The 115,343-nt window shown below is 33.8% G+C and carries 107 protein-coding genes, 2 tRNA genes and 1 pseudogene; 65 read left to right on the top strand and 45 right to left on the bottom strand.

Annotated elements, in window-relative coordinates:
- Positions 1-234: 234 nt before the first annotated feature.
- Together AC0J6S_RS08560 and AC0J6S_RS08555 are read left to right on the top strand one after the other, a co-directional pair.
- Positions 235-795 carry a DUF6642 family protein gene (locus AC0J6S_RS08560; RefSeq protein ID WP_474956303.1) on the top strand — a complete coding sequence of 187 codons (561 nt, stop codon included), beginning with the start codon at positions 235-237 and terminating at the stop codon, positions 793-795.
- A 95-nt stretch (positions 796-890) separates the two neighbouring features.
- Positions 891-1,481: an MCP four helix bundle domain-containing protein gene (locus tag AC0J6S_RS08555; protein WP_474956302.1), complete on the top strand. Its 591-nt coding sequence runs from the start codon at positions 891-893 to the stop codon at positions 1,479-1,481.
- Positions 1,482-1,715: 234 nt separating this feature from the next.
- Here the strand turns inward: AC0J6S_RS08555 and AC0J6S_RS08550 are convergent, their stop codons facing one another.
- Positions 1,716-1,841, bottom strand: a complete 126-nt coding sequence (locus AC0J6S_RS08550; RefSeq protein ID WP_262707888.1) for a hypothetical protein — start codon at positions 1,839-1,841, stop codon at positions 1,716-1,718.
- Between the two features lie 345 nt (positions 1,842-2,186).
- Here AC0J6S_RS08550 and AC0J6S_RS08545 point away from each other — a divergent pair, with 345 nt between their 5' ends.
- On the top strand, positions 2,187-2,420 hold the full coding sequence (locus AC0J6S_RS08545; protein WP_474956301.1) for a hypothetical protein: 234 nt from the start codon (positions 2,187-2,189) through the stop codon (positions 2,418-2,420).
- A gap of 90 nt (positions 2,421-2,510) precedes the next feature.
- On the opposite strand, the gene AC0J6S_RS08540 is transcribed toward AC0J6S_RS08545, so the two are convergent.
- On the bottom strand, positions 2,511-2,963 hold the full coding sequence (locus AC0J6S_RS08540) for a DUF4442 domain-containing protein (protein WP_196853349.1): 453 nt from the start codon (positions 2,961-2,963) through the stop codon (positions 2,511-2,513).
- Between the two features lie 196 nt (positions 2,964-3,159).
- On the opposite strand from AC0J6S_RS08540, the gene AC0J6S_RS08535 reads away from it, so the two are divergent.
- From AC0J6S_RS08535 to AC0J6S_RS08515, 5 genes are all read left to right on the top strand, one after another.
- Positions 3,160-3,615 carry a DUF4870 domain-containing protein gene (locus AC0J6S_RS08535; protein ID WP_474956300.1) on the top strand — a complete coding sequence of 152 codons (456 nt, stop codon included), beginning with the start codon at positions 3,160-3,162 and terminating at the stop codon, positions 3,613-3,615.
- 319 nt (positions 3,616-3,934) lie between these two features.
- Positions 3,935-4,267, top strand: a complete 333-nt coding sequence (locus AC0J6S_RS08530) for a PadR family transcriptional regulator (protein WP_091205948.1) — start codon at positions 3,935-3,937, stop codon at positions 4,265-4,267.
- Between the two features lie 2 nt (positions 4,268-4,269).
- Positions 4,270-5,994 (top strand): PspC domain-containing protein, encoded by a 1,725-nt coding sequence (locus AC0J6S_RS08525; protein WP_474956299.1) that lies wholly within the window; start codon positions 4,270-4,272, stop codon positions 5,992-5,994.
- 2 nt (positions 5,995-5,996) lie between these two features.
- Positions 5,997-6,737, top strand: coding sequence for a head GIN domain-containing protein (locus AC0J6S_RS08520; RefSeq protein WP_474956298.1), 741 nt, complete (start codon positions 5,997-5,999; stop codon positions 6,735-6,737).
- Positions 6,738-6,823: 86 nt separating this feature from the next.
- Positions 6,824-7,657, top strand: a complete 834-nt coding sequence (locus tag AC0J6S_RS08515) for a GIN domain-containing protein (RefSeq protein WP_474956297.1) — start codon at positions 6,824-6,826, stop codon at positions 7,655-7,657.
- A gap of 125 nt (positions 7,658-7,782) precedes the next feature.
- On the opposite strand, the gene trxB is transcribed toward AC0J6S_RS08515, so the two are convergent.
- Together trxB and AC0J6S_RS08505 are read right to left on the bottom strand one after the other, a co-directional pair.
- Entirely contained in the window at positions 7,783-8,730 is a 948-nt protein-coding gene (trxB, locus tag AC0J6S_RS08510) for a thioredoxin-disulfide reductase (RefSeq protein WP_474956296.1), read from the bottom strand.
- 130 nt (positions 8,731-8,860) lie between these two features.
- Positions 8,861-8,935 (bottom strand) — tRNA-Pro (locus AC0J6S_RS08505).
- Between the two features lie 395 nt (positions 8,936-9,330).
- On the opposite strand from AC0J6S_RS08505, the gene AC0J6S_RS08500 reads away from it, so the two are divergent.
- The 7 genes from AC0J6S_RS08500 (at position 9,331) to AC0J6S_RS08470 (ending at position 14,874) form a co-directional block, all read left to right on the top strand.
- The gene (locus tag AC0J6S_RS08500) at positions 9,331-10,095 is read left to right on the top strand and encodes a ParA family protein (RefSeq protein ID WP_474956295.1); all 765 of its coding nucleotides are present in this window, start codon (positions 9,331-9,333) and stop codon (positions 10,093-10,095) included.
- 7 nt (positions 10,096-10,102) lie between these two features.
- Positions 10,103-11,002 (top strand): ParB/RepB/Spo0J family partition protein, encoded by a 900-nt coding sequence (locus AC0J6S_RS08495; RefSeq protein WP_474956294.1) that lies wholly within the window; start codon positions 10,103-10,105, stop codon positions 11,000-11,002.
- A complete protein-coding gene (locus AC0J6S_RS08490; protein WP_474956293.1) occupies positions 11,002-11,562 on the top strand; it encodes a DUF5683 domain-containing protein in 561 nt (186 codons plus the stop codon). The genes AC0J6S_RS08495 and AC0J6S_RS08490 overlap by 1 nt, the downstream gene beginning before the upstream one ends.
- A gap of 50 nt (positions 11,563-11,612) precedes the next feature.
- Positions 11,613-11,813, top strand: a complete 201-nt coding sequence (locus AC0J6S_RS08485; protein ID WP_474956292.1) for a hypothetical protein — start codon at positions 11,613-11,615, stop codon at positions 11,811-11,813.
- Positions 11,814-11,817: 4 nt separating this feature from the next.
- Positions 11,818-12,546: a 4-hydroxy-tetrahydrodipicolinate reductase gene (gene dapB / locus AC0J6S_RS08480; protein ID WP_474956291.1), complete on the top strand. Its 729-nt coding sequence runs from the start codon at positions 11,818-11,820 to the stop codon at positions 12,544-12,546.
- 69 nt (positions 12,547-12,615) lie between these two features.
- Complete coding sequence (gene lepB / locus AC0J6S_RS08475; protein ID WP_474956290.1) at positions 12,616-14,169, top strand: signal peptidase I; 1,554 nt, start codon at positions 12,616-12,618, stop codon at positions 14,167-14,169.
- A 78-nt stretch (positions 14,170-14,247) separates the two neighbouring features.
- Complete coding sequence (locus AC0J6S_RS08470) at positions 14,248-14,874, top strand: WbqC family protein (protein WP_474956289.1); 627 nt, start codon at positions 14,248-14,250, stop codon at positions 14,872-14,874.
- 17 nt (positions 14,875-14,891) lie between these two features.
- On the opposite strand, the gene AC0J6S_RS08465 is transcribed toward AC0J6S_RS08470, so the two are convergent.
- The 6 genes from AC0J6S_RS08465 to AC0J6S_RS08440 form a co-directional block, all read right to left on the bottom strand.
- A complete protein-coding gene (locus AC0J6S_RS08465; RefSeq protein ID WP_474956288.1) occupies positions 14,892-15,938 on the bottom strand; it encodes an endonuclease/exonuclease/phosphatase family protein in 1,047 nt (348 codons plus the stop codon).
- 47 nt (positions 15,939-15,985) lie between these two features.
- Positions 15,986-16,855 carry a rhomboid family intramembrane serine protease gene (locus AC0J6S_RS08460; protein ID WP_474956287.1) on the bottom strand — a complete coding sequence of 290 codons (870 nt, stop codon included), beginning with the start codon at positions 16,853-16,855 and terminating at the stop codon, positions 15,986-15,988.
- 60 nt (positions 16,856-16,915) lie between these two features.
- Positions 16,916-17,662 carry a rhomboid family intramembrane serine protease gene (locus AC0J6S_RS08455; protein WP_474956286.1) on the bottom strand — a complete coding sequence of 249 codons (747 nt, stop codon included), beginning with the start codon at positions 17,660-17,662 and terminating at the stop codon, positions 16,916-16,918.
- Entirely contained in the window at positions 17,659-19,500 is a 1,842-nt protein-coding gene (gene mutL / locus AC0J6S_RS08450; protein WP_474956285.1) for a DNA mismatch repair endonuclease MutL, read from the bottom strand. The genes AC0J6S_RS08455 and mutL overlap by 4 nt, the downstream gene beginning before the upstream one ends.
- A gap of 187 nt (positions 19,501-19,687) precedes the next feature.
- The gene (gene ribH, locus AC0J6S_RS08445; protein WP_474956284.1) at positions 19,688-20,263 is read right to left on the bottom strand and encodes a 6,7-dimethyl-8-ribityllumazine synthase; all 576 of its coding nucleotides are present in this window, start codon (positions 20,261-20,263) and stop codon (positions 19,688-19,690) included.
- A 105-nt stretch (positions 20,264-20,368) separates the two neighbouring features.
- A complete protein-coding gene (locus tag AC0J6S_RS08440; RefSeq protein ID WP_474956283.1) occupies positions 20,369-21,145 on the bottom strand; it encodes a tetratricopeptide repeat protein in 777 nt (258 codons plus the stop codon).
- Positions 21,146-21,377: 232 nt separating this feature from the next.
- Here AC0J6S_RS08440 and recF point away from each other — a divergent pair, with 232 nt between their 5' ends.
- The 8 genes from recF to AC0J6S_RS08400 all read left to right on the top strand — a co-directional run bounded on the left by recF (position 21,378) and on the right by AC0J6S_RS08400 (position 28,562).
- Positions 21,378-22,457 (top strand): DNA replication/repair protein RecF, encoded by a 1,080-nt coding sequence (gene recF, locus AC0J6S_RS08435; protein WP_474956282.1) that lies wholly within the window; start codon positions 21,378-21,380, stop codon positions 22,455-22,457.
- Positions 22,458-22,535: 78 nt separating this feature from the next.
- Positions 22,536-23,234, top strand: coding sequence for a thioredoxin domain-containing protein (locus AC0J6S_RS08430; RefSeq protein WP_474956281.1), 699 nt, complete (start codon positions 22,536-22,538; stop codon positions 23,232-23,234).
- Positions 23,235-23,240: 6 nt separating this feature from the next.
- Positions 23,241-23,912, top strand: coding sequence for a DUF2461 domain-containing protein (locus AC0J6S_RS08425; RefSeq protein WP_474956280.1), 672 nt, complete (start codon positions 23,241-23,243; stop codon positions 23,910-23,912).
- Between the two features lie 5 nt (positions 23,913-23,917).
- Positions 23,918-24,985, top strand: a complete 1,068-nt coding sequence (locus AC0J6S_RS08420) for a glycosyltransferase (RefSeq protein WP_474956279.1) — start codon at positions 23,918-23,920, stop codon at positions 24,983-24,985.
- A 109-nt stretch (positions 24,986-25,094) separates the two neighbouring features.
- Positions 25,095-26,108 carry a UDP-N-acetylmuramate dehydrogenase gene (gene murB / locus AC0J6S_RS08415; RefSeq protein ID WP_474956278.1) on the top strand — a complete coding sequence of 338 codons (1,014 nt, stop codon included), beginning with the start codon at positions 25,095-25,097 and terminating at the stop codon, positions 26,106-26,108.
- 91 nt (positions 26,109-26,199) lie between these two features.
- Positions 26,200-26,814, top strand: coding sequence for an FMN-binding negative transcriptional regulator (locus tag AC0J6S_RS08410; RefSeq protein ID WP_474956277.1), 615 nt, complete (start codon positions 26,200-26,202; stop codon positions 26,812-26,814).
- Between the two features lie 99 nt (positions 26,815-26,913).
- On the top strand, positions 26,914-28,020 hold the full coding sequence (locus AC0J6S_RS08405; RefSeq protein ID WP_474956276.1) for a glycosyltransferase: 1,107 nt from the start codon (positions 26,914-26,916) through the stop codon (positions 28,018-28,020).
- On the top strand, positions 28,011-28,562 hold the full coding sequence (locus tag AC0J6S_RS08400; protein WP_474956275.1) for an RNA polymerase sigma factor: 552 nt from the start codon (positions 28,011-28,013) through the stop codon (positions 28,560-28,562). The genes AC0J6S_RS08405 and AC0J6S_RS08400 overlap by 10 nt, the downstream gene beginning before the upstream one ends.
- A gap of 109 nt (positions 28,563-28,671) precedes the next feature.
- Here the strand turns inward: AC0J6S_RS08400 and AC0J6S_RS08395 are convergent, their stop codons facing one another.
- Entirely contained in the window at positions 28,672-29,424 is a 753-nt protein-coding gene (locus AC0J6S_RS08395) for a glycerophosphodiester phosphodiesterase (protein ID WP_474956274.1), read from the bottom strand.
- 264 nt (positions 29,425-29,688) lie between these two features.
- On the opposite strand from AC0J6S_RS08395, the gene AC0J6S_RS08390 reads away from it, so the two are divergent.
- From AC0J6S_RS08390 to AC0J6S_RS08365, 6 genes and pseudogenes are all read left to right on the top strand, one after another.
- A complete protein-coding gene (locus tag AC0J6S_RS08390) occupies positions 29,689-32,865 on the top strand; it encodes a TonB-dependent receptor (protein ID WP_474956273.1) in 3,177 nt (1,058 codons plus the stop codon).
- Positions 32,866-33,120: 255 nt separating this feature from the next.
- On the top strand, positions 33,121-33,951 hold the full coding sequence (locus tag AC0J6S_RS08385; protein ID WP_474956272.1) for an energy transducer TonB: 831 nt from the start codon (positions 33,121-33,123) through the stop codon (positions 33,949-33,951).
- A gap of 282 nt (positions 33,952-34,233) precedes the next feature.
- Positions 34,234-35,104 (top strand): annotated as a pseudogene (gene lipA / locus AC0J6S_RS08380) (lipoyl synthase).
- Between the two features lie 67 nt (positions 35,105-35,171).
- Entirely contained in the window at positions 35,172-36,179 is a 1,008-nt protein-coding gene (gene gap / locus AC0J6S_RS08375; RefSeq protein ID WP_474956271.1) for a type I glyceraldehyde-3-phosphate dehydrogenase, read from the top strand.
- 13 nt (positions 36,180-36,192) lie between these two features.
- Positions 36,193-37,932, top strand: coding sequence for an ATP-binding protein (locus tag AC0J6S_RS08370; RefSeq protein ID WP_474956270.1), 1,740 nt, complete (start codon positions 36,193-36,195; stop codon positions 37,930-37,932).
- Positions 37,933-38,045: 113 nt separating this feature from the next.
- Complete coding sequence (locus AC0J6S_RS08365) at positions 38,046-38,357, top strand: response regulator (protein WP_474956269.1); 312 nt, start codon at positions 38,046-38,048, stop codon at positions 38,355-38,357.
- 2 nt (positions 38,358-38,359) lie between these two features.
- On the opposite strand, the gene AC0J6S_RS08360 is transcribed toward AC0J6S_RS08365, so the two are convergent.
- Positions 38,360-39,172 carry a purine-nucleoside phosphorylase gene (locus tag AC0J6S_RS08360; protein ID WP_474956268.1) on the bottom strand — a complete coding sequence of 271 codons (813 nt, stop codon included), beginning with the start codon at positions 39,170-39,172 and terminating at the stop codon, positions 38,360-38,362.
- The gene (lpxK, locus tag AC0J6S_RS08355) at positions 39,144-40,169 is read right to left on the bottom strand and encodes a tetraacyldisaccharide 4'-kinase (protein WP_474956267.1); all 1,026 of its coding nucleotides are present in this window, start codon (positions 40,167-40,169) and stop codon (positions 39,144-39,146) included. The genes AC0J6S_RS08360 and lpxK overlap by 29 nt, the downstream gene beginning before the upstream one ends.
- Positions 40,170-40,358: 189 nt before the next feature.
- Here lpxK and AC0J6S_RS08350 point away from each other — a divergent pair, with 189 nt between their 5' ends.
- From AC0J6S_RS08350 to rluF, 4 genes are all read left to right on the top strand, one after another.
- Complete coding sequence (locus AC0J6S_RS08350; RefSeq protein ID WP_474956345.1) at positions 40,359-41,417, top strand: Nif3-like dinuclear metal center hexameric protein; 1,059 nt, start codon at positions 40,359-40,361, stop codon at positions 41,415-41,417.
- A 3-nt stretch (positions 41,418-41,420) separates the two neighbouring features.
- Positions 41,421-42,200 carry a zinc ribbon domain-containing protein gene (locus AC0J6S_RS08345; protein ID WP_474956266.1) on the top strand — a complete coding sequence of 260 codons (780 nt, stop codon included), beginning with the start codon at positions 41,421-41,423 and terminating at the stop codon, positions 42,198-42,200.
- Between the two features lie 39 nt (positions 42,201-42,239).
- Positions 42,240-43,097, top strand: coding sequence for an alpha/beta fold hydrolase (locus AC0J6S_RS08340; protein ID WP_474956265.1), 858 nt, complete (start codon positions 42,240-42,242; stop codon positions 43,095-43,097).
- Between the two features lie 122 nt (positions 43,098-43,219).
- Positions 43,220-44,032, top strand: coding sequence for a 23S rRNA pseudouridine(2604) synthase RluF (gene rluF / locus AC0J6S_RS08335; RefSeq protein ID WP_417991307.1), 813 nt, complete (start codon positions 43,220-43,222; stop codon positions 44,030-44,032).
- A 41-nt stretch (positions 44,033-44,073) separates the two neighbouring features.
- Here rluF and AC0J6S_RS08330 read toward each other — a convergent pair whose 3' ends face one another.
- The 8 genes from AC0J6S_RS08330 to argS all read right to left on the bottom strand — a co-directional run bounded on the left by AC0J6S_RS08330 (position 44,074) and on the right by argS (position 51,757).
- Positions 44,074-45,459 (bottom strand): DUF4153 domain-containing protein, encoded by a 1,386-nt coding sequence (locus tag AC0J6S_RS08330; RefSeq protein ID WP_474956264.1) that lies wholly within the window; start codon positions 45,457-45,459, stop codon positions 44,074-44,076.
- Between the two features lie 54 nt (positions 45,460-45,513).
- Positions 45,514-45,807 (bottom strand): winged helix-turn-helix domain-containing protein, encoded by a 294-nt coding sequence (locus tag AC0J6S_RS08325; RefSeq protein WP_474956263.1) that lies wholly within the window; start codon positions 45,805-45,807, stop codon positions 45,514-45,516.
- 2 nt (positions 45,808-45,809) lie between these two features.
- Positions 45,810-46,424 (bottom strand): hypothetical protein, encoded by a 615-nt coding sequence (locus AC0J6S_RS08320; RefSeq protein ID WP_474956262.1) that lies wholly within the window; start codon positions 46,422-46,424, stop codon positions 45,810-45,812.
- Positions 46,425-46,559: 135 nt separating this feature from the next.
- Positions 46,560-46,691, bottom strand: coding sequence for a hypothetical protein (locus tag AC0J6S_RS08315; protein ID WP_474956261.1), 132 nt, complete (start codon positions 46,689-46,691; stop codon positions 46,560-46,562).
- Positions 46,692-47,005: 314 nt separating this feature from the next.
- Positions 47,006-47,887 (bottom strand): bifunctional 5,10-methylenetetrahydrofolate dehydrogenase/5,10-methenyltetrahydrofolate cyclohydrolase, encoded by an 882-nt coding sequence (locus AC0J6S_RS08310; RefSeq protein WP_474956260.1) that lies wholly within the window; start codon positions 47,885-47,887, stop codon positions 47,006-47,008.
- A 77-nt stretch (positions 47,888-47,964) separates the two neighbouring features.
- On the bottom strand, positions 47,965-49,314 hold the full coding sequence (gene ffh, locus AC0J6S_RS08305) for a signal recognition particle protein (RefSeq protein WP_091171727.1): 1,350 nt from the start codon (positions 49,312-49,314) through the stop codon (positions 47,965-47,967).
- Between the two features lie 126 nt (positions 49,315-49,440).
- Positions 49,441-49,911: a hypothetical protein gene (locus AC0J6S_RS08300; protein WP_474956259.1), complete on the bottom strand. Its 471-nt coding sequence runs from the start codon at positions 49,909-49,911 to the stop codon at positions 49,441-49,443.
- A gap of 67 nt (positions 49,912-49,978) precedes the next feature.
- Positions 49,979-51,757 (bottom strand): arginine--tRNA ligase, encoded by a 1,779-nt coding sequence (gene argS / locus AC0J6S_RS08295; RefSeq protein WP_474956344.1) that lies wholly within the window; start codon positions 51,755-51,757, stop codon positions 49,979-49,981.
- Positions 51,758-52,049: 292 nt separating this feature from the next.
- Between argS and AC0J6S_RS08290 the strand changes: the two genes are divergently transcribed.
- Together AC0J6S_RS08290 and AC0J6S_RS08285 are read left to right on the top strand one after the other, a co-directional pair.
- On the top strand, positions 52,050-53,954 hold the full coding sequence (locus tag AC0J6S_RS08290; protein WP_474956258.1) for a TonB-dependent receptor domain-containing protein: 1,905 nt from the start codon (positions 52,050-52,052) through the stop codon (positions 53,952-53,954).
- 8 nt (positions 53,955-53,962) lie between these two features.
- Positions 53,963-54,460, top strand: a complete 498-nt coding sequence (locus tag AC0J6S_RS08285; RefSeq protein ID WP_474956343.1) for an outer membrane beta-barrel protein — start codon at positions 53,963-53,965, stop codon at positions 54,458-54,460.
- Positions 54,461-54,585: 125 nt separating this feature from the next.
- Here the strand turns inward: AC0J6S_RS08285 and AC0J6S_RS08280 are convergent, their stop codons facing one another.
- Positions 54,586-55,593: a 3-oxoacyl-ACP synthase III family protein gene (locus AC0J6S_RS08280; RefSeq protein ID WP_474956257.1), complete on the bottom strand. Its 1,008-nt coding sequence runs from the start codon at positions 55,591-55,593 to the stop codon at positions 54,586-54,588.
- Positions 55,594-55,884: 291 nt separating this feature from the next.
- Here AC0J6S_RS08280 and AC0J6S_RS08275 point away from each other — a divergent pair, with 291 nt between their 5' ends.
- Positions 55,885-58,296, top strand: a complete 2,412-nt coding sequence (locus tag AC0J6S_RS08275; RefSeq protein WP_474956256.1) for a S9 family peptidase — start codon at positions 55,885-55,887, stop codon at positions 58,294-58,296.
- Positions 58,297-58,355: 59 nt separating this feature from the next.
- On the opposite strand, the gene AC0J6S_RS08270 is transcribed toward AC0J6S_RS08275, so the two are convergent.
- The 3 genes from AC0J6S_RS08270 to AC0J6S_RS08260 form a co-directional block, all read right to left on the bottom strand.
- A complete protein-coding gene (locus tag AC0J6S_RS08270) occupies positions 58,356-59,303 on the bottom strand; it encodes an ABC transporter ATP-binding protein (protein ID WP_474956342.1) in 948 nt (315 codons plus the stop codon).
- A gap of 104 nt (positions 59,304-59,407) precedes the next feature.
- Entirely contained in the window at positions 59,408-60,103 is a 696-nt protein-coding gene (locus tag AC0J6S_RS08265) for a YiaD family glycine zipper/OmpA-like lipoprotein (protein ID WP_474956255.1), read from the bottom strand.
- An 18-nt stretch (positions 60,104-60,121) separates the two neighbouring features.
- Positions 60,122-60,598: a lipocalin family protein gene (locus AC0J6S_RS08260; RefSeq protein WP_474956254.1), complete on the bottom strand. Its 477-nt coding sequence runs from the start codon at positions 60,596-60,598 to the stop codon at positions 60,122-60,124.
- A 179-nt stretch (positions 60,599-60,777) separates the two neighbouring features.
- Between AC0J6S_RS08260 and htpG the strand changes: the two genes are divergently transcribed.
- A complete protein-coding gene (htpG, locus tag AC0J6S_RS08255; RefSeq protein WP_395380983.1) occupies positions 60,778-62,679 on the top strand; it encodes a molecular chaperone HtpG in 1,902 nt (633 codons plus the stop codon).
- Between the two features lie 405 nt (positions 62,680-63,084).
- On the top strand, positions 63,085-67,743 hold the full coding sequence (locus tag AC0J6S_RS08250) for an AAA domain-containing protein (RefSeq protein ID WP_474956253.1): 4,659 nt from the start codon (positions 63,085-63,087) through the stop codon (positions 67,741-67,743).
- Positions 67,744-68,406: 663 nt separating this feature from the next.
- On the opposite strand, the gene AC0J6S_RS08245 is transcribed toward AC0J6S_RS08250, so the two are convergent.
- The 6 genes from AC0J6S_RS08245 to AC0J6S_RS08220 all read right to left on the bottom strand — a co-directional run bounded on the left by AC0J6S_RS08245 (position 68,407) and on the right by AC0J6S_RS08220 (position 73,196).
- Positions 68,407-69,372, bottom strand: a complete 966-nt coding sequence (locus AC0J6S_RS08245) for a sodium-dependent bicarbonate transport family permease (protein ID WP_474956252.1) — start codon at positions 69,370-69,372, stop codon at positions 68,407-68,409.
- Between the two features lie 36 nt (positions 69,373-69,408).
- A complete protein-coding gene (locus tag AC0J6S_RS08240) occupies positions 69,409-70,761 on the bottom strand; it encodes a dihydroorotase (protein WP_474956251.1) in 1,353 nt (450 codons plus the stop codon).
- Positions 70,762-70,764: 3 nt separating this feature from the next.
- Positions 70,765-71,724 (bottom strand): L-threonylcarbamoyladenylate synthase, encoded by a 960-nt coding sequence (locus tag AC0J6S_RS08235; protein WP_474956250.1) that lies wholly within the window; start codon positions 71,722-71,724, stop codon positions 70,765-70,767.
- Positions 71,725-71,727: 3 nt separating this feature from the next.
- Positions 71,728-72,564 (bottom strand): DUF6671 family protein, encoded by an 837-nt coding sequence (locus AC0J6S_RS08230; protein ID WP_474956249.1) that lies wholly within the window; start codon positions 72,562-72,564, stop codon positions 71,728-71,730.
- 3 nt (positions 72,565-72,567) lie between these two features.
- A complete protein-coding gene (locus AC0J6S_RS08225) occupies positions 72,568-72,858 on the bottom strand; it encodes a hypothetical protein (protein ID WP_474956248.1) in 291 nt (96 codons plus the stop codon).
- A 194-nt stretch (positions 72,859-73,052) separates the two neighbouring features.
- Positions 73,053-73,196 (bottom strand): hypothetical protein, encoded by a 144-nt coding sequence (locus AC0J6S_RS08220; protein ID WP_474956247.1) that lies wholly within the window; start codon positions 73,194-73,196, stop codon positions 73,053-73,055.
- Positions 73,197-73,336: 140 nt separating this feature from the next.
- On the opposite strand from AC0J6S_RS08220, the gene AC0J6S_RS08215 reads away from it, so the two are divergent.
- Positions 73,337-74,278 carry a LysR family transcriptional regulator gene (locus tag AC0J6S_RS08215; RefSeq protein WP_474956246.1) on the top strand — a complete coding sequence of 314 codons (942 nt, stop codon included), beginning with the start codon at positions 73,337-73,339 and terminating at the stop codon, positions 74,276-74,278.
- Between the two features lie 172 nt (positions 74,279-74,450).
- On the opposite strand, the gene AC0J6S_RS08210 is transcribed toward AC0J6S_RS08215, so the two are convergent.
- Complete coding sequence (locus AC0J6S_RS08210; protein ID WP_474956245.1) at positions 74,451-76,001, bottom strand: DUF2254 family protein; 1,551 nt, start codon at positions 75,999-76,001, stop codon at positions 74,451-74,453.
- A 259-nt stretch (positions 76,002-76,260) separates the two neighbouring features.
- Positions 76,261-78,366 carry a TonB-dependent receptor domain-containing protein gene (locus AC0J6S_RS08205; RefSeq protein WP_474956244.1) on the bottom strand — a complete coding sequence of 702 codons (2,106 nt, stop codon included), beginning with the start codon at positions 78,364-78,366 and terminating at the stop codon, positions 76,261-76,263.
- Positions 78,367-78,535: 169 nt separating this feature from the next.
- Here AC0J6S_RS08205 and AC0J6S_RS08200 point away from each other — a divergent pair, with 169 nt between their 5' ends.
- The 16 genes from AC0J6S_RS08200 to AC0J6S_RS08125 all read left to right on the top strand — a co-directional run bounded on the left by AC0J6S_RS08200 (position 78,536) and on the right by AC0J6S_RS08125 (position 94,727).
- Positions 78,536-78,937, top strand: coding sequence for a DUF2721 domain-containing protein (locus tag AC0J6S_RS08200; RefSeq protein ID WP_474956243.1), 402 nt, complete (start codon positions 78,536-78,538; stop codon positions 78,935-78,937).
- Between the two features lie 156 nt (positions 78,938-79,093).
- Positions 79,094-80,044 carry an EamA family transporter gene (locus AC0J6S_RS08195; protein WP_474956242.1) on the top strand — a complete coding sequence of 317 codons (951 nt, stop codon included), beginning with the start codon at positions 79,094-79,096 and terminating at the stop codon, positions 80,042-80,044.
- A 14-nt stretch (positions 80,045-80,058) separates the two neighbouring features.
- Positions 80,059-80,412 (top strand): DoxX family protein, encoded by a 354-nt coding sequence (locus tag AC0J6S_RS08190; protein ID WP_474956241.1) that lies wholly within the window; start codon positions 80,059-80,061, stop codon positions 80,410-80,412.
- A gap of 4 nt (positions 80,413-80,416) precedes the next feature.
- A complete protein-coding gene (locus AC0J6S_RS08185) occupies positions 80,417-81,025 on the top strand; it encodes an alpha-ketoglutarate-dependent dioxygenase AlkB family protein (RefSeq protein ID WP_474956240.1) in 609 nt (202 codons plus the stop codon).
- 44 nt (positions 81,026-81,069) lie between these two features.
- Positions 81,070-81,906 carry a sterol desaturase family protein gene (locus AC0J6S_RS08180; protein ID WP_474956239.1) on the top strand — a complete coding sequence of 279 codons (837 nt, stop codon included), beginning with the start codon at positions 81,070-81,072 and terminating at the stop codon, positions 81,904-81,906.
- A gap of 110 nt (positions 81,907-82,016) precedes the next feature.
- Positions 82,017-82,295: a DUF2805 domain-containing protein gene (locus tag AC0J6S_RS08175; RefSeq protein WP_066081282.1), complete on the top strand. Its 279-nt coding sequence runs from the start codon at positions 82,017-82,019 to the stop codon at positions 82,293-82,295.
- A 117-nt stretch (positions 82,296-82,412) separates the two neighbouring features.
- Complete coding sequence (locus AC0J6S_RS08170) at positions 82,413-83,255, top strand: hypothetical protein (RefSeq protein WP_474956238.1); 843 nt, start codon at positions 82,413-82,415, stop codon at positions 83,253-83,255.
- 107 nt (positions 83,256-83,362) lie between these two features.
- The gene (locus AC0J6S_RS08165) at positions 83,363-83,704 is read left to right on the top strand and encodes a hypothetical protein (RefSeq protein ID WP_474956237.1); all 342 of its coding nucleotides are present in this window, start codon (positions 83,363-83,365) and stop codon (positions 83,702-83,704) included.
- Between the two features lies 1 nt (position 83,705).
- Positions 83,706-84,653 carry an alpha/beta hydrolase gene (locus AC0J6S_RS08160; RefSeq protein ID WP_474956236.1) on the top strand — a complete coding sequence of 316 codons (948 nt, stop codon included), beginning with the start codon at positions 83,706-83,708 and terminating at the stop codon, positions 84,651-84,653.
- Positions 84,654-84,704: 51 nt separating this feature from the next.
- A complete protein-coding gene (locus AC0J6S_RS08155) occupies positions 84,705-86,567 on the top strand; it encodes a M61 family metallopeptidase (RefSeq protein ID WP_474956235.1) in 1,863 nt (620 codons plus the stop codon).
- A 199-nt stretch (positions 86,568-86,766) separates the two neighbouring features.
- A complete protein-coding gene (locus AC0J6S_RS08150) occupies positions 86,767-87,477 on the top strand; it encodes a DUF4369 domain-containing protein (RefSeq protein ID WP_474956234.1) in 711 nt (236 codons plus the stop codon).
- A 946-nt stretch (positions 87,478-88,423) separates the two neighbouring features.
- A complete protein-coding gene (locus tag AC0J6S_RS08145; RefSeq protein WP_474956341.1) occupies positions 88,424-89,005 on the top strand; it encodes a Crp/Fnr family transcriptional regulator in 582 nt (193 codons plus the stop codon).
- A gap of 94 nt (positions 89,006-89,099) precedes the next feature.
- Positions 89,100-90,860, top strand: coding sequence for a hypothetical protein (locus AC0J6S_RS08140; RefSeq protein WP_474956233.1), 1,761 nt, complete (start codon positions 89,100-89,102; stop codon positions 90,858-90,860).
- Positions 90,861-90,888: 28 nt separating this feature from the next.
- Positions 90,889-91,482: a hypothetical protein gene (locus AC0J6S_RS08135; RefSeq protein WP_474956232.1), complete on the top strand. Its 594-nt coding sequence runs from the start codon at positions 90,889-90,891 to the stop codon at positions 91,480-91,482.
- 1 nt (position 91,483) lies between these two features.
- Positions 91,484-92,923 (top strand): T9SS type A sorting domain-containing protein, encoded by a 1,440-nt coding sequence (locus AC0J6S_RS08130; RefSeq protein ID WP_474956231.1) that lies wholly within the window; start codon positions 91,484-91,486, stop codon positions 92,921-92,923.
- The gene (locus AC0J6S_RS08125; RefSeq protein WP_474956230.1) at positions 92,898-94,727 is read left to right on the top strand and encodes an autotransporter outer membrane beta-barrel domain-containing protein; all 1,830 of its coding nucleotides are present in this window, start codon (positions 92,898-92,900) and stop codon (positions 94,725-94,727) included. Before AC0J6S_RS08130 ends, AC0J6S_RS08125 begins: the two co-directional genes overlap by 26 nt.
- A 162-nt stretch (positions 94,728-94,889) precedes the next feature.
- Here the strand turns inward: AC0J6S_RS08125 and AC0J6S_RS08120 are convergent, their stop codons facing one another.
- The 8 genes from AC0J6S_RS08120 to AC0J6S_RS08085 all read right to left on the bottom strand — a co-directional run bounded on the left by AC0J6S_RS08120 (position 94,890) and on the right by AC0J6S_RS08085 (position 99,736).
- Complete coding sequence (locus AC0J6S_RS08120) at positions 94,890-95,354, bottom strand: hypothetical protein (protein WP_474956229.1); 465 nt, start codon at positions 95,352-95,354, stop codon at positions 94,890-94,892.
- Positions 95,355-95,484: 130 nt separating this feature from the next.
- Positions 95,485-95,558, bottom strand: a tRNA-Thr gene (locus AC0J6S_RS08115).
- 78 nt (positions 95,559-95,636) lie between these two features.
- Positions 95,637-95,903 (bottom strand): hypothetical protein, encoded by a 267-nt coding sequence (locus AC0J6S_RS08110; protein ID WP_474956228.1) that lies wholly within the window; start codon positions 95,901-95,903, stop codon positions 95,637-95,639.
- 68 nt (positions 95,904-95,971) lie between these two features.
- The gene (locus AC0J6S_RS08105; RefSeq protein WP_474956227.1) at positions 95,972-96,934 is read right to left on the bottom strand and encodes a type I phosphomannose isomerase catalytic subunit; all 963 of its coding nucleotides are present in this window, start codon (positions 96,932-96,934) and stop codon (positions 95,972-95,974) included.
- Positions 96,935-97,085: 151 nt separating this feature from the next.
- Positions 97,086-97,544 (bottom strand): peroxiredoxin, encoded by a 459-nt coding sequence (locus tag AC0J6S_RS08100; protein WP_474956226.1) that lies wholly within the window; start codon positions 97,542-97,544, stop codon positions 97,086-97,088.
- Positions 97,541-97,951, bottom strand: a complete 411-nt coding sequence (locus AC0J6S_RS08095) for a 6-pyruvoyl trahydropterin synthase family protein (RefSeq protein ID WP_474956225.1) — start codon at positions 97,949-97,951, stop codon at positions 97,541-97,543. Before AC0J6S_RS08095 ends, AC0J6S_RS08100 begins: the two co-directional genes overlap by 4 nt.
- A gap of 12 nt (positions 97,952-97,963) precedes the next feature.
- Positions 97,964-98,512, bottom strand: a complete 549-nt coding sequence (gene idi / locus AC0J6S_RS08090; protein WP_474956224.1) for an isopentenyl-diphosphate Delta-isomerase — start codon at positions 98,510-98,512, stop codon at positions 97,964-97,966.
- 279 nt (positions 98,513-98,791) lie between these two features.
- Positions 98,792-99,736, bottom strand: coding sequence for a hypothetical protein (locus AC0J6S_RS08085; protein WP_474956223.1), 945 nt, complete (start codon positions 99,734-99,736; stop codon positions 98,792-98,794).
- A 272-nt stretch (positions 99,737-100,008) separates the two neighbouring features.
- On the opposite strand from AC0J6S_RS08085, the gene AC0J6S_RS08080 reads away from it, so the two are divergent.
- The 5 genes from AC0J6S_RS08080 (at position 100,009) to AC0J6S_RS08060 (ending at position 104,331) form a co-directional block, all read left to right on the top strand.
- Entirely contained in the window at positions 100,009-100,470 is a 462-nt protein-coding gene (locus AC0J6S_RS08080) for an N-acetyltransferase family protein (protein WP_474956222.1), read from the top strand.
- Between the two features lie 149 nt (positions 100,471-100,619).
- Complete coding sequence (gene msrB / locus AC0J6S_RS08075) at positions 100,620-101,177, top strand: peptide-methionine (R)-S-oxide reductase MsrB (protein ID WP_474956221.1); 558 nt, start codon at positions 100,620-100,622, stop codon at positions 101,175-101,177.
- Between the two features lies 1 nt (position 101,178).
- Positions 101,179-101,793: a peptide-methionine (S)-S-oxide reductase MsrA gene (msrA, locus tag AC0J6S_RS08070; RefSeq protein WP_474956220.1), complete on the top strand. Its 615-nt coding sequence runs from the start codon at positions 101,179-101,181 to the stop codon at positions 101,791-101,793.
- Positions 101,794-102,002: 209 nt separating this feature from the next.
- Positions 102,003-103,310, top strand: coding sequence for an amidohydrolase (locus tag AC0J6S_RS08065; RefSeq protein WP_474956219.1), 1,308 nt, complete (start codon positions 102,003-102,005; stop codon positions 103,308-103,310).
- Between the two features lie 238 nt (positions 103,311-103,548).
- Entirely contained in the window at positions 103,549-104,331 is a 783-nt protein-coding gene (locus AC0J6S_RS08060) for a CHAD domain-containing protein (protein WP_474956218.1), read from the top strand.
- A gap of 343 nt (positions 104,332-104,674) precedes the next feature.
- Here the strand turns inward: AC0J6S_RS08060 and AC0J6S_RS08055 are convergent, their stop codons facing one another.
- The 3 genes from AC0J6S_RS08055 to AC0J6S_RS08045 form a co-directional block, all read right to left on the bottom strand.
- Entirely contained in the window at positions 104,675-104,854 is a 180-nt protein-coding gene (locus AC0J6S_RS08055; protein WP_474956217.1) for a hypothetical protein, read from the bottom strand.
- 482 nt (positions 104,855-105,336) lie between these two features.
- Positions 105,337-106,419, bottom strand: a complete 1,083-nt coding sequence (locus AC0J6S_RS08050) for a DUF6630 family protein (RefSeq protein ID WP_474956216.1) — start codon at positions 106,417-106,419, stop codon at positions 105,337-105,339.
- A gap of 9 nt (positions 106,420-106,428) precedes the next feature.
- On the bottom strand, positions 106,429-107,988 hold the full coding sequence (locus AC0J6S_RS08045; RefSeq protein WP_474956215.1) for an NAD(P)/FAD-dependent oxidoreductase: 1,560 nt from the start codon (positions 107,986-107,988) through the stop codon (positions 106,429-106,431).
- A gap of 212 nt (positions 107,989-108,200) precedes the next feature.
- Here AC0J6S_RS08045 and AC0J6S_RS08040 point away from each other — a divergent pair, with 212 nt between their 5' ends.
- Positions 108,201-108,440 (top strand): hypothetical protein, encoded by a 240-nt coding sequence (locus AC0J6S_RS08040; RefSeq protein ID WP_474956214.1) that lies wholly within the window; start codon positions 108,201-108,203, stop codon positions 108,438-108,440.
- Positions 108,441-108,521: 81 nt separating this feature from the next.
- Here the strand turns inward: AC0J6S_RS08040 and recQ are convergent, their stop codons facing one another.
- Entirely contained in the window at positions 108,522-110,717 is a 2,196-nt protein-coding gene (recQ, locus tag AC0J6S_RS08035) for a DNA helicase RecQ (RefSeq protein ID WP_474956213.1), read from the bottom strand.
- An 85-nt stretch (positions 110,718-110,802) separates the two neighbouring features.
- On the opposite strand from recQ, the gene AC0J6S_RS08030 reads away from it, so the two are divergent.
- The 4 genes from AC0J6S_RS08030 (at position 110,803) to lptB (ending at position 113,774) form a co-directional block, all read left to right on the top strand.
- On the top strand, positions 110,803-111,768 hold the full coding sequence (locus AC0J6S_RS08030) for a KpsF/GutQ family sugar-phosphate isomerase (protein WP_474956212.1): 966 nt from the start codon (positions 110,803-110,805) through the stop codon (positions 111,766-111,768).
- Positions 111,768-112,583 (top strand): twin-arginine translocase subunit TatC, encoded by an 816-nt coding sequence (tatC, locus tag AC0J6S_RS08025; RefSeq protein WP_474956211.1) that lies wholly within the window; start codon positions 111,768-111,770, stop codon positions 112,581-112,583. The genes AC0J6S_RS08030 and tatC overlap by 1 nt, the downstream gene beginning before the upstream one ends.
- Positions 112,576-112,929: a carboxymuconolactone decarboxylase family protein gene (locus AC0J6S_RS08020; protein ID WP_072990064.1), complete on the top strand. Its 354-nt coding sequence runs from the start codon at positions 112,576-112,578 to the stop codon at positions 112,927-112,929. The genes tatC and AC0J6S_RS08020 overlap by 8 nt, the downstream gene beginning before the upstream one ends.
- 104 nt (positions 112,930-113,033) lie before the next feature.
- Entirely contained in the window at positions 113,034-113,774 is a 741-nt protein-coding gene (gene lptB, locus AC0J6S_RS08015; protein WP_113635311.1) for an LPS export ABC transporter ATP-binding protein, read from the top strand.
- The last annotated feature ends 1,569 nt before the right edge of the window (positions 113,775-115,343 follow it).

Below are 115,343 nucleotides of genomic sequence, written 5' to 3'. Positions count from 1 at the left end.
ACATCAGTAACCCGTTAATAACTATTTATTGTTAAATGCTAACAACAAATTTTATTCTGAAGTAATTTTACAAATTGAAATTATAAAGTCGTTTCATTAGTAACTTCTGGAAAACCTACTCCGTTTTTAGAATAACTACTATTTGTTTTTAATCGCTAAAAAGCGTTAATAATTCGGGTTTTGTATTTCAAAAAATAGCCGTTCGTGTTAAATCATCTCAATACACTAAATTTAATGGAATCTGATACTTTTATTTTCTGCCTCGAAGCAGTTTCCGATGTAGACACTATTACGACAACTGAAGTGGTCAAAAACTTAGAACAACTAGCCTTTGAGCAAGGCATTACCAGTATTTATAAAACTTGTGATACGATTGAAGGATTAGAAGAAAGTTTAAGTGCGCTGCTATATGACGACCATAACTTTAAAAATTATCAAATAATCTACTTAGTCATGCAAGGCGAAGAAAACTCAATATGCCTTAATGAATATTACTATAGTTTAGAAGAAGTAGCAGAACTCTTTGAAGGAAAGATGAAAGGTAAAATAGTGCATTTTGCTAATGCAAAAGTTTTAGACTTGAGTACCGAAGAAGCACAATATTTCCTAGATATTACAGGAGCACGCGCGATTTCAGGTTACGGAACGACTTTCAACACAGTAACCAGCAGTGCATTAGATAAAGCTTTTTTTGGCTTATTTGAAGAAGAAAATGACATTATCGAGATCGTAGAAGAATTACATCAAAAACAGTATGCCCTGTGCAAGTTACTTGATTTTAGATTGTATTATTAAAGGAAAAACCACCGCCACTTTTCGTTAAAATTAATAGCATTTGATAGAAATCCAAGACAATAGCATATATTGTACTGCTCCTAAATGCTATCAAAATGAAAGATCTAAAAAAATATAATAATAAAACAAAAGCCGCTTTTGTTTTACTCGTTATTATGTTTATAATCCTGCTCAGCAATTTTAATACCCTGCAAAATTCAAAAAAAACAAATGAAGATATCAACACCATTTATAAAGATCGATTAGTTGTAGCTCGGTATATCTTTCAGTATGCTAATACACTTTATTTCATCAAAATAAATGTAGCAGAAAAGAACATAACTGATTTTCAAAAAAGGGAAGAAATTTTAGCAGCTATAGAAAAGATTCAAAACATAGACAAATTATACCTTGAAACTGTTTTGACTCCAAAAGAGAAAACATATTTCATGACCTTTGTATCTTCTTGTTCTGCTATTCATTCAGCAACGCAAAACGAAAATTGGAATCAAGTACGTTACAACAGCAATAAAGCTTTACAAACGCTGGAACAATTATCCAAAATACAAAGTACAGAAGGCAGGTCAAAATTGACACACTCCACTACTCTACATAACGATAACAATAGTATGGGCGAACTTTCAGATTGCTTTACTCGTTATTTTAGGTGGCATTACATTGTACTTATTACTGTCCAAGAAAAATAAAATAAACATCAAAATCCCTGAATCACATAGTCTGAATTAATTACTCCCTAAGATTTAAAGTCAGTTTCAAAAAAATTGTCAGCTTCGAAATGGATTTTTTTTTAAATTAAAAAAACCGCTCTACTGGAAACGGATTTAGAAAACTTGAGTTTTTTTATTTAGCATAAAGGAATTTATTTTGAAAAACCGTTCAATTGCTTTGTTATGATGCATTATAATTTAATAATTACTAAACTATTTAGTTGTAATTATAATTACGCCATTAGGTGCTTGAGCACCATAAATTGATGCCGCATCCTCTTTTAAAACGCTCACATTTCTGACATTGTAAGGAAAAAGAATCCACGAATACTTTAGCATTGGAAATAGGTTTATTGCTGTAATTCATAACTTTCCCTGTTAACTTATTTTGCGCACTACTTTAAGCCACAAATAGTACAGAATAAATACTACCGATTTAGAAATCTGTTTAACTATTTCTTAAAAAATTTATCAAATAAACGGAAAAACTACTCTGAAAGTATTCTCTGTGGAAAACAGCAGTCGTATAATTTACTGGAATAACGATTTTTTGAACGAATGACAATTAAATCGCTATACCTCTAAAATTTAAGTAAGTATTAATTAGATTTTTTAAAATATATTTGAATTATTATTTACATTTGGATTAATATCCAAAGAAAAAAAACAATTAAACAATATAAAATGAAAAAAATAGAAACATTTGTAGCAATCGCATTTCTTACGATAAATCTTAGTGCACAGGAAGTAAAAGCTGTCGCTAAAGAAAAGGCAAAAAAAGAGTCTTGTTGTGCAAAAAAAGACGCTAAGTCAAAAGGAATGACTGCAGCTGAAGTTGAAAAATGCAAAACAAAATGTAAAGCTGAAGGAAAAAAATGTGATGCCTCTATGGCTAAAACAAGTGGTAAAAAATGCTAATCTAAAAAGATTCTTATTATACTCAACAGAAAACGCCTCTAAAATTTAGAGGCGTTTTCTGTTTATTTAAATGTGTCAGTTGACTAATCTTTATTTGATTCGTACACTCCATTCAAAATCCATTTCGGAAACTTGTATTCCCTTTTCATCTGTTCCTATGGATTTCATCCAGAACGTTTGTCCTTCCCCGGTGGCAATAGTTTCTTGAATCGCTTTTTCAATTAAATGACCGTCCTTGCAGGTAAAAGTGATTCTGCCAGTCGCTTTTTTGGTGAAATTTCCTTTATTATTGGCTACCAACATCGAGATTTTCCGGCCGCTTTTTTGAATTTGAAACATCACTAAAGCTCCTGTAGAAAGCTCAGCCGCCATAGCTTGTACCGCAAAGTACATGGAATTAAATGGATTTTGGTTGATCCATCGGTGTTTCACAGAAACTACACATTGGTTCTCATCTATTGTTTTTACGCGTACTCCACAAATAAATGCCGACGGTAATTTAAACAAAAGAAATTTATTAAGTTTTGATGCTGTAAGTTTCATATTTACTAGGTTTTTTGCTAAAATACAAAAAAATAGTATGCGTACATATAAAATTAATTTGTTAATATTGTGTTAATATTTGGTACTATGCAAAACAAGATACTGTCTTTTAGACATATATTTGTATAAGAAATTACTAGGTAACCTATTTAGCATCTATTTCGGAAAGTTTTAATCATCATCAAAATCAAAAAAAATGGAATCAACAACAGAAAAAAACATCGCAACATTCACCCATTTGAGTTCATTAACGCAATATTTCATTCCTTTTGGAAATTACATTTTTCCAATAGTGCTTTGGAGTACTAAAAAAGAGGAATCTGAATTTGTAGATCACCACGGAAAGCAAGTATTGAATTTTCAATTGAGTTTACTTTTATACTCTTTACTGTTGATTATGATTGCAATTCCTTCGTTTCTTATTTCAATATTTAAGGACACTACATTTGAAACATTGGCAAATCATCATGACATTACGCTTTCAAATTTCAACTTTGAAAATAATATTGGAGCGCTAACAGTTGGATTACTTTGTGTTTTGATTTTTGGACTTTTGAAAGTGGCTGAATTCTTTTTGATTATTTATGCTTCAATCAAAACGGCAAACGGAGAAAAATATAAATATCCAATAACGATTCCGTTCCTTAAATAAGGAGCAATCAGATAAAAAGAAAATAGACGTAATAGGTAAAGCGAACGAACTAGCCCTGATTACTTCACATTTTATATATTTTCAGAGGAGTTCAGTGAATTTCATTTGCAATGGAAATCCTTTTATATTTTTTCTTTAAAAATATAAAAGATTGTAATGGAAAGCAGGAATAAGCTCCAAAAAATAAAAAGGGTATCAGGCAATACGAGATTGCTTCGTTCCTCGCAATGACAAATCATCACCCGAGCCAGAAAGGCGAACTGGCAAAACAATCAAAAAATGAACTGTTTAATCAACACAAAATCAAAAAAAAGAAATTATGAACATTGAAAACACAAAAGCCCAGATGCGAAAAGGTGTTCTCGAGTTTTGCATCCTATCTGTTTTAAAAGAAAAAGATGCGTACACATCGGAAATACTGGACACTTTGAAAAACGCAAAATTATTAGTCGTAGAGGGAACTATTTATCCGCTCTTGACGCGACTTAAAAACGACGGATTACTCAACTACCGTTGGGAAGAATCCACCTCAGGACCGCCAAGAAAATACTACGGCCTGACTGAAATAGGACAAACTTTTTTAAACGAACTAAATGGGACTTGGACTGAATTATCCGATGCCGTAAACCTAATAACCAACCAAAAACAATAGTCATGAACAAAACTGTAAATATAAACCTAGGCGGAATGTTCTTTCACATAGATGAAGATGCATACCAAAAAATGACACGCTACTTTGACGCTATAAAACGTTCTTTATCCAATTCATCAGGACATGATGAGATTATCAAAGATATTGAAATGCGTGTTTCGGAATTATTGAACGAAAAACAAAAATCAGACAAATATGTTATCGGTTTGAAAGATGTAGATGAAGTGATTGCGGTAATGGGACAACCGGAAGATTACATCATTGAAGATGAATTGAAAGGAGCAAATACCTACAACAGCAACACAACAAGAAGGACAAAAAAATTATATCGTGACCGAGAAAAAGGGATGATTGGCGGTGTTTCGGCTGGATTAGGACATTACTTTGGCGTTGATGCTGTGTGGATCAGAATCGTACTTATCCTATTGGTTTTTGCTGGATTTGGAACTGGAATCGTAGCGTATATCATTCTTTGGATTGTGACTCCGGAAGCAATCACAACAACTGAAAAACTTGAAATGACTGGGGAACCGGTTACGATTTCAAACATTGAAAAAAAAGTAAGAGAAGAGTTTGAAAATGTTTCTGACAAGATAAAAAATGCAGATTATGATAAATACGGTAACCAAATAAAAACAGGTGCCGGTAAAATAGGAAATTCTTTTGGTGACTTTATCATGACTATTTTCAAGATTTTCGCTAAATTCTTAGGCGTAATTTTAATCATCACTGGAATAACAGTATTGTTTTTTCTATTAATTGGTATTTTTACCTTAGGTTCCGGGGCATTCATTGATTTCCCTTGGCAAGGCTTTATTGAAGCAGGCAATTTTACAGATTATCCTGTGTGGGCTTTTGGACTTTTGATGTTCTTTGCAGTTGGAATCCCTTTCTTTTTCCTGACCTTACTGGGCTTCAAATTACTAGCGCCAAACATGAAATCTATCGGAAACATTGCAAAATACACGTTGTTGGCACTTTGGTTAATTGCAGTTGCATTAGCGATATCAATTGGAATAAAACAAGCCAGCGCATTTGCAATTGATGGACGAGTAGTTAAGAAAGAAACAATCAATTTGAATCCAAGTGATACGCTTTTCATCAAATTCAAACACAATGATTATTTTGCTAAAAATGTAGAAGACCGTAATGATTTCATGGTAACGCAAGATTCTACCGGAACTGATATCATTTATTCAAATGAAGTTAGTTTTAAAATCGAAAAAACAGATGAAAAACTACCTTACCTCCAGATTGAAAAAGAAGCGAGCGGAAAATCGTTATCAGAAGCAAAAAACAGAGCCGAACAAATTAAATATGCTTATAAAATAATTGGAAATCAATTACTTTTAGACAACTATTTAGTAACCGATTTAAAAAACAAATACAGAGATCAGGAAATTGAAATAACATTATATTTGCCTAAAGGGACTCTGATAAAACCAGATTCTTCCATGAGACATTATGATCGTACTGATGGAGATTACTTCTTATGGAATCCAGATTCTAACAAAGACATCTACAGAGTTGAAGATAATAAAATAAAATGTTTAAATTGTCCCGCAGATGAAAACGCGTATAATGACGTGAATGAGAATATTTCAGATACTACAGGTGATTCTACAGAAGTATTATTAAATATAAATGGAAAAGATGTTATAACGAAAACTACCTCGAAAAGTAGTTTAAAAATAAACGAAGACGGTATCATCATTAAAACCAACTAATCATGTTAAAAGTCATCACATTAATTACAAAATTCATTCTCGTTGTGTTAACTGCTTTGTTATTCGCTTCTTGCAACCACTCCATTAATTTGAGTTCCATAAAAGGAAGCGGAAATGTCACCACCGAGAAAAGAAATGTTGAAGATAATTTCAAAAGCATTGAAGTCAACAATTCGATAGATCTTGTCATAGAACAATCAGACAAAACGGAAATAGTAGTTGAAGCGGATGATAATTTGCAAAAACACATTACTACTAAAGTAGAAAATGGAACTCTTGTTATTTCTTTTGATAAAAATTCTTTCTCCAATGCTGGTTCTAAAAAAGTAACGGTAAAAATGCCTGTTATTGATGAATTAGAAGCCACGAGCAGTGCCACAATAACGAGCAAGAATACACTGAAAGGCGAAAATATCCGTTTGAATACTTCGAGTGGAGCAAGTATTGATTTAAGCATCGAATCTGATAATATTACTTGCGATACCAGTAGCGGAAGTACTATCACGATAAATGGAAAAGCGCTTCAGATGAAAACGACTGCATCAAGTGGCAGCGAAATTAATGCTGATAAATTATTAGCTAATGAGGTAACTGCCGATGTTTCTAGTGGAGCTTCTATAAGTGTTCATCCCATTGTAAAATTAGTTGCACAAGCATCCAGCGGAGGAAATATCTCCTACGCTATACAACCAAAATCGATTCAAAAGGAAACCAGTTCTGGCGGCAGTATAAGCCGACAATAGTAAATTCTTGAAGAAAATATTATAAAAATCATCCATCACAAGTGGATGATTTTTTTTATATTTGTGTAGACTCAAACCAACTTAACATGAAAAAATACACACTTATACTCCTGCTACTTTTATCAACCACATTGACATTGGCACAGAGAAAGGAAAAAATAAAAGGATCAAAAACGGTTACGGTTGAGCAACGGGAAGTAGGAAATTTTGAATCACTCACAGTTGAAGACAATCTCGAAGTATATTTAGAAAGAGGGGAAAGAACCGAATTAAAAATTGAGGCTGATGACAACCTTCATGATATTATTTCATTGGATTTAAGTGACAAGATATTGCGAATTTATACTACAAAGCAAGCTACAAATTATAAAAAAATAATTGTCAGAGTAACATATACTAATGATTTAAATCTAATTACTTCAAAAGATGAATCGACGATTAATGCGATACAAGAACTTTTACTGAACACCATTACACTAAAAGCTCATGATGCTTCCAATTTATTTTTGAATGTCAACACCAAGGATTTCTTACTTCAGGCAGACGATAAATCAAAAACAGAATTGAATTTAAAATCCGAAAATGCGACCATTGAATTAAGCAAAAACTCATCTTTAAAAGCCTTAGTTAACACCACTGATTTGAATGTAGATATGTACCAAAAATCTGATGCTACAGTAGAAGGGAGTGCTATAAATTCAATGATTCGACTAGACAACAATGCTTCATTTACGGGAAATATGTTCACCACAAAAAATGCGGATATCACCACCGAAAGTTATTCTAACTGCAGTTTATTTACGGAAACAGCCGTGATTATTGATGCCGCTAACAAATCAGAAATCCAATTGGTAGGTTCTCCAAAAATTGAAATACGAAAATTTGCCGATGAAGCAAAATTGATTAAAAAGTTGAAATAATCCTTCTCCAACCTTTTCCAAAGGAGAAGAAGAAAAACTAGATTGATGTTATATATTCTAACAATAAAAAGTCCCACTTGCTATGGCAAATGGGACTTTTTAAATATTAATTTTTCCAGCTATTATTATTCTTTAGAAGCTAAATATCTTTCAGCATCAAGAGCCGCCATACAACCTGTTCCGGCCGCAGTAATTGCTTGACGATATACATGATCCGCAGCATCACCCGCTACGAAAACGCCTTCAACATTTGTTTTTGAAGTTCCCGGAGTATTGATTATATATCCTGTTTCATCTAATGAGATAAAGTCTTTAAAAATATCGGTATTTGGTTTGTGACCAATAGCTACGAAGAAACCAGTTGCAGGAATATCAAAAACTTCGTTGGTTGTTTTATTTAAAGCCTTAACGCCAGTAACTACTTGCTCATCACCTAATACTTCAACAGTATCGTGATTCATTAATATAGTAATGTTCTCCGTTTTGCGAACGCGTTCTTCCATGATTTTAGACGCTCTGAATTTTTCGCTACGCACTAACATCGTTACTTTTTTACAAAGCTTAGATAAATAATGTGCCTCTTCACAAGCTGAATCACCAGCTCCTACAATCACGACTTCTTGATTTCTATAGAAAAAACCATCGCAAACTGCACATGCCGAAACTCCACCACCCATTTTTAAATAATGTTGCTCTGATGGCATTCCTAAATATTTAGCCGATGCTCCTGTAGAAATTATTACTGTTTCACAATGCAATTCTATCGTATCATTAATCCAGACTTTATGAATATCTCCAGAGAAATCAACTTTGGTAGCCCAACCATCGCGCACTTCAGTACCAAAACGTTGCGCTTGTGCTTGTAACCCCACCATCATTTCCGGACCAGTTATTCCTTCCGGATTTCCAGGCCAGTTTTCTACTTCATTAGTGGTTGTTAGCTGCCCACCAGGCTGCATTCCTTGGTACAAAACAGGATTCATGTTTGCTCTGGCGGCATAAATTGCGGCAGTATAACCTGCTGGACCAGAACCTATAATAAGACATTTAATTTTTTCGATTGTAGCTGACATATTGGTGTTTCTTTTGAATTTAACAGTGCAAAAATAGGATATTATTGCTGTAATACTGAACAAGAAGTATCAGTTTTAATTATTCTGGAATAAAAAAATCCCTTCTGTGAAAACAGAAAGGATCAATTTGTCGGGGTGGCAGGATTCGAACCTGCGGCCTCCTGCTCCCAAAGCAGGCGCGATAACCGAGCTACGCTACACCCCGTAACGAGGGTGCAAATATAGAACTATTTTTGGCTTATGCAAAACTATTTCAGAAATAACAAATAAATTTATTTGTACGTGAAAATGGTAGGATAAAAGTCATTTTCCAAAGCCTGGACGAAAGTGGAAAGCTACGCAGAACTCCTCTCATTTCTCTGTAATAATCTGAGCTAACATAACTAGTTTTTTTTGCATGCCCTTAAAAGATAAACTATAGCTAATGAGCAAACTAGCGGGATCATAACACACAGCTAAAATTGCTTCATAAAAACTAAAACGCTCTAAAATAGGAATCTGTCAAAAGACAAGGAATCAAGCTTTAACGAATGTTAACAAAATAGATTTTTAGAAACCATAAATAATTGTATTTTTACGGTTCAAAATTTAGAAAAATAAATGGGCAAAATCATCGCGATTGCTAATCAAAAAGGAGGAGTTGGAAAGACTACAACATCAGTTAATCTTGCTGCTTCATTAGGAGTTTTAGAAAAGAAAGTGTTACTTATAGATGCTGATCCACAGGCGAATGCGTCATCAGGATTAGGAATTGATGTTGAATCTGTTGAAATAGGTACGTATCAAATTCTTGAGCATAGTCATACGCCAAAAGAGGCCATCATAAAATGTTCTGCCATAAATGTAGATGTGATTCCATCGCATATTGATCTTGTTGCCATTGAAATCGAATTAGTCGACAAAGAAAACAGGGAATATATGCTTAAAAAAGCATTGGAAAGTGTAAAAGATGATTACGATTTCATCATTATTGATTGTGCGCCATCACTGGGATTACTTACCCTAAATGCTTTAACTGCTTCCGATTCAGTGATTATTCCTATTCAATGCGAATATTTTGCACTGGAAGGTTTAGGAAAACTGCTGAACACCATAAAAAGTATCCAAAAAATTCACAATCCGGATTTAGATATCGAAGGATTGTTATTAACCATGTTTGACTCTCGTTTGCGTTTGTCAAACCAAGTGGTCGAAGAAGTTCAAAAACATTTTAACGACATGGTTTTTGAAACTATTATCCAAAGAAATGTTAAATTGAGTGAAGCACCAAGTTTTGGCGAAAGCATCATAAACTATGACGCAACAAGTAAAGGCGCGACCAATTACCTGCACTTGGCTCAAGAAGTTATTAAGAAAAATAGCTAAACTAGTTATGGCACAAGCAATAAAAAAACAAGCCTTAGGAAGAGGACTATCGGCATTATTGAAAGATCCGGAAAACGATATAAAATCTGTTGACGATAAAAATGCCGATAAGGTTGTAGGAAATATTATTGAGCTTGAAATTGAGGCAATTGAAATAAATCCGTTTCAACCGAGAAGTAATTTCAATGAGGAGTCACTGCGAGAATTAGCAACTTCTATCAAAGAATTAGGCGTTATTCAGCCCATTACCGTGCGTAAATTAGACTTCAATAAATACCAATTGATTTCAGGGGAACGTCGTCTTCGCGCATCCACGCTTGTAGGATTGAAAACGGTTCCTGCTTACATTAGGATTGCAAATGACAACGAATCACTAGTTATGGCCTTGGTGGAAAACATCCAGCGTCATGATTTAGACCCAATTGAAATTGCACTTTCATACCAACGTTTGATTGACGAAATTCAGCTAACTCAAGAACAAATGAGCGAACGAGTAGGGAAAAAACGTTCTACAATTGCTAATTACTTAAGACTTTTGAAACTAGATCCGATAATCCAAACTGGAATTCGTGATGGTTTCATCAGTATGGGTCACGGCCGTGCTATCATCAATATTGAAGACCAAGACATTCAAACTGATATTTATCAAAAAATCGTAAGTCAAAATCTATCGGTTCGCGATACCGAAGCGTTAGTCAAAAACTATCAGGAAAGTTTAAAACCTAAACCTGCGGGAAAACCAAAGGCAGCTTCATTTGAAATCGCTGAAGCTCAAAAAAGTACTTTTACAAATTATTTTGGTACCAAAGTAGAAGTAAAAGTAGCAGGAAACGGTAAAGGGAAAATCACAATTCCATTTCACTCTGAGGAAGACTTCAACAGAATCATCAAACTAATAAACGAATAGTGAGCAAAATCATTTTCATCGCTCTATTCCTTTTTATAGTAGGAAACACTGCTGTTTTTGCACAAACGGAAACAGAAGCGGTGTTGGTCGCTAAAGACACTTTGAAATCAAATGACATTGATCCTTTGACACCGGCAAAAGCAGCTTTTTATTCAGCTGTTTTACCGGGTTTAGGCCAGGCTTACAATAAAAAATATTGGAAAATACCGCTTGTATACGGAGCCTTGGGAACGAGTATTTATTTTTATGTTGACAATAATAAAAAATACCATCAATACAGAGATGCTTACAAAAGCAGACTGGAAGGTTATGTTACAGACGATTTAGCTTTTCTGGACAACAACCGTTTGATTGCCGGACAGAAATTTTACCAACGAAACCGCGATTTATCTGCTCTGGTTACGCTGGCTTTTTATGCATTAAATATTCTTGATGCCAATGTGGATGCCGCTTTAATCCAATTTAATGTAGATGAAAACTTGTCCGTAAGACCGGTTCTTTATCCAAATGATGTAACATTAAAGACGAATGTAGGACTAACATTTAATTATAGTTTCTAGAACCCCATAATTAGTTTAAAAACGGAATTAAATAACAAGAACAGCTCGTCATGTCATTACTTAATAAAATCGGGAAGAAATATTTTTTTATTGGAACTACAATTTTATTACTAATCACTTTAGTAAATTATTCCGAAAATAAGACATTCGATCCGATCCGAATGAATACCTTCTTTTCAGGATTTATTGCCGGAGTTTTATTAGCATTATTAGCTGCAGGACTCTTTAATTATTCGAAATTTAAAAAATAAACAAATGAAAATTGCGCTTTTAGGATACGGAAAAATGGGCCAGGTAATTGAAAGAATTGCATTGGAAAGAGGCCATGAAATCGTTTTGAAAAAAGATGAAAACACTACTTTTGATGGTCTTTCAACTGCTGATGTAGCTATTGATTTCAGTGTTCCAACAGCTGCAGTCAGTAATATTTCAAATTGTTTCCAAGCGAACGTTCCCGTAATTTCCGGAACAACAGGATGGCTGGAGAATTATGATGAAGTTGCGGCACTTTGCGATGAAAAAAAAGGAGCATTTATCTCTAGTTCTAACTTTAGTTTAGGGGTAAATATATTCTTTGAACTAAACGAATATTTGGCTAAAATCATGTCAAAATTCGATAGTTACAACGTTTCAATGGAAGAAATCCATCACACACAGAAACTGGATGCACCAAGCGGTACAGCAATTTCTTTGGCAAAAGGTATCATTGAAAATAGCTCGTATAACAATTGGACCTTAGAAAAACCCGAAGCTGACCACACGAGCGATAGCAAACTGTCGAAGCAAATTCATATCGAAGCAAAGCGAATTGGTACAATTCCGGGAACGCACACTGTAACATATAATTCCTCCGTAGACGCAATCGAAATCAAACATACCGCACACAATCGCGAAGGCTTTGCACTTGGGGCGGTTATCGCGGCAGAATGGATAGTGGGAAAACAAGGTATTTTCACCATGAAAGATGTTTTAGAATTAAAATAAAATTATTCGCTTGTTTAAGAAAATTGCTAACGAAAAAGCCTTAAACTTTAAACTTTAAACAAAAAAACAATGACACTATATCAATGGTTTGTATTTTTTCTGCTGATACAAATAGTTCACTTTTTAGGAACTTGGAAATTATATGAAGCTGCCGGAAGAAAAAAATGGGAAGCTGCAGTACCCGTTTACAATGCAATTGTTTTAATGAAAATCATAGGCCGTCCTAGTTGGTGGACTATCTTGCTATTTATGCCAATTATCAATTTGATCATTTTTCCGGTTGTTTGGGTAGAAACGCTGAGAAGCTTTGGAAAAAGATCCGGATTAGATACTTTTTTGGTATTAATAACCTTGGGATTGTACCTGTATTATATCAATTACACACAAAAATTAAATTACATTTCGGATAGAAGTTTAAGTCCGCAAAACAAAGCTGCTGACACCGTTAGTTCTTTACTTTTTGCTATTGTTGTAGCTACAATCGTGCACACCTATTTTATACAACCATACACTATTCCAACTCCATCATTGGAAAAATCTTTATTAGTAGGTGACTTTTTATTTGTCAGCAAAATGAATTATGGCGCCAGAGTTCCTATGACAACTGTTGCTTTACCAATGGTTCACGACTCTATTCCTTTGACAAAAAACAAATCATATATGACTTGGCCTCAATTGCCTTACATGAGAATGCCTGGAATTCAAAATATTGACCGCACAGATATCGTAGTTTTTAACTGGCCGGTCGATACTGTTTATAGATTTTTTGACACTTCAAAAAGGCGCGCTTACAAACCAGTCGACAAAAAATCAAATTACGTAAAAAGATGCGTGGGAATTCCGGGTGATAATTTATCAATAAAAGACGGTATCGTATACATTGATGGTAAAATATTGCAATTACCTGAACGAGCGAAACCACAATTCTCTTATAAAGTGGCTTTGGATGGAAAAACACCAATCGATTTTGAATCTTTATTTAAAGATTTAGACGTGACGGATCCTGCTGGTTTTATGGATCAGACAAAAAGAGATACACTTTTCATGAGCGCCTTAACAGAAGTCGGAGCGGAACGATTAAAAAACACACCCGGAATTACGGCTGTCATCAGACAAATTTCCCGAGAAAATGACAATGGTGTTTTCCCACATATCAACAAATGGAATCGTGATAATTACGGTCCCGTTTACATTCCGGAAAATGGAAAAACAGTTGCATTAACAACCGAAACCTTGCCGTTTTACAAAGCTATTATTACCGATTATGAGAATAATGATTTAAAAGTAAACGGTTCTGAAATTAGAATAAACGGCGAAATTGCCACTAGTTATACTTTCAAACAAAATTATTACTGGATGATGGGTGACAACCGTCACAACTCAGAAGACAGTCGTTATTGGGGATTTGTTCCTGAAAATCATGTCGTAGGAAAACCTATTTTTATATGGTTGAGTATTGATCCAAATGGTAAAGGAATAAACAAAATTCGTTGGGATAGAGTTTTCACAACTGTTAGCGGTGAAGGTCAGCCACAATCTTATTTCAAATTATTTCTGCTTGGATTAGTAATTTTCTTTGTAGGAGAATATTTTTGGAAAAAAAGAAAAGCGAGTAAAGTTTAAATAAGAAAAGTTTAAAGTTTAAGGTTTAAAGTCATATGACTGCCTTGAACTTTAAACTTTAAAATAACAAATCATCAAATGGAAATTCTCCTCCATCCCACTTATTTCCCGTCAATAAGTCATTTTGCGGCTATGGCACAGTCGGAAAATATTACGTTTGAAATAGAAGATAATTTTCAGAAACAGACAAACCGCAATCGCACTTATATTTACAGTCCAAACGGCATTCAGTTATTGAATATACCAGTAAAGCATTCGAAAGAAAGCCATCAAAAAACGAAAGAAATTAGAATAGAAACTGATTTTGACTGGCAGAAACAACATTTCAAATCACTAGAAGCAGCTTATAGAAATTCGCCTTTTTTCGAATTTTTTGAAGATGATATCCGACCTCTTTTTGAAAAAAAATATGACTTTTTGTTGGATCTAAATTTTGAAGCGTTGGCTATTTTGTCCAAATGCCTTCGCATGAAAATTGCTTATAAAACTACAACTGAATATTTTCATGATGTAGACACAGCTGTAATTACAGATTTCAGAGCTTTGGTAAACGGAAAAAAAGACCTTTCGACCTTTGAAAATTACACACAAGTTTTTGATGACAAATATGGATTTATCAACAACCTTAGTGTATTGGATTTACTTTTTAACGAGGGGAAATATGCTGCTGAATATTTAAAAACCCAAAAGCTGATTATCACATAGTTTTTTAAAGTCGGTTATTACTCTAACGATAATCTTGCCATTATAGGAAAATGATCTGAGTTTATAAAACTGGGGAAATGTTCAAAACTCTTAACTTTCATTTTTTCATCGGCAAAAATATAGTCAATTCGCGCTGGATAATACCTGAACTTATAAGTTTCTCCAAAACCAGTTCCCGCTTCCTCGAAACTATCTTTCATCTTACCTTTTATACTTCTATAGACATAAGAAAAAGCACTATTATTCATGTCCCCGCAAATAATTATCGGGTAAATACATTTCATTTTGTGCTCTTTGAATAATTCTGCTTGTTGCTGTTGCTGCTTGAACGCTTTACTAATTCTGATGAAAAGCATTTGTGATTTTTGTTGATTGATCGCATCTATATTTTCATCAATCTCGTTCACATCAGGAGAAATCTTTATAGACTGCAAATGCATATTGTAAACTCTGATGATGTCTTTCCCTTTTTTGATGTCTGCGAAGACAACATTATTGCTGGAATTAGGAAAAATAATATTCCCCTGATTAATGATTGGAAATTTAGAAAAAATAGCCTGACCGGTTTTAATTTGGTTTCCATCAGTAAAAATATACCGATGCGGATATACTTTCAAATCAATATCGGCAGAAGGCGAATACTCCTGAATGCATAATATATCAGGATTTTTATCATTGATGAAGTCTAGAATATCCGAAGGAACATCATCCCTGTCAATCCATCTAAATACATTCAATAACCGAACATTGTAACTCATTACGGTAAAATCTTTTTCTTCTTTAGAAAATTTAGGAGAAGAAAATTTGTAGAATTTATTTATAAAAGTGATTCCTATCAATAAAACCAACCCCGAAACGATCAATTGCTTCTTGAACTGTATTGCCCAATACACAAAAAAAAGCGCATTGAAAACAAAAAAAAGCGGCATAAAAAGTGTCAAAACGGACAAAAGGGGAAATGATTTTGGTGCTAAAAAAGGCAAGATATAGGCAATAAAAGTCACAAGAGTTAAAATAATATTCAAAAAAAACATCCCTTTATTAAACCATGACAAATTTTTCATTTTCTCAATTTTTTATTAGTACAAATAGCTGATAACCGATTTGAAAATTATTTTCCCACTTTGAACAAAAATTCTTTTTCTTCTTTGGACAAACTATCGTAACCTGACTGACTGATTTTATCTAAAATTTCATCGATTTGCTGTTGCGATTTATCTTTTGTAACTATTTTCGAAACGGTTTTCTCTAATGGCTTGCTGTAATTTTTGTGCACCTTTTTGAACGGTGTCGAAGTATTTTTCTTGAACAAATTGGCAAAAAAAGTAATTACACGAGAAACACCAATACTTAAATCCGTTCCATTTTGTAGCAATTTAATAAAAATAAAACCAAAAAAAGCACCTGAAAGATGAGAAATGTGTCCGCCCATGTTTTCGGAACGCAGCTGCATTAAATCAATAATAATAATTACGGCAGTTACATGCCACAACTTGACATTTCCGATAATCAATAAACGAAGGTCCATCAAAGGGTAATAAGTTGTAGTAGCGACTAAAATCGCCATAATTGCCGCAGAAGCCCCTACAATTGGCGCACTAATATTTAAAATATAAAAAACCAAAATATAACATATTCCAGCAAAAATAGCACTCAACAGATACAGCCCTAATAATTGCTTCGATGTGAAAAAAGTCATAAATAATCTACCTGAAAAGTTTAAAACAATCATATTGAATACGATATGCATGATGCCGCTGTGAAAAAAAGAATACGAAAGTAATGTCCATGGTTTCCAGAGTAACAGCGCCGCATCAGAGGATAAACTCACATAATGAAGATAATCAATATTGACACCCAACAAAGATAAAATCGCAAAAAATAACCACGGAAAAATAAACAAAGCAGCATTCCAAAAGATTAGCTGAGTCACTATTCCTCCCATCTTATATTGTAATTTCAGGTCGTCAATAATATTCATAATGTAATTGGGATTTAAAAACTAATAGTGAATTCGTCCTATTTAAATGAAATTACAATTTTAATTCCAACGGTTTTTATTAAACTGATTTTTCTTCCAGTACCACATAATAATAAAACCAAACAAAGCACCACCAACGTGAGCAAAATGAGCAATTCCGCCGCCTCCAAAAATTGATTTTCCAGAAATTCCTAAATACAAATCTACTAATACTAGACCGGGAACAAAATATTTTGCTTTTATTGGCACAGGAATAAACATTAAAGCCAATTCAGCATTTGGAAACATGAAAGCAAATGCTACGATTGTTCCGTAAATAGCTCCCGATGCACCGACAGCTGTTCCCATATAAGCACTAGTGAAATTTTGAAAATCAGAAACGGATAAGATTTCCTGCCATCTTGTATTTATTTTTCCTTCATTCAATAGCTGTAAAACCTCTTGTTTAGGAAAGCCATTTGCAATAAGTGTGTTCAAACTTTCTTGAAAGTAGTAATAATTTACACCTGTGTGCAACAAAGCAGCTCCTAACCCGCAGGAAATATAAAAAAACAAAAATTTCTTGCTACCCCAAATTTGCTCTAAAGCAGATCCAAAAGAAAACAAGGCAAACATATTGAAAAAAATATGCATAAAATTACCATGCATAAACATATGCGTCACCGGTTGCCACAACTGGAAACTAGGATTTTCAGGAAAATATAAGGCCAATATTTTGTAGGCAGCATCGCCTATAATCAAAGTACCTACAAAAAACAAAACATTGATAATAATTAATTGTTTTACGGTTTCAGTTACATTTCTCATATTGCAAATTTTTTATCTAAATCTTCCACACGCATGGTGATGAAAGTGGGTTTATGAAATGGGGAAACATTTGGTTCTTTACAGGCAAAAAGTCCGTTGACCAAGTTTTCCTGCTCTTTTTCAGTTAAGTGAGTTCCTGTTTTCACGGCTAAACTTTTAGCCATGGATTTGGCAATCGTATCGTTCTGACTGAAACTGCTTTCTGGAATTCCGTCCTGCAAGTCACTTAATAATTGTTCTAAAACCAGTGAAACTTCACTTTCCGTTACGTTAACCGGTATTCCGGAAATAACAATATGATCCGTATTATTTTCTTCAAAAATAAACCCTGTGTTTCGTAATGACAATTGCAGTTCAGCAATAAGTTCCATTTCGCTTGACGAAAAGAACAGGTTCAGAGGAAATAATAATTGCTGACTTGAAGCCTGATGAACGGTCATATTTACCAAAAACTGTTCGTACAAAACACGTTGATGTGCCCGTTGCTGATCGACAATTACCATTCCTGATTTGATTGACGAAACAATATATTTTTTATGTATTTGATAGGTTTTATGCACCGAATGCTCTACTTCTTCATCATTGAATAAAGAAGAAGTTACTTCTTCATTCTCGAAATTCATTTGTCCTATTTCATCCGTATCTTGTTTTAAACCAACATAAAGACTTTCCCAATTAGCTGTTGGTTCCGGTTTTCTGTAACTGGAAAACTGCTTGCTGGGTTTTTCCTCTGAAAACGGATTGAAAGTACCGTCTACCTGAATTGTAGGCGTTTCTCCAGTTAAATCTTTGTAATGATACGGTGTATCTAAATTAGAATCGCGATCAAAATCCAAAACTGGCGCTACATTAAACTGACCCAAACTATGTTTTATAGAAGCTCTCAAAATAGCATACAATGCATGCTCGTCATCGAACTTAATTTCCGTTTTAGTGGGATGAATATTGATATCAATGGTATTTGGCGGTACTGTTAAATATAAAAAATAACTGGGCTGAGCACCGTCCTTCAAGATTCCGTCATAGGCGGCCATAACAGCATGATGCAAATAACCACTTTTTATAAATCGGTCATTTACAAAGAAAAACTGTTCGCCACGATTTTTTTTGGCAAATTCAGGTTTGCTTACAAATCCCTGAATAGTCACTATCTCTGTTTCCTCTTGAACTGGCACCAATTTTTCATTGGTTTTACCCGAAAAAATATTTACGATTCGCTGGCGTAAAGTTGATGGAGGTAAATTGAACATTTCACTTCCATTGTGGTAAAACGTAAAATGAATGTTAGAGTGAGCTAAAGCCACGCGCTGAAACTCATCAATCACATGACGGTATTCGACGGTATCCGACTTCAAGAAATTACGTCGCGCTGGAATATTAAAGAATAGATTTTTGACTGCAAATGAAGTTCCTTTTGGCAAAACAGCTACCTCTTGCGAGACAAATTTACTGCCTTCAACGATGATATGCGTGCCCAACTCTTCTTGGTCTTGCTTGGTTTTCATTTCTACATGCGCAATCGCTGCTATCGAAGCTAATGCTTCACCACGAAACCCTTTTGTGTGCAACGAAAATAGATCTTCAGCTTGACGTATTTTAGAAGTAGCATGACGTTCAAAACACAAACGAGCATCCGTTACGCTCATTCCTAAACCGTTGTCAATTACCTGTACCAAAGCCTTTCCGGCATCTTTAATAATTAATTTGATATCTGTCGCTTTTGCATCAACCGCATTTTCAAGCAGTTCTTTGACAACCGAAGCTGGTCTTTGAACAACTTCTCCAGCAGCAATTTGATTGGCAACATGATCAGGAAGTAATTGAATTATACTCGACATTAAAAAATTTAGGTTTAAAGTTTAGCCCTTCGACTGCGCTCAGGGTGACAATAGTTTATTATAAAACCAAGAGGTACAAATTTAATAAATTTCTATTGGGAATGATAGCTTATTTAATCATAAAAAAAACAAAAAACCTATACTATTTTTGAGATAATATAGGTTTAATAACTTGTATTTTGATTGTTTATTCCTTCAATTCTAAAGGCGTACCTTCTTCCAATTGTATTGCACCTGCAGACAATAAATGTTGATTATCTATTTGATGTGACAATGATGATTGTTGACGTATATAAGCCATTTTTATCGCCGCAATAGCAGCTTCGGTTCCTTTGTTTCCATGAATTCCTCCGCTTCTATCAATCGATTGTTGCATCGTGTTATCAGTAAGCACACAAAAAATAACCGGAATATCCGTTTGAACATTCAAATCTTTTATGCCTTGCGTTACACCTTCACATACAAAATCAAAATGCTTGGTTTGACCTTGAATGACGCAACCTATAACAATTACGGCATCAACATTTTGAGTTTGCAGCATCTTTTTAGCACCATAAACAAGCTCAAAACTTCCAGGAACATTCCAACGAATAATTTGCCCAGCAGGAACTTCGTTTTCTAACAGTGTTTTGAAAGCACCATCAAAAAGACCTTCGGTGATGGTTTCGTTCCACTCAGCAACTACAACTCCAAAACGAAAATTTTTTGCGTTTGGAACCGTGTTTTTGTCATATTCGGATAAATTTTTATTTTCGGTAGCCATTTGATTTTAGAATTTGATTTTAAAATTTTGATTTCAGATATTAAAGATAGCATTTTGAAATCAAAATTCTACAATCTTAAATCACCAATCTTATATCATTTTTTACTATTGTGCTAATCCTATCAAAACGTCAACTGAAGCAGCTTCTGGAGTAGCTTCGTAATTTTCTTTGATATCAGTAAAATATTTCAATGCATCTGATTTATTTCCTAAAGCCAAAGCCGTTTTTCCAGCTTTCAATAAGAAACGTGGCGTAGTGAAATCATTTTTATTACTACCAGCAGCTTTTATATAATTTTCTAAAGCTTCTTTTGGTTGATTTTTTTGAGAATATGCATCTCCAATCGCTCCTTTTGCCAAGGCACCTAAAACAATATCATCTGATTTGAACTTGTTTAAATAATCAATCGCTTCTGTATATTTTCCTGTATTCAAATAAGCAATTCCAGCATAATAATTTGCTAAATTTCCTGCATCAGTTCCAGAATATTCATCAGCAATTTTCAAGAATCCAAATTTCCCTTCTGAACCATTCAATGACAACTTATATAAGGAGTCGCTTGCTACTCCATCAGTTGCTTTTTGAAAATTTTGTTGTGCAACGAACATTTCATCAGCTGCTTCGTCTTCTTTTGGAGCAGCAATAAATCGCTGATACGCTAAATAACCAATTGTAACTAAAGCAGCAACGGCAACTAATCCAATAATAACTTTTTGGTTTTTAGCAACAAAATCCTCCGTTATTGTAGCAGATTCATCTAATTTTGAAAAAACTTCAGCAGTTGTACTGTCTTTTTCGTCAATGATTACCGCTTCAACTCCTTCTTCTTTAACTTCTTTTTCTTTTGGTGCTTTATATCCTCTTTTATTGTAAGTAGCCATTTAAATTTAATTTAGTGAGTCGCAAAAATAAAATTTTTATTCAAACCCACACAAAAAATATGCTTTTATATTAAAAAAAAATATACTGCGGAATTCTTGGTTTCCAAAGACAAAATAATTCTCAGAGAAAAAATAGAAACGAAGGTTTTATCGATAATTTTCAATAATTTGCACCCACTTTGAAAAACCCGTTCAAAAACAGCAAAGTTCTCAATACCAGCAAGCCTTACCCATGTATTTAAAAAAGATTTCATTATTCAATTATAAGAATTTCTCAGAAGCAAATTTCGATTTTGACAGCAAAATAAATTGTTTTGTAGGCAAAAACGGAATTGGTAAAACAAATGTGCTGGATGCTATTTATCATTTATCTTACGGAAAAAGCTATTTCAATCCGTTAGCGGTTCAAAATATCAAACATGGAGAGGAATTTTTTGTCATTGATGCTGAATTTGAAAAGAACGAAAGAACAGAACAAATTGTCTGCAGTCTTAAAAAAGGCCAGAAAAAAATATTGAAACGCAATGGCAAAGCGTACGATAAATTCTCAGATCACATTGGGTTTATTCCTTTGGTAATTATCTCTCCTGCCGATAGAGATTTGATTGTGGAAGGAAGCGAAACCAGACGAAAATTCATGGACAGCGTGATATCCCAACTAGATTCCCATTATTTGCAGCAACTCATTCAATACCAAAAAGTAATGAGCCAGCGCAACGCCTTATTGAAATACTTTGCATTGAATCATGTTTTCGAAACTGACACGCTGTCTATATATAATGAGCAACTGACCGGTTTTGGACAATATATTTTCGAAAAAAGGAAAGAATTTATAGAACAATTCATTCCTATTTTCAATACTCATCATCAAGCTGTAACAGGTTCGCAAGAAACAGTTCAACTCGTATATCAAAGTCATTTATTTGAAAAAGATTTATTGACCCTTTTGCAGGAAAACATCAATAAAGATCGTGCTTTGCACTATACTAGCGTGGGAATTCACAAAGACGATTTGGCCTTTGAAATTGATGAACATCCAATAAAGAAATTTGGCTCGCAAGGCCAACAAAAATCGTATTTAATAGCTTTAAAACTAGCGCAGTTTGAGTTTCTAAAAAAACAAAGCGGTGTAAAACCTATTCTGTTATTTGATGATATTTTTGACAAATTAGACGAAAGTCGGGTAGCCAAGATAATCGAAATGGTCAACAGCGATACTTTTGGACAGCTTTTCATTTCAGATACCCATCCGGAACGTACCGAAGTGATTGTAAAATCGACGCATCAGAGCTATAAAATTTTTAACTTATAACTTTTATTTAGTACTTTATAAGGTCTGAAAATTGAAAAATTACCTAATTTAGCGTATTCAAATTTAAATAAAAAAACAATGAAATTTCATCCAATATTCCTCATAATCATATCATTTGTGATCTTTTCCTGTAACGGGCAAACTTCAAAAAAAAGCCAAACAATCGATGCGAAAGCTTTTAGCGAAAAAATCGCTGCTACTCCAAATCCACAAATTCTGGATGTCCGAACATCAGAAGAATTTTCCGCTAATCATCTTGACAAGGCTGTAAATGTAAATTGGTTAGGAGATAATTTTGTTGCCGGTACCGAAAAAATGGATAAAACAAAACCAGTTTTCGTGTATTGCAAAAGTGGCGGAAGAAGTCAAAGTGCCGTTGAAAAACTGGAAGAACTTGGCTTTACTAATGTTTATCAATTGCAAGGCGGAATATTAAAATGGGATGCTGCAGGCTTGTCTAAACCGGATAACAAAATCACAGGAATGACCATGCAGGAATACAACAAATTAGTCAACTCTGACAAAAAAGTATTGATTGACTTTTATGCGGAATGGTGTGCGCCCTGCAAAAAAATGAAACCGTATCTTTTGCAAATGGAGAAAGAATTAGCAGATAAAGTAACTATTATTCGTCTTGATGCTGACAAAAATAAAACCTTGATGACCGAAATGAAAATTAGTGAGCTCCCTACTTTATTGCTTTATGAAAATGCAGCAGTACAATGGAAACATTCCGGTTTTATAAGCGAAGAGGAATTAAGAAAACAAATACAATAACTCAAGATGCTTTCAAAAGAAACACTGCAATTTTTGGATGATTTAAAAGCCAATAACAATCGGGACTGGTTTTTAGAAAACAAAAAACGCTACGAAGCTTTCAAGAAAGATTACCAGCAATTAGTTGCTGATTTACTGGACGCCATGAAACCGCTGGATCCATCGCTGGAAATGCTGGAAGTTAAAAATTGTACGTTCAGAATCAATCGCGACATTCGGTTTTCTAAAGACAAAACACCTTATAAATCACATTTGGGAATTTGGCTTTCTTCCGGCGCCAAAGGGCTGAATCGTTCTGGCTATTACATTCACCTTGAGAAAGGCGCGAGTTTTATTGCTGGCGGATTGTACTGCCCGGAATCTGAAGATTTAAAAAAAATGCGCAAAGAAATTGCCTATTTTTATGATGATCTGGAAGCTATTCTTGAGGAAAAAGATTTCAAAAGAGAATTTGGCGATTTTGATAGAAATGAAAAAGATACTTTAAAAAACCCGCCAAGAGGCTATGACAAAGAACATCCGGCGATAGAATTATTGAAATTAAAAAGCTTTGAAGCCTCTCAAAAAATTGATTTCAGCGCAGCATCCAAAAAAGATTTTGTTGCCGTTATGAGCCAAAAACTAATTGCGCTAAAACCGCTGAACGATTTCATCAATCGCGCCTTAACGTCGGAATAATTACAATGAAAAAAAGGAAAATACTTTTTCTTGGAGAATCCTATAGAGCCGATGCCATCACTTGGATGAAAGGACTTAAGGAATTTGGCGATTTTGAAATCATCACTTGGGAATTAAAAACACCTAATACTAGTTTTAAAAACAGAATTTTAAGGGTTTTAGAATTTGAATTAGCCATTTTTAAAATCAGGAAACTAATAAAAGTTCAAAAACCGGACATGGTTATTGCGGAAAGAACCACCAGTTATGGTTTTCTTGCTGCATTATCCGGCGTAAAACCAATAGCAATAGCACAACAAGGCAGAACCGATTTGTGGCCTGAAAAGTCTATTTCACTTCCGCTAAAAAAAATGATTCAGCATTATGCTTTCAAAAAAGCAGATTTAATCCACGCTTGGGGTCCCGTGATGACTATTTCTATGATGGAGGCAAAAGTTGACATGAGCAAGGTGTTAGTATTACCAAAGGGGATTGATTTAGTGCAATTTGGAAATCAAAACACGGCGAATCCAGAAAAAATTTGCGCCATTGTAACGCGTTCTTTACTACCGGAATACCGACATGATATTATTCTAAAATCATTTGCCATTTTAAACCAAAAAGGCACAGATTTCGTTCTTACAATTGTAGGAGACGGAACACAACTTGCTACATTAAAAGAATTAGCAAAAAAATTAAACATCGAAAATAAAGTCAATTTTACCGGACGAATTCAAAACACCGTTTTACCAAAACTATTACAAGAATCTAACATTTACATCAGTATGCCCATAACGGAAGGTGTTTCGGCATCTTTATTTGAAGCGATGGCTACGAATTGTTATCCAATAGTGAGTGATATTGCAGGGAATCAAAGTTGGATTCAACATCGAAAAAATGGTCAATTAATTCCTGTTGACAACTATAAAAAACTTGCCAAAGAATTAATCTGGGCTTTTGAAAATAAAGAATATAGAGAAAAAGCAGTTTCTGAAAACAGAAAATTTGTTGTGAAAAATGCAAATTACACTACTAATATGAAAATTATTGTCAATAAATACCACGAGTTAATCGATGGATTAAATGTAAAATAAGCTGTTTCTGAATTAATAGATTCTGTCTGATTATCAAAAATAACCAACAACTACATTTTAATCCTTACTTTTGACGCAGGATTCAACAATACAAAACGCACTTTCTTTTATGGAAATACTATCCAATTTTTCACTAAAAAAATACAATACATTTGGCATTGAAGCCAAAGCAAAACAGTTTGTGGCAGTACATTCGGTGCAGGATTTGAAAACTATTTTACAAGAAAATAAAACGCAGCAAAAATTTATTTTAGGTGGAGGTAGCAACATGCTTTTGACAAAAAACATTGATGCGCTTGTTATTCATATCGATTTGAAAGGCAAGAAAATTATTGAAGAAAATGATGATTTTGTTTGGGTCGAAAGTCAGGCTGGCGAAAGCTGGCATGAATTTGTGCTGTGGACTATTGAACAAAATTTTGGTGGATTAGAAAACATGTCACTTATTCCGGGAAATGTGGGAACCACGCCGGTCCAAAACATAGGAGCTTACGGAACCGAAATAAAAGACACTTTTGTTTCCTGCGAAGCAATGACGATAGAAAGTCAAGAAACAAAAACGTTCACTAAGGAAGAATGTCATTTTGGATATCGAGAAAGCGTTTTCAAAAACGAAGCAAAAAACCAACATATCATTACTTCGGTTGTCTTTAAATTGACAAAAACAAATCATAAAATCAATACTTCTTACGGAGATATTTCATCTGAATTAGCCAAAAATAACATCACAAATCCAACTTTAAAGGACGTCAGCAATGCCGTAATTACCATTCGACAAAGCAAATTACCGGACCCCGCAGTACTAGGAAACAGTGGTAGTTTTTTTAAAAATCCAATTTTGTTAAAATCAGATTTCGAAAAAATTCATCAGCAATTTCCTGAAATGAAATATTTTGATATTTCTGAAACTGAAGTAAAAGTACCTGCAGGGTGGTTAATTGAACAAGCGGGTTTTAAAGGAAAACGCTGTGGCGATGCCGGAATTCATAAAAATCAAGCTTTAGTTTTAGTGAATTATGGCAATGCTACAGGTCAAGAAATTTTGAATGTTTCTAAGGATATTCAGGAGACAATCTTTAAAACGTTTGGCATTCGTATTGAAGCGGAAGTAAATGTTATTTAACAAAAAGAGAGTGTTTGACTCCTTAGATTAGCGGATAACAAATTGATTAATTTTATGTTTAATCAAATAAAAAAAACTAAGTTATTAAATTATGTACACTCCAGATATCTATAAAAACGAAAATCAAGAAGAAATCAAAAAATTTCTTCAAGAAAATAGTTTTGGTATTCTAATCAATCAAACCAATGGGAAATTGTGCGCCACACATATTCCGTTAGAACTGGAAACCAACGAAGAAGGCAACGAAATTTTGTACGGGCACATTTCTAAAGAAAATCCACAATGGAATGGCTTTATAGACAATGACCAAGTTTTAGCAGTATTTACAGGACCACATTCCTATATTTCTTCTTCTTGGTACGATCATGAAAATGTACCTACTTGGAACTATATTGCCGTTCATGTTTATGGAAAAATTAGAATTATCGAGGGAGAAGCTGTCATCGAATCCTTAAAAAAATTAGTGGATAAGTACGAGCAAAATTCTAAAAACCCGGTTCGTATAGCAGATTTATCGAAGAAAACCATGATGCAAACTCGTGGCATCGTTGCGTTTGAAATTGAAATTACTGAAATTCAAGCCACGAAAAAAATATCTCAAAACAGAGACGAAAAAAATCACCAAAACATCATTTCTGAGTTAGAAAAAACAGAAGATTTCCAAGCCATTGCTGTTGCAAATGAAATGAAGAACTGTCCTCGATAAATTATTGCGAAATTCACAGATAGTATTTAACAATTCACAATTCTATTCATACCTTTGCACTCTCCTGAAATTTCGGGATTAAAAACTCATTAAACTCAGATGCTTATACTAATTTTTTACTTTTTTATTTTTATCGTTGTCGTTCAAATTTCGTACTATCTCGGTGTTTTTGGAAAATTTGCTTTTGCTAAAGTGCAAAAATTCACCCCAAAAAAAATTCCGATTTCAGTGATTGTTTGTGCCAAAAACGAAGAAGAAAATGTTGCGAATTTTATTCCTCTGCTTGCAGAACAAAACTATCCTGACTTTGAAATTGTTCTGATTGATGATGCATCAAGTGATACTACTTTGGATATTTTTGAACGTTTTGAAAAGCAATATCCAAATGTAAGTTTGGTAAAAGTGGAAAACAACGAAGCCTTTTGGGGAAACAAAAAATACGCTTTGACATTAGGAATAAAAGCCGCCAAAAAAGAATATTTATTATTCACCGATGCTGATTGTTACCCTACTTCAAAAGAGTGGATTACCGCGATGAGTTCTCAATTTACCATGCAAAAAACAATTGTTTTGGGTTACGGAAAATATGAAAAAATCCCTAATTCCTTCCTGAATAAAATAATTCGTTTTGAAACTTTATTGACCGCAATTCAATATTTTTCATGGGCAAAAATTGGACATCCCTACATGGGCGTTGGAAGAAATTTAGCCTATAAAAGGGAAGAATTTTTCAATGTAAATGGATTCATCGAACACATGCAGATTCGTTCTGGAGATGATGATTTATTTGTAAACCAAGCTGCAAAAGCCAAAAATACAACTATTGCCTATAGTCCGGAAAGTTTTACGGTTTCTAAACCCAAAACATCTTTCAAAGACTGGTGGATTCAAAAAAGAAGACATGTTGCTACGGCAAATTATTACAAACCTTTTGACAAATTGCAGTTAGGAGCATTCTACTGCTCGCAATTGTTATTTGTTTTATTGCCTATTGTACTGCTTTCTTTTCAATTCCAATGGATTTTAGTGCTCTGTTTAATAGCACTGCGATATATAGTAACTTGGATCATCGTTGGATTTTCGGCAGGTAAATTAAAAGAAAAAGATGTTGTATATTGGTATCCGATACTTGAATTGGTCTTGCTCTTTACACAAATCAATATCTTCATAGCTAATATATTCTCAAAACCAGTACATTGGAAATAAACAAACAAATAGAAAAAGCAAAACAAGGCGATCAGATAGCCTTTACTTTTCTATTGAATTATTATTGGAATGAAGTGTATGGTTTTATGCTGAAACGCACCGAAAATGAAACCAATGCCGAGGATATTACCATCGAAACGTTCTCAAAAGCTTTTGATAAAATAGCCATTTACAACTCGGAATTTCAATTTAATACTTGGCTTATTGCGATTGCAAAAAACGTACACATCGATTTGTTACGAAAAAAGAAATCAAGTCTTTTTGTCGAAATTACCGACGATCAAGATCAGCAAGCCTATAATATCGCCGACACCACTCCATCTGCAGAAGATGAATTGATTACTGAACAAAATCTTTCTCAATTACTGCAATTTATCAAGGAATTGAAACCACATTATCAAGAAGTGATTCAACTGCGCTATTTTCAAGAAATGAGTTACCAGGAAATTTCTAATAAAATTGGTGAACCTTTAAGTAATGTGAAAATTAAATTGCTTCGCGCCAAAAAACTTCTGGCAGAAATTATTCAAAATAAAAGGTAGTATTATTTTAAAAAATCAGCATCGATTCTTAATTATCTAAAAGCAAAAAAGTGATCTAAATTAATTTTAGACCACTTCGTTAAATCAAAGTAATTATATTTCTAAAAAATCATCTAACAATTCTTTCCGGATAATCCGTAATAATACCACTTACTTTAAGTTGTTGTAAATTTTTAATATCTGCAGGTTCATTGACGGTCCAAGGATATATTTTAAAATTATTCGCTTTCATTATCGCAACATTTTCTGCCGTTAAGGTTTTAAAATAGGGATTTATTGCCTGTGCTTTGAGTTCTTTTCCTGTTTTAATAACAGTCTCAATAGGATCTTTATAGGTAAGCAACCCAATAGCTACTTCAGAACTCAAAGACCTCATTTTTTGCAATTCCCCTATTCGAAAACTGGATATAAAAAAATCTTTATTTCTCCACCCTTTTTTCTTGTATTCTTCTATAATTCTATACGTATCCGTTGCGGTGTTAGTTCCTTTCAACTCAATATTAAGAACTGCTTTTTTATCTATTGTCTCAATCACTTCTTGTAAAGTTGGGATTTGATGTTTCCCGGCAACCAAAACTTTTCCCAATTCTTCGAAAGTATATTCTTCGATTTTTCCTTTTGCGTTCGTTATGCGATCCAAATCATCATCATGAAAAACTACCAATTCACCCGTTTTAATTTTAAAAACATCGATTTCTAACATATCAGCTTTTAATTCCATTCCCTTTTTTATGGATGCCAATGTGTTTTCGGTTTCGTGTCCCATCGCACCTCTGTGCCCACAAACCACAAATTTATTCGAACCGCAATTCGATAATAATAAGGCTGCTGTTGAAGCCAATAATAGTGTAGTGAATTTCATAATGTTCATTTAAGTTTTGTAGTAAAAATAGATGAACCGCCAGAATCAAACATTAAGAAAGAATTAAATTAAGACTATTTTACCTAAAGAAATTCGATCCTTCTTGGTCATGTTTGGTTAACAATATCTTAAAAAAGTCGTTTTAATACTCGGTTTTTAAGGTTTCATTAACACAAAAGTATTCTACAGTTATTGTTAAAATAACAGCCTTTTTTCGATTAGTCAATTCCTTTGTGAGCACTAAAAAACAAAAAAATAGTATTCATGAAACAACTCCAATTATTTTTATTAACGATGGTACTGACTGTTTTTGTTGGCACTACAAATTTTGCCCAAACAACTCAAGCCTCTATTTCAGGTATTGTTTTAGGCGATAATTCAGAGCCTCTTAAAGATGCAACAGTTCAAATCCGAAATGAATCAACAGGATTTAAAACCAATTCATTATCTAATTTCAAAGGTGTTTTTACCTTCAAAGAACTTCCTTTAGGCGGACCGTATACCATCAGCGTTAAAGCCTTAGGTTTTGGAGAACAACAGCGTTCCGGTTACACATTAAATCAAGGGGATTTAATAAATATCGAAATTCTGATGCAGGACGACATTCAAAACTTAGAAGTAGTTGAAGTTGTTGGACGAGGTTTGAAAAACAAAACCGGAAATTTAGGAGCAGCTACAGCTGTAACGGCACAACTAATCAACGCGTTACCGGTCAACGGAAGAAATTTTACCAGCTTAATGGATTTATCTCCTTTAACCAGAGGCGGAAATATTTCAGGACAACTAGCTTCCTCTACAAATTACACATTGGATGGAATGAATGCCAAAAACCCAACTTCAGCGGGGTCTACAACCAGTCGAAGCGGTGCACCGTACTCGATTTCCATTGAAGCCGTGAGAGAATTCAAGGTTGTTACCAACCAATATGACGTAAGTTACGGTCGAAGCGGTGGAGGAACAGTAAGTGCGGTGACTAAATCAGGAACAAATGAATTTACAGGAAGCATGTTTGCTTATAATCGTGCAGACTGGTTGTCAAGTCCGTACGATATTAGAGGAAACAGACGCCAAAATGATTTTTCTACGTCCCAATATGGTTTCACTCTTGGCGGACCAATCATTAAAGATAAATTACATTTTTTTATAGCTTGGGACCACCAACAAGATTCGCGTCCCTTGATCATCGCTGATGTTCAATCCCCGGAGGACGAATTGCGTTTCAATGTTACAAGAGCGACATTAGATAATTTTGTGACCATAGCCCGCAATAAATATGGTGTTTCAGACTCGCCACAATACGGAACATTTGATAAAAAAAGGAATTCGGATGCTGCTTTCGCTCGTATAGACTGGCAAATTAACAGTAATAATTTATTGACTGTCCGTAATAATTTTACTTACGACAACAATAAACTAGGACTACAAGATAATACGACCATCAATTTATATGAATCATTTGGTGATGATTTAAATATTGACAACAGTATTTTAGCTTCTTTGCGAACAAAAGTCAATTCAAAAGTTACAAATGAACTGAAAGTACAAAATTTATACACTTTTCAGGACAGTAATCCGGGCGATCAATTGCCTTCTTACAATATCCCACGTGCTATTGTAGAAAATGTGGCTTCAACTATTAATGGAGCAGTGAGAACTACAAACATCCAAATTGGTGGACATCGATTTGCGCAGGAAAAATTCACCAATAATGTTTTTCAAATTGTTGATAACATCTACTACAACACGGACAAAGTGAAATACACTTTTGGTTTTGATTTAATGCAAACCAATGCAAAATCATTATATGGCAGCGAGGTAAACGGTCGTTTTCATTTTAACAGTGTTGCAAATTTCAACAATCAAACACCCTATCGTTACTACAGAGAAGTACCTTTAGTAGCTGATCCTACTGTGATTTCAAACATTTTAAACGCTGGAATTTATGGTCAGTTGCAAACTAAAATTGGCGTGGGATTAGACCTGACTGTAGGTTTGCGATTTGATTATGCCAAGTATCCAACAGCCACCTTTAATCAATTAGTTTTTGATGAATTGGCTATTCGTACGGATAATAAACTTCAGTCAGCAATTCTTCAACCAAGAGTGCAATTGTCTTGGGATGTAAATGAGAACCACAAAGATTATATTCGCTTTGGAGCTGGAATTTTTGCTTCTGATTTAAATAATTATGCGGTCATCAACAACTTATATTTTGATGGAAATCACACTGCGACTGTTGATGTGAGATCTCCAAATGTTCCTTTGCCAAATTTCATAGATTATCGAAATAACTATGCTAGTATTCCAACTTTGGATGCGTTCCAATTACCTACTATTAATTTCACTGGAACAGATGCTAAAGTTCCGGTTGTCTATAAAGCAAATGCATCTTACTCGCATTTTTTCACTGATAAATTGAAAGCAGGGATTGCGGGTTATGCTACTTTAGGACGCAATAACTATGTTTATGTAGACCGCAATATGGTTGCGAATCCATTTTTTACTTTGGCAAATGAAGACAATCGTGGCGTTTACGTTCCAGCAAGTTCAATGCCTGCAAATGGTGCTGGAGACTGGATGCAAGGGCGTATCAGCAATAAATTAGGACGTGTTTTAGAATTAAACAGCGAAGGTAAAGTCAATCAATTTGCAATGGTGGTAGATGCTACGTATCGCTATTTTAAAGATGGTGAAATATCTGCCAGCTATACCTTGAATGATACCAAAGACAATACTTCATTTAACGGAAACGTAGCCAATACAGCAACTTTAGTTTTACCGGTAGAAGATGATCCAAGAGACTTGAGCAAAATGAGTTATTCTGATAATCATTTCCGTCACAAAGTAGTGTTTTACGGAACATTACCTACTTTTTATGGTTTCAATGTTGGTGTTCGTTATTCTGGTATTGGCGGTACACGCTACAGTTTATTATCAGGAGGAAATACAAATGCCGATTTTGTCACTTCATCCAATGATTTAGCGTATATATTTGATATTAATAATCCTGCAGTTCCCCAAAATATAAAAACAGGATTACAAACCATACTTGATAATCCGGCTGCCAGCCAAAGTTTGAAAGACTATATCACTAAATACTCTGGTAAAATTGCCGAGAGAAACGGCGGAATAAATGACTTTTATGGTCTTGTTGATGTCAGAATCAGCAAAAAGATTGCGCTAGACAAAAAACAATTCGTGGAATTTACAGCAGATGTATTTAATGTTGCCAATTTATTAAACAAAGAATGGGGTGTAAATAAATCGTTGGGAAGTCAGTCTTTATATGCTTTAGGAACACCCGCATCAGGAACAACAGCTGCAGTTCCAGGATTTGACAGCACCAGACAACAATTTAATTACAGAGTAAACAATGCAGGACTTCCTTCGCTTTCAGGAAATCCATTTCAAATACAAATTGGATTTAAATATGCTTTCTAAATCAAATTTATAAAACATTTACACAATTGCAAAGCGCATTCATTAACTTGAATGCGCTTTTTTTATTGATAATATCGCCTAAAATCAGCATAGCTAATAATTATTTACTCTTTTAGTTAAATAAATAAACATAAAATCAATTTAATAAAAAATAAACACTAAGTTTATATACTACAATTCCTATTTTATACGTTGTGAAATAAAAACATCTTTCGCTTATGATTTAATTGTACTTAACCTCTAAATCCATAAATTATGTCAAAACTAAGCATATACGAAACCGGCTGGATTAATCTTGTTTTTCAAGATAGAAACAAAGAATATGGAGCGTATCAGTTGCGCCAAGAAGCCACTAAAACTTCTTTAAGAGCACTGTTTATGGGAATACTTCTATTAGCCTCGATTTTTAGTCTACCAACATTAATTAGTCATTTTAGTCCGAACAATAGTGTTACAGCCATAATACCTGATTTTTCTAATACAGTAGTTCAATTATCGGATATTGTACCAAACCAAATTTTGGAAACCCAAAAACAAGTTTTGCCCGAAATCAAAAAACAAAATCCAGAAACAGCTGTTGAAAGTGCCCAACTTATTAACCCTATAATTACACAAGCGTCACAAGCTAATCAAGACATTGCTAAAAACACCGATAATACCAGTGTGACAAACACAATTACAGAGGGAACAGGAACCGTAGGAATTAATCCAACCTCTACATCGGGAGTTGGAACGGAGACTGCAATACCAATTGTGGATTCAGGAAATACTATTGTCAATAGCTTATCATTAGATAAACTACCTGAATTTCCTGGCGGAATTAATAAATTCTATAGTTATGTTGGTAACAATTTTGAAAAACAAGAAATAGATGGTAGCGGTTCGATTCGAGTGTATGTTTCTTTTGTAATTGAAAAAGACGGAAGCATGACAGATATTGAGGTAAAAAGAGATCCTGGTTATGGTTTGGGGAAAGAAGCTGTTCGCGTATTGAAATCCTTGAAAACAAAATGGTCGCCGGGAATGATTGCCGGAAAACCAGTGCGAACTGCGTATAACCTTCCCATTAATGTACAGATGAATTAAATATAGAAAAGCTTCAATTAATTTTGAAGCTTTTCTTTTTAATATCTTTTTATTTTTTTTCCATTTTATACTAAAACAACAAAAGGTCCTAATCTAGCCCTGATTGCAGTGATATCCCATGCATTTTTTTTGCATGGATATAATGGAAAGTAGGACGACTATTTACTAACAACAACAAAATATCGTGCTCCTAAAGCATCCGTTTCTCTTTATTCAAATAAACAGCTAAAGAAATCTACAAACAAACTACATTCATTATCTTTGTGCTTTGAAAATTGATATATGGAAACTGTTTTAGAAAATACTTTAGCTGTAGGAAAACCGAAATGGCTGAAGGTAAAACTCCCGATAGGCCGAAAAATACACTGAGCTGCGCGGCTTGGTTGACAAATATAGTTTGAACACGATTTGCACCTCAGGTAGTTGCCCCAATATGGGTGAATGCTGGGGCGAAGGAACAGCTACATTCATGATTTTAGGAAATGTATGTACGCGTTCTTGTGGTTTTTGCGGTGTAAAAACCGGAAGACCGGAAACCGTGGATTGGGATGAGCCGGAAAAAGTGGCACGTTCTATTAAAATAATGAACATCAAACATGCTGTAATCACTAGTGTTGACAGAGATGATTTGAAAGATGGCGGTTCTATTATTTGGATTGAAACCGTAAAAGCCATTCGCAGAATGAACCCAAACACGACACTGGAAACGTTGATTCCCGATTTCCAAGGAATTGAAAGAAACATTGACCGTATCGTAGAAGCAAATCCGGAAGTTGTTTCTCATAATGTGGAAACCGTTCGCAGATTGACACGGGAAGTACGAATTCAGGCAAAATACGACCGAAGCCTGGAAGTGTTGCGTTACTTAAAAGAAAAAGGAATCAATAGAACAAAGTCAGGAATTATGCTAGGTCTTGGTGAACAAGAGGAGGAAGTGTACCAAACAATGCGAGATTTGCGTGACGCAAATGTTGATATAGTTACGATAGGTCAATACTTACAACCAAGTAAAAAACATTTACCGGTAAAAGAATTCATAACACCGGAACAATTTGCGAAATACGAGCAATTTGGTTTAGAATTAGGCTTCCGTCATGTGGAAAGTGGGCCGCTAGTTCGCTCCTCTTACAAAGCACAAAAACATATTCTTTAAAAAAATATTTCAGGTTTAAAGTTTCAAGTTAAGCAACTTTAAACCTGAAACTTTAAACAAAAAAATATTGAAAACAAGAATTGCCATAAATGGTTTTGGAAGAATTGGCAGAAATTTGTTTCGATTACTTTTAAACCATCCCTCTATACAAGTAGTTGCCTTAAATGATATTGCCGACAAAAAAACAATGGCGCATTTAGTAAAATACGATAGTATTCACGGTGTTTTACCTTTTGCAGTTAGCGATGATGAGAAAGGAATTCTGGTAGATGGAAAACATTTTTTATTTTTTCATGAAAAAAGCATTTCAAATCTGGATTGGAAAAGTCTAGACATTGATTATGTGATAGAATCTACGGGGAAGTACAAAACTTTTGAAGAACTGAATTCCCATATTATTGCTGGGGCTAAAAAAGTGATTCTTTCCGCACCATCAGAAGTCGACACTATAAAAACGGTAGTACTTGGTGTAAATGATTTTATATTGGATGGCTCGGAAACTATTATTTCGAATGCTAGTTGCACGACAAATAATGCTGCACCGATGATTAAAGTAATCAATGAACTTTGCGGTATAGAACAAGCCTATATTACGACTATTCACTCCTACACCACAGACCAAAGTTTGCACGATCAACCGCATAAAGATTTGCGCAGAGCTCGCGGGGCAAGTCAATCTATTGTTCCTACAACAACAGGTGCAGCAAAAGCATTGACAAAAATATTTCCTCAGTTCGAAGGTAAAATTGGTGGTTGTGGTATACGAGTGCCCGTTCCTGATGGTTCTTTGACTGATATTACTTTCAATGTAAAACGTGCGGTGACCATTGATGAGATTAACGCAGCTTTCAAAATTGCCGCACAAACAAATTTAAAAGGAATTTTAGACTATACCGAAGATCCTATCGTTTCCGTCGATGTAATTGGCAATAAAAATTCATGTATATTTGATGCACAACTTACCTCAGTTATTGATAAAATGGTGAAAGTGGTGGGCTGGTACGATAATGAAATAGGATATTCCTCAAGAATTATTGATTTAATTCTATTGACCAATATGAAAAACAACCAATAAAAATCAGTTACAAATGAAATATTTTTTCGTTTATGTACTTTTTTTTACCGCACTCTTGTATTCTCAACCAAATGAGAAAACAGACAGTACTGCGTATTACAGCAGTTTGAGCAACTCTAATATCCAAAATAACAATTATAAGGACGCATTATTATATACCCAAAAAGCGATACTTTTCGCAGAAAAAAATAAAAATATTCAAGATCAGGCAGCTCAGCACTTAAACCTTGGAAAACTATATTACGATTTAAAAAAATATGATGATGCCATTAAATCATTACGAAAAAGTTCTGATTTATATACAGACTTAAACCCGAGTCACAATGAAGCGGGCACATACTACTATATGGGTTTATGTTACATGGCAAAACAAAATTTTGATAGAGCCGCAATGTCCTTCCATGAGGCCAAAACCATTCAAACTTTATTAAAATTTTCAGATACTGCTGAGTTACTTACCCTGCAAAGGGGAATGATTTATAAATCTAAAAATAAATTAGATTTAGCATTAGCGGTTTTTAAAACAATAATTGCAAAGCCTGACAACCCTAATTTATCAAATACTAAAGCGGAAGCTTTATTTCAAACAGGAAGTATTGAATCCCTAAAAAACAGGAATAATTTAGCTTTGAACTATCTTAACAAGGCATTAGACCTAAACAGTAAAGCCGATAATCTGGAACAAAAATCTAATATTTTACTTGCCTTAAGCAACGTTTACGAAAAAATGCTGGATAAAAATAATGCCTATTCCTACTTAAAACAACATCTCAATTTAAAAGAACGAATTGCAATTCTAAACGACAAGAGACTAGGCATTGATGATTACACAAAATTCAAAGAATCCGAACGCTTAAAGGAAATTATACAAACCGATAATCAACTCAAAGAGCAAGAAAAAGCAAGCAAGTTTTCAAAACTAATCAGTATTCTGGCCATTGCTTTAATTTCTATTTTATCGTTATTAAGCCTGTCTTTGTATAAAAATAATATTATCCGAAATCAGTCTAATTTATTGTTGAAAGAAAAAAATAAAGAGTTAGAAATCGCGAAAGACAAAGCAGAAAAAGCATCCAGAGCAAGATCCGAATTCCTTTCGACAGTTAGCCATGAACTCCGAACGCCACTGAATGCCATCAACGGAATTACTCATTTACTACTGGAAGAAAATCCTAAGAAAACCCAAATGGATTATTTGTCTTCGTTAAAATTTTCTGGAGATTATTTGACGAAATTTATCAATGAAATTTTAGAAATAAATAAAATTGAGTCCCATAACATCGAAATAGAATATACCAGTTTTAACGTAAAACAGCTTTTGACTGACATTCAAAATTCGTTGAAGGAACTGGCTTTTGTCAACAACAATAACTTTATACTTGAAATTGACCCTGCGATTCCTGATTACTTAATTGGAGATCCAACTAAACTCTCACAGATCATATTAAATTTAATCAATAATGCGCTAAAGTTTACTAAAAATGGTAATGTCAGTATCATTGCAAAACTAGAAAATTTAGACCATCCAACGGCGACATTATATTTTGAAGTAACAGATACTGGAATCGGAATACCAGAAGACAAATTAATAAGCGTTTTTGACAGTTTTTCTCAAGGATCCATTGAAGTCAATAGAAAATATGGCGGTACAGGTCTGGGATTAACGATTGTAAAAAAATTAACTCAAATTCTTGGCGGACAAATAGAGCTTTCAAGTATCGTGGCCAAGGCTCCACCTTCTCATTTGCATTAGCGTTTAAAATTAGTGAACAACTCCCAACGGCAGAACCAACGCCAAAAATAGACTACGATTCTAAGTTATTGAACAAAAAAATACTATTGGTGGAGGATAACAAAATCAATCAAATGATTACTAAGAAAATGCTTCTCAATAAACAAATAATTTGTGAGGTAATTGATAATGGTGAAGATGCAATTGATTTAGTAAGAAAAAACAAATTTGATCTCGTCCTTATGGACGTGCATTTACCCGGCATCAACGGAACTATTGCTACAAAAACGATTCGAAAATTTGATACTAGCACTCCGATAATTGCGCTTACCGCAATATCACTGCATGAAAATCGTGAGATGCTATTATCATTTGGCATGAACGATGTAATCACTAAACCGTTCATACCAGAAGAATTTTACACTACCATTGCTGAATATATTTAGATTCAATAATTCAGAATCAATTCCTTAATCAGGCTTCTCACTTTTGGCTCTGCTTCTTTAGCGGCTTCCAGAACTTCATCGTGAGAGATTGTTCCAATACTTTCTTCGTTACCCATATCGGTAATTACGGAAATACCAAATGTTTCCAAATCCATGTGACGCGCCACAATTACTTCTGGAACAGTTGACATCCCCACGCAATCAGCGCCCAGAATTTTTACCATTTTGTATTCAGCCAAAGTTTCAAAAGTTGGACCTTGTAAACCAAGATAAATTCCTTCATGAACCTCGATATTCAATTCTTTAGCTAATTCAGTTGCTTTCGCAATCATTTTTCTCGAATACGGTTCGCTCATATTTACAAAACGAGGTCCAAAACGTTCGTCATTTTTTCCACGCAAAGGATGTTCAGGAGTCATATTGATGTGATCTGAAATCATCACAATACAACCTACTTTGTAACTTGGATTTACACCACCTGATGCATTTGAAACTACAAGTTTTTTAACTCCTAAAAACTTCATCACTCTTACCGGAAAAGTTACCTCGGTCATCGAATAACCTTCATAAAAATGAAAACGTCCCTGCATGGCAACAACTTTCTTGTCTCCTATTGTTCCAAAAACCAATGCACCTTTGTGTCCTTGCACTGTTGACACCGGAAAATTTGGAATTTCATTGTACGGCAACGTATATTCTACTTTCATTTCGTCCGTAAAACTCCCTAATCCTGAACCTAAAATCACACCGTATTCTGGCGTAAAATCAATTTTTTCGGTAATGTAACTAACTGTTTCTTGTACTTGTTCCCACATATTTTAATATTGTTTTATTAAAATTATCACTTCCCGAAACGAAAGAACTTTGTATTGGTAAATAAAAAAGTTGTTCGCTTGGCAAACTTCCCTTTAAACGCACATAATCTTTTTCGGTTGTGATAATAATGTTGTTTTGAGCTAAATTTTTAATTTCTAAAATGTCTTTATCGGTAAAATTATGATGGTCTGGGAAAGACAAACAGACATCATTAGAGTTTTGCAAATAGAAAAAAAACGGTTCCGGTTTTGCAATTCCTGCTACCAATACTTTAGCAGCATGTTGAATTTCAGCAACCTTTATCTTTCGATTTTTTCCATATATACAATCATTATATGCTATAAAAGTAAAGTATAATTCTTGGCTTTTCGAAAGTTTTAATCTCTTTTTAATGTCTTCTTGTTCCTCAAATGAAAGATTAAAAGGACATTTGGTTACAATAATCACGTTCGCTCTATCTGCTCCGCTCCAGCTTTCACGTAAATTTCCGGTTGGCAAGACAAAATCATCCGAATACAAATCACCGTAGGATGTCAATAAAATATAAAAACCCGCTTTTACTTTTCTGTGTTGAAAAGCGTCATCAAGCAAGATAATTTCTGGTTTTTCTGTTTGCGAAAGCAATTGTTCTATCCCGTTTTTTCTATCGGCATCAACTGCAACTTGTATCGATGGGAATTTTTGAAAAAATTGAAAAGGTTCATCACCAATAGTTGCGGCATTTGAATTGGCTTCCGCCAAAATAAAACCTTTAGACTGTCTTTTATAACCTCTACTCAATGTGGCAATTTTATATTTATCCGAAAGCAACCGAATCAAATATTCGATTTGAGGAGTTTTCCCCGTTCCGCCAACACTAAGATTCCCGACAGCAATTACAGGCAAATTAAAAGAGTACGATTTTAAAATACCTTTATCGAAAAGAAAATTACGAATACTCGTTATCAGACCATATAAAATGGCAAACGGAAACAGTAATTTTCGTAGTAAATTCATTTTACGAAAGTAGAATAAATTATCTTTGGTTTAAAATTTTGTTTCTTCTGTTTAATGTTTAAAGTTGATTAAGACTAAACAGGAAACCTTAGACTTTAAACTAAAAAAAATGAAATCGAAGATTCACGAACACCTTAAAAATATAAAACTGTGAGTAAAATCAAGGAAATAATTTCCGTACTCGAAGAAATGGCTCCACTCGCCTATGCTGAAGATTTTGACAATATCGGATTGTTGGTTGGAAACCAAGACGAAGAAGCAACCGGAATATTAGTTTGTCATGATGCTTTAGAAAGTATAATTGACGAAGCGATTGCAAAAAACTGTAATATGGTGGTTTGTTTTCATCCGATATTATTTTCTGGTTTGAAAAAAATTACTGGAAAAAACTACGTGGAACGAGCCGTCATTAAAGCCATAAAAAATGATATTGCCATTTACGCCGTTCATACCGCACTAGACAATCATCAAGAAGGCGTAAATAAAATATTCAGTGACGCATTAGGATTAGTAAATACTAAAATCCTGATCCCGAAGCAAAACTTCATTCGGAAATTAGTAACATATACTATTCCTGAAAATGCAGAAGAAGTGCGAAATGCACTGTTTGACGCCGGGGCGGGAAATATTGGAAATTATGAAAACTGCAGTTTTAATTCGAAAGGAATTGGGACTTATATGGGAAATGAGCACAGCAATCCACAAGTTGGAGAACAATTTGAGTTTGTGCAAGGCGACGAAATAAAAATCGAAGTCACTTTTGAAAAACATTTGGAAAACAAAATCCTGAAAGCCTTATTCAAAAGCCACGCATACGAAGAAGTCGCATACGAGATTTATGAGTTGCAAAACCAACATCAAAATATTGGTTTGGGAATGATTGGCGAATTGAAAAATCCCATGAATGAAAAAGAGTTTTTGCTTTTTGCAAAAGAAAAAATGCAATGTGGCGGAATTCGACATTCAAACTTTATTGGAAAGGAAATTAAAAAAGTAGCTGTTCTTGGCGGAGCAGGAAGTTTTGCGATAAAAAATGCGATTCAGACGGGAGCTGATGCATATTTGACTGCCGATTTGAAATACCATCAGTTTTATGAAGCCGAAAACAAGTTACTTTTAGCCGATATTGGACATTTTGAGAGCGAACGCTATACAAAAAATTATATTGTAGAGTATCTTCGAAAAAAAATCCTTAATTTTGCAGTTATTTTATCAGAAGAAAATTCAAATCCAGTTAAGTACTTATAGAATATGGCGAATACGAAAGAATTAAGTGTTGAGGACAAGTTAAGAGCAATTTACGATTTACAACTTATTGACTCTAGAATTGACGAAATCAGAAACGTAAGAGGAGAACTTCCTTTAGAAGTTGAAGATTTAGAAGATGAAGTGGCTGGTTTAAGCACACGTTCAGAAAAATTGAAAGGAGAACTTGAAGTTATCGAGGATCTAATCAAATCAAAAAAGAATGCAATTGATGAGCATAAAGAGGCTATCAAAAAATATACTAAGCAACAAGAAACGGTTCGCAACAACAGAGAATTTAATTCGTTGACTAAAGAAATTGAATTTCAAGAATTAGAAATTCAATTGTCAGAAAAACAAATTAAAGAAATGAAAGCTTCTCTCGAACACAAGAAAGAAGTAATTTCAAGTTCTAAAGAAAGATTGGAAGCAAAATCAAATCATTTAAAGCACAAAAAATCAGAGTTAGATGCGATAATGGCTGAAACTGCAAAGGAAGAAGCATTCTTATCTGAGAAATCAGCAGAATTCCAAGCTTTAATTGAAGAAAGATTATTGAAAGCTTACACAAGAATCAGAACTAGTGTTCGTAATGGTTTAGCTGTAGTATCTATCGAAAGAGGAGCTTCTGCAGGATCATTCTTCACTATTCCACCACAGACACAAGTAGAAATTGCTTCCAGAAAGAAAATCATAACTGATGAACACTCCGGAAGAATATTAGTCGACAGTTCTCTAGCCGACGAAGAAAAAGAGAAAATGGAACAATTGTTTTCTAAATTCTAATTACATTTAAGTCCCGATACACATCGGGACTTTTTTTTTATGAAAAAAACAGTATTTTTTATATTCACTAAAGCTATTGGTTTATACATTAACATTTTGAGTTTTGTATTTCCAAAAAAAGCATCGCAACTAGCGTATGGTTTTTTTAGTGAACCCCGAGAAGGGAAATTATCTAAAAACAAACTCCCGGAAATTCTACAAGAAGCACAGCCGGAAATGTTCCAACTTGAACAAGATTCCTTTCATACGTATACTTGGAAAGGAAATGAGACCGTAATACTTTTGGTTCACGGCTGGGAAAGCAATGCCTCTCGCTGGGAAAATTTACTGCCATATCTAAAAAAATCCGGAAGCACCATTATTGCTATTGACGGTCCTGCTCACGGGTTATCCAGCGGAAAAGAATTCAATATTCCCCAATACGCTGAATTCATTCATATTACCGTTGAAAAATTCAAACCACAATATCTTATTGGCCATTCCATAGGCGGAAAAACATGTTTGTATTATCAATCCGTTTATCAAACTGATGCTGTAAAAAAAATGGTGATATTGGGAGCGCCAAGTGATTTCAAAATTATACTGAACAATTACATCACATTATTAAGTCTTAATAGTAAAATTTCAAAGTCTTTGGAGGCGCATTATCTCAATAATTTCAAATTGAGTTTGGAACAGTTTTCAGGTAAAATATTTGCATCAAAATTAAATATAAAAGGATTAATCGCCCATGACATTGACGACTCCGTAGTTTTATTTGAAGAAGGGAAAAAAATTGCAGCAGCTTGGAAAAATGTAATTTTCATTGAGACCAAAGGCCTAGGTCATAGCATGCACGACGATGAGCTGTATAAAAAAGTATCTCGTTTTTTATTTGAAGAAAAATGGACTTCTTAGATGATATGAACTTCTGTATTAAATCTAAGAAGACTAAATACAATCCATCAAACTTACCTTTCTAACAATCCAAAAATTTAAGAAGTCTAAAATCTAACAAACAAATTCATTACTTTTGCAGTATGGAAGAAAATTTAAAACGCCTCAATAAATTCATAGGAGAAACTGGTTATTGTTCCCGCCGCGAAGCTGATAAAATCATTGAAGAAGGTCGTGTGACCATCAATGGAGTCGTTCCAGAATTGGGCACAAAAGTTTCACCAAATGACGAAGTGCGTATTGACGGTAAATTAATCCGTGAGAAAAATGAAAAACCTGTTTATCTTGCTTTCTATAAACCTGTAGGAATCGAGTGTACCACAAACCTTGATGTTCGCAATAATATTGTAGATTATATTAATTATCCAAAACGAATTTTTCCAATCGGGCGATTGGACAAAGCCAGTGAAGGATTGATTTTTATGACCAATGACGGCGATATCGTCAACAAAATTTTACGCGCGCGGAACAATCACGAAAAAGAATATACGGTAACCGTAAACAAACCCATAACTGATCGTTTCATTGAAAGAATGGGAAATGGAGTTCCGATTTTAGACACAGTTACCCGAAAATGTAAGGTTGAACAAATCAGTAAATTCACTTTCAAAATTATCTTGACGCAAGGTTTAAACCGTCAAATCCGGAGGATGACCGAATATTTAGGGTATGATGTTACGGCGCTTAAACGCATCCGAATTATCAATATTTCGCTGGATATTCCTGTGGGACGTTACCGTGATTTGACAGATGCCGAAATCAAAGAATTAAACGAATTGATTGAACCTTCGAGCAAAACCGAAGAAGCTAGTTTACCCAAAACCGAAGCGCCAAAAAGAAGAACGGAATTTATCAAAAGAGATGATCCCAGATTTAAAGGACGAGGCGATTATTAAAAATATTAAAATCCCATTCGTTTCTGAATGGGATTTTGCTTTTATTTACTCGGTAAAAATTCATAATACAAAGCTTTTGATAAAAAGGACCTTGATTGCATTCGACTAATCTCCTTCTCTCTTGAAATTTCAAGGTATTGTCCATCTAGTTTATTTTGTAAAAAATAGTCTCTACGCACTTCATCATTGAAGTTTAATCCGGATAAAAAGGGAGGCTCTACTCCTTTGTTTACCGAAATATTATAATTGGTAATCAGATTTCCCCAATTTACAAAACTGCACAGTAAAATCGTTCCATAGAAATACCAAATCATTTGATTGAAAAGAAAAGCATTTGTTTTTTGCTTCGTGATTTTTATAAAAGAAATAACCAATCCGATTATGGCTAGAATCAAGAAAGCATAAACACCTAACCTTCTATAAGTCAATCCGAAAAAAGAAACATATTCTGAGTTTTTGATAATAGTGCTAAGGATTAAAATTGCATTTAGCAGAATCCAAATCTTAGCTAATTTTTTAAGGTTTTTGGCTTTTTCATCAAAATTAAACCCTCCCTTAAAATAGAATAAAATTACTCCAACAGCCATGATAATTGAAAAAATAACGGCAGTTACTCTTTCGTGTGTATCAGAACTTAAGTTAGATTTTTTGACAACCTCAAAAAACTGTTCGTAATTATAAGTCGCAATGAAAACCAAAAGAAGCACATTCAAAAGAAACAACGTAATCTCTCCACCTCTTCTTTCAAAATCAATATCCAGAAATGAAAATGAATTTTGATTTTGTGTTTTGGCGTCTTCCTTAAAATCATTGTCCAGTAAATCATTCTTTTCATAAAAAACCTCAGGAATCCAATAATTCCAAAAAGTGAACGAAATAAAAAATCCTAAAGCGGTCAGTACAAATACTTGCCACGCATCGATATCTAAATAATAATCCGTAAACAAAGAGGAAAAATGATCGCTCCCAAAAGAGTATACGATTAAAAAAAATCCAAGAAAAACAACTGGAATAACAAAATAAGCAATCACTTTTTTAGCAAAACCGCTATTGACTTTTCGCTTAGGAAGGTATTGACTGAATATCAATATGCGACCTAACGAAGCGATTCCGTTGATCAAAACCAAAGGAAGAGCCTGTAACAATTTAAGTTTTGGTTCCTGGGTTTTGAATTGTAAAAAGATAATCGACAAAGCCATAGCAAAAAATGATGAAAAATCTCCGTACCAAGCAAACGCAAAGCAAGACAGAACCGATGTAACAACTAAAATCAGATGTGCCCTACTGGTAATTTTCTCTTGGAAGAAATAACATATTAAGGCGGTTTGCAACATCCCGAAAATAGCCCAATTGAGACCCAAATCTTCCTTGTAAAAAAGCAGTGTAAAAACCAAACTGCTGACTAAAATAAAATGTATTTTTTTCATAATTAATAATTTAAAAGTACTTTGCATTTCAAAGTATAAAGTTAAAAAAAAGGGTTATTTCGATTTGATTAATTTTTCCAGACTATTTAAGTGTGAAATAAAAGCAGCTCGACCAATATTGGTTACTCGATACGAAGTTTTTGGTTTTTTACCTACAAACTCTTTTTTAATTTCAATATATCCCGATTTTTCTAACGCCGAAGAGTGACTTGCTAAATTACCATCAGTGATGTTCAATAAAGATTTCATTTCCGTAAAATCAATCCAATCGTTTACCATTAGAACAGACATAATGCCCAATCTAACCCGACTTTCGAAATCTTTATTTAATTTGTCAATGATTCCCATTTCTATTTGTATTTTTTGAACACAATTATTCCGTACAGGATGTGCAAAATTCCAAATCCAATTGCCCAAAAAATGAGTCCAAACCCAAGATAAAAAAGGGAAATACATCCTAAAACAATCTCACATGCACCCAAATACCTAATATCAGAAAAAGTATATTTCCCAGCATTAATCAGCGCTAAACCATAAAATAATAAAGTAACAGGAGCAATAAGTGCAAATAATTGATGGTATAAAAGTGCTACACAAAATACGCCTCCAACCATTAAAGGAATTGCTAGATTCAGTAACATTTTTTTAGTAGTACTCGTCCACACCGGTAAATCAAACTTTTTACTTTTTCTCAAAGTAAAAAATATACCCGATCCTAAAGCTAAAATCAAGATTCCGCAAGCAACGAAAACTAATTCGAATATTAAATCATTGCTATACATCTTTTGCTTTCCATCAAAATATTCAATACCATTGTTTTTAAATAATTTATATGCATAAATTGATCCCGCTAATGCGAATAAGCCCGCAAAAACTCCTGAAAGGCCACTTAACGAAATAAATCTGGAAGATCGCTCCATCATGGAACGAATATGCGATAAATCTTCTTGGAGTTTTTGACTCATAAATAAAGTACTTTGAATTACAAAGCTAATCATTATTTTTATAAATCAAAATAGAAACGCATTTAAATTTGATAAAAAATTAAAATCAAATGAAAATATCTTCTTTTAAAAGAAAAAGACTCGTTTTCTCAAAATCTATTTTGAGCCTGCTTCACAACCTCTTTGAATCTTACCAATAGTGGAATCCCAGTCGTAGATTGTTTGTATAATAAAAAGGGTAGCAAATCCTAAGAAAAATATTTTTCTGTCTCTGTTTGAAATTTTCATTTTTATGGTATTTAATCATTTGCTTAAATATATAAAATTAATTGAATCAAAAACCGAAAAAAGTAAGATTATTATTAATTAAAAATCAAAACCATCTTTTTCTTTTGAACAAAAACACATAAAAAGCGGATAACAAAACAGATACGGAAATAAAAATCTATATTCCATAGCGATTATCTTCTAAATCATTAGGAACGTTCAATCCATACAAACTGGCAATCAATGTTAGTATTAAAAGTATTTCATCCATTTACTAAAATAAAAAAAAGCCTTAAACGTCAGTCTAAGGCTTTCAATCAAAACTATTTTTCTCTTTATTTATTTCTTTTCATTTCTCTAGCCAAAAGCGTGTTTTTCAACAACATTGCAATGGTCATAGGTCCTACTCCACCTGGAACCGGAGTAATAAACGATGATTTTTTACTTACATTTTCAAAATCAACATCACCCGTGATTACGTATCCTTTTTCGTTATTCTCATCAGGTACACGAGTAATACCTACGTCAATAACCACAACTCCCTCTTTTACCATATTTGCTTTCAGGTAATTTGGGACACCAAGAGCTGTAATAATGATATCCGCCTGAATGGTAATTTCTTCAATATTTTTAGTGTAACTGTGCGTTAAAGTAACTGTTGAATTTCCAGGAAATCCTTTTCTTCCCATTAAAATACTCATTGGTCTTCCTACAATATGACTACGACCAATAACTACAGTATGTTTTCCTTTGGTTTCTACACCGTATCTTTCTAACAATTCTAAAATTCCGAAAGGTGTTGCAGGAATAAAAGTAGTCATGTCTAATGCCATTTTTCCAAAATTCTCAGGATGAAATCCATCGACATCTTTACTTGGATCAACTGCCATTAAAACTTTTTGTTCATCGATTTGTTCCGGAAGCGGCAATTGAACAATAAATCCATCAATAGCTTCATTCTCATTCAATTCCTTAATCTTCTTTAGCAATTCAACTTCAGTAGTTGTACTTGGCATTTTTACTAAAGTAGATTCAAAACCTACTCTTTCACAAGCTTTTACTTTACTACCTACATAAGTTAAACTTGCACCATCATTTCCAACAATTAGGGCTGCTAAATGAGGAACTTTCTCCCCATTGTCTTTCATTTTTTGTACTTCTACAGCAATTTCACTTTTAATATCCTCCGCTGTTTTTTTTCCGTCTAGTAGTTGCATTGTTATTGGGTTTAATATATTAAAGCCGAAAGTCTTAAAATCATTACAACTTTAAGACTTTCGGCTTTTTACTCATTTTATTTCATTCCTGGCATTCCGCCTTTCATACCGCCCATCATTTTCATTAGGTTTTTCCCTCCTGGACCCTGCATCATTTTCATCATCTTGCTCATTTGGTCAAATTGCTTCATCAATTGGTTGACTTGCTCGATTTTGGTTCCGGAACCTTTTGCAATTCTTGCTTTTCTTTTTACATCAATCAAAGCCGGCTTACTTCTTTCTATTGGAGTCATCGAGTGTATAATAGCTTCGATATGTTTGAATGCATCGTCTTCAATCTCCACATCTTTCATGGCTTTTGAAGCACCTGGTATCATGCCAACCAAGTCTTTCATGTTACCCATTTTCTTTACTTGTTGAATTTGAGAAAGGAAATCATCAAAACCGAATTCGTTTTTGGCAATTTTCTTTTGAATCTTTCTTGCTTCTTCTTCGTCAAATTGCTCTTGAGCTCTTTCTACCAAAGACACAACGTCTCCCATACCCAAGATTCTTTCGGCCATACGAATTGGATAGAACACATCAATGGCGTCCATCTTTTCTCCTGTACCTACGAACTTAATTGGTTTATTAACAACCGATTTAATCGAAATTGCTGCTCCACCACGAGTATCACCATCTAATTTTGTTAAGATAACCCCATCAAAATTTAATCTTTCATTGAAGGCTTTTGCTGTATTTACAGCATCTTGACCGGTCATCGCATCCACAACAAATAAGGTTTCTTGTGGCTGAATCGCTTTATGAACGCGTTCTATCTCGTTCATCATTTCCTCATCGACAGCTAAACGACCCGCTGTATCGACAATCACTACATTGAATCCATTTGCTTTCGCATGTTTGATTGCATTTTGAGCAATTTCCACTGGATTTTTATTTTCTGGCTCTGAATACACCTCAACTCCAATAGAATCTCCAACTACGTATAATTGTTGAATCGCCGCGGGACGGTAAATATCACAGGCAACTAATAATGGTTTTTTATTCTTTTTTGTAAGAAGATAATTCGCTAGTTTTCCAGAGAAAGTGGTTTTCCCAGATCCTTGCAAACCTGCCATCAAAATAACCGATGGATTTCCCGAAAGATTGATTCCGGCAACATCGCCACCCATTAATTCCGTCAATTCATCTTTTACTAACTTCACCAATAATTGGCCTGGTTGAAGTGTTGTCAATACATCCTGACCAATCGCTTTTTCTTTTACTTTAGTGGTAAAATCTTTGGCAATCTTAAAGTTAACATCCGCATCCAGTAAAGCTCTACGGACTTCTTTTAGCGTTTCGGCTACATTTACTTCGGTGATTTTTCCGTGACCTTTAAGTATATGAAAGGCTTTATCTAATTTATCGCTTAAATTATCGAACATAGTATTGATTTATTTTGAAATGCAAATTTAAGCATTTGATTTTGAAGTTGTATTCATAATATTATAAAAAAAACAGCCTTTTTAGACTGTTTCGAAGTTGTATTTGCTGATTTAACTTAAAATAAACTAATTCTTTTCAAATGTCAAATAATTCATTTCAGCATTACCATTCTTTAAAGCTCTTAATCTTATTTGTGTAGTAGTGATTTCAACAACATCCCATTCCTCAGATAATGCGACAAAAGCTAAAGGATTTGAAAACGAAATAGCAAAATCGATATCATTATTTGGATTATCATCCGCGATATCTGATTTTGTGATTGTCCATTTTCCGCTGTAATCTACATTGGAATTATCTGCCATTAAAATATCATTTGGTCCAAAAGTAAAATTATAGCCTGAAAAAGAACTCGATTTATTTGTTTTAGTATCCAAAAAATAAGTGACTTTCCAAGTTCCCTGATTTAAAGTCGCCAGTATACTTTCCGGACTTTTAGCTACAGTATTTGATACTATTGCGTCATCATCGCAACATGTACCTGCAATGTTTAGCAAAAAAACACAAAGCACAAACGGGAAAAGCACTATTTTTTTCATAATACATTAATAATTTCGTTTAAAATTACTAAAAATATTATATTTTTCGTATTAAAATCAACTTTATTTACATTCTTTCAGGAACACTAATTCCCAACAATCTAAAGGAGGCTGCAATTGTATCGGCTACTTTTTTAGACAATTGAACTCTGAAAATTTTCTTTTCTAAATTTTCTTCGCCCAAAATAGGAACCGCCTGATAGAATGAATTATATTCACGAACCAAATCATAAGTGAAATTTGCCAGCAAAGCAGGACTGTGATGCTGTGCTGCATTTTGGATAACTTCAGGAAACAACTCTAATTGCTTAACCAATTCTTTCTCTTTTTCATGCAACGTCGTCGTTTTTGTCTTATTCGAAAAGTCAAAATTTGCTTTACGAATAATAGATTGAATTCTGGCGTATGTATATTGAATAAACGGTCCTGTATTTCCTGCAAAATCTACCGATTCTTCCGGATTGAATAGGATTCGCTTTTTAGGATCTACTTTCAAAATATAATATTTCAAAGCGCCTAAGCCTATCGTGCTGTATAATTTTGCTTTTTCTTCAGCAGAATAAGAGTCTAATTTCCCTAAATCTTCGGCTATTTTCTGTGCGGTATCTGTCATTTCCTGCATCAAATCATCGGCATCAACTACTGTTCCTTCACGGCTTTTCATTTTTCCCGAAGGTAAATCCACCATTCCGTAAGACAAATGAAATAGATTTTTAGACCAGTCAAAACCTAATTTTTTTAAGATAAGAAACAACACTTTAAAATGATAATCTTGCTCATTTCCTACGGTATACACCATTCCGCCTACATCTGAATAGTCCTTCACACGCTGAATCGCTGTTCCAATATCTTGTGTCATGTAAACCGCAGTGCCGTCTGAACGCAATACTATTTTACGGTCTAGACCTTCTTCCGTCAAATCTATCCAAACCGAACCGTCAGGATCTTTTTCGAAAACACCTCTGTCCAAACCAATCTGAACGACATCTTTCCCTAATAAATACGTGTTACTTTCGTAATAAAAACAATCGAAATCAACACCGAGATTTTTATAGGTTTTTGCAAAACCATCATAAACCCATTGATTCATAGTTTTCCAAAGCGTAATAACGGCTTCATCTCCAGCTTCCCATTTTAGCAACATTTCCTGTGCTTCGAGAATGATTGGCGCTTGTTTTTTGGCTTCTTCTTCTGTTTTGCCCGCACTAATTAATTGCGCTATTTCTTCTTTGTATGCTTTATCAAAAGTAACATAATAATTTCCAACTAGTTTATCTCCTTTTAAACCTGTTGATTCCGGCGTTTGTCCGTTTCCGAATTTTTGCCAAGCCAACATTGATTTGCAAATATGGATTCCTCTATCATTAATGATTTGAGTTTTATACACTTTCTTACCCGAAGCTTTGATAATTTCGGCTACTGCATATCCCAAAAGGTTATTACGCACGTGACCTAAATGCAAAGGTTTATTGGTATTTGGCGAAGAATATTCTACCATTACCGCTTTATCTTCTGGATTTGGAGTAACGAAACCAAATTTAACATCATCTTTTATTTCTCCGAAGAAATCCAAATAATAATCATCTGAAATAACAATATTCAAAAATCCGGAAACTACATTAAAACGATTAACCTCAACTAAATTTTCAACTAAATAGTTCCCTATTTTATTTCCCAATTCTACAGGATTACTTTTAACAACTTTCAACAAGGGAAAAATAACCATCGTGATATCTCCTTCAAATTCCTTCCGTGTGGTTTGAAATTCAACTTTTTCAATAGTAATGTCAAATAAAGCTTTTACAGCTTTTTCAATAGAGGGCGTAAGAATCTGTTGTAATGTCATTTCGTGTATTGGTTTTAAGGGGGCAAAGATAGTCATATTGCAGTAATTTGAAAATTGGAAAACAAGATAATTTGCACCTAAAAATGAAGCTTTTAACCTAGTGTAAGGTATAAATCAATATTTTTTTGAAAAAATGATGTAACAAAATCCTTGTTTAGAAGTCTATTAAGTAAATTTTACAATTTCGTATTTGTTAAAAAATGTTAAATATTATTAAAAAATGTATTATGTTTAACATAGTATTATGTAAAACAATACATTTGCTTCATCAATCAATTAAATCAAATCAATCATGAAACTTAAATTAATCTTAATCTGTTTTATCGGAACGTTGTTTTCGATGCAGGCACAAACTTCCGTCAAACCGACGATTCTGGAAAACACAGGAATTATTTCTGGAAAGATCACTGACAAAAAAACCAATGAACCTTTACCGTATGTGAATATTGTGGTAAAAGAAAACAACAAAGTTATTACTGGTGAAATCACATCTGATAAAGGAACTTTTCAAATAAAAAATTTAGCCTTAAAAGATTACATTGTTGAAATCCAGTTTATGGGATATAAGACCATTACTAAAGCAATTTCACTGACAAACGAAGCAAAAAACGCAAATCTGAACACGATTGCTATCGAAGAAGATGCCATTGAATTAAAGGGCGTAAATATAATTGCTGAACGCTCCACAATTGAACAAAAAATTGACAGAAAAGTAATCAATGTAGGAAAAGATCTGACCACCGCAGGCGCAACAGCATCCGAAATCATGAATAATATTCCTTCTGTAAATATAGATCAAGATGGGAAATTATCATTACGCGGTAACGAAAACGTACGTGTTCTGGTAGATGGACGTCCAAGTAATATTGATGCGTCTCAGTTGTTGAAACAAATCCCATCAACTTCCATTAAAAAAATTGAATTAATCACTAATCCAAGTGCCAAATACAATCCGGAAGGAATGTCTGGAATCATAAACATTGTTTTACATAAAAATGCCAATGACGGATTTAATGCCAGCATCAATACAGGTCTGACTTTTGCACAAACACCAAAGATTAGCAATTCCCTTAACATGAACTATAGAACCGGTAAAGTGAACTTTTTCTCCACTTATGGAAATAATTTTGGCAAAAGATTCAATGAAGGGCGAATTTCAAGACTTGACGACAACTCCAATCAAATGTTCGATATTGTGAATGACAACAAATCTCATTTGTTCAAAATTGGAATGGATTATTACATCAATGACAAAAACACTATTTCTGCCTACACGAATCAAAACATATTTGTTGGAGATGGTATAGTGGATGTGAATATTGTAAATCCAGATGCAACGCAAAATTTACTATTAAATTCTAAATACTTTTCAGATAATACGGACGGTACTTACAATGTAGCTTTCAAACATCTTACAAAAAAAGAGGGTGAAACACTGGATTTAGAAATAAATCACAGCATCTATTCTGAAAATCAAGACGCTAGTTTCCTAACTACTTTCAACAACCCTAATATCCCCCGCAGTTCCTATACTGATAATCTGGGTGATAAAAGAAAAAATTCAACCGTCAATTTAGACTATGTGAATCCGTTGAATGACAAGACTAATCTAGAGTTGGGTGCTGAAAGCAGAATTATACGAACAGAAAACAATTACAGGACTAACAGCAGTGCGTTATCAAATTCTGATTACAGCTATGATTTAGATATCTATTCTGCTTACGCTACATTTGGACAAAAATTTAAAAAAATAGGATATCAATTAGGCGCCCGTTTTGAAAGTTACAAGGTAAACGCAATGTTAAACGGTGCTACCGCTTACAAAGATGATTATTTCACCGTGTATCCTTCAGCTTCGATGACTTATTCTCCTACGGATAAAAATCAGTTCCAAATCAGTTTAAGCCGCCGTGTAGACAGACCTAGTTTAGACCAAACCAAACCTATCAGAGAATTCAGCACACCTAGAATAACCTCCATTGGAAATCCTGAATTAGACCCACAATTCACCACGTCTATTGAATTAAATTATACTAAAACAATTGCTAAAGGATCATTCAGTACTGGTCTTTTTGTAAGAAGTATTTATAATGAAATCAACAGAATTCTCTATCCAGATCCACAAAATCAGGACCAACAAATCATGAGTTTTGACAACTTTGACAATAATACAGCCTATGGTTTTGAGGCCTTTTAAACTACAAAATCAATAGTTGGTGGGACATACAGCCAGCAATAGATTTTTCTAGTATTAACCAGAAAGGATTGGTTTCAGTACTTAATTCAACCACCAATACATTTGATTTGGTTTCCAAAGAAGTAACTGCATCAGCTTTCAACGCCCGTTTCAATAGTAATTTCAAAGCCACTAAAAGCCTTCGTTTCCTTTTATTTGGATTTTATCGTTCCGGAGTTGATGGTGTACAATTTAACGGTAAAGAAATGTATAAAATTGATACCGGTGGACGTTATTCATTTTTAAAAGACAAAGCCACCTTAAGTGTTCGTTTCAATGATATTTTTAATACGATGAAAGCCGGTTTTGACGGACAAAATCCATATCCGCAAGTCGGTCAGTTTACTTGGGAAAGCCAATCCCTTTATCTTGGTTTCAACTACATCTTTGGCGCAGGGAAAAACAAAAACTTACAACGCAAACAAAGAGATAACAATACCAAACAAGATGGCGGAGGATTGTTTTAAACAAAAAAAATAAAATGCCTCAATAAAAATTAGTTTTAATAGTTAGTTACCAAAAGAAAAACCCGGAGTATGCCAACTCCGGGTTTTTTGATTTTAAAATACTTTTTTAAATCTAGAGAATTATTTTACCATTTAATAATTGCGCTTCCCCAAGTAAAACCACTTCCAAATGCTGCCAAAACAACAGTATCTCCTGATTTTATTTTGCCTTGTTCCCATGCTTCAGTCAATGCAATTGGAATAGAAGCTGCAGTAGTATTTCCGTATTTTTGAATGTTATTATACACCTGATCATCTGTCAAGTTGAATTTCTTTTGGATAAACTGAGAAATTCTCAGATTTGCCTGATGTGGAATCAACATATCAATATCGGAAACCTGTAAATTATTTGCCTGCAATCCTTCATTGATTACTTCGCTGAAACGAACCACAGCATTTTTAAATACAAATTGTCCGTTCATATACGGGAAGTAACTTTCGTCATCCGGATCATTATCTGCTAAAATATCTGTTAGCCAACGGCCTCCCATTCCCGGAGCTTTTACAATTAGTTCTTCGGCATGTTGCCCTTCAGAATGTAAATGTGTAGATAAAATCCCTTTAGACAAATCTTCTTCTCTGCTCAAAACAGCTGCTCCTGCCCCATCTCCAAAAATTACCGAAACGCCACGTCCACGGGTCGTCATGTCCAATCCGGTAGAATGAACCTCAGATCCAATAACCAATATGTTTTTATACATTCCAGTTTTTATGTACTGATCTGCTACTGACAAAGCGTAAATAAATCCAGAACATTGATTTCTTACATCTAATGCGCCAACAGTTCTTAAACCCAAATCACGCTGTACTAAAACTCCTGGTCCAGGGAAATAATAATCAGGACTTAATGTCGCAAAAACTATAAAATCGATATCTTCTTTAGCAACACCAGAACGCTCTATCGCAATTTTAGCCGCCTTTACACCCATAGAGGTGGTTGTGTCCTCTCCTTTTATAATGTGTCTTCGTTCCTGAATCCCTGTTCTTTCCTGAATCCACTCGTCATTGGTGTCTATAATTTTGGATAAATCGTCATTAGTCACTACGTTTTCGGGAACATAATAACCCAATCCTGCTATTTTTGAATGATACATATAATTGTTATTTTATTAAAATAAGAGTCAAATTTAAAACATACTTGAAAATATGAGCCGACAAATTACCACTTTTTTAGCAATTTACAAGTTTTATGCCTTTTGTAGACCTTTACAGCTATCATCAGTCATAAAATTATGACAGAACACAAATGAAAATAAAACTACAAGAACACAAACTCAAACCAATGCAAAAGTTAAAAAGAGTTTTTTATTTCCAAATGTAACAACATTGAATTATTTTAGACTAATTATTGACACAGCCAACACTAATTTAAAATCATTCAAATTATGAAGTTAAAAATTCCATTTTTTTTATTTCTAGGACTAAGCTTAACCACTTTTGCTCAAGAAAACTTAAGCTATCAAAAACCATCTCAATCCATTTTGGAATTGGCTGATTATGAAAGAGCGCCATCGGTTTCAATGGATACCAAAAAAGAATACATGCTATTGACGTATAGAAATACTTATAAATCACTAGACGATTTAAACCAAGATGAATTGCGTTTGGGCGGATTGCGAATTAATCCAATTACGAATATTTCAAGTACAGTTACGTATGTGAACAACCTGAAATTACGTAAAATAAAAGATAAAAACGAAGTACAGGTTGCAGGTTTGCCAATGAATCCTCGTATCAGTACTATCGCTTGGTCACCAAATGATAAAAAAATCTCGTTCTCGCACACCACGGCCTCTGGTGTTGAACTTTGGGTTATCGATGTTGCTTCGGCGAAAGCCACAAAATTAACAGAAGCGACAGTGAATGCTAATATTGGAAGTCCGTTCAGTTGGATGAATGACAACGAAACGATTTTGGTGAAAATGTTACCAAAAAACAGAGCAGCACTTTTAGATGCCAAAAAAGATTTGCCAACCGGTCCAATAATTTCGAATGCTGATGGTGCGAAATCCCAAAACAGAACCTATCCGGATATGTTGAAAAACAAGAATGATGAAATCAATTTTGAAAACATCATGACTTCTGAACTATACAAAGTAAACCTCAACGGAACGGCTACTTTGTTCAAAAAAGCTGATATGTATGCTGGAGAAAGTTTCTCACCAGATGGGAATTATATCATGCTAACTACGATTCAAAAACCATTTTCATATATCGTACCATTGAGTCGATTTCCATCCAAATCTGTGGTGTATGACAAAGCCGGAAACGAAGTAAAAGTGGTCAATGAAGTGCCGCTTACTGAAATTATCCCTAAAGGTTTTATGGCGGTTCGAAAAGGAAAAAGAAACATGAACTGGAGAGCAGACAAGCCTGCAACATTAGCGTATGCTGAAGCTTTGGATGGCGGAGATCCTGCAAACAAAGTGGAATTCAGAGATGAAGTTTTTCTTTGGAACGCACCATTTGACATAGCAGCCACTTCATTGGTAAAAACACCTCAACGTTACGACCGTATGATTTGGGGTAATGACAATGTTGCCATTGTTTCAGATGAATGGTACGATACCCGTAATACCAAAACATATATTATCAATCCTTCGAATCCAAGTCAGGCTCCAAAAGTAATTTTTGACAGAAATTCTCAAGATGTATATGCAGATCCAGGAAATTTTGAAACTAGAAAAAATGAATACAACAGATATGTTTTAGCTGTTGAAAATAACAATGCGTATTTACTTGGCGATGGTTTTACTAAGAACGGTCAATTCCCTTTTATCAGTGAATTTAATTTGAACACCTTACAAGCAAAACGTTTGTACACTTCAGCCTATACAGATAAAAAGGAAGATATTTTGGAGATTGAAGACTTCAAAAAAGGAACAGTTTTAGTCCAAATCCAGTCTAAAAATGAATATCCGAATTATTACCTAAGAAACATCAAACAAAAAAATAAACTGACGCCGATTACAGCATTCAAAAATCCTTTTGAAAATATCAAAAACGTGAGTAAGGAAGTGATTAAATACAAACGTAAAGATGGTGTTGAATTATCTGGAACCTTGTATTTACCTGTAGGTTATGACAAGGTAAAAAAAGAGAAAATGCCATTGTTGATTTGGGCATATCCAGCAGAATACAAAGACAAAAATTCAGCGGGACAAAGCACACAAAACCCGAATGAATTCACGTTTCCTAGTTATGGATCGTTTGTCTATTGGGTCACTAAAGGGTATGTTGTTCTTGATGATGCTGCTTTTCCTATCATTGGCGAAGGAACAACGGAGCCGAATGATAATTTCATAACGCAATTAGTAGACAATGCAGAAGCAGCGATAAATGCCGTAGATGCTTTGGGATACATCAACAGAAAAAAAGTAGCAGTTGGTGGTCACTCTTATGGTGCTTTTATGACCGCTAATTTATTAACGCATTCTAATCTTTTCGCTTGCGGAATTGCTAGAAGTGGTGCGTACAACAGAACGCTGACTCCTTTTGGTTTCCAAATGGAACAACGCAACTACTGGGAAACTCCTGAAGTATACAATACGATGTCTCCTTTCATGAATGCGGATAAAATGAAAACGCCAATGCTATTAGTACACGGTGAAGCCGATAACAATCCGGGAACATTTACTTTGCAAACCGAACGCTATTTTCAAGCTTTGAAAGGTTTAGGCGCTCCGGCAAGAATGGTGATTTTTCCAAAAGAAGCACACGGTTATGTAGCCAAAGAGAATATTTTACATTTGCTTTGGGAACAAGATCAATTCTTAGAAAAATATTTGAAGAATTAATTCCAACTTGACCTAAAAGTAAAACCCCGAAATCATATTGATTTCGGGGTTTTCTATTTTTACGATAACATCAAGAACACTTCCTGATTAGGTTCTAATTCCGAATCATGCTCAAAGAAAATCGCTCTTCTTTCAAAAGCTGCTTTAACTAAATAATGACTTCCTTTAAAATAACATTGTTTCACAACAGCTTTCATCAAGGCATTGTCCACCACTTTTAATTGATGTGGATACAGCAAAAGTAAGGCATCTTCATCATCCTCCAAATCTATTAACTGCGATAATTTCAATTCGTTTACTTCCCCAAAAAGAGACGCAATGTATTTATTTGCTGGGTTTTCATACAAGGATTTGGAATCCCCTTTGGCCACTACTTTTCCGTTTTGGACCACAATGGTTTCATCAGAAAAAGACAACGCATCGGTGCTGTCATGCGTGGCAATAATACAGGTTACCCCTTTGTCTTTTAAATATCGAAACAAATTACGGCGCAATGAATTCTTCCTGAAAGAATCAATTTGACTGAACGGTTCGTCGAGCAAAATAATTTCGGGTTCCAAAGCCAATACTCTTGCCAAAGCCACTCGCTGCTGCTGTCCGCCACTTAAGAATTTCGCTTTTACTTTTGCGTAAGTAGTCATTTCGACCATATCCAATAACTCTTGAACGCGGGCTTTCTTTTGTTCAGGATACATATTGGACAAGTACTTACCTACATTTTCTTCTACAGTTATGTAGGGCATCAAATCGAAATCCTGTGCTAAATATTTAATGTAATCTTCTCCTGGAACCAGATTGTATTTAGGACCCAAAATGGGTTTTTTATTATAGGTAATTGCTCCGCTATTCAAATTATATAATCCGTATATCAGTTTAAGTAACGTACTTTTGCCGCAACCGCTTTCGCCTATAATAGCGGTGTTTTGGCCTTTGGAAATTGTGAAACTAACATTTTCAATGACGGGTTCATCAATGTAAGTAAAGGATATGTCTTTTATCTCTAGCATCATCTGTATTTAAGAGTGCAAATTTACGATGTTTAATTCAAATTTATGCACAAAAAAGGGCTGCTTCTTGACGAAACAGCCCTTGTTTTTATAGTGTTTTTTGCTTAGTTTTTCACTTCAGCTTCTGCATCTTTAATCATTTTTTCATTTGCAGTGATAGCAAATTCAACACGACGGTTTTGACTTCTACCATCAACTGTTTCATTAGAAGCAATTGGATCAGCAATTCCTAAACCAGTAACTTGAAATCTACTTGAAGACACTCCTTTGCTGGCTAAATAATTTCTAACAGCAGCTGCTCTTTCTCCAGAAAGTTTTAAGTTATAATCAGCTGGACCTGTACTGTCTGTATACCCGTAAATAGTAATATCAGTATCCGGATATTCCGCGAAAACTGGAACTAACTTATCTAAATTTGCTTTTGCACTAGCAGTCAATGATGATTTGTTAGTATCAAAACGTACAGCATTTTCATTCAAAACTAATTTGATTCCTTCTCCAATACGAACTACTTCAGCTCCCGGAAGAACAGCATCAATTTCTCTTGCTTGTTTGTCCATTTTATTACCAATAACTCCACCGGCAACTCCACCAACTACTCCACCTAATACAGCTCCCATAGCTCCTTTTCCACCTTTTCCAAGGTTGTTTCCAAGAACTCCACCAAGTACTGCTCCGGCAACTGCACCAATACCAGCACCTTTTTGTGTGTTGTTAGTGTTTTTTATTGCCTCACAACTTGTGAACATAGAACCCATAACCATTATTGTTGCTATTGCAACTATTGAAATCTTTTTCATATTTGTATTTTTTACTTATTAATTAACTTTTTGAAACTGATACACAACATCAGTCATTTTTCCTGCTACGTCAATTTTATCAATCAATTGAAAAGACGATTCTGTTTGGTTGGCTACATATAAAATATAACCTTCTTTCACTTTTCTAGCTTTTTCTCCAGCATTAAGTACTTTTAATACAAATTGCCCATCGTTATTGACAAACCATGTAATTGGCGAGCTAAATGCCATACAATTCGCTTTTGTTAAAGCCATAGTTCCTTTATTATTATTCGAAACAAATTTCCAATTACTTCCTACGAAACATTCTGAATCCGCTAATTGAAAAGAATTTACTTTTACATATTGTGAACCTGGATACGTTACAGAACTAATTACCCAATTACCTTTCATGGCAACCTGAGATTTTCTATCGGTGTTTGTGCTTGTTGCTGACGTTGACTTACATGCAAACATCAGAACTGCTAATGTGCATAATAAAATAACTTTTTTCATTTTCTTAAATTTAATGAATTAATACTTACACAAATATACGAAGCAATTAAACACGTTTGTTTCAGAATTAAATTATTTTATATCATAATTAACGCTTGCGACAATTTGTCACTTTCATTATAATTGGTATTACATTTGAAAGAATTATAACTATCAAAATAAACCAAAAAATTCAAAATATGACAACAGGTAAAATTAATGTTTCGGTAGAAAACATCTTTCCCTTAATCAAGAAATTCTTATACAGCGATCACGAAATTTTCTTACGTGAATTGATTTCGAATGGAACAGATGCCACACTTAAATTAAAGCATTTAACCAGCATTGGCGAAGCCAAAGTAGAATACGGAAACCCAATTATCGAGGTGAAAATCGATAAGGAAGGTAAAAAACTACACATCATTGACCAAGGTTTGGGAATGACGGCTGATGAAGTAGAGAAATACATCAACCAAGTAGCGTTTTCTGGAGCTGAGGAGTTTTTGGACAAATACAAAGATTCTGCTAAAGATTCTGGAATTATTGGACATTTTGGTCTTGGTTTTTATTCTGCTTTTATGGTTGCCGAAAAAGTGGAAATCATCACGAAATCGTTCAAAGATGAACCTGCTGCACACTGGACTTGCGATGGAAGCCCAGAATTTACATTAGAACCAGCTGACAAAACTTCTCGTGGTACAGAAATCATTTTGCATATCGCCGAAGATTCTTTGGAATTTTTGGAAGAATACAAAATCAAAGAACTGTTGAACAAGTACAATAAGTTCATGCCGATTCCAATTAAATTTGGAACTAAAACAGAAAAAATAGAGCAAAAAAAGGGTGAAGAAGTTGCTGAAGAAGATAAAGACAAAACTTTTACGGAAGTTGAAGTAGACAACATCATCAACAACCCAAATCCGGCTTGGACGAAACAACCAACGGAATTATCTGCGGAAGATTACAAGAATTTCTACCATGAATTGTATCCAATGCAATTTGAAGAACCTTTATTTCACATTCATTTAAATGTAGATTATCCATTCAACTTAACCGGTATTTTGTATTTCCCAAAATTAGGTTCTGACTTACAAATTCAGAAAGACAAAATCCAATTGTACCAAAATCAAGTGTACGTAACGGATAATGTGGAAGGAATTGTTCCTGAGTTTTTAATGATGCTGAAAGGTGTTGTGGATTCACCGGACATTCCATTGAACGTATCTCGTTCTGGATTGCAAGCCGATGCTGCAGTGAAGAAAATCTCGAATTACATCACGCGTAAAGTTGCCGATAAATTAAAGTCGTTATTCACTGAAAACCGTGAAGATTTTGAACAAAAATGGAACGACATTAAAATCGTTTTAGAGTACGGAATGCTTTCTGAAGATAAATTCTACGAAAAAGCAGGTGCATTTGTTTTGTACCCAACAGTTGACGGTAAATATTTTACTTTAGAAGAATTAAAAGAAAATCTTGCGGCGAATCAAACGGACAAAGACGGAAAATTAGTGGTTTTATACGCTGGGAATAAAGAAGCGCAACACTCGTATATCGAAATTGCAAAAGACAAAGGATATGAAGTTTTATTGCTTGACTCTCCAATTATCTCGCATTTAATTCAAAAAATTGAAGGCGATAACAGCAACATGACTTTCGTACGTGTGGATTCAGATCATATTGATAATTTAATCAAGAAAGAGGAAACTACAATTTCTAAATTATCTGAGGAAGAACAAACCAACTTAAAAACAGTACTAGAAGCTATCGTTCCTAAACAAACCTATTCTGTTCAACTGGAAGCTTTAGACAGTAATGCTTCGCCATTTATCATCACGCAACCGGAATTTATGCGTAGAATGAAAGAAATGAGCCAGTCAGGCGGTGGTGGAATGTTCGGAATGGGAAATATGCCGGAAATGTACAATTTGGTCGTAAATACTAACTCTGAATTAGCCACTAGCATCCTGAACAACAAAGACAAAGACGCTCAGGAAAGTTTGGTAAAACAAGCACTTGACTTAGCCAAGTTATCCCAAAACCTATTAAAAGGAGAAGCATTAACCGCTTTCGTGAAAAGAAGTTTTGAGATGATTAAATAAGATTATTAGACTTTTAGATCGTTAGATTATTAGAGTAAACCTGCAAGCGACCCCGAAGTATCGGGACTTGCAGGTTTTTTTTTGGAGCAGAACGATAGTTTTTCAAAATCACTTTCGTCCCGCTATGCGCTACAATCTTTGCTTTTGGCTACCGCCACAGCAAAGGATTTTCTCTACTATCGGGGCTATTTAGGATGTTTTAGGGTTATAAATTCGTTTAACAAAAGGAATAACCAATTCATAATTTGTAAAGGATTATATATATATTTGTAGGCAAACCGCTATTTAACAGCGACAATCTATCCAATTTTGGGTGTATATGCGCTATTTTGTAGCGCATACATACAAGGTTATGTGCAATTTAACCTAGACGACCAACAATAACTGACATTCAGAGAAAAAAGTATGACGCCATTACAAAATCTATTTTACTACATAAGGGACTTGTACAATTCATCGGACACTTGTTTTGACTTTGAAAAAGACAAAAACAATCCGAAGTCAAAGAATGTAAACTTTTGGGAAGTTGGAGAACTTTTGACACTTGCTAAAAAATGCGAACAGAAAAACATTCCAGAATTTAGTTTAGCGATTAACAACAATCTAAATCCACTTGACTTTTTACTAAAGTTAAGAAGAATTGCAATACCTGACGAACCCAAACAGCCAAAAGAACTTGAAAATTGGATTGAAATTAATAAAAGTAACGAAATTCCAATACTTACAATTAAACAAGAAATTGAAACAGTTGAGAAATTTGAACAATCAACCCAAAGAATAAATGATTTAGAAAAATACAAGGAACAAAGATTAACGACTTTGTTCGATGTATTACCAAAATCTTTAATTGACTGGATAGATGTAAAAGACAACAAAATTATACAAAAAGCAGAACTTAAAGTTAGAATAGTTCTTGTAGACAATCCTTCAATATTAAAAATAGCAAAAAACTTTCAAAAAGAATTTTCAGAATACTATCAAAAATTTGAACTGCCTTTTAAGACAAATCGAATTTACGATGCCTTACATACACTACATTACGAATTAAAAGGAAAAGACAACAAAAGAATTTATATATCATTTGGTTTAGTTTGTGGAAAAATTGGAAACCAAGATTATAAAAATTTTCTTTTTAATGTTCCATTAAAACTAACTCTTAAAAGCCAAGAATTCAAATTAGAGTTTGACACTTTTTCAAGTAAAATATTTTGTGAACAATTTTTTGTGGAGTTATTAGACAATCATTTTCAAAATGAAAATCAATTAATAATTGAAGAACGCAAAAAAGATGTTTTACTAAATATTGATAATTTCAATTCACAGCAACGTGAATTTATTTTTGAAAGTGATTTTATAAGAACTGAATATTTTGACAAAGGTTTAGAAATATTAAGCGTTTTTGCAAAAAAACAATATGCCTTTTTCAATGAAGAAACATTAAATTACTCTTTTCAAAAAACACCAATTGAAAATCAATTAACTTTTAGTTTTTCGCCAATAATTCAAACTAAAATTGTTGAAAGTAAACTTGCTATTTCAAAAGATGCAAATAATATAATCAACAAAATAAATGAATTACAAGCAAGTGGAAATCTTCAACTAATTCCAGATTTTTTCAAAAAACTATTTTCAATAGATGGTTTAGAAATTGAAATAGAAACACAATCAAACACAAACCAATTTCAAAATAATGAAAGTAAATCTCAATCAGCAGATTTTGGAGAAGTAAAACATCGTTCCTTGTTTCCATTACCTTACAATGAAGAACAATTTGAAATTGCAAAACGATTAAACGAGCAAGATGCAGTAACTGTAAAAGGACCACCAGGAACAGGTAAAAGTCATACAATTGCAAACCTAATTTCTCACTTTGTTGCACAAGGAAAATCTATACTTGTAGTTTCACATAATGCAAAAGCATTAAGCGTATTAAAAGATAAATTGCCAATTGGAATTCAAGAACTTGCTGTTTCGTTAGTAAATGAAGGCAAAGGAAATGAAAGTTTAAAAGGCTCTGTCAATGCTATTATTAGAAATTTGGCACAGAGATATGAAGAGACAAAAGCTACAGAATTAGAACGGCAATTAACTAATTTAGAAAGTAATTACGCAAACACGTTAAATCAAATTTACAATGCAGTTCAAGCAAACACTTTAACGCTTAAGATTTTCAACCCAATAACAAATGAGCTTGAAAATAAATCAGCTTACGATTGGGCTGTTTACCATTTTGAACAAACAAATTACGAAAATCAATTATTAAAAGATACAGTTTCTTACGAAACTGAAACAAATGGCATTGCAGAAAAATTAGTTGATTTAGTAGCAATTGGAGACAATCTTAAAAGAGATGATTTTGATTTAATAAACTTTCAGTTTTTAAATGATAATGCTTTTATTGACTTAAATGAGATTAGGAAATATGATATTAAGCTAAAGGAAATTAATGAAAAAATTAATCCATTAGATTACACAAACATTCCAACAAATTCAATAGACGAAAATCTAAAAAATATTATTCTTAATTATGAAAATATTTTTAGAGAATTCAAAATAAACTTAATTGCTGAACAGGTTTATAAGCATACTAATTTTAGGCTTGATGTATTAGTTAATATCATAAATGAAAATGATGGGTTAAGAAAACAGATCGAAGTTGCAAATAATAAACTTTTGTCTTACGAAGTTGATTTGTCAGTAGTTCAAGATACTGACGCTGACATTTTACATCAACAAATAAATCAAATAATTGTAAAATTTGGTCAAAACAAAACACTTAATTGGTTTACTAAAAGCACATTAGAAAAACCATTAAAACGTTTTTTTGAGTGTAAGCTGAATTTCAATCCAGTAACTGAAATTGACCAATTCAAAATATTAGAAATCGAGATAAACAGATTAAAATGTTTAAAACAACTTTCTATAACTTTTAATAAATACCTAAATAGCTTTGGTATTACGAAGCAAAATAATATTCAAGAAACATTAAAAGAACTTGATTTTACAGTAGAATTTGCAAAAGAAATAATTGAATTTAATTCGCAATTAAAAACAAGAAATTTACCACAAGTTTCAATCACATCTGACGATTTAACAGAAAAAATTAGCTACATCAAGAATGTGAATTATTATGCTGAATTTGTTTCAATCTCAACCTTTTTACAAGAAACCAAACAGAAATTAATTACTCATTCAAAACCACATCCTGTAATTTATAAAATTGCAGACGCAATTGAAAATACGGACAGGTCAAGTTACGAACTCTATTTAGACGAATATAGAAAGTGTAGAGAAAAACAAAGTCAATCATTAGCGTTTGAAAAACTCTTAAACGAAATTAGTAAAACGCTACCTCAAACAGCATTGTTTGTAAAAAATAAATGTTTAATTGATGACCAATACACGATTGATAAAAAAATAATTGAATTGGATATTTTCAATTTAAAACTAAATGATTTTCTAACTTTTGTAACATCACAAACCAATGGTTCGGAAAAACTTTTAGCCAATCTTCAAACTTTGAAACGAAGTATTGAAAAACAAACAGCAGAAACAATATCATACAAAACTTGGTATCATAAATCAAAAAAAGTTAGTGATACACAAAAAGCGGCTTTAAATGCTTGGTTAAATGACTTAATTAATATTGGCAAAGGTTACGGAAAAAATACAGCAAGAAATATTGCATCAGCAATAACAAATATGCAAGTAGCAAAAGGTGCAGTTCCTATTTGGATTATGCCACAAGATACAGCAGTTACATTTTTTCCTGATGCTTCACCTGAACAATTTGACTTATTGATTATTGATGAAGCAAGTCAATGTGATATAAGCAGTTTGAATTTAGTTTTTCGTTGTAAAAAATGTTTAATAGTAGGCGATGAAAATCAAACTTCTGTAGTTGCAGACAGAAGTCTATTTACTATTGATAGAACAAATGAACTACTTGACAAATATTTAATATCACATAGATTTAAAACACAGTTTGACGTAAACAATAAAAACAACAGTATTTACACAATCAGTGGAGTTATTTATCCAAACATTGTAACACTTACGGAACATTTTAGATGTTTACCCGAAATAATTGGTTATTCAAACAAGTACGTCTATAATTCTGATATTGTTCCCCTAAAAACAGCGACTGAAAAAACTTTCGGAGAACCAATAGAAATTCATTATGTCGAAGATAATTTAGACGATGAATACAAACCATTAATTGTACAAAAAGTAATTGACGAAATCGAAAATTACATTAATCAGTTTCAAGCACAGCAAATTAAGAGATTGCCGTCAATTGGAATATTGACTTTAGACAGCAGTAATATAAAACACCAAAATCAACTTATTCGTCAAATATCACAGAACGAACTAATAAAACAATTTGAAGACAAACTTGAATTATTAATTGGTACATCAAGAGAATTTCAAGGCGATGAAAGAGATATTATGTATATGACAATTACAGCCAGTCATAGCATTGTTGAAAAAGAAAATCGTTTTGAGATTAAACCACCAAGAGCTGCAACAACCGAAGAATATATGCGAATTTTCAATGTTGCTGCAAGTAGAGCAAAAGAAAAATCTGTTGTAATTCATAGCATTCATCCTGATGCAGTTGGCATTATGAACCAAGATTGTTATAGAAAAAAGTTAATTGACTATTACGTTAATATTCAAAATCAAACGAACAAACCTACTTCGACAAAAAATCTACAATCACTATTAAATAAGACAGATGCGAATTCAGGCGACTTTGAAAAAAGCGTTTGCAAATTACTTTACAATAATGGATTAGGAGATTATCTATATCCTCAATTTGAAGTCGGAAAATATTGTATAGACTTTGGACTTATTATAAACAATAAAAAAATAGCAATTGAATGTGACGGTTTCACTTATCATTCAGGCATTGTGAAAATTCAAGAAGATATAAACAGACAACTGATTTTAGAAAGAGCAGGTTGGAGATTTTTCAGAATACAAAGTACAGATTGGTTTTATAAAAACTCAAAAGTAAGTTCAGACTTAATTCAATGGATAACCGAAAACACAACTGAATAAAAAATAAACTACGCACAATCGAGTAGACGGCTCCACAGGCTAGCGCGAGCGGAATGTCATTAGTTAAGAGTATATTTGTCATTCCGACGAAGGAGGAATCTCTGTTTGTTGCTCACGTTTGTTGCCATTCCTCCTTCGTCGGAATGACAAAATCATGGGGATTATTCCTTAACTTAATGACATTTAGCTCGGGCGTCCCGCTCGTGAACATTCTAAGTAGTAAATAAACATCAATTCTAATACGGATACGCAGGAATTAATCACATCATTTAAAACAAATAAATTATGTCAAGAGTTGTAATGGCAATAGGTTTAGTAATCGCTTTTATAGGTTGGATTTTATACCGACTAATAATTAAAAAAGACTTACATAAAAATTTAAATAACGTATACCTTGGACTATTTTTTATAATAATATGGGTATTGTTTTATTTTTTTATTGTTGAATCTTTTTAATCATCGTGAAATAATGACTATGCATACTCAAGTAGCGCGAGCGTTCCATTTGTATACATTCTCATAAATAAATATTTATAAATTAAACCTACAAGCTTAAACTTGCAGGTTTTTTTGTTTCAAATACCAACAATTATACTAATTCACTTTATTAACATAGTTTATGAAGCAATCTATATATTCTACTCATTTAGACAAAGCAACTATTTAAAGGTGACACAATACAATTGAGAAATAAATGGGCATTCCAAAAGTAATGTTAAAAGGAAACGTCACTGCTAAAGCCATGGGCAAAAAGATTCCTGGATTCGCCTTTGGTACTGCAATTTTCATGGCTGCCGGAACTGCAATGTAGGAAGCGCTTGCCGCTAAGACTGCAAAAATAAAACGGTTCCCAACATCATCTGTAATAAATTGACTTAAAAAAGCGACGATACAACCATTGATGAGCGGAAAAACAACTGCAAAAAATACGCTGAACCAGCCACTTTTAAAAAAATCATTTAATTTTCGGCCACTTACAATTCCCATATCCAATAAAAACAAAGCCAAAAACCCTTTGAAAATATCTGTCGTAAAGGGCTTAATTCCCAATGCCTGCTGATCACTTGCTAAAAAACCAATAACTAAACTCCCCAGAATCAAAAGTACACTTCCATTGGTAAACGAATGTTTAATGATAGTACTCATCTTGGTCTTTTGAACACCTTCTTTACTGAATAACCGTATTAAAATCACTCCTATAATAATCGCAGGAGCTTCCATAAGTGCCATCACAGCGACCATGTGACCACTAAAACTGTAGTTTTGAATTTCTAAAAAAGAAACGGCTGTCACAAAAGTCACCGCACTCACCGAACCATAAGCGGCAGCTATAGCCCCAGAATTCTCAATACTAAACTTCCTCTTCAAAATAAAAAAAGTGTAGAGGGGAATTAATCCTGCAATCAACACACCAAAGAGTATCGACCAAAGTATATCCGTAGTAAAATGACTGTGAGCCAATTCTTGTCCGCCTTTAAAACCAATGGAAAAAAGAAGGTATAATGATATGAATTTAGAGGTGTTTTCAGGAATTTCTAAGTCACTTTTGACATAGACCGCTATAATTCCTAACACAAAAAACAATAGGGCTGGATTGGTTAAATTATCGAACAATAAACTGAAATTCATATTTGATTATATTTAAAATTATTTTTTGTTTTTGGATTATCGAATCCTTTCAAACTGTAATCTTTTCCCTCTAACATCCGTCTGGACAAATCCTTTTTCATAGACTAAAGTTCCATTGACAAAAGTAGAAATGATGCTGCTTTTAAAAACTTGCCCTAAAAAAGGAGACCACTCGCATTTATACAACAGAGAATTAGTCGTTATTTCCTGTTCATTATTTAAATCGACTAATACCAAATCTGCAAAATAGCCCTCACGGATGTAGCCCCGTTCTTTGATTCGATATATTTCGGCTACATTATGGCTCATTTTTTCCACTATTTTCTCTAAAGGAATTTCACCGCGATGAAATAGTTCTAAGATTGCTAAAAGGGCGTGTTGTACCAAAGGTCCGCCTGAATGTGCCTGAAAATAATTACCTGCTTTTTCCGCAATAGTATGTGGAGCATGATCCGTAGCAATTATATCAATGGAATTATTTAGTAGTGATTGCATTAAACCTTTTCTATCGTAATCTGTTTTTATAGAGGGATTCCATTTAATTTTGGAGCCCAGCCTATCATAATCGGCATCTGAAAACCAAAGATGATGCACACAAGCTTCAGCTGTGATTCGTTTTTCTCTGATTGGTATATGATTACCGAATAATTTGGCTTCCGCCAAAGTTGAAATGTGAAATAAATGTAAGCGAGTATTGTGTTTTTCAGCAATTTTCAATACGCGTTCAGTAGCACTTAAGCAAGCTTGCGTATCCCGGATTAGCGAATGATAAAAAAAAGGAATATCATCCCCATATTGAAGTTGAAACTTCTGAGTATTCGCTTTTATAATTGCGTCATCTTCGCTGTGCAAGGCGACAAGCGTATCCGTTCTTGAAAAAAGTTGTTCTAAAAATTCGGGATAATTGGCTAAAATACCGTCATCATTGTTAAAATAAAGGCCGTCATCCGTAATCCCACATACATTTTCAGTATCTGTTTTTAAAGCTTGCTCTAAATTGTTTTTAGAAATCCCCATGAAAAAAGAATAATTAGCTACTGATTTCTCAGCTGCCATCCGGTACTTCTCTTCTAATAATTCCTGAGTAAGCGTATTTGGAATCGTGTTTGGCATATCCATAAATGAAGTAATACCACCCGCCACAGCCGCCACAGATTCCGTGAAAATAGAACCTTTATGAGTTAATCCAGGATCTCTAAAATGAACTTGATCATCAATCACGCCGGGCAATAGGTAAAGTCCGGTTGCGTCAATCTCCTTGTATTTTTTTTGAGGATCTAACAGCCCAGGAGGTGCTATTCTTTCAATCCTTTCTTGCGATATGAGTACATCTAATTCAAGTATCTGTCCCTCGTTGACAACTTTCGCATTTCTTATTATGACATCCATATTTTATTTTTGAGTAGCTCTTTTTAACCGGTCATTTATAGTTTTGCCCAAACCAAAATCTGGAAATCGTTCGGCTATAATGCAATCGAGATGGGAATTATCCAACCGATGCAAAGCGGCATACAGTTGTGAAGCTGCTTCTGCTAAATTTCCTGTCGGGGATAAAACTTCTTGTTGTACAATTTTGGGATCATTTACCTCGTTTTGGAATACGATAACTCCAATTTTTTGATCTGGAAACGTTATCAGCTTCTTCTTCACATCGGCTGTCAAAAAAGTTGTCGTTAAGGGTGCATAATGCTTAGAAAGCATACCTGGTGCCACTGGAGCGATATTATCATGGGTAATCATTTTCACCGGCCCCACAACTGCTTCAATATCCTCTACGGACAAAGAACCAAGACGGTATAAAATAGGTTCTCCATTTTCAAATCCTATGATAGTTGATTCTATTCCTCTTTGACAAGCTCCCCCATCCAAAACCATTAGTAGCTCCTCTGCAAAATAGTCGGCGACATGTGTTGCCGTAGTGGGGCTGATAGAGCCAAACGGATTAGCACTTGGAGCCGCTAAAGGATAGGCTAACTCATTAAGCAGGGCTAAGGTTTCTGGGTGGTTTGGAACTCTGACCGCAACGGTATCCTTACCAGCGGTAACCAAATCCGGAATGCCAATTTGCTTTTTTAAAACCAAAGTTAAAGGTCCCGGCCACAAAGCTTCCGCTAACAAGGCCGCTTTTTCAGGAATGTCTCTCGCTATTTCAGAAAGCACAGTTGCGGATTTTATATGAACAATTAACGGATTAAAAAATGGTCTTTGTTTCATCGTAAAAATACGCTCGATGGCTTTTGGACTATAGATATTCCCTGCTAATCCATAAACCGTTTCAGTAGGAATACCTATAATTTGATCTTGATTTAAAAGTGCAACAGCTTTTGGAATCGAATTACTAATTATACTCATATATTAAGGGTTACAGAAATCGCAGAATCCTGGTTCTTCTGTTGTTTTTTGATGGGGATGCATTTTTTCGGAACTAAAAGAACACTTTTTACAACTGTAAATAAAACTCAATGTTGAGCGAGTGGGCGCTGAACACCAGGAACAAGGCAAGCCTTGTTTCGCATCAGTCACACTAAAACCGGGAGTTTTACAACTGGGACATTCGCTTTTTATCGCGTCTAATAATTTTTGTGCAGCAATTTTGATGACACCCATTCGTGTGGGATTGTAAAGTGCACGCATATCGGTTTCAGCATAAACACTTCCATGAACACGCATTAAAAGCTGGAACGAATCCTCCAAATGACTGTTTGTGGTAATTCCTTTAACTAGTCCTGTGATGTCATCAGGCTTGGTTCTCAATAGTATGGCATGTGACGGGAACTGTACTTTATTTGCAAAATCCAAGAGCATTTCTGTATTGAGGATGTTTTCTGCGTAAAAATTAGTATTCAGACTTAGTTCGCGGACCACTATTTCCAAATCATTTTTTTTATCGATAAAAATTAAAAATTCGTCGTCTGCTTGTGCAAAAAAAATAGAAGGATGTGAACCAAAAGAACCTTCGCTGGCAACTCCCAGATCACAATCAAATTGTACCATAGCCGCTAGACACTTTGCCCTTACGGTTTCCAGTGCTGTATCTTTTCGATCTATTTCTCCGGAAAAAGTTCCAAAAAAATCCGTGTCATAGTTTTCAGGTACAAAGCACCGTACTCCTAGTCCTTCCTCCAGAATCGGAGCGATCACTTGTTCTTTTTGATGCTTAGTTGCAATCAATATTCGTCGGCCTTCAAACATTGCTTAATCCTTATTTTTGGGTTTAAGCACTACTTGAATAACACCTTCAATTTGCAAATCCATATCCTTTACTGCCGCTTCCTTTATAAGCTCCTTAATGTACGCTGATGCATCTAAAAGTGTCTCCTGCCTTATTTTTGAATGCGGATTCTCTTTATTGAACCGAATCTGATTGCTAAATATTTCTAAATTATGATAGTTAATCTTACTGTTTATCAAAGAAAACAGTACTTTTCCTGCTTCTGATGGTGAAAACTCCCCTTCAACCAACTTAAATTGATATTCTTTTTTCATATTGCTTTATAATAAAATTTTGTTTTTTTGTAATGTATAGGTCGTGAAAAATATTCCTAAACCTAGAAACAGTGTGAAAAATAAATTGTTAGGTTCTAGGATTGTCAATAGTATTCCAACAATTAGCCAAATCACCGCAAGGAGTAAACTAATTTTTATTTTTTTATTTATCATAGGGATTAGTTTTTTTATTTTTACTTAATGGAGCGCGTTAGGAATACCCCTCCTCTATTATTTTTTTTCTGAATCAATTCCAGAAGTCTTGCTTTTAAATAAACTTTTTCATCAAATTCAACCTGCGCACCCGCTGCTTTAATAGTTTTTAGAGTAGCATCCATGATTTCAGGACCTATTCCGTCTCCTTTTGCGATTGTTATTCTTTACATCTGTTTATGGTTTACTTTTTTTCTGACAAAGGTATATTGGGCTATTCATAAATTTTTATTTATATTTGTAATGATATACATTAAAATAATTTATGAATTACACACTCCATCAGTTACAGGTATTCTTAAAAATAGCACAAAACGAAAGTATTACAAAGGCTGCAGCAGAACTTCATCTTACACAACCCGCAGTATCTATTCAATTAAGAAATCTCCAAGATCAATTTGATGTTCCATTAACTGAGGTAATCGGAAGAAAACTCTACGTAACTGATTTTGGAAAAGAAATTGCCATGGCAGCTGAAAAGATTCTTAATGAAGTTCATGCTATCAATTATAAAACAATGGCATTTAAGGGCCAACTTACGGGAAGATTGAAAATTTCTGTGGTATCCACAGGTAAGTATGTTATGCCCTACTTTTTATCTGATTTTCTAAAAATGAATCAGGGTGTAGAATTAATTTTGGATGTAACAAATAAAATAAAAGTCCTGAAAAGTTTAGAAAGAAATGAAGTAGATTTCTCTTTAGTATCTGTATTGCCAGATTCTATACAAATTGAAAAAGTTGAGTTAATGCCAAATTCGCTATATCTTATTGCTAATAGTGACCAAAAAACAACAACAGGAATCCAAGATCAAAATATTGTCGAAACCCTATCAATTATCTATCGGGAAGAAGGGTCAGGGACAAGATTCGTAATGGAAAAATTCATTGAAAACAATCAATTAACAGTGTCAAAAAAAATGGTACTCACTAGTAATGAAGCTATTAAACAAGCGGTTCTGGCCGGACTTGGATGCTCAATTATGCCCTTAATTGGAATCAAAAATGAACTTAATAATCGTGATTTACAAATAATCCCTGTAAAAGGATTACCACTTCAGTCAAACTGGAATTTAATATGGCTAAAGGGTAAGAAATTTTCGCCGGTCGCTGCTGCATATTTAAAATTCATACAAGAAGAAAAAACAAGAATTATCGAGCAAAAATTTAATTGGATAAATGTAATAAAGGATGTTAATCACACTTAGAACGAATATGAACTATGACAAAATGATTTTACAGAAGAAAACTTTAGCATTTTTTTAGTTTGTAAATTTACATTTCTGTCTCAAAATCGATTTTGACTACCGCGATCTTGTTAAGACCATAAAACAGGCACCAATCTCGCTGATTGATAGCAGCTTTCTTCATCCAAACTTTCTACGTTAATTCATTTCCATCTTTATAAATAGTATCGGCATTCACTTTGTAGGCTTTTAGATATTTAATCCCCTCAATTTCAGCGGTTGTAATTTCTGAATTATCCGAACAATGATTCGTTTCGTAATGATCTAAAACTCCTTTTAATTCCAAAGCTTTAATTTGCAACTTAGCTTCTTGTCTAAATCGAGATAATTCTCTCTCTACAATTATTAATTTTTCTTTTGATATTTTTAGCTTCCCTTTTTTGTATTGTGACAAATTATAAATTTCAAGTAAATCCATTTCTTCAACTTGCTGGATTAAAATTTTCAAATTGAAAGGGTTTTCAACTAATGGTAAAATAACCCTGATTGATCTGATAATTCTTTTTACAACGGTTGGATCTTCTTTTCCCCACTGAAAAATCTGATCGTAGCAAAAGTCAATAAATTCCTCAAAATTAAATTCATTAACTTGTATTTTTTTGGACCCTAAAGTCCTAGAATCTGTTGAGGGAAATTCTCGTATGGCTAATTCTTTTGCTATTTCCCCTATTTGATCAATACAATTCAAACAAGTTGTTGGGTCATTTACCGCAGGAGAGATGGCTTTTATGGCAATATCTACCAGTTTTCTGACACCAAAATTCACATCTTGCGTATGGCTTCTGAACAATTTAACTTTAAAAGTAGTGCTGACAATCGTTCCTACTTCTTTCTGCAAACGAAGTACCTGATTCATTTGGAGTTCCTCGCTAAAAACCAATACGATAAGTGTAGTGGTATTTTTCATAATAAATTCACCAACAATTGGTTTTTGATAAGCGTCTTCAAAAAATACGCCCACATCAGAGCTACTGATATATTCCGTTATTTTTTCCAGTTTTTTATAATTCACGCTATCTAAATAACCGGTTTCAAATGGACTTACGATTTTTACTTGAAATTTATCCGGGTTAATTTTGGAACGTTTGTAAAGAAGGTTCTTTCCTAAACTCCAATTTTCCTGATACAAATCATTGATTTCTTCAACCATTTCCGTTTTGATTCCATTTGTAATACTGGAAACATTCATGTTTATACTTAAATAGCTAATCATATTAGGATAAGACCATACCAGACAATAAAAAGCAAGCAGAGAGCCTGTAGTAAGTGTTAAAAGAAAAGAAGTTTGGTAAAAAACAGAAGCTAATTGCGGTAATACACACAACGAAATGGTACCCACAAACAATCCGATAAATTGTTGCATCTTGATGTTATTTGACAAAAAATGTCTCAAAATTCGGGGTGAAAACTGAGAGGATGCCAACTGCATCACAACAAAAATAACAGAGAAAGTAGTTAATGAAATTCCAATAAGAATGGAGATTAGAATAGTAGAAACCGGAATCAGCCGGTTGTAAATATCCATTTCATTGATATTGAATCTCATTCCAAAATCCACATAATAGTCAATCGCCAATAAAACAGAACCAATAATAAACGCATAAATACCACTGGTAAAGGTACCCATATGTTTGATCTGATGTTCTAACATACTCTTTACCCGCTGTCTTAATTTTTGTATCATAATTTTAATTTCAATAGATAAATATAGCCTAAATATGTCTTTTTCCGAATGATTTGGCTTGCTTTATACATCAAACAGAAAAGTAGTTGATACAGTACACTTAGCAAGAACTTATCAGAACTGATAAAAAGTAGAAATATTGGCGGCTTTCGTAAAGAGAAGTTTCCAGATCATTTGATAAAATTTTAAACCATAAAAAACCTGCAAGCGTAAACTTGCAGGTCTTTGTGTTTAAAATTAAAGAAATAAAATTGTACCGTTATTGATTCAAGATATTTCCTTCTTCTTTTTTCTCTTTATTTAATAAATTAGGGTCTTCTTTTGCCAATTTGTTTTTAGTCGGGATTTTGTAATTTACACTGAACCCAAAACGGCGTGTATCGTTTTTGTTTGCTAATAACAAAGGCGTACCAACAGAACTAAACACAAATCGGTTGGAATTAAAGATATCATCCGCACTTATGGAAACGGACAATTGGTCCTTAAAAAACTTTTTAGAAAATGTCAGATCAAGCGTATTATTAAAAGGTTTCTCCGCAATGAAATAAAAATAATTCCCCTTCGACATGATGTAATTAAAGTTAGCTACAAACTTGATGTCTTTTGGCAACACAATTTGAGACATCAAATTAAACATCCAGAAACCATTAGTATTAATTTCGGGAATCTGATGAAACTGATACGCGGTATACACATATAAAAAATTCATTTTATCCGGATTAATATTCATTTTCATGGTTTCTTTAAGGCCTTCTGTAAACAACATATACGGAATTGGCAATCCCACATTAAAGTTGTGAATTTTGATTTGCGGGACGTTTATATTTGTATTTACAACAACATCATCTGTTAGTAATACTCTGTTGATTACCTGATTTTCCGCAGAACTTACATTATATCCGATAAAAGCATAATCAAAAGCACTCAGTTTTGCTTCATAATTGTCAAAAATAGTAGGCTGCAAATTCGGATTTCCCGAGTAATCTATATTTGGATTCTGATAATTGGTGTTGTTTGGATTTAAAGCAGAAGTGCTTGGCAAACTTATTTTCTTGTTGTAATTCACATTAAAATAAACCGAATTACTGAAATTATATTGAGCACTGACATTTGGAAAAAAACGGAACTGCTTGAACGGAATTAAATCAGCGGTGTTGGTTTTTCCGGTAATATTGTAATCTTCTGCTCTACCGCCCACAATAAAATTGAACTTATCAAATTTAGTTTGCAACTCTCCATAAGCAGCTGCCGTTTTTCGCTGATAATCCAAATTGACAATTTCCATGTTTTGGGTTTCAAAAAGAAGCGCTTCATACAAGCCACCAAAGCTTATTTTCCCTTCTTCCGAAAATGCAATAGGTTGCGAATAATCAAATTTAGCATTATACAATTCCTGCGTCGAAGCATTATCTAATAGTGTAGCATTATTAGTTCTAGAATTCAGTGTGAAATCATTTTGGTTGCTGTTATAATTGAATCTAAAATCTAATTTTTTGGATTTATCCTCAAACTTTTTTTGGAAAGTAACTACAAAATCCTGACGTAAAGCATCTGTAAAAGAGTCATCATTAGTACTAAAGCCGGGACCATTTCCTAACGTATTGCTATTATTGTTGCTGTAGTTTACATCGTAATTAAACAACAATCGGTCGTTGCCAATATCAAACGTCAGGGCAGATTTTACAAAATTAGTACGCCCGAAGCGATCCGCCTCAGTAGTGGAAAGTAGCGAAGTCGTATTATTTTCATTTTTTGTAAGTGAAGTCCACACCGCAGATTCTCTATAATTTTGTCCAACATTCAATTGCCAACCAAAATATTTATTCTTGGCATTCAATAACAAACTATTATTGATTCTCCATCTCAAGTGGTCGTAACTCGTAAAATTAGTACTGTTGGTATAGGTAGCGCTTAAATAATTTTTAGCGTTTTTATTCGTGATGATATTCATAATCGCACCACCTGAAGTAGCGGGAAACTCGGCTCCCGGTTGGGTGATGATTTCAATTTTTTCGATGGCGTTCGCAGGCATTCCTTCCAGAAAAGAATTTAACTCATTTGAGGTAATATTAAGCGGTCTTCCGTCCATAAAAACATCCAACTGTTTGCCCTGATACATCATCCCGGCAACATCTGAAGCGATAAGTCCCGGCAGTTTTTTTATACCTTCTAGCACGGATCCTGAATTCAAACTAGGCTGCCCGGAAAAATCAAATATGGTTCTGTCCGCTTTTTGTTCAATTGCTTTCTTAGTTTTTACAATCGCAACTTCATTCAATTCTACAGCCTTTTTGGGCTCTTCTTGGGCTGAGAGTGTGAATATTGCTCCTAAAAAAAACATACTTAAAAAATAATTCTTTTTCATCGTTTCTATTTGTGTTACTCCTTTAGTAGCACTATAATTCTAAATGTTACCAAAAAATGAACTGATTTTGGAAAATTGTTATATTTCACAAGACTAAAAGATCGATTTTAGCACAGAATAACGAACTTTGCAACTCATTTTCAACTGCAATTCCAAAACTAAATCAAAAATGATTTTACAAATAGAAACTCCTGCATTACTTTTTGGCGCAACGTCGCTGATTTTATTGGCGTATACCAACCGGTTTTTAACGATTGCCACAATCGTCAGAGGTTTAAAAAAAACCTACAAGGAAAAACAAAGTGATGTGATTTTATTGGAAATCAACAACCTTAACTTACGATTGACTTTGATTCGCAACATGCAAATGGCGGGCGTTTTAAGTCTGTTTTTATCTGTTTTTGCCATGCTGTTATTGTTCTTGGAACAGCAAACAGCCGGAATATATCTTTTTGGTCTGAGTTTATTAGGATTATTAATTTCATTGGGATTATCGTTTTGGGAAATCAGTATTTCGGTAAATGCATTGCGATTGCATTTGAGTGATTTAGTCGAGAAAGAAGCGAAATGAAACCTACATTCATCTAAAACACCTTAGTTCATACTTTAACCACCTCACTGCGAAGCGAAATCAAAAGAGAATAACAGTCTCAAATATTAAGTACCAATTTATACCTCATAACTAGTAACTAAACCCTATCTTTGCCCGCTTTTTAAAATTGAAAAAATGATTAAGAATAATGTTCTAAAAGGAGTTTTCCTAGTAGGTCTTGGCGCAACGAGTTATGGAATGCTGGCTACTTTTGTAAAAATAGCCTACGGAGAGGGTTTCACCACACCCGAAGTTACCATTGCACAATTTGTGTATGGAATCACGGGAATGCTGCTGATTAATATGTTCCAAAAAGCTAAAAAAGGAAATAACGTTGTAAAAGCATCCAAAAAAAACATCACGCAGCTAATGCTGGCGGGAACTTCGCTGGGAATGACGAGTATCTTTTATTATTTGGCCGTTAAATACATTCCTGTTTCGATTGCTATCGTTTTATTGATGCAGACCGTTTGGATGGGCGTTTTATTCGAAATGATTTTAGAAAAGAAAAGACCTTCCACTCAAAAAATAATATCGGTAATCATCGTATTATTTGGAACGGCGCTTGCCACAAATTTGATTCAAAGCAAAGTAGAATTAGACTGGCGCGGCATCGTTTTAGGACTTTTGGCTGCTACTTCCTTTACAACAACCATGTTTACCGCAAATCGAGTAGCCACACATATTTCGTCAGCGCAACGCAGTTTATTTATGCTCCTTGGTGGTGCAGTAATCGTAACCGGATTTGCAATTGCGACACAAACGACTCCTTTCAATTTTGAGATTTTCATGAAATGGGGAATAATACTGGCTCTTTTTGGAACTATAATTCCTCCTTTATTATTCAACGCAGGTTTCCCACTTACCGGAATTGGTCTGGGAAGCATCGTTTCGGCACTGGAACTTCCCGTATCGGTACTGATGGCGTATTTTCTTTTAAGCGAAAAAGTAATTCTGCTTCAATGGGTTGGAATTGTTTTAATCATCTTGGCAATTGTGATAATGAACGTGAACTTTAAGAAACAAGACTTAATTTCTATTTTAAACATTTGTGCTAATTTCATTAAAAATTTTATAAATTCGTGATAAATAACTTTATTATGAATTTACCTTGGCATTTATATGTGATGGCTTTTGTTTACTTTATTGCAGGATTAAACCATTTCAAAAACCCGAGATTATACCTGAAAATCATTCCGCCTTATTTTCCGAATCCAAAATTATTAAATCACATTAGTGGTTTAGCCGAGATAATTTTAGGGATATCATTGTGTATTCCGGTGCTTTCTAGCTACGCTGCGTGGGGAGTAATCGCTTTATTGATTGCCATTTTTCCGACGCATTTATACATGTATTTTGATGAAAAAGCAAGAATGGGTTTGCCAAAATGGGTTTTGCTTTTGCGAATGCCTTTACAATTAGTTCTCATTTTCTGGGCGTACCAATACACATAATCCAGTGAAATCACTTTTCGAATCCACATCAGAACCCTTATTTCTTGATTTGCCAGACGCTGAAATTATCTATTACCCTCAGTTTTATGACAAAGAGCAAGCGGATATTATTTTTGCCGAATTAGCAAAAGAAATCCCTTGGCAACACGATGAAATTCGGGTGTATGGAAAAATTCATCCACAACCTCGCTTAACGGCTTTGTTTGGAAACGAAGGAAAACCCTATTCGTACTCGAATATAACCATGCAACCTCATCCTTGGAATTTGCTTTTGCAAAAGCTAAAAACGAAAATCGAAAATGTTTCGGATACCATTTTTACAACCGTATTACTCAATCAGTATCGCGATGGAAAAGACAGCAACGGCTGGCACGCCGATAACGAAAAAGAATTAGGAACAAATCCTGTGATTGCCTCGTTGAGTTTTGGCGCCGAGCGCACTTTTCAATTGAAACATAATTTGGACAAAGACCTAAAAAAAAGTATCATTTTACAACATGGAAGTTTGCTGCTGATGAAAGGAACCACGCAGCATTTCTGGAAACACCAAATCCCGAAAACAGCAAAACCCATTCACCCAAGAATAAACCTTACTTTTCGCGTTATCAAATAGATATTTTATAAAAATGTATTAAATTTGAAATAAATATTCCCATTATGAATGATATTATTGCTTATTTTTCCACAATTCCATCATCACACCGAAGCTTAATTCTGGTGGGTGGAATCACTTTTTTTTGGTTACTTGAAAATGCTTTTCCGCTTTTCAACTTTACCTACAAAAAATGGCAGCATGCGGGAATAAATATATTTATGACCTTTACTACTATTGTAGTCAATTTTTGTCTCGCATTTATTTTATTAAAAACTGCCGATTGGACTATTGCCAATAATTTTGGGATTTTACAATGGCTGCCTAAAATGTCATTGTGGTTTTACGCTTTCATCGGATTACTTTTATTGGATTTAATTGGTGCGTATCTGGTGCATTTAGTGGAACATAAAACCAAATTCTTATGGCGTTTTCATTTGATACATCATACGGATACCTGGATTGATACCACAACAGCAAACAGGCATCATCCGGGTGAAAGTGTAATTCGGTTTGCATTTACTGCTTTCGGAGTTTTAATTATTGGAAGTCCCATGTGGATGGTTTTCCTGTACCAAACCCTATCGGTTGTGGCAACGCAATTCAATCATGCTAATATTTCACTTCCGAAAAAAGTGGATACTGTTTTGAGTTATTTCATCGTTTCTCCAGATATGCATAAAGTACACCATCATCATGTTTTGCCGTACACGGATAGTAATTACGGAAATATATTTTCAATTTGGGACCGACTTTTCGGGACTTTCATGACGCTGCCGAAAGAAGAAATCATATATGGCATAGACACTTACCCTGATCCGGAAGACCACAATGAATTAAAAAATTTATTAAAAATACCCTTTCAAAAACCACCATTGAAAGAAATTAGGCGAAAAGCATAAAAAAAATGACCTTTTGAGAAAATCTAATTATTTTTTTTCTTAATATTGGTATCAAATTAGAAATGTAATTTATTAATCATTAACAACTTATTTGAATTAATTTTCACGTGATGAAAAAGAGTAACCGAAAAGAATTGAACTGGGAGCAAACAGAAAAACTTGTTACAATGGCTTTAGAAGAAAAAAATCCTTTTGAAATCATAAAAAAAGAATTTGGTCTTGCAGAAAAAGAGATTCTTGAGATCATGAAGAAGAAGATGCCCGCAGAAAAATTTGAAATGTGGAAAAAGAAAGCGACTGCAAATAAACCAAAACCAAAACCCGTTAAAATTGATGATTTTGATGAAGATTTGGATGGCAAATATTATATAAAAAACAAATTAGATTAACTTGTAAACTCCTTCTAAGGAGTTTTTTTGTTCTGTAACAAACCGTAATGTAACCGTAAAATTGAATGTTCAGTCAACCCCTTGCAAAGCCACTTATTTTACTTGAAATAAAAATATATGTTGAAAAAAAGACAAAATATAGAAAATAGTAAACGTGTTTTGACACCATCTGTTACGCATGCAATACGTAACTTGATGTTTTTATCGTATCTTTTTTTATCGTTTACTGCGCATGCCCAACTACCTGATAATGCACTACACGGACACTACAAAGCACAAACCGACTCTACTATGTATTCTTTTTTTGAGTTTGATGGCAATGGCAAAGCTAGCATTATGGGTATGGGAAATGGAGATTATTTTACAAAAGGAGATTCCCTAATTATATTTCCTGACAAAAGTATTTTTAAGTTTAAAATCACAGAAAACTCATTAATTGGCACATCTGATTGGGTTACTAATGGTGTTTGGATTAAGAACGATTCGATAGTAGAGAGTCAAAGAAAAGACGAAGTAGTAGCAAAAAAGACAGCTTCATTACTTCACGATTATTACATCCTTACCAAAAATGGAAACCCACTAGAAGCACTTCTAGACAGTGCCGAAGGGGAATATACTAAAAAAATTGCATCCCTTTGTGAACAAGGATTGAGTAGAGCTTGCATGGATTATTTTGGACTACAATTAAGCCAAGATAATACTCTTATGGGAGCAATTCTCAAAGGTGAAAAAATGAATACAAATGCCGTCACACCAAACCATGAACTGATAAAATTAGGTGAAAAAATAATTGCACTAGGAGAATATGAAGGTCATACACTATTAGGATATTATTACTTTATTACGGGCAACAAGAGTAAAGCTAAAGATGAATGGGAAAAAGGATCCGAAAAAGGAAGCATGAAAGCAACGCTGTCATTAATGCAAATAAGTGATGAGCATGAAGAACAAGAAGATTAATAAAAAATATAATCAAATCATTCAAAAAAAGAGGTCTTTTACAAAGTTTGCAATAATCCCAATTAATGAAGAATGAATTTTAAAACAGTACTTTTAAATAAAATATCATGGTACAGATAACCATTAACAAAAGTAGTTTTGTATTCGAAATAATGGGTTGGCACAAACTGTGGAGCCTTAAAAGCAAACTAACCATTCCTAGAGAAAATATAGTAAAAGCCTATCAGGATGAATCTGAGATTACATTCTGGAAAGGTCTAAGAATGCCAGGAACAGAAATTCCAGGTTTGATTACGGCGGGGACTTTTTATAAAAACGGACGAAATTTTTGGGATGTATCCAATAAAAAAAATGCCATTGTAATCACCCTACGAGACCACTATTATAAAAAACTCATTATTGAAGTTGAAAATCCGGAATTGACAATGCAAGAACTAAATGCAAAATAAAATGAAAAAATCTCTCCTCCTAGTACTATTGTTGTTTTCTATAATCGGTTTTTCTCAACAAGAAAAAGCCACTACTTCTTTTAATGAAGAAGAAATCGCTATAAATCCATTGATAACTGGTTCGCTGTATTCCCCAATAAAACAAAATAAAAAGACAAATCTTGTGCTACTTATTGCAGGTTCAGGTCCAACGGATAGAAATGGAAATCAAAAAGGATTAACCAATAATTCCTTAAAATATTTACCTGAAGAATTAGTAAAAAATGATATTGCCGTTTTTAGTTATGATAAAAGAATCATTTCACAAATGAAAACACGAACCGTGAATGAGGCCACGCTAACTTTTGATGATTTCATTACTGATGCGACATCTGTTTTGTTATTTTTTAAAAATCAAAATAAGTATAACAAAATTATAATTGCCGGACACAGCGAAGGTTCATTAATAGGAATGATAGCCGCAAATGGCAATGCAGATGCTTTCATTTCATTGGCAGGAGCCGGAAGAACAATTGATGCCGTTTTAGTTGAACAAATCTCAAAACAGGCGCCGTTTTTAAAAGAAGAAACACAAAAGAATCTTGATATCCTTAAGAGCGGAAAAACTTTCGAATTAAAAAATTCGATGTTAGCTTCCCTTTTTAGAGAAAGCATTCAGCCTTACATGATTTCATGGATAAAATACAATCCGCAAATTGAAATTGCAAAATTACAAATGCCAATCGTAATAATAAACGGAACCAAGGATATACAAGTTTCAGTACAGGAAGCGGAGCTGCTAAAAAAAGCTAAGCCAGAGGCTGAACTCATTTTGATCGAAAATATGAATCATATCTTTAAAGAAATCAAAGGTGATGACGCTGAGAACATGAAATCCTATACTAATCCGGATTTACCAATAGTTCCAAAATTGACAAGCACAATAACTGCCTTTGTAAAATCATTGTAAACTGTAACATTTTTATAATTGGGAAGACTAACAGATAAAAAATAACAACAAATGAAAAGAATAATTTTTGCATTAGCATTTGCTTCAGTTCTTTGGAGCTGTAAAACTGGGACCTCAGCTGTCACCGCTGTAGCAAAAGAACAAGTGGAAGTTGCCATTAATTTAAATGACATTAAAGAGGACAGAGTGATGGTTACCATTACCTCGCCAAAGATCAACACCGAAGAAGTTACATATAGCGTGCCTAAAATTGTACCTGGAACGTATTCTATTGATGATTACGGGAAATACATCGATGATTTCAAAGCATTTGACAGCAAAGGAAACGTACTTTCTACCACAAAAACCGATGATAACACTTGGAATATTAAGAATGCAAAATCATTAGTAAAAATTACATATTGGGTAAACGACACTTTCGATACTGAAAAAGGGGGTGGTTTTGGTCAAAACGATATTTTTTCTCCAGCGGGAACCAATATTGATGCGGGTAAAAACTTCATGCTAAACATGCATGGTTTTGTAGGTTATTTTCAAGACAAAAAAGATTTCGCCTACACCGTAAACGTCTCACATCCTGAAACACTTTGGGGTGCAACATCAATGACTGATTTGGATGCAAGTACAACCAACGATGTTTTTAAAACGCAGCGCTATGCTGAATTAATCGAAAATCCAGTTATGTACGCTAAACCGGACTATACTACTTTTACTGTAGATGGTATGGAAATCCTGATTGGCGTCTATTCTCCAACTGGGAAAGTAACTGCCGAAAGCATTACTCCGGAGATGAAAACAATGATGATTGCTCAAAAAACGTTTTTAGGAAAAATCAATGCTACTAAAAAATACACTGTATTATTATATTTATCAAGCATGACACCTACTGATGCAAAAGGGTTTGGAGCATTGGAACATCCTACAGCTACGACAGTGGTTTTACCGGAAATGATGCCTAAATCAGAATTGGTTAAATCAATGAAAGATGTGGTTTCACATGAATTTTTTCATATCGTAACTCCTTTAACAATTCATTCTAAAGAGATTCATTATTTTGATTACAATACACCTAAAATGTCGGAACATTTATGGATGTATGAAGGGGTGACGGAATATTTTGCCAATCTTTTTCAAATAAACCAAGGGTTAATCACCGAGGAGGAGTTTTACACTAGAATGTCCGAAAAGATTGAAAACTCAAAAAAATTGAATGACACGATGCCCTTCACCACAATGAGCGCAAATGTATTGACAGAACCATACAAAGCACAATACTTGAATGTGTATGAAAAAGGAGCCCTTATTGGAATGTGTCTCGACATCATCATCAGAGAGAAAAGTAATGGTGAAAGAGGAATTCTTGATTTGATGCAAAAATTATCTAAGGAATATGGCGCTTCAAAACCATTTAATGATAATGAGCTTTTCGCTAAAATCACTTCATTTACCTATCCTGAAGTAGGCGCTTTTTTGACTATTTATGTATCTGGCGCGACTCCAATCCCGTATGAAACATATTTAGCTAAAGTAGGAGTTACAAAATCAACAGAAAAAGTACCTGGAAATGTATTCCTGAAAGGACAATCTCCATACATCACTGTGAATCAAGCTACCAAAGAAATTTTAGTTATTCCTAATATGGAGTTGAATGTTTTTTATACCAATTTGGAATTAAAAGGTGAAGATATTCTAGTTGCAATCAATGATAAACCATATTCATTAGACAATATCTATGAAATGATCACTGAAAGTCAGAGCTGGAAAGAGAACGATGCTATTACCGTAAAAATAAAACGTGATGGTAAAGAACAAATAATCAAAGGAAAAGTTCAACTTCCTTACGAAGAAAAAGAAGGGCTAAGAGCAACAGATGCAACAAAAAAAGCGTTGAAAGAAGCTTGGTTTAAAGCCTAAATTTAAAAATAATTTTAAGAAATCCCAATTTAGAAATAGATTGGGATTTTTTTTCGTAAAATTTGAATGCGTTAGCAAAATCATTCCAACAATTTTCTTTATTTTGCGCCAAAATAAAAACACCAATTAAATCGCAATCGTTCCAATAAGAGTAGAACAATAATGGCGATTCCCTATTCTAAACAAATTTTAACTTCACATGAAAAAATCAATTATTGCATTCGCTACAATTATCCTGATAGCCTCTTGTAACAAGAATGAACCTAAAGGCAATGTTCACATTACCGGAAATATTAAAGGATTAAAAAAAGGAACTCTTTACATTCAAAGAGTTGTTGACACAAGTTTGGTAGCCATCGACACCATAAATATTGATGGAAGCGCTGTTTTCGAAAGCAATCTTGACCTCCAATCTCCAGAAATGCTTTATTTGTTTTTAGACAGAGGTGTGAGTAATTCTTTAGACAATAATATTCCATTCTTTGCTGAACCGGGCAACATCAAAATTGAAACTAGCTTAGACCGTTATTTGTCTGATGCCAAAATCACAGGATCAAAAAATCAGGAGATATATGAAGAATATAAAAAAATCAATTCCCGTTTCACAGATGAAAATCTTTCGCTGATTGAGAAAAAATTCAATGCCATTAAAAGCAAAAACACAAAAGCGGTGGATAGTCTGACTGCAAAACAGGATTCTAATATCAAAAGAAAGTATTTATTCGCTACAAATTTCGCCTTAAACAACAGAGATTACGAAGTATCGCCTTTTATTGCGCTATCTGAGATTTACGATATCAATGTAAAATATTTAGATACCATTCAGAAATCAATGTCTCCAAAAGTAGCAAAATCACTTTATGGAAAAAAGTTAACGGAATATATTGCAAAAATTAAAGCCCAGAAATAATAAATTTAATTCCAGTTTAAATATAAAACCCGTCTTGTTTATTGAAACAAGACGGGTTTTTAAAATATCATAGAAATCTGGTGTAACATATTCATATAATATTTGCTATTAATAGTCTATCAAGGCTTTTATCTTCAATTAAGTTTAGAAATATTAAAGCTATTTTTGTTACAAAAAGCAAGAAACCAATGACTTAAAAAACTTTATCCTATTTCAATAAATTAAACTACTAAACATTTCATACAAAACTCAACAATTACCTACAAAGTAAATTTGCTCCTTAATCACCTATGAATTAGACAAATTAAAGAACTATAACCCAAACTAATTTATGCGTATTTTGCTTTAGTTGTTTTTAATCATTCTTACAAAAACACTTTGTTTACTGTAAATTATTTGAAAAATTGTTTTACAACAAGTGAAAATGATAATTAGAGCTTTCAACAACTGCGTATTTATATTCATTTCTCGCTTCTTAAAATGTAATATGTACTTCTCTATTCTCGAAATTTATAAAAAATTAAGTCAATATTTAAAAAATTGATTTTCATCAGAGTTTGTAATTTAAGAGATTTTTATAATTGTTTAAAAGGTTGAAAGAAAAATTTTTTTCAGTATCTACTAAATTAATCACCTTTGAGTTTTACCCCATTAAAAGCAAAAAAGAAGAGAAACTTTTAAAAAAAACTTTTATATTAAAAAATTTATAGTAATGCCGGGAAAAAGAATAGACTAATGACAATATCTATTTTTTATATCCTATTTCAATAAAAATCAAACATCCTAATTATCACACAAATAATAGTAATGATATATTTTTTGGTCCAACGCTAATATTAAGAAACCATTAATAAGCTTTATTTTAACGCTTTATGTATTTCAATTTTATTATATTTAAGAAAACTAAATAATTAATATTGCCTTTTTAAAAAATAATTTTGTGGGTATGGGAGAATTCGATCAATTATTGCAATATATGTGTCAAATGGTTGATTTTTCAGAAGAAGAATACAAACAGTTTATGGCCTTTTTAATTGTACATAAATTAAAAAAAAACGCTATTTTATTAAACGAAGGTGACACTTGTCAAAGCCTTTATTTTATAAATAAAGGACTTGCAAGAGCGGTAAATTTTCAACCAGATAGTTCTGAATTCACTCAATTTTTTTCTGCAGAAAATACTTTTATTACCGAACCTATTTCCTTTATTTCTAAAGTGCCTTCAGCTTATAGCATTCAATGTATTGAAAATTGTGTTGTTATCGAAATTTCTAGGAAAACAATTGAATTTGCCTATGAAAACATACGAGAAGGAAATAAATTTGGAAGACTTGTTGCTGAACATTATTTTATGGTGTTTATGAATCACACTATCGAAAGACAAACTTTAAGTCTTTTTCAGCAATATAACACTATCAATGCAAATTTTCCTAACATTCAACAAAGGGTTTCTCAACGTATGATAGCTTCCTATTTAGGCATTTCTCCAATACATCTTAGTCGTCTTAAATCTAAAAAGAGGATTTAATAATGAAAAACGTTAACAAATGTTAACGTTTTTTTATAACTCATGGTTTAGTTTTGAAAAATTTATTTTTTTAAAAACTATTAACCAGAAAATCATGAAAAAAACAAATTACTTTAAAAATTTATGTCTCTTGGCAGCATTAGTGATTACTTCATTAGGAGTAAATGCTCAATTAAAAATTGGTACGGACGTAGAAATCGCTAAAAACCTTACCGTTAAAGGAGATTTGATTTTTGGAAATGGCGGTACAAAAACACAATCTAGAAACGATGCAGGACTACGAGGAGATGCGGGAGCAAAGAGTGGTTTTTTTGAAACCGATGCACCGCTTAACTACCCCGCGGGTGCAGGTAGTTGGTGGCATCTTCTAGATACACGTCATAGTAATATAGGAAATAATTATGCAATGCAAATAGCAGGAAGCTTTTTTGACCAAGAACTCTATTTCAGAAAAACTAATAATTCAGCTACCACAGGTTGGAATAAATTTATTTATCAAAACAGCACAGGAAAAGTAGGTATAGGAATAACCACACCTGCTGCGAAGCTAGATATAGTTGGAGCAGGAGGTAATTCTATTGACCTGAAAGTAAATGGTCGTATAAAAACGGGGGATGCTAGTGGATCTGGTGGTGTTTGGCTAAATACAGCTGAAAATTCTTTCGTAGGAGATTTTGGGCAATATATGGGGTTATGGACAAATTCTGCCACAGTTGGAGGAGTTTTAGGCCTTGCTATTGAAAAAGCAACTGCCAATGTTTTTATTCATAAAAACTTGACTGTTTCAGGAATACTCACAACAGCAGGATTAAATTTGACTGGCAATGTGGGAATAGGAACCACTACGCCTAAAGCAAAATTAGACGTAGTAGGTCAAAGTATATTTTCTAGAGATGCGGTGGCAGAATGCTGTTCAGGAGGAAATTATACAGTAGCAATTGCAGAAAACACAAATGCAACAGGGCAAACAGCATCAATCTCTTTTCATAATGCTGGACAAAATGAAGGAATAATAGAACTATCTAAAACATCACCGTTTAGAGCAATAAAATTTAGAGACACTCAAGGAGTCAATTTAGGAATTGATGTTACAGGAAGTGCAAAAATAGATGGGGATTTGCAAGTAGCTAAAAATGCAAATATTAGTCAAAACCTCACTGTTGGTGGAGATATAATTTTTGGAAATAACGGCACAAAAACACAAAGTAGAGATAATGCAGGACAGCAAGGAGCTACTGCAAAAAGCGGTTTTTTTGAAACCGCTGCCCCAGTTAATTATCCAACAGGAGCAAGTAGCTGGTGGCATCTTATAGATACACGTCATAGTAATATAGGAAATAATTATGCAATGCAAATTACAGGAAGCTTTTTTGACCAAGAACTTTATTTTCGAAAAACGGCAAATTCTGCAACCACAAGCTGGAATAAATTTATTTATCAAAACAGTTCAGGACGTGTAGATATTGGAGCTCCTACTACTGCAGGCAACGGTTTTAAATTACATGTAAACGGTGGCATTGGTGCAGAAGGAGATTTAGGAATTACTGGTAATGTATGGGCAACTGAAATACACGGAGGTGGTTTTTGGACAATGGCCGGGACTAAATTTGCTGATTATGTTTTCGAAAAATCATACAAAATAAAATCGCTTGCAGAAGTAGAACAGTACATAAATGCAAATCGCCACTTGCCAAATGTACCTTCTGCAAAAGAAATTGAAAAAACAGGTATGAACATAGCCGACATGACAACAAAAGCATTTGAGAAAATCGAAGAACTTACTTTATATATGATTGAGATGAACAAAGAAATACAACAACTAAAACTAGAAAACGCTCAATTAAAAAAACAATAATCATTTATAAATAAAAAAATAAGAAATTATGAAAAATATTCTAAATAGAATTTTAATAATGATAATGCTTGTTTCTGCTGGGGTTTATGCACAACCACATGCGATACCGGCAATAACATTAACAACTAGCGTTGTCGACTTACCTAGCGGCAGCTGGATGGGTAGTGTAGCTGGGGATACAAACATTGGTTCGTTAGCCGCGACAGTAGGTCAAATAAATATGGCTGCACCTAATGGGGTTTATATTGCAAAAGTTGCAGGTTATAGCAATGGTAATCTTGCTGTAGATGGTACCGTTCTTGCTCAAAGAGTAAAAATCGCGGCTGTTGGAGGTGCAAATTGGAGCTGGGCAGATTATGTTTTTGCCGACAATTATAAGCTAAAACCACTTGCCCAAGTTGCATTGTTTATACAAGAAAACAAACATTTAGAAGGTATGCCAACAACGGCAGAAGTAAATCGTGACGGAATAGACATGGCTCCAATAACCGCCAAGATGCTCGAAAAAATTGAGGAACTCACTTTATATGTAATTGAACTTAACAAAAAAAATGAGGAGCAAAAACAAGAAATAGAATTATTTAAATCTAAAATTGAAACTATTTTAATAAAAATACATTAAAATGAAAAAGATATATTTAATATTATTCGTTTTGCTATGTTTCAATACAAAGGTTATCGCTGGACCAGTACCTGCAATTAACCTTTCAATACCTGGAGCGCGCTCTGAACTTCCTGCAGGAGTTAATCTTGATCCAAGCTCTCAGTTTGTCATGCTAAATGGACAATATTTGAGATCTCCGAATGGGAGATATTTTCTTCTTGTAAATTGTGCATTTACTCCTGCAATAAAACCAGCTTTGGTTCTTTGGGATAACGTTCTAAAAAAAATATTGGTAAAAACAGATTTAATATTCCCCTTGGGATATGAGTGGGCTGGCAGTACTCGTTACTTTACAGGAGTTTTAGTATTTGATTTTAGAACTGATGGTGTCCATAATATTCCAGGCGAACAAATTTTTCCACATTTAAACTACAGATTAATAACTCAAACAAATTATTGGCACCTATATCCAGGGGAAACTCCTTTCTGGAATTTTTTATGTGGTGGGTTTGGAGATTTATCTAAAAGCTGTATGAAATTGAACCCTAGTAAAACTATTGCTAATTCTACCACATCTAATGGAACAATAAATAATTACGTTAACGCATCAAATTTTGATTATATACTGGATAAGACAATATTACAACAGGACACCCCAAAATTATTAAGAATTAGGGATGATGGTAATCTTGTTATTGTAAATGCTGCTGAACAAATATTATGGCAAACGGGAACAGCAATCCAGCAAATCGAAGCTTTAAAGAATGTGCAATATTCAGATATCGTTGCTTCATTTAATGGAGGTACAGCATTATATAATGGCATAGGCACTACAGGATTTAACAACACTAAAATTATACAAAATGACAATCTAACTGTTTTTTCAAAAAAAGCGATTTTTCTTACAAATACAAATGGTGGCGTTAGCGATTTTATTGTTAATAAGGACGCTGTAATTACTATGCAATTAATTCCTGAAATTGTGGGTAGCACCTTAAAAATAAATTCGTCAAAAACTCAAAAAGCACCAACAGAAGCAGCTACAACTCCTACAAAAGCTCTTCCTCCAGAAGTAGATGATTTGTCTTGGTTTAAACCCCGCTCTTTTGATGCTTATTTTGATTATTATGTTAATCAAGAGAAGAATTTTATAGAATACCTTCTAAAAGCCTCTTCTGCTGTATATTTTGAAAAAAACAAAGGGATAGAATCAAGCAATATAACCGAACAGGGCAAAGTAGTAGTATATCCTAATCCTACAAAAGGATCATTAAATATTGAGTTTAGTAGGAACGAAGAGAAACTAGATGTTTTGTATGTTTTTGATTCAAACGGCAAAATGATAAAGCAATTTTCTAGCGATAGTAATCTTGATTTAAGTGACCTTGCAAATGGTATCTATTATTGCAATATCATATCGAATAAGCAAACTTATGTATCAAAAATTATTAAAAATTAATAATCTTAAAATAATTACAATGAAAAAATATATTATTGCGTTATTATTTTTCTTCTTTTTCCAATTTAATTTTGCCCAAGGAGATCAAGTACTTTGGAATGATTTAACAACTCAAATTGCAACAAATATAAGCAGTACAGGAGGAGGTTCTGGCCACCCCATAATACAACCTAAAGGTATTTTTTCAGATATTGGAAACGCCTTCATAAGCGGAGCTAATGCTATTGGAAACACCTTTGGTCAGGCTTATACTGGTGTAACAAATTTTTTTTCTAGTTTTACTGGAAGCTCATCTAGTTTATCTGGTAGTGGCATTAGTATAAATAGTAGTGGCGAGGGCTATACTGTTAATTCCTTATCCACAGCCAATAGAGCATCAATAAATAATTATTTAACAGGTAACTTGGGTGCTACGCTTACCAATTCACAAAGTATTTCTAAAGCCTACAATACTTTTAATGCCACTTCCTATATAACTCCAACTATTGGTACTGCAATTAATGGTTTAGTTAATTCCGCTATTAATACTACAAGTCCCAATTCTGATGGTAGTACTTATTATGAAATTGCATCTAGTTTAATTCTTTCAGGTGGGTTTGGTGGTTTATCAACTACTAAAGATATAATTGGTGAAAACGGGAAAGTTTTCACTGTAAATACAAGTGTAATAGATTTATCTTGGAATAATGGGATTAAGCAACTTGCACCATCTTTAGACAAATCATTTAGAACAGCCTTTGAGGCAAGTTCACCACAAGCATTCAAAAGCAATCGTTATAATACAGATGTTAATGCAGACCCAAATATAGTTAGTCTACTAACCACTTTTATAAATGCTAAACCTGCTAATGCAGGATCCCTTATGAATTATAGAAATGCGGTTGTTAGTACAGGAGTGGCTATTCCTGTTACAAAAAATCCAGATGCAAATAGTTCAAGTTTTGTATCTCTCATAGCATCACGCCAATTATTTAATGCAACTAATTCGGTTTCTCTAAACATGAGTAAAATAGGGCCTAGTGAAAAAGGACTTACTGTTAGTTATCAGTACCAGTACAATGATATAAAACCAGAGCAGGTTAGTGTATACACAAATCTTGGAGTTACAAAAGCCACAGCAACTTTTAACATTACTGACAATACATCAAAATTAGAATTTAATAATGGAGCTTGGAAAAGCGCATTAAATTTTGGTCAGGATAGTTTTACTAATTATACTTTAAGTACTAATGTAGCAGATGGTTCACGTCCAGACAATAGTACTAACTATGCACTTAATATACAAGTAAATCGTGATGGTAGTTTAGAGAGCTTTATTTATAAACCAATAATTAATTTGACTTATGGTCCAGGAGCTGGCAATAGTATAAATTCGGGAGTAAAAGTAATAAGCGGATATAATCCTGATGGTAGCATTAAGCCTCCTACGATTACAGGATCTGTTGGCTCAAATATTGCTAATACAGGTTGGTCAAATCTTACTGCAACTTTTGGAGCAAAAGGAGAACTAATACATGCTGCCAACTATAATGGCTATACCTATTCAATTTTAAATCAAAAAGTTGGAGTTGAATTTAATGGAGGTGTTAGTGGTAACCATCCATTTGCTGGAGTTAAGTCAACATTATCTATTGACGGCATAGCAAGTCTAAAGGATACTAATGGTAATCCTTCAGATAATTTAAATGTACAAATTGGAGGAACTTATTCAGGTGAAAATGGCTTTGGAGGCGGAATAAATTTTACTTTATCTCCAAACCCAGCTTATAATAACACGCCTGTACCTTACACTCCTGGTATGTAACTCTTGTTTAGGTAAACCTCAACATATAGATTGTAAACTTGCATAAACCAACGATAAACACCACATCTGTAGTAAAGTTGTGGTGTTTTGCATTTATAAATAGGTGTAGATTCAAATTCTGTATAAAACTGAAATAAACGCGTTTTAGAATCCATAAACAGATTAAACAGTACTGGAAGCAATTCCTGCAACAATCATTCCTACAAACATTAAAAGGTAAAGAGAGAAAACAACCACAGTCATGATTCCAATGTATTTGTAATGTGATTTTAGATATTCTAAGGAAGTTGTCAAGGTATCGGAATCGTTGTTTTTGAAGGCCGCTTTAGCATTTGACGCAAATTTATTCAAGTAATACACCGGAAAGAAATAAAGCAATGCAATTAGAAAGTACACCACTGCCATCACAATCCCAAAAGAAGACCCCATCGCGCCCATGGCAGGATTCATTTTGCCCATAGCGGAGAATAATGTCCCGGCGAATAATGCCGCAAAAATAATAAAACCTATTCCTATGAAACCCAGGATGGATAAAAAATAGGCCCACTTTGCGGTTTCTTTCAAAAAGTCTTTCGCTGACTCACTTAGTTTCATCTCGAAACTTTCAATAACTGAATGCTCTTCCATAACGTATTTGGTTTTAGGTTAGATTCCAAATTTAACCAAAAAATTAGCACATTACATAAAAATACAATTAAATTGTTATTTTGTCTAAAACAAAAAACCACTTAACAAAAGTTAAGTGGTTTTATTAAAGAGCCGGCGGAGGGACTCGAACCCACGACCTGCTGATTACAAATCAGCTGCTCTAGCCAACTGAGCTACGCTGGCGACTCATTACGGGTGCAAATATAAGTCTGAATTTCTATTTTCCAAAACAAATTCAAACTTTTTTTGCGTTTTTTTTGACTACAATTCGTTGATTTTAGCAATCAATTGATTAGCAGTTTGTTCCAATTCAACATTGATTTGTTTGAAGTGAGCTTTTTTATCTTCTACATTTTTAACGTTCACTTTAGTGATCAAAGTGTCAAAAGCAGCAATAGCTTCGTCAATTAAAGCGTTAGTTTCTGTTGTTGGTTTTCCTGTAGTAGAAATTTCGAACAAGTAAACTGCTTCAATAATATCTCCTAAAACGTAGTTGATGTCTTTTTTTAAATTCTTAATGTTTGCCATTTTTATTTTTTTAAAATTTGAATTTTAATTTGCGTCTGCAAAAGTACACATAATCTTTCTATAACCGACTATGAAATGTAAATTTCTAAAATTGAAGCTTTTCCACTGAGAATGAATGCCTTCATCGCAGCAGGAATCAAAACAGTGTCACCTTTTATATAGTGCGTTTTTGAGTTGTTGTATTCTATTTCAAAGGATCCCTCAACACACATATAAACCGTAAAGCTTTCTCTTGATTTAGAAACTGAAATTGCTCCGTCCAAAGGAATATAGTTAGTGGTAAAATAAGGACAATCTACCACAGTATTGGATTGATTGCTTTTATTGGTATATGATTTTTTAGTTTCTACCTTATTGTAATTAATTGCCTCCAAAGCCAAATCAACATGCAACTCTCTGGTATTCCCATTAGCATCTACACGGTCAAAATCATACAATCGATACGTAATATCTGAAGTCTGTTGAATCTCAGCCACCACAAGCCCCGCACCAATAGCGTGAACAGTTCCGGTTTCTAAAAAGAAAACATCTCCTGATTGTACTTGTACATCATCTAGAATAGAAAGTAAGGTTTTATTTTTTAGGTTTTCTAAATACGCATCAGCATTTGAATTTTCTTTAAAACCTACAATAATACGTGCATTATCATCTGCTTGCATGATGTACCACATTTCGGTTTTACCAAAAGAATTATGGCGTTTTTTTGCCAATTCATCATTTGGATGAACTTGTATGGACAAATCCTCTCGTGCATCTAAATATTTAAAAAGTAATGGAAATTGCTTTTCAAAACGAGCATGAACAGCAGTTCCCAAAATTTCATCAGGGAACGAATTGATTAATTCAGTCAATGATTTTCCCTTCCATTCTCCGTTTGCAACAATACTTACGTCACCTTCTACGGTAGAAAGCTCCCAGCTTTCTCCTGTGATAGTAGAAGTAATTGGTTTATGAAGTAGCGTTTTTAGTTTTTCGCCACCCCATATTCTCTCTTTTAAAATGGGCTCAAATTGTAAAGGATAAAGTTTCATTCAGATGATTTTTTTGAAGTCGTAAGGTATAAAAAATCCATATTGTTTAAGACAAAATAAATCTCCATTTATAGAAACCGGGAAATAACGAAAAGACAAAGCATAAATTGACATCCGTCAGAATCGGTTTCCGGTAGCTTTCTGCAATAAATCACACTAATTTTTTAATGGCTTCTAGCGCTTTGGGAATATGTTTTGTTGCCAGCATACTGTCAAAAATCATTTGGACCACTCCATTTTTATCTGTTACATAGGTCACTCTTCCCGGAAGCAATCCGAACATTCCGGTGGGAACACCAAAAAGCTTTCTTATTTTTTTATCTGAATCCGACAAAAGAATAAAAGGAAGCTTGAATTGCTTAACAAATTTTTGATGTGAGCCAACACTATCACTGCTAATTCCTATCACTTCCGCACCAAGATCCTTAAAATCCTCGTACTGATCTCTAAAACTGCAGGCTTGTGCGGTGCAACCCGGCGTATTGTCTTTTGGATAAAAATAAATAACAAGTGGTTTGTGGCCTACTACATTTGCACTGTCAAAATCAATTCCATTAGTATCTTTAGCTCTGAAATTGGGAATTGTATCCCCTACTTTTAGTTCCTTCATTCTCCTTTATAGGTTACAAAATTGCGAGGCGTTTCATAAAGCACCACTTCTAATTCAAATTCCGACTTGATTTTTTTTCTGATTTTATTCCAAATAACCACCACAATGTTTTCGGCCGTTGGATTCAAATCCTGAAATTCAGGAACATCCAGATTCAGGTTTTTGTGATCAAACTGATTCTCAACCTCGTCTTTGATAATATCACTTAAAAATTTTACATCCATTACATATCCTGTTTCAGGGTCTATTGCGCCGGTAACACTAACAATCAATTCGTAATTATGCCCATGGAAATTAGGATTATTGCACTTCCCAAAAACAGCATCATTTTGCTCGAAAGTCCAATCTTTCCTATATAATCTGTGAGCCGCATTAAAATGGGCTTTCCGTGAAATGGTAACTTTCATAAATTTTATGAATTATAAGTTATTTGGGGACAAAGGACTTTTGTGTTCTTCCAGAAAATGATAAAATTCTTCAAAAATAATTTTGAACCAAACCGTGTATAATGTCGGCTGAAGGACCATATCCATTTTCACGTCTTCAATTTTCATCCATTTCCAATCCTCGACTTCCTCCGGATTGATAACCGGCTCCTCATTATAATAGCCAATCATCACATGATCGAGTTCATGTTCCGTCAAACCGTTATCAAAAGGAGCTTTGTAAATAAAATGGAAAAGTTCTCTAAGTTCTGTATTAAAACCCATTTCTTCAAATAATCTTCGGCTTCCAGCCTGAACATTTGTCTCTCCCTCACGCTGATGACTACAACACGTATTGGTCCACAACAAAGGGGAATGGTATTTTTGATGTGCCCGTTGTTGCAACATGATTTCGTTTTTGCTGTTTAAGACAAAAACCGAAAAAGCACGATGAAGGACGGCTTTTTCATGTGCTTCAAGCTTAGGCATCAATCCTATTTGCTCATCCTTCTCATTAACTAATATTACGTTTTCTTCTAACATATCGATGTATTTCAGGTCAAAAATACAAAAAAGATAATTAGGGACGGGGGCTTTAACGTTCTGTTTCGTTTTGTTGAAGCGGAAAAAAATTCACAACCAAATTTTAAAAAATTAAATAAAAAAAACCGTGAATATCACGGTTTTTATAATAAAAAATTAAAAATCTTAAGATAACTCGTCAATTCCTTTAATTTGTTTTGTTTTCATAATTGGTTTATTTGAATATCCAATATTAGTAATATTAATTTAATTACAATATTTTTTTTAAATAATTTTTCGTTAATTGTTTCTTTCAAAACTCATACCAAAACCTTGATATGGCAAAATTACGTCATTTTTATGACTTCTACTAATTTGATTTTTTATTTCAGTATGTTGTTTTTCAAAGAAATTAACATTCCCAACATTAAAAAATGAAACACAAACATTTTCAGGATAAGATATGGTTACATCCATATTTTTAGTAAAAGTATTCATCCTAAAAAGTTTATAATTTTCTGTCTTTAAAGAATATTTTCTTCTAAATTTTGAATGAATTTTAAAAGGACCTTTACCATTCAAAGGAATAGTAAACTTTTTTGCTGTATCATCGTCAAGGGTAGCATCATCCTCTTTAGGAGTTGCATCTTCACCATTAATTTTAAAAAATTCTAAATCATTTTGAATTCCAGACAATCCATCTAATTGTTTAATTGAAGTTTTAAGAGTTAGATTAACTTTACTTATATCTTTATCTAATATCACATTATACTTACATGTTTGGGTATATGTAATTTCAAAATCATCACTAATACCTTCAATGTTAATAGTAACTACATAATCTTCATAATAATAATCAGAATTTGTAGGAAAATATGTTCCCAAAATTCGATTTTCTAACTCATCACTAATATTAGGAAATTTTCTTTTATAAATTTCCTTAGAAATTGAACTCCATAATTCAGGTAAATCTCTCCTGTTTTTAATAAAATCAGATCCTAAAATAACTTTTTCTATTTCTTCTTTAAATAAACCCGTAAACTGAATTGATTTCAATACTACAGCAAAAACTCCCGAGGATAATAATGCAAAAGCAAGTTTTTCGACCAAACTGTTTATCTTATCATTTTCAACAATTTTAGAAAAAGACAGTATCAATAGCGATAATGATATTGCCATAAATAACCATCCCAAATTTCTATAAATCCATTTTTTAATTTTATGCCAATTACTTTCACTTTTCATAAATAATATTTTACAACAAATATAAATTTATATTGTAAAAAAAACTTCAAATAATAATTTATGATAGCATCTTAATTATCGAACTAGCATCCTTAAAGTACATTATTATATAAACAACAAACTTTGCTTGCCAAAAACATATTATTAAAAACACTTTTAACGTTCTGTTTCGTTTTGTTGAAGCCGAATTATTTTATAGCTGTCCAATATAAAATTGACACTCCACTTTCAAAGATTCTTTTGTATTTTTATAACAAATTACAAACAGTACCATGCACACTATAACTATCCGAAAAGCACATCCAAACGATTTAGAAAAACTCCTTGAATTTGAACAGGGAATTATTACTGCCGAGCGTCCTTTTGACCCTACTTTAAAAGAAGAAAAAATAAATTATTACGATATTGAAAAAATGATTTCAGCTCCTCATATAGAAGTATTAGTAGCCGAAATTGATTCAGAACTCATAGGTTCTGGATATGCCCGAATAGAGACCGCAAAGCCTTATTTGAATCATCTAAACTACGCTTATTTAGGATTTATGTACACGGATGCTAATCACAGAGGAAAAGGAGTAAACGCTAAAATTATTGAAGCACTCAAAAAGTGGTGTAACCTTCAGGATGTATTCGAAATGAGGCTAGATGTATACAACGACAATACTTCGGCAATAAAGGCCTATGAGAAAGCAGGCTTCAAAAAACACCTTATCAACATGCGAATGATTCTATAATGATAAGATTTTGTTAATTCTAAATCCAGAACTGTCTTTTACCCGTAAATAACGATAGTTAAAACTTACTTAAATAACTATTAATTTGCAATGTAGACGACATATTTTGATTCAAAAGCACTTTACATTTGTAGTATAAAAAGAAAATTATGAGAACAGCAAGCCGTTTTTTAAGCCTATTATTTTTGCTCCCTTTATTCATCTTCACTGCCTGTGGACAAACGACAAAAAAACAAGGAAACACAAAAAAAACAATCGCAGTGGAAAATACTATAAAAAAACCCGGAAATCCCTATTATTCCAACATGGATACAACAAAACTCAACGTAAGTGATGCCGAATGGAAAAAAGTACTGCCGGAAGATGTATATGAGGTAACTCGTAATGCGGATACGGAACGACCTTTTACAGGAAAATATTGGAATACTGATGACAAAGGAACCTATTATTGTGCGGCCTGCGGCAACAAACTATTTCGTTCAGGCGCCAAATTTTCAAGCAATTGTGGCTGGCCAAGTTTCTTTGAACAAGACAATAAAAACAGTGTGGTTTATAAAACCGACAATTCTCTCGGAATGGAAAGAATTGAAGCGCTATGCGGAAGATGTGACGGTCACTTAGGGCATCTTTTTGATGACGGCGGAACCAACAAAAAAAGATATTGTATGAATTCTATCGCGCTTGACTTTATTCCTGATACCAAATAACATGAAGAGACTATTTTTAGTGTGCCTTTTGGCAACAACCAGTTTGTTTGCCCAAAGTAAAGCACCCAAACAATCCAATCTTGAATCCATCACTTTAGCCGGCGGTTGTTACTGGTGTGTGGAAGCAGTTTATGAAAATTTAAACGGAGTGCAATCAGCAATATCAGGTTACGCAGGCGGTAAAAGTGTGAATCCGACCTATGAAGATGTATCCACGGGAAGATCCGGTTATGCCGAAGTGGTAAAAATCACATATGACAAAAACGTAACGAATCTCGACGAAATTTTCAAAGTATTTTTTACCGTGCATGACCCAACGACATTGAACCGTCAAGGTGCCGATGTAGGAACACAATACCGTTCTGCCATTTTTTATAAAAATGAAGTTCAAAAGAAAGCTGCACAAACAGTTATTAATGACCTGAAAAAAGCTAAGATTTATGACAGCTCAATAGTGACCACAATAGAACCCCTGACCAAATTTTACAAAGCAGAATCCTATCATCAGAATTACTATGAGAATAACAAAACTCAGCCTTATTGCAAGATGGTAATTCAACCCAAAATGGAAAAATTTGAAAAACTATTTAAGACCAAATTAAAGAAGCAAAAATAAATTCGTAAGCTGCCGCCTTGTTCTCACAAACAAGGCGGTTTTTTTTTATATACTACTCAAAAAAAGATACTTTACGCCACAATTTAAAATTCCCTTCAGGCAAAATAATTTTACTATATTTGTTTCAAACCAACTTTATTTAATACCAAAATAGGCTAAATTTCAATTAAAATAAAGCTGTTACCCAACCAAAATTCAAACCACAATTAATGAAAAAAACTATTATTTATGCTGGCATATTTACGTATTCCATTTTTGCTACAGCGCAAAATTCCGAGCTAAAAATCAAAGTAGCTCAAAAAGCAGCGACATTAGAACCCAAAGTTATTACTTGGAGAAGAGATTTTCACCAAAATCCAGAATTAGGAAATAGGGAATTTAAAACAGCCGAAAAAATAGCAGCGCATTTGCGATTGTTGGGCATAGAAGTACAAACTGGCGTAGCCAAAACGGGTGTTGTAGGTATTTTAAAAGGTGGAAAACCCGGTCCAGTAGTCGCTCTTCGAGCCGATATGGATGCATTACCCGTAACCGAAAGAGTAAATATTCCTTTTGCCTCTAGAGCAATGGGAGAATATAACGGTCAGCAAGTAGGTGTCATGCATGCATGCGGACACGATTCGCATATTGCCATGCTGATGGGAACAGCTGAAATCCTCGCTTCTATCAAAAGTGAATTAAAAGGAACAGTAAAATTCATTTTCCAACCTGCTGAAGAAGGGCCACCCGAAGGTGAAGAAGGCGGAGCTGCACTAATGGTTAAAGAAGGTATTCTGGAAAACCCAAAAGTTGATGTGATTTTTGGATTACACATTAGCGCTGATACTGAAGTCGGCAAAATCAATTACCGCCCAAAAGGAGCTATGGCTTCATCGGACTGGTTCAAAATAAAAATAAAGGGAAAACAAGCGCATGGAGCCAGTCCATGGCAATCCGTGGATCCTATTGTTACGGCTTCCCAAATAATTTTGGGTTTGCAGACTATTGTAAGTCGCAATGTAGATCTAACGGAGTCAGCAGCTGTGGTCAGTGTTGGGAAAATTACTTCTGGTATAAGAAGCAATATTATTCCAGAAGAACTAGAAATGGCAGGAACAATTCGGACCTTAGATAAAAAAGTACAGGAAATGATTCACAACCGATTGAAACAAATAACCACCAACATTGCAGAGAGTGCGGGAGCCACCGCTGAAATCAGCATTACAAAACAAACATTGATCACGTACAACGACCCAATACTAACCGAAAAAATGATACCAACACTGGAAGCTGTGGCCGGAAAAAACAATGTGATATTAGCACCCGCAGCAACTGGAGCAGAGGATTTTTCGTATTATCAAGATAAGATTCCCGGACTTTTCTTTTTCCTTGGCGGAATGCCTAAAGGCAAAAATCCAGCTGAAACAGCCTCACATCATACGCCTGATTTTTATATTGACGAGGGCAGTTTTGTATTAGGAATGAAAGTGATGTCTGACTTAACTATAGATTATATGGAAATGAATGCTAAAAAATAAAACCTTTTAACAGAAAATTTTTAAAATTTAAAAAAAACAACAACCGAAAAGAGATTTTCGGTTTTTTTATTCCTTTATATGAAGATAAAACTATAAACAACTGATTTACATATATTTAAATAAATTTTTAATCATTTTTTTGTAAATTTACTTAAATAACTTGAACTGTTTTTACACAAAGGATTTAAAGACCGTATAAGGAATTTATAGAAAATCAAATCAATTATTAGGCTGTGACATGAAAGAACTTCTAACATATTTTAAAACCAGAAAAAGTGCTTTGAACCTCATTTTGGAAAAAGCACCCGAATCATATACTGTCGAAAATTTTCATGAACTCCGAGTTGAAATCAAGAAAATGAAAGCACTATTTGAATTAACTGACTTTTGCAACAAGAATTTTAAATCTCGAAAAACCTTTAAACCTTACAGCATTATTTTCAAACAAGCCGGAAAAGTAAGAGAACTTCAACTGCAACAAATCATTCTTGAGGAACAACCCAGTTTTAATTTACTAAAAAAATATCCTAAACAACTAAAAAAACTTGAGACCAAAGAAGTACAAAAATATTTCATCCTCGCAAATAAACGCTTAATCAAAAAGTTAAAAGAAAAACACCAAATAATAACCGATTTTCTTGCAAAAACATGTAAAAATAAAGCAAATCGCTACCGAAATAAAACGAGAAAGGAGATAAAAAAACGAATCCATAAAGAGGCTTTTAAAAAGAATGAAATGCACAATTTTCGGAAACGATTAAAAGTGTACCAATACAATGAGAAAATCTTCCCTACTGACCCATCAAGAAAACTGATTTCAACTCAAACGGTATTGTCGGAAATGCTTGGAGAATGGCATGATTACGAAGTTGCTATCCTCAATTTAAAAAAAACAATCCCGTTCTATAAGACCAATTCAAACGAAAGAAAGCACCTTAAAACCATCAAAGCGGTGATAACTTCAAAAAGAGAATTGTTATTTCATAAAATAAATGCAGCTTTAGTTAAAAATAGAATTTAAAAAAACTATCAAACAAGTTAATCCTGCGGTGTCGTCTTAAACAATATCAAAATCAACAAAAGCTTGCACTAAAACGGAATTACACGCAGGATTATTCAGAGCAGTTATGCTTGAAATTGACGAACCGCTGCGGAATAAGATTAATAATCAGATCTTAATAATTATCTATTCTGCTACTAAACTTTCTAGATATGCCAGGAATCTAGATATTATACCTCTACTATTTTCGCTCGTCAAATTTTTTTTTTCAACTTTTTCAAATTCGTTAAAAGTAGAGATAAAGAACGCCACAAAGCATAAAATCACTACTACGGTCATGATAATTAATTCTATATTTTCCATATTACTTTTTGAGTTTAAGATTTAAAAATATCAAAAGACCTAGTATTGTTGGAGGCCACAAACCAATAAAAATAGCACGCTGTGGATCTTTTAAAACAATATAAAAATATTCAGAAGTAAAAATTAACGCAATAACCAATAATAAAATTAAAATTTCAGATTTTTTAAATTTTTCAAACATATTTATTCTTTTTATGATTTCTTATTAAATCTACTTTCTAAAAGATAGATTCGGTAGTAAAATTAAAGTGCTTTAAAAATAAATCAATTATTATTTTACTAATAACTATAGATTGTAATCGAAATAAACAAAGAAGAAAATGTATAAAAATTAGGATTAAAGAAAAACATAAATACGGATGATCATCAGTAGACAAAATTATCGTCTTGTATTATGGACAAAAAAAGAATACTGATAGTCCACAGCTACCTATACAAACAGGGAATGAATAATTATTTTGGAAAATAAAAAACAGTAGAGGTACTAAATCAATCATTATTAGTCTTTAGTATCTAAGAATCTAAAGAGCTAAAACATAACAAAAAAGCATAACATCAAATTTAAAAAAACTAAAAAAACACTATAAAAAAGCGATAGATTTAGTAGAAAAACTTAAAAGTATATGATGATTATAAAACACCATTTTTGTCTCAAAAAATAAATTATTTCAACATGTCTATCTTAATATCAATTACTTGAGATAATTCTTGAATTCGCTTCATTTCATTAATATTAGCAGCAAAAAACAAATAGTTATCGCCTTGAGTATCAAAGCTCATTAGCTCTAAATCATACTTTCTTAAAGCTGTTTGTATGTATGGGAACAAATTATGACTGTAAGTTTCGGTAGGATGTTCGAAAGTAAAATCTTCTTCTATCATTTCAGAGATAAAGAATTCTGCATCTTCTGGATCAAACTTCCAGTCACTATTCCAGCAGTTTACATTCTCTAAAAATTTATAATTATCATCAAAGAAATTATCGTCTTCTGATGGTTTTTTGTATTTGCCAAACATTTTCTTAGCTTGTTTTTTTATGACTTTTTCATCAATTTTATGTCGAGTAATTAGGCGTATTAACTCTTCAAAATGATTTTGTGTTACTTCTTCGGGTAATAAATTTGAAGTTAAAATAGTTTTTGGTAATTCAATTTTTAAATGTTGACAAATTCCGATTAATACGGTTTCAAAATCTTGAAATACTTTTTCTTCAATTTCATTTTGAGGAATGTTGTTTTCTATAAATTTTGTATCGAGTAAATTTCTAATAAAAAAGGTAAAATAGCGATTGTTTGAATACAAAAGTCTAAATCCATTTGTCTCTGAACTTCCTTCTTCGCAACAAAAAAAGAAGATAAAATTTTGTAAAATATTTTTTGAAGTAGAATTTACACCGATTATATCACTGTAAAATTGAATATGGATAAAATCTACTGGATAATTTTCATCGATTAACTCCTGCGAAATGGGGTCGATATTTATTTTTGCATAAAGTTCATTCAAAACTTCATAAATAGTGGTAAAGCCACAACTTTTTAATTCGCTTTTACTTTTTGGGTTGTCAAATGATTCTGGGAAATTGTATCTGTTAATATAAATTTTATCAAAAAACCCTTTTAGCTTAAAATTTACATTTGGGTTTTCATAAAATAAATAAGAATAAATTTCATTCAAAAAATCAAATGAAAGTAACGATTGATCTTCAGTGGACTTATTATTGAATAATCTAGAAAAGAATTTTTTCATTATAAATAATTATTTTAAAACTTCAGCGATTTTTAAAGCACATTTTTCGCCATCAATAGCGGCAGATATAATCCCACCCGCATAACCAGCACCTTCTCCGCAAGGATACAAACCTTTTATTTGAACATGCTCGTAAGTCAATGAATCTCTGGGAATACGTACAGGCGAAGATGTTCTCGATTCCGGAGCATGAAGTATCGCTTCATTTGTCAAATAACCACGCATTGATTTTCCAAATTCAGTAAATCCTTCTCGCAATATTTGTGTTAAAAATCCAGGAAAAACCTGTCCCATTTCTACCGAAGTTGTCCCTGGAACATAAGAGGTTTTAGGAATATCTGATGAAACCCGGTTTTGCGTAAAATCAATCATGCGTTGTGCAGGAACTTTTTGGCTTTCCCCTGCCAAATGCCAAGCTCGTTGTTCGATACTTTTTTGGAATTCCATTCCGGCCAAAGCACCAAATTTTGCAAAAGGCTTAAAATCTTCCAGTTGCAATTCGATTACAATTCCGGAATTGGCGGTAGCCTGATCCCTTTTAGATGGTGACCAACCATTCGTCACCACTTCGCCGGGACTCGTGGCACAAGGTGCAATTACACCGCCGGGACACATACAAAATGAATACATTCCCCTTCCTCCTACTTGTTTCACAATAGAATATGGAGCCGGAGGCAAAAATTCCCCACGATAATCGCAGCTGTACTGAATACTGTCTATCAACGATTGTGGATGCTCTGCCCGTACGCCCAAGGCAAAAGGTTTGGCCTCGATAAAAATCTGTTTTCGATCCAATAATTCGAAAATATCACGAGCAGAATGTCCGGTGGCCAAAATAAGTTTATTAGCAAGAATCGTGTCGCCTTTTTGGGTAACAACACCTTGCACTTCATTATTTTTTAGTAAAATATCAGTCAATCGAGTTTCGAACAAAACCTGTCCGCCAAATTCGATGATTTTCTCCCGAATATCCTGAATAATTTGTGGTAATTTATTGGTTCCAATGTGTGGATGTGCTTCAATCAGAATATCGGCTGAAGCTCCAAAAGCAACAAATAATTCCAAAATTCTGGTTACATCACCTCTTTTTTTAGAACGGGTATATAGCTTCCCGTCCGAATAGGTTCCTGCTCCGCCTTCGCCAAAACAATAATTGGAATCTTCGTTCACAAGATGATCTACATTGATGGCTTTCAAATCGCGTCGTCTGCCACGAACATCTTTCCCACGTTCAACAACAATTGGTTTCAAACCCAATTCTATCAATTGCAAAGCAGCAAAAAGTCCGGCAGGTCCTGCGCCAACAACAATTACTTCTTGAGCCGAAGAAACGTTTTTATATTCTGGAAGTTGTAGTTTTTGCTCTTGAAAAGGTTCGCCCTTCATAAAAATCAAAACCTTAAGATTAATTTTAATGGCTTTTTGGCGGGCATCAATCGATCTTTTTAGGATGGAAACATGCTGAATTTCATTTACAGAAACGTTAATTTGTTTCGATAAATGATTTTTCAGCAAAACATCATTTGCTGCAATTTCTGGAGATACTTGTAATAAGAGTTCTTGAGGCATTTTCTAGATTATTCGATTTTTAGATTGTTAGACTTTAATAAACCGTCCAACAATATGGATACAAAAGTAGTATTTTGTAGTGAATTCTTGTTATTGAAAGTAGATTCCGTTGTTCAACTCTTCAAATTAGCTTGTTTTCAAATTAGACTTTGTAACTTTGTCCTTAAAAACAGGTAAACATTTAAACCGTTCACCGATTAATATTAGAAAAAATGTCTAGAAAAATAAAACTGATTTGGGATTTTCGTGGACCCGCTTCCGCAAAAACAGCAGAACACCACGAAATCCATTTGAAAGAATATATAGCAATTGAAAAACTACCGTTGAACATTACCGGTTTTGAAATTCAAAGCGAAATGCAAGCCATCGCTTTTATGGTAGTAACGGATGAAAACATGATTCAGGTTCGAGATGCTTTGAAACCGCATCGAGGAGAGTTATATGTAGTCTAAAGTCATAAAGTCGAAGTTCTAAATGTCACAAAAAACACCAAAACGGTAAAAATTTTGACTTCAAGACTTTCGACTTTACGACTAGTTTGCCACTTCACTGATAAATTTGATACGCATCAGACGTAACTCGTCCAAATCGTAATCTCCATCAAATTCTTTTAAGGCAAATTCAATGCTATCGGATTCAGATTCCATAAAATAATCGTGAATTTCTTCCTGCTGATCGTCATCAAGCATATCATCAATCCAATATTTGATATTCAGTTTGGTTCCGGAATACACAATCTGCTCCATTTCTTTAATTAGAGCATCCATGTTGATTCCTTTAGCGGAAGCAATATCATCGAGAGATAATTTTCTGTCAATATTTTGAATAATATAAAGTTTATTCACTGAATTGACGCCGGTCGATTTCACTACCAAATCTTCCGGACGCGTAATGTCATTTTCAATTACATAACGGCTTATTAATTCCAGGAATTCCTTGCCATATTTTTTGGCTTTCCCTTCTCCAACCCCATGAATATTTATCAATTCTTCTTGAGAAACGGGATATTTTAAAGCCATATCTTCTAGCGATGGATCTTGAAAAACCACAAATGGAGGAACACCAACTTTTTTGGCTACTTTTTTACGTAAATCCCGCAGCATACCCATCAGCACTTCATCAGCAACTCCTGTAGATTTAGAAGCAGTGACTATCGCTTCATCCACTGATTCATTGTACTCGTGATCTTCAGACATCATAAACGATTGCGGATTTTTTATAAAATCCAATCCTTTATCCGTAATTTTTACAATACCATATGTTTCAATATCTTTAGATAAAAATCCGCCAACCAGAACTTGTCGCAACAAGGCCATCCAATATTTTTCATCATGTGCTGAACCACATCCAAAAAAGGACTGCGTATCTGTTCTATGAGCTTTGATAACCGCATTAACGCGACCAATCAATGTAAAAACGACTTCTTTTGACTTGTATAAATGTTTGGTATCTCGCACTACTTGCAACAATTTCACCACTTCATCTTTAGCCTCAATTTTTGTTTTCGGATTTCTGACATTGTCATCCATATCAGCTCCTTCGCCAGTAACATCGTCAAATTCCTCACCGAAATAATGCAACAGGAATTTTCTTCTCGACATCGAGGTCTCGGCGTAAGCCACGACTTCCTGCAATAAAGCAAATCCTATTTCCTGTTCGGCAACTGGTTTCCCCGACATGAATTTTTCTAATTTCTCGACATCTTTATAGGAGTAATAGGCTAGACAATGACCTTCGCCACCATCACGACCTGCACGACCCGTTTCCTGATAATAACTTTCCAGTGATTTAGGAATGTCATGGTGAATTACAAAACGCACATCAGGTTTATCAATTCCCATCCCAAAAGCTATTGTCGCCACAACCACATCCACATCTTCCATCAGGAACATATCCTGATGTTTGGCACGGGTTTTAGCATCCAATCCCGCATGATACGGCACAGCACTAATTCCGTTCACCTGCAAAACTTCGGCAATAGCCTCCACTTTTTTACGGCTCAGGCAATATATAATACCTGATTTCCCTTTATGTTGTTTGATAAACCGAATAATATCCGATTCGATATTCTTCGTTTTGGTTCGTACTTCGTAATATAAATTAGGTCTGTTAAATGATGCTTTAAAAGTAGTCGCATCAGTCATATCTAAGTTTTTCAAAATATCTTCCTGCACTTTTGGTGTCGCTGTAGCAGTTAGACCAATAATAGGAACATCACCCAATTGCTTGATAATATGCTTTAGATTGCGGTACTCCGGTCTAAAATCATGTCCCCATTCTGAAATACAGTGTGCTTCATCAATGGCCACAAAAGATATCGTGACGTTTTTTAGGAAATTCACATATTCCTCTTTGGTCAATGACTCAGGGGCTACATATAACAACTTAGTGAGTCCAGAAGTAATATCTTTTTTTACTTGAGCAATTTCAGTTTTAGTCAGCGAAGAGTTTAAAACATGCGCCACACCATTTTCAGAAGACAAACTTCTGATGGCATCCACCTGATTTTTCATTAAAGCAATAAAAGGAGAAACCACAATGGCGGTTCCTTCTTGAATTAGAGCAGGCAATTGATAACAAAGTGATTTTCCTCCACCAGTGGGCATGATCACAAATGTATTCTGTTGATTCAGGATGCTTTTTATGACTTGCTCCTGTAATCCTTTAAATTGGCTAAAGCCAAAATACTTCTTTAATTCTTTGTGTATGTCAATTTCGTTTGGATTCATTCTTTATTATGTGGTATTTTGTATAAATTTGCAACACCTAAAGGTACAAATTTCTTTTACACATACAAATTTTAATCATTCTGTTTTGATCACTAAAGAAAATATATTGGCTAGTGCCAAAAAAACCATCTTGTCGGAAAGCCAATCTATAGCTAAACTCACTGATTTTCTGGATGAAAACTTTATTGAAGCGACACAAAAAATCTATAATTCTAACGGAAGATTAGTCGTAACCGGGATAGGAAAAAGTGCTATTATTGCTCAAAAAATGGTAGCTTCTTTTAATTCTACCGGAACGCCGTCACTTTTTCTACATGCATCTGAAGCTATTCATGGTGATTTAGGCATGATTCAAAACGAGGATGTTATTATTTGCATTTCAAAAAGTGGTAACAGCCCTGAAATAAAAGTATTGGTTCCGCTATTAAAACGTTTTGGAAATACCTTGATTGCAATAACCGGAAACATGACGTCTTTTTTAGCTAAAGGTTCTGATTTTGTTCTGAACACCACAGTCGATGCGGAATCTTGTCCGAACAATCTGGCGCCTACAAACAGCACCACTGCACAACTTGTAATGGGAGACGCACTTGCCGTTTGCCTGATGGAAATGCGCGATTTCAAACCCGAAGATTTTGCAATTTACCATCCAGGAGGCGCATTGGGCAAGAAATTATTGTTGCGCGTCAAGGACATGTTGGAACACAGCCTAAAACCAATGGTTTCACCAGATGCATCCATCAAGAAAGTGATTTTCGAAATTTCTGAAAAACGTCTTGGTGTGACCGCGGTAGTTGAAAATGACAAAGTAATCGGAATTATTACCGATGGTGATATTAGAAGAATGTTGAGCGACAGAGACACTTTTGCCAATTTGACCGCAAAGGACATCATGACAAAAAATCCAAAAATAACAACTTCCAGCGCTATGGTAGTAGACGCATTGAATATAATGGAAGATTTTTCCATCACACAATTAGTAGTTGTAGACGACAGCGAATACAAAGGCGTATTACATTTACATGATATTTTAAAAGAAGGAATAGTATAATGACAAAAAAAAACTTAAACGAAATGTCGTTTTTAGATCATCTTGAAGAATTAAGATGGTTATTGGTTCGAAGCACGGTGGCAATATTAATCTTGGCCACCGTCACTTTTTTTATAAGTGATTACATTTTTGATGTTGTTATTTTTGGTCCCACAAATGCTAATTTCATAACCTATCGTTTCTTTTGCGACCTTTCCAATCAATTGGGTTTTGCTGAAAGCATTTGCGTGACAGATATGCCTTTTATTATCCAAAATACAAATATGGAAGGCCAAATTAATGTTTTGATTTGGACTTGTATCACCGCAGGTTTCATTCTCGGCTTTCCCTTTATACTTTGGGAAGTTTGGAAATTCATCAGCCCTGCTTTATACGATTCAGAGAAAAAACATGCGAAACTTTTTATTTTTTCGTCTTCATTATTGTTCTTCTTGGGTGTATTATTTGGCTATTATGTAATCGTACCGATGTCTGTCAACTTTTTCGCTACTTTCACCATCAGTGATGTAGTAAAGAACCAATTTAGTATTGATTCCTACATAGGTCTCGTAAAAACAAGTGTGATCGCTTGCGGGTTGTTCTTCGAATTACCAATAATCATCTATTTCCTAACCAAACTAGGCTTAGTAACGCCGGATTTCTTAAGAAAATACTGGAAATATGCCGTAATTATCATTCTGATTGTGGCCGCAATTGTAACGCCTCCGGACGTGGTAAGCCAAATCATTGTAACCATTCCGATGTTGTTAATTTATGAAGCGAGTATCTTAATTTCAAAAATAGTAGTAAAAAATCAAAAAAAAGTAAATGGCTGATATAATAGAAGAATTCAACGAGTACCGTTCTAAAATGAACGAAAAATTATTGGCAGACAATAATAAAATTGTAAAACGTATCTTTAATTTAGACACCAATGCATACGCCGCAGGAGCTTTGGATGTAAAAACGAAAGAATTACTAGGGTTAGTAGCTTCAGCAGTTTTACGTTGTGATGATTGCGTAAAATACCATTTGGAAACCAGCCACAAAGAAGGTGTTACCAAAGAGGAAATGATGGAAGCAATGGGAATCGCAACACTTGTTGGCGGAACTATTGTGGTACCACATTTACGTAGAGCCTATGAATTTTGGGAAGCATTGGAAGAAAACGCAACCAAATAATTTGTTAAGAAGTTAAATCGTTTAATTGTTTATTCGTTTATTTGACACGATTAAACAGTTAAACGAATAAGCAGTATTACAGTTTAACGATTAAACCAAAGAATATGAAATTAAGAGCCGAAAATCTGATTAAAACTTATAAAGGACGCAGTGTTGTGAAAGGCATTTCGGTAGAAGTAAATCAAGGTGAAATCGTGGGACTTTTAGGTCCAAATGGTGCCGGCAAAACGACTTCTTTTTATATGATTGTGGGATTGGTAAAACCCAATTCAGGCAATATATTCCTGGACGATTTGAACATTACGGATTACCCGATGTATAAAAGAGCACAGCAGGGAATTGGGTATTTGGCACAGGAAGCTTCCGTTTTTAGAAAACTAAGCATTGAAGACAATATCCTAAGTGTGCTTCAATTGACTAAACTATCCAAAGCCGAACAGGAGGCAAAAATGGAAAGCCTAATTGCCGAGTTTAGCTTAGAACACATTCGTACCAACAGAGGTGATTTACTTTCCGGTGGAGAGCGTCGTCGTACTGAAATTGCACGATGTCTAGCCACTGATCCAAAATTCATTTTACTGGATGAGCCTTTCGCTGGTGTCGACCCTGTTGCCGTAGAAGATATCCAGAGAATTGTAGCACAGCTGAAAAATAAAAATATCGGTATTCTAATTACCGATCACAACGTACAGGAAACTTTGGCGATTACCGACAAAACCTACCTAATGTTTGAAGGTGGAATCCTAAAAGCGGGTATTCCGGAAGAACTTGTCGAAGACGAAATGGTGCGTCGTGTATATCTTGGACAAAATTTCGAGTTAAGAAAAAAGAAATTGGAGTTTTAGAATCCCCCTTATGCACTTTTATAGCTTTACAATAAAGGTTTCAACTATCACTAGTTTTTCATTATCACAAAGAGGTTTAAAAGACTAATCGACAAATTCTCATCTTTTTTTTCAGCATCTCGTATAGATATTTCTTATTTTACAAGTCAAAAAATTTATTGTAATCAGCGGCTTTTTTCGAATCGCAAAAAAAATATTTTTCGTTGTAGCAAAATCTATTATTCCATCTAGAGAAATTTGAAAGTTTATATTTTTGTATTTTTCTTTTAATTACTCTCTGCTGTCAATTCTGCAAAACCTAAACCTAGAAAAAAGTTTTATGCTGTAGAATTAGTATGTAATAGATTTATAAATGAAATTACTATTTTTGATTCTGCCCTTAGAGATACGTTTGTCATTAATTTAAACGTCGTCATTGGATTACTAAACTCATTGGAAATCATCAAAAAACAAAAAACCATAAGTATCACATATAAATTAACATGTGTGTTTTTTTTTAAGCAATTAATCTATAATACAACTATCGATTGTAATACAATTATAAATTTATTTGCGATTAATGGTGAAAATTTAAGGACAATATAAAAAACACGTCAATTCTTTTACTACATTGGAATCTAAAGAATTTGATCATCAATAGATTATTTACAGCCAAAACATGGGGACTCGTTTAACCAATGTTGAAGTACCTATGTCACAAGTAAAACTTCACACTATTGCACTAATAAAGAAAGCTAAGGTAAGAAAAGGTCGTTAGTGGTCAAAAATGACGGAAGTAAGACCGAAAAAAAGCTTAAATCTAAATACAGCAGGGAAATAAAACATTTTGATATTTGTATTTCGAAATCAGAAATAAATACAAAATTCTCACACTGAACTAATCAAATTATTAGCAGCATAAACTATGGTCAAATACTTTGAACGGTCTTCTTATAAAAAAAAGAGTAAAAATACTTTATCTTTATTTATACGACGTCTATTCAATTCATAAAGAAGAAAGACCAAACGTTGAGATCAAAAGGACTCTCGACTAGATTTTAGTTTATTACTTCCATATTCATTATTCAACAGCGAACTCCATACCATTTTTAACCTACAAAGGTGCGAAGGAAAAAGGATTTCATAGTTCCTATAATTATTGGAATTAAAACGAATACTTAATCTCTATAACAGACAAAATATTCACAAAAAAAATCGAAATAGCAATCATCGTGGATACAAAGATGGGATGGATTGTAAAGAAATGTTTTCCACATAGGACAAGTAATGGACTACTTCCATATTCAAAAACTTAACACAAAAGCTTTACAAGATATCTGAATCAAATATTAATTGTAAGCTAAAGACCTAGAAAACGAGCTTATTTAGAAAGACAAAAAATTTTAGAATCTAAAATCTTGACTAATGGAGACACGCATAAAACAATAACTAACCAAATGATGCTACTTATTGTACCAAAACAAAGAAAAATGGTCAGAAAACTGCTAGAATGAGCTAATTAATTTTATTCTGACATCTAAAAACACACAAATTCACACAAGCCTAGCACTCAATGTTTTTGAAAAAAGA

The organism is Flavobacterium sp. TS_SC_5 (assembly GCF_056156265.1).
Note: the sequence above shows the minus strand (reverse complement) of the source record. Positions and strands in the feature narration are given on the sequence as shown.

Excerpts from the sequence above, each read along its gene's own strand:
- AC0J6S_RS08560 (WP_474956303.1), top strand. The coding sequence starts at position 235 with ATGGAATCTGATACTTTTATTTTCTGCCTCGAAGCAGTTTCCGATGTA.
- AC0J6S_RS08555 (WP_474956302.1), top strand. The coding sequence starts at position 891 with ATGAAAGATCTAAAAAAATATAATAATAAAACAAAAGCCGCTTTTGTT.
- AC0J6S_RS08550 (WP_262707888.1), bottom strand. The coding sequence starts at position 1,841 with ATGCTAAAGTATTCGTGGATTCTTTTTCCTTACAATGTCAGAAATGTG.
- AC0J6S_RS08545 (WP_474956301.1), top strand. The coding sequence starts at position 2,187 with ATGAAAAAAATAGAAACATTTGTAGCAATCGCATTTCTTACGATAAAT.
- AC0J6S_RS08540 (WP_196853349.1), bottom strand. The coding sequence starts at position 2,963 with ATGAAACTTACAGCATCAAAACTTAATAAATTTCTTTTGTTTAAATTA.
- AC0J6S_RS08535 (WP_474956300.1), top strand. The coding sequence starts at position 3,160 with ATGGAATCAACAACAGAAAAAAACATCGCAACATTCACCCATTTGAGT.
- AC0J6S_RS08530 (WP_091205948.1), top strand. The coding sequence starts at position 3,935 with ATGAACATTGAAAACACAAAAGCCCAGATGCGAAAAGGTGTTCTCGAG.
- AC0J6S_RS08525 (WP_474956299.1), top strand. The coding sequence starts at position 4,270 with ATGAACAAAACTGTAAATATAAACCTAGGCGGAATGTTCTTTCACATA.
- AC0J6S_RS08520 (WP_474956298.1), top strand. The coding sequence starts at position 5,997 with ATGTTAAAAGTCATCACATTAATTACAAAATTCATTCTCGTTGTGTTA.
- AC0J6S_RS08515 (WP_474956297.1), top strand. The coding sequence starts at position 6,824 with ATGAAAAAATACACACTTATACTCCTGCTACTTTTATCAACCACATTG.
- trxB (WP_474956296.1), bottom strand. The coding sequence starts at position 8,730 with ATGTCAGCTACAATCGAAAAAATTAAATGTCTTATTATAGGTTCTGGT.
- AC0J6S_RS08500 (WP_474956295.1), top strand. The coding sequence starts at position 9,331 with ATGGGCAAAATCATCGCGATTGCTAATCAAAAAGGAGGAGTTGGAAAG.
- AC0J6S_RS08495 (WP_474956294.1), top strand. The coding sequence starts at position 10,103 with ATGGCACAAGCAATAAAAAAACAAGCCTTAGGAAGAGGACTATCGGCA.
- AC0J6S_RS08485 (WP_474956292.1), top strand. The coding sequence starts at position 11,613 with ATGTCATTACTTAATAAAATCGGGAAGAAATATTTTTTTATTGGAACT.
- dapB (WP_474956291.1), top strand. The coding sequence starts at position 11,818 with ATGAAAATTGCGCTTTTAGGATACGGAAAAATGGGCCAGGTAATTGAA.
- lepB (WP_474956290.1), top strand. The coding sequence starts at position 12,616 with ATGACACTATATCAATGGTTTGTATTTTTTCTGCTGATACAAATAGTT.
- AC0J6S_RS08470 (WP_474956289.1), top strand. The coding sequence starts at position 14,248 with ATGGAAATTCTCCTCCATCCCACTTATTTCCCGTCAATAAGTCATTTT.
- AC0J6S_RS08465 (WP_474956288.1), bottom strand. The coding sequence starts at position 15,938 with ATGAAAAATTTGTCATGGTTTAATAAAGGGATGTTTTTTTTGAATATT.
- AC0J6S_RS08460 (WP_474956287.1), bottom strand. The coding sequence starts at position 16,855 with ATGAATATTATTGACGACCTGAAATTACAATATAAGATGGGAGGAATA.
- AC0J6S_RS08455 (WP_474956286.1), bottom strand. The coding sequence starts at position 17,662 with ATGAGAAATGTAACTGAAACCGTAAAACAATTAATTATTATCAATGTT.
- mutL (WP_474956285.1), bottom strand. The coding sequence starts at position 19,500 with ATGTCGAGTATAATTCAATTACTTCCTGATCATGTTGCCAATCAAATT.
- ribH (WP_474956284.1), bottom strand. The coding sequence starts at position 20,263 with ATGGCTACCGAAAATAAAAATTTATCCGAATATGACAAAAACACGGTT.
- AC0J6S_RS08440 (WP_474956283.1), bottom strand. The coding sequence starts at position 21,145 with ATGGCTACTTACAATAAAAGAGGATATAAAGCACCAAAAGAAAAAGAA.
- recF (WP_474956282.1), top strand. The coding sequence starts at position 21,378 with ATGTATTTAAAAAAGATTTCATTATTCAATTATAAGAATTTCTCAGAA.
- AC0J6S_RS08430 (WP_474956281.1), top strand. The coding sequence starts at position 22,536 with ATGAAATTTCATCCAATATTCCTCATAATCATATCATTTGTGATCTTT.
- AC0J6S_RS08425 (WP_474956280.1), top strand. The coding sequence starts at position 23,241 with ATGCTTTCAAAAGAAACACTGCAATTTTTGGATGATTTAAAAGCCAAT.
- AC0J6S_RS08420 (WP_474956279.1), top strand. The coding sequence starts at position 23,918 with ATGAAAAAAAGGAAAATACTTTTTCTTGGAGAATCCTATAGAGCCGAT.
- murB (WP_474956278.1), top strand. The coding sequence starts at position 25,095 with ATGGAAATACTATCCAATTTTTCACTAAAAAAATACAATACATTTGGC.
- AC0J6S_RS08410 (WP_474956277.1), top strand. The coding sequence starts at position 26,200 with ATGTACACTCCAGATATCTATAAAAACGAAAATCAAGAAGAAATCAAA.
- AC0J6S_RS08405 (WP_474956276.1), top strand. The coding sequence starts at position 26,914 with ATGCTTATACTAATTTTTTACTTTTTTATTTTTATCGTTGTCGTTCAA.
- AC0J6S_RS08395 (WP_474956274.1), bottom strand. The coding sequence starts at position 29,424 with ATGAAATTCACTACACTATTATTGGCTTCAACAGCAGCCTTATTATTA.
- AC0J6S_RS08390 (WP_474956273.1), top strand. The coding sequence starts at position 29,689 with ATGAAACAACTCCAATTATTTTTATTAACGATGGTACTGACTGTTTTT.
- AC0J6S_RS08385 (WP_474956272.1), top strand. The coding sequence starts at position 33,121 with ATGTCAAAACTAAGCATATACGAAACCGGCTGGATTAATCTTGTTTTT.
- AC0J6S_RS08370 (WP_474956270.1), top strand. The coding sequence starts at position 36,193 with ATGAAATATTTTTTCGTTTATGTACTTTTTTTTACCGCACTCTTGTAT.
- AC0J6S_RS08365 (WP_474956269.1), top strand. The coding sequence starts at position 38,046 with ATGATTACTAAGAAAATGCTTCTCAATAAACAAATAATTTGTGAGGTA.
- AC0J6S_RS08360 (WP_474956268.1), bottom strand. The coding sequence starts at position 39,172 with ATGTGGGAACAAGTACAAGAAACAGTTAGTTACATTACCGAAAAAATT.
- lpxK (WP_474956267.1), bottom strand. The coding sequence starts at position 40,169 with ATGAATTTACTACGAAAATTACTGTTTCCGTTTGCCATTTTATATGGT.
- AC0J6S_RS08350 (WP_474956345.1), top strand. The coding sequence starts at position 40,359 with ATGGCTCCACTCGCCTATGCTGAAGATTTTGACAATATCGGATTGTTG.
- AC0J6S_RS08345 (WP_474956266.1), top strand. The coding sequence starts at position 41,421 with ATGGCGAATACGAAAGAATTAAGTGTTGAGGACAAGTTAAGAGCAATT.
- AC0J6S_RS08340 (WP_474956265.1), top strand. The coding sequence starts at position 42,240 with ATGAAAAAAACAGTATTTTTTATATTCACTAAAGCTATTGGTTTATAC.
- rluF (WP_417991307.1), top strand. The coding sequence starts at position 43,220 with ATGGAAGAAAATTTAAAACGCCTCAATAAATTCATAGGAGAAACTGGT.
- AC0J6S_RS08330 (WP_474956264.1), bottom strand. The coding sequence starts at position 45,459 with ATGAAAAAAATACATTTTATTTTAGTCAGCAGTTTGGTTTTTACACTG.
- AC0J6S_RS08325 (WP_474956263.1), bottom strand. The coding sequence starts at position 45,807 with ATGGGAATCATTGACAAATTAAATAAAGATTTCGAAAGTCGGGTTAGA.
- AC0J6S_RS08320 (WP_474956262.1), bottom strand. The coding sequence starts at position 46,424 with ATGAGTCAAAAACTCCAAGAAGATTTATCGCATATTCGTTCCATGATG.
- AC0J6S_RS08315 (WP_474956261.1), bottom strand. The coding sequence starts at position 46,691 with ATGAAAATTTCAAACAGAGACAGAAAAATATTTTTCTTAGGATTTGCT.
- AC0J6S_RS08310 (WP_474956260.1), bottom strand. The coding sequence starts at position 47,887 with ATGCAACTACTAGACGGAAAAAAAACAGCGGAGGATATTAAAAGTGAA.
- ffh (WP_091171727.1), bottom strand. The coding sequence starts at position 49,314 with ATGTTCGATAATTTAAGCGATAAATTAGATAAAGCCTTTCATATACTT.
- AC0J6S_RS08300 (WP_474956259.1), bottom strand. The coding sequence starts at position 49,911 with ATGAAAAAAATAGTGCTTTTCCCGTTTGTGCTTTGTGTTTTTTTGCTA.
- argS (WP_474956344.1), bottom strand. The coding sequence starts at position 51,757 with ATGACATTACAACAGATTCTTACGCCCTCTATTGAAAAAGCTGTAAAA.
- AC0J6S_RS08290 (WP_474956258.1), top strand. The coding sequence starts at position 52,050 with ATGAAACTTAAATTAATCTTAATCTGTTTTATCGGAACGTTGTTTTCG.
- AC0J6S_RS08280 (WP_474956257.1), bottom strand. The coding sequence starts at position 55,593 with ATGTATCATTCAAAAATAGCAGGATTGGGTTATTATGTTCCCGAAAAC.
- AC0J6S_RS08275 (WP_474956256.1), top strand. The coding sequence starts at position 55,885 with ATGAAGTTAAAAATTCCATTTTTTTTATTTCTAGGACTAAGCTTAACC.
- AC0J6S_RS08270 (WP_474956342.1), bottom strand. The coding sequence starts at position 59,303 with ATGCTAGAGATAAAAGACATATCCTTTACTTACATTGATGAACCCGTC.
- AC0J6S_RS08265 (WP_474956255.1), bottom strand. The coding sequence starts at position 60,103 with ATGAAAAAGATTTCAATAGTTGCAATAGCAACAATAATGGTTATGGGT.
- AC0J6S_RS08260 (WP_474956254.1), bottom strand. The coding sequence starts at position 60,598 with ATGAAAAAAGTTATTTTATTATGCACATTAGCAGTTCTGATGTTTGCA.
- htpG (WP_395380983.1), top strand. The coding sequence starts at position 60,778 with ATGACAACAGGTAAAATTAATGTTTCGGTAGAAAACATCTTTCCCTTA.
- AC0J6S_RS08250 (WP_474956253.1), top strand. The coding sequence starts at position 63,085 with ATGACGCCATTACAAAATCTATTTTACTACATAAGGGACTTGTACAAT.
- AC0J6S_RS08245 (WP_474956252.1), bottom strand. The coding sequence starts at position 69,372 with ATGAATTTCAGTTTATTGTTCGATAATTTAACCAATCCAGCCCTATTG.
- AC0J6S_RS08240 (WP_474956251.1), bottom strand. The coding sequence starts at position 70,761 with ATGGATGTCATAATAAGAAATGCGAAAGTTGTCAACGAGGGACAGATA.
- AC0J6S_RS08235 (WP_474956250.1), bottom strand. The coding sequence starts at position 71,724 with ATGAGTATAATTAGTAATTCGATTCCAAAAGCTGTTGCACTTTTAAAT.
- AC0J6S_RS08230 (WP_474956249.1), bottom strand. The coding sequence starts at position 72,564 with ATGTTTGAAGGCCGACGAATATTGATTGCAACTAAGCATCAAAAAGAA.
- AC0J6S_RS08225 (WP_474956248.1), bottom strand. The coding sequence starts at position 72,858 with ATGAAAAAAGAATATCAATTTAAGTTGGTTGAAGGGGAGTTTTCACCA.
- AC0J6S_RS08220 (WP_474956247.1), bottom strand. The coding sequence starts at position 73,196 with ATGGATGCTACTCTAAAAACTATTAAAGCAGCGGGTGCGCAGGTTGAA.
- AC0J6S_RS08215 (WP_474956246.1), top strand. The coding sequence starts at position 73,337 with ATGAATTACACACTCCATCAGTTACAGGTATTCTTAAAAATAGCACAA.
- AC0J6S_RS08210 (WP_474956245.1), bottom strand. The coding sequence starts at position 76,001 with ATGATACAAAAATTAAGACAGCGGGTAAAGAGTATGTTAGAACATCAG.
- AC0J6S_RS08205 (WP_474956244.1), bottom strand. The coding sequence starts at position 78,366 with ATGAAAAAGAATTATTTTTTAAGTATGTTTTTTTTAGGAGCAATATTC.
- AC0J6S_RS08200 (WP_474956243.1), top strand. The coding sequence starts at position 78,536 with ATGATTTTACAAATAGAAACTCCTGCATTACTTTTTGGCGCAACGTCG.
- AC0J6S_RS08195 (WP_474956242.1), top strand. The coding sequence starts at position 79,094 with ATGATTAAGAATAATGTTCTAAAAGGAGTTTTCCTAGTAGGTCTTGGC.
- AC0J6S_RS08190 (WP_474956241.1), top strand. The coding sequence starts at position 80,059 with ATGAATTTACCTTGGCATTTATATGTGATGGCTTTTGTTTACTTTATT.
- AC0J6S_RS08180 (WP_474956239.1), top strand. The coding sequence starts at position 81,070 with ATGAATGATATTATTGCTTATTTTTCCACAATTCCATCATCACACCGA.
- AC0J6S_RS08175 (WP_066081282.1), top strand. The coding sequence starts at position 82,017 with ATGAAAAAGAGTAACCGAAAAGAATTGAACTGGGAGCAAACAGAAAAA.
- AC0J6S_RS08170 (WP_474956238.1), top strand. The coding sequence starts at position 82,413 with ATGTTGAAAAAAAGACAAAATATAGAAAATAGTAAACGTGTTTTGACA.
- AC0J6S_RS08165 (WP_474956237.1), top strand. The coding sequence starts at position 83,363 with ATGGTACAGATAACCATTAACAAAAGTAGTTTTGTATTCGAAATAATG.
- AC0J6S_RS08160 (WP_474956236.1), top strand. The coding sequence starts at position 83,706 with ATGAAAAAATCTCTCCTCCTAGTACTATTGTTGTTTTCTATAATCGGT.
- AC0J6S_RS08155 (WP_474956235.1), top strand. The coding sequence starts at position 84,705 with ATGAAAAGAATAATTTTTGCATTAGCATTTGCTTCAGTTCTTTGGAGC.
- AC0J6S_RS08150 (WP_474956234.1), top strand. The coding sequence starts at position 86,767 with ATGAAAAAATCAATTATTGCATTCGCTACAATTATCCTGATAGCCTCT.
- AC0J6S_RS08145 (WP_474956341.1), top strand. The coding sequence starts at position 88,424 with ATGGGAGAATTCGATCAATTATTGCAATATATGTGTCAAATGGTTGAT.
- AC0J6S_RS08140 (WP_474956233.1), top strand. The coding sequence starts at position 89,100 with ATGAAAAAAACAAATTACTTTAAAAATTTATGTCTCTTGGCAGCATTA.
- AC0J6S_RS08135 (WP_474956232.1), top strand. The coding sequence starts at position 90,889 with ATGAAAAATATTCTAAATAGAATTTTAATAATGATAATGCTTGTTTCT.
- AC0J6S_RS08130 (WP_474956231.1), top strand. The coding sequence starts at position 91,484 with ATGAAAAAGATATATTTAATATTATTCGTTTTGCTATGTTTCAATACA.
- AC0J6S_RS08125 (WP_474956230.1), top strand. The coding sequence starts at position 92,898 with ATGTATCAAAAATTATTAAAAATTAATAATCTTAAAATAATTACAATG.
- AC0J6S_RS08120 (WP_474956229.1), bottom strand. The coding sequence starts at position 95,354 with ATGGAAGAGCATTCAGTTATTGAAAGTTTCGAGATGAAACTAAGTGAG.
- AC0J6S_RS08110 (WP_474956228.1), bottom strand. The coding sequence starts at position 95,903 with ATGGCAAACATTAAGAATTTAAAAAAAGACATCAACTACGTTTTAGGA.
- AC0J6S_RS08105 (WP_474956227.1), bottom strand. The coding sequence starts at position 96,934 with ATGAAACTTTATCCTTTACAATTTGAGCCCATTTTAAAAGAGAGAATA.
- AC0J6S_RS08100 (WP_474956226.1), bottom strand. The coding sequence starts at position 97,544 with ATGAAGGAACTAAAAGTAGGGGATACAATTCCCAATTTCAGAGCTAAA.
- AC0J6S_RS08095 (WP_474956225.1), bottom strand. The coding sequence starts at position 97,951 with ATGAAAGTTACCATTTCACGGAAAGCCCATTTTAATGCGGCTCACAGA.
- idi (WP_474956224.1), bottom strand. The coding sequence starts at position 98,512 with ATGTTAGAAGAAAACGTAATATTAGTTAATGAGAAGGATGAGCAAATA.
- AC0J6S_RS08085 (WP_474956223.1), bottom strand. The coding sequence starts at position 99,736 with ATGAAAAGTGAAAGTAATTGGCATAAAATTAAAAAATGGATTTATAGA.
- AC0J6S_RS08080 (WP_474956222.1), top strand. The coding sequence starts at position 100,009 with ATGCACACTATAACTATCCGAAAAGCACATCCAAACGATTTAGAAAAA.
- msrB (WP_474956221.1), top strand. The coding sequence starts at position 100,620 with ATGAGAACAGCAAGCCGTTTTTTAAGCCTATTATTTTTGCTCCCTTTA.
- msrA (WP_474956220.1), top strand. The coding sequence starts at position 101,179 with ATGAAGAGACTATTTTTAGTGTGCCTTTTGGCAACAACCAGTTTGTTT.
- AC0J6S_RS08065 (WP_474956219.1), top strand. The coding sequence starts at position 102,003 with ATGAAAAAAACTATTATTTATGCTGGCATATTTACGTATTCCATTTTT.
- AC0J6S_RS08060 (WP_474956218.1), top strand. The coding sequence starts at position 103,549 with ATGAAAGAACTTCTAACATATTTTAAAACCAGAAAAAGTGCTTTGAAC.
- AC0J6S_RS08055 (WP_474956217.1), bottom strand. The coding sequence starts at position 104,854 with ATGTTTGAAAAATTTAAAAAATCTGAAATTTTAATTTTATTATTGGTT.
- AC0J6S_RS08050 (WP_474956216.1), bottom strand. The coding sequence starts at position 106,419 with ATGAAAAAATTCTTTTCTAGATTATTCAATAATAAGTCCACTGAAGAT.
- AC0J6S_RS08045 (WP_474956215.1), bottom strand. The coding sequence starts at position 107,988 with ATGCCTCAAGAACTCTTATTACAAGTATCTCCAGAAATTGCAGCAAAT.
- AC0J6S_RS08040 (WP_474956214.1), top strand. The coding sequence starts at position 108,201 with ATGTCTAGAAAAATAAAACTGATTTGGGATTTTCGTGGACCCGCTTCC.
- recQ (WP_474956213.1), bottom strand. The coding sequence starts at position 110,717 with ATGAATCCAAACGAAATTGACATACACAAAGAATTAAAGAAGTATTTT.
- tatC (WP_474956211.1), top strand. The coding sequence starts at position 111,768 with ATGACAAAAAAAAACTTAAACGAAATGTCGTTTTTAGATCATCTTGAA.
- AC0J6S_RS08020 (WP_072990064.1), top strand. The coding sequence starts at position 112,576 with ATGGCTGATATAATAGAAGAATTCAACGAGTACCGTTCTAAAATGAAC.
- lptB (WP_113635311.1), top strand. The coding sequence starts at position 113,034 with ATGAAATTAAGAGCCGAAAATCTGATTAAAACTTATAAAGGACGCAGT.